The organism is Caulobacter sp. (assembly GCF_017744445.1).
Classification (GTDB): Bacteria; Pseudomonadota; Alphaproteobacteria; order Caulobacterales; family Caulobacteraceae; genus Caulobacter.
Genome location: NZ_JAGIBH010000017.1, coordinates 1 through 91,489 on the forward strand (window position 1 = coordinate 1; position 91,489 = coordinate 91,489).

The 91,489-nt window shown below is 67.1% G+C and carries 86 protein-coding genes, 4 tRNA genes and 2 pseudogenes; 43 read left to right on the forward strand and 49 right to left on the reverse strand.

The window, feature by feature from the left end:
• The 10 genes and pseudogenes from J7528_RS20660 to J7528_RS20705 form a co-directional block, all read right to left on the reverse strand.
• Nucleotides 1-530: pseudogene (locus J7528_RS20660) on the reverse strand (NADH-quinone oxidoreductase subunit F); the annotation flags it as partial.
• Between the two features lie 3 nt (nt 531-533).
• Nucleotides 534-800: a hypothetical protein gene (locus tag J7528_RS20665; RefSeq protein WP_291878393.1), complete on the reverse strand. Its 267-nt coding sequence runs from the start codon at nt 798-800 to the stop codon at nt 534-536.
• Nucleotides 797-1,021: a hypothetical protein gene (locus J7528_RS20670; protein WP_291878394.1), complete on the reverse strand. Its 225-nt coding sequence runs from the start codon at nt 1,019-1,021 to the stop codon at nt 797-799. Before J7528_RS20670 ends, J7528_RS20665 begins: the two co-directional genes overlap by 4 nt.
• Before the next feature lies 1 nt (nt 1,022).
• Nucleotides 1,023-1,712 carry an NADH-quinone oxidoreductase subunit NuoE gene (gene nuoE / locus J7528_RS20675; RefSeq protein WP_291878396.1) on the reverse strand — a complete coding sequence of 230 codons (690 nt, stop codon included), beginning with the start codon at nt 1,710-1,712 and terminating at the stop codon, nt 1,023-1,025.
• Complete coding sequence (locus tag J7528_RS20680; protein ID WP_291878398.1) at nt 1,709-2,041, reverse strand: nuclear transport factor 2 family protein; 333 nt, start codon at nt 2,039-2,041, stop codon at nt 1,709-1,711. The genes nuoE and J7528_RS20680 overlap by 4 nt, the downstream gene beginning before the upstream one ends.
• Nucleotides 2,038-3,288, reverse strand: coding sequence for an NADH-quinone oxidoreductase subunit D (locus J7528_RS20685; protein ID WP_291878400.1), 1,251 nt, complete (start codon nt 3,286-3,288; stop codon nt 2,038-2,040). Before J7528_RS20685 ends, J7528_RS20680 begins: the two co-directional genes overlap by 4 nt.
• Entirely contained in the window at nt 3,288-3,686 is a 399-nt protein-coding gene (locus J7528_RS20690) for a hypothetical protein (RefSeq protein WP_291878402.1), read from the reverse strand. Before J7528_RS20690 ends, J7528_RS20685 begins: the two co-directional genes overlap by 1 nt.
• Nucleotides 3,687-3,706: 20 nt before the next feature.
• Nucleotides 3,707-4,300 carry an NADH-quinone oxidoreductase subunit C gene (locus tag J7528_RS20695; RefSeq protein ID WP_291878404.1) on the reverse strand — a complete coding sequence of 198 codons (594 nt, stop codon included), beginning with the start codon at nt 4,298-4,300 and terminating at the stop codon, nt 3,707-3,709.
• On the reverse strand, nt 4,297-4,893 hold the full coding sequence (locus tag J7528_RS20700) for an NADH-quinone oxidoreductase subunit B (RefSeq protein ID WP_291878406.1): 597 nt from the start codon (nt 4,891-4,893) through the stop codon (nt 4,297-4,299). The genes J7528_RS20695 and J7528_RS20700 overlap by 4 nt, the downstream gene beginning before the upstream one ends.
• Complete coding sequence (locus J7528_RS20705) at nt 4,863-5,240, reverse strand: NADH-quinone oxidoreductase subunit A (protein WP_125158569.1); 378 nt, start codon at nt 5,238-5,240, stop codon at nt 4,863-4,865. Before J7528_RS20705 ends, J7528_RS20700 begins: the two co-directional genes overlap by 31 nt.
• 301 nt (nt 5,241-5,541) lie before the next feature.
• Between J7528_RS20705 and J7528_RS20710 the strand changes: the two genes are divergently transcribed.
• From J7528_RS20710 to J7528_RS20720, 3 genes are all read left to right on the forward strand, one after another.
• Nucleotides 5,542-5,618 (forward strand) — tRNA-Asp (locus tag J7528_RS20710).
• 71 nt (nt 5,619-5,689) lie between these two features.
• A tRNA-Asp gene (locus J7528_RS20715) sits at nt 5,690-5,766 on the forward strand.
• 29 nt (nt 5,767-5,795) lie between these two features.
• Nucleotides 5,796-6,842, forward strand: a complete 1,047-nt coding sequence (locus J7528_RS20720) for an LLM class flavin-dependent oxidoreductase (protein WP_291878410.1) — start codon at nt 5,796-5,798, stop codon at nt 6,840-6,842.
• Here the strand turns inward: J7528_RS20720 and J7528_RS20725 are convergent.
• From J7528_RS20725 to clpX, 7 genes are all read right to left on the reverse strand, one after another.
• Nucleotides 6,839-8,035, reverse strand: coding sequence for a glycosyltransferase (locus J7528_RS20725; protein WP_291878574.1), 1,197 nt, complete (start codon nt 8,033-8,035; stop codon nt 6,839-6,841). The genes J7528_RS20720 and J7528_RS20725 overlap by 4 nt on opposite strands.
• A gap of 80 nt (nt 8,036-8,115) precedes the next feature.
• Complete coding sequence (locus tag J7528_RS20730; RefSeq protein ID WP_291878412.1) at nt 8,116-8,319, reverse strand: hypothetical protein; 204 nt, start codon at nt 8,317-8,319, stop codon at nt 8,116-8,118.
• A gap of 1 nt (nt 8,320) precedes the next feature.
• Nucleotides 8,321-9,193, reverse strand: coding sequence for an SPFH domain-containing protein (locus J7528_RS20735; RefSeq protein ID WP_291878413.1), 873 nt, complete (start codon nt 9,191-9,193; stop codon nt 8,321-8,323).
• A gap of 129 nt (nt 9,194-9,322) precedes the next feature.
• Nucleotides 9,323-9,397: transfer RNA gene (locus J7528_RS20740), tRNA-Val, on the reverse strand.
• A gap of 111 nt (nt 9,398-9,508) precedes the next feature.
• Nucleotides 9,509-9,787, reverse strand: coding sequence for an HU family DNA-binding protein (locus J7528_RS20745; protein ID WP_013079364.1), 279 nt, complete (start codon nt 9,785-9,787; stop codon nt 9,509-9,511).
• A gap of 143 nt (nt 9,788-9,930) precedes the next feature.
• Nucleotides 9,931-12,330, reverse strand: coding sequence for an endopeptidase La (gene lon, locus J7528_RS20750; RefSeq protein WP_291878414.1), 2,400 nt, complete (start codon nt 12,328-12,330; stop codon nt 9,931-9,933).
• A 400-nt stretch (nt 12,331-12,730) separates the two neighbouring features.
• The gene (gene clpX, locus J7528_RS20755) at nt 12,731-13,993 is read right to left on the reverse strand and encodes an ATP-dependent protease ATP-binding subunit ClpX (RefSeq protein WP_291878415.1); all 1,263 of its coding nucleotides are present in this window, start codon (nt 13,991-13,993) and stop codon (nt 12,731-12,733) included.
• A 337-nt stretch (nt 13,994-14,330) separates the two neighbouring features.
• Here clpX and J7528_RS20760 point away from each other — a divergent pair, with 337 nt between their 5' ends.
• On the forward strand, nt 14,331-15,002 hold the full coding sequence (locus J7528_RS20760) for an HAD-IB family hydrolase (RefSeq protein WP_291878417.1): 672 nt from the start codon (nt 14,331-14,333) through the stop codon (nt 15,000-15,002).
• A gap of 98 nt (nt 15,003-15,100) precedes the next feature.
• Here the strand turns inward: J7528_RS20760 and J7528_RS20765 are convergent, their stop codons facing one another.
• The 6 genes from J7528_RS20765 to J7528_RS20790 form a co-directional block, all read right to left on the reverse strand.
• Nucleotides 15,101-15,742, reverse strand: a complete 642-nt coding sequence (locus J7528_RS20765; protein ID WP_291878418.1) for an ATP-dependent Clp protease proteolytic subunit — start codon at nt 15,740-15,742, stop codon at nt 15,101-15,103.
• A 173-nt stretch (nt 15,743-15,915) separates the two neighbouring features.
• Nucleotides 15,916-17,274 carry a trigger factor gene (gene tig, locus J7528_RS20770; protein ID WP_291878577.1) on the reverse strand — a complete coding sequence of 453 codons (1,359 nt, stop codon included), beginning with the start codon at nt 17,272-17,274 and terminating at the stop codon, nt 15,916-15,918.
• Nucleotides 17,275-17,458: 184 nt separating this feature from the next.
• Nucleotides 17,459-17,543, reverse strand: a tRNA-Leu gene (locus J7528_RS20775).
• Nucleotides 17,544-17,587: 44 nt separating this feature from the next.
• The gene (locus tag J7528_RS20780) at nt 17,588-19,039 is read right to left on the reverse strand and encodes an NAD(P)H-hydrate dehydratase (RefSeq protein WP_291878421.1); all 1,452 of its coding nucleotides are present in this window, start codon (nt 19,037-19,039) and stop codon (nt 17,588-17,590) included.
• Between the two features lie 10 nt (nt 19,040-19,049).
• On the reverse strand, nt 19,050-19,619 hold the full coding sequence (locus tag J7528_RS20785) for a histidine phosphatase family protein (RefSeq protein WP_291878423.1): 570 nt from the start codon (nt 19,617-19,619) through the stop codon (nt 19,050-19,052).
• A 5-nt stretch (nt 19,620-19,624) separates the two neighbouring features.
• Nucleotides 19,625-21,163 (reverse strand): acetyl-CoA acetyltransferase, encoded by a 1,539-nt coding sequence (locus tag J7528_RS20790; RefSeq protein WP_291878424.1) that lies wholly within the window; start codon nt 21,161-21,163, stop codon nt 19,625-19,627.
• 247 nt (nt 21,164-21,410) lie between these two features.
• Between J7528_RS20790 and J7528_RS20795 the strand changes: the two genes are divergently transcribed.
• The 3 genes from J7528_RS20795 (at nt 21,411) to J7528_RS20805 (ending at nt 25,674) form a co-directional block, all read left to right on the forward strand.
• Complete coding sequence (locus J7528_RS20795; RefSeq protein WP_010919834.1) at nt 21,411-21,749, forward strand: P-II family nitrogen regulator; 339 nt, start codon at nt 21,411-21,413, stop codon at nt 21,747-21,749.
• Nucleotides 21,750-21,793: 44 nt separating this feature from the next.
• Nucleotides 21,794-23,203 (forward strand): type I glutamate--ammonia ligase, encoded by a 1,410-nt coding sequence (gene glnA / locus J7528_RS20800; RefSeq protein WP_291878434.1) that lies wholly within the window; start codon nt 21,794-21,796, stop codon nt 23,201-23,203.
• Between the two features lie 293 nt (nt 23,204-23,496).
• Nucleotides 23,497-25,674, forward strand: a complete 2,178-nt coding sequence (locus tag J7528_RS20805; protein ID WP_291878437.1) for a TonB-dependent receptor — start codon at nt 23,497-23,499, stop codon at nt 25,672-25,674.
• Between the two features lie 77 nt (nt 25,675-25,751).
• On the opposite strand, the gene J7528_RS20810 is transcribed toward J7528_RS20805, so the two are convergent.
• The 3 genes from J7528_RS20810 to J7528_RS20820 form a co-directional block, all read right to left on the reverse strand.
• Entirely contained in the window at nt 25,752-26,123 is a 372-nt protein-coding gene (locus J7528_RS20810) for a putative quinol monooxygenase (RefSeq protein ID WP_291878438.1), read from the reverse strand.
• A complete protein-coding gene (locus tag J7528_RS20815) occupies nt 26,120-27,001 on the reverse strand; it encodes a LysR family transcriptional regulator (protein WP_291878441.1) in 882 nt (293 codons plus the stop codon). The genes J7528_RS20810 and J7528_RS20815 overlap by 4 nt, the downstream gene beginning before the upstream one ends.
• Nucleotides 27,002-27,261: 260 nt before the next feature.
• The gene (locus tag J7528_RS20820; protein WP_291878444.1) at nt 27,262-27,609 is read right to left on the reverse strand and encodes a Kazal-type serine protease inhibitor family protein; all 348 of its coding nucleotides are present in this window, start codon (nt 27,607-27,609) and stop codon (nt 27,262-27,264) included.
• Between the two features lie 140 nt (nt 27,610-27,749).
• On the opposite strand from J7528_RS20820, the gene J7528_RS20825 reads away from it, so the two are divergent.
• From J7528_RS20825 to parE, 3 genes are all read left to right on the forward strand, one after another.
• Nucleotides 27,750-29,213 (forward strand): amidohydrolase, encoded by a 1,464-nt coding sequence (locus J7528_RS20825; protein WP_291878446.1) that lies wholly within the window; start codon nt 27,750-27,752, stop codon nt 29,211-29,213.
• On the forward strand, nt 29,213-30,565 hold the full coding sequence (locus J7528_RS20830) for an amidohydrolase family protein (RefSeq protein ID WP_291878449.1): 1,353 nt from the start codon (nt 29,213-29,215) through the stop codon (nt 30,563-30,565). Before J7528_RS20825 ends, J7528_RS20830 begins: the two co-directional genes overlap by 1 nt.
• A gap of 105 nt (nt 30,566-30,670) precedes the next feature.
• Nucleotides 30,671-32,779, forward strand: a complete 2,109-nt coding sequence (gene parE / locus J7528_RS20835) for a DNA topoisomerase IV subunit B (protein WP_291878452.1) — start codon at nt 30,671-30,673, stop codon at nt 32,777-32,779.
• A gap of 708 nt (nt 32,780-33,487) precedes the next feature.
• Here parE and J7528_RS20840 read toward each other — a convergent pair.
• Nucleotides 33,488-34,246: an EcsC family protein gene (locus J7528_RS20840; RefSeq protein WP_291878454.1), complete on the reverse strand. Its 759-nt coding sequence runs from the start codon at nt 34,244-34,246 to the stop codon at nt 33,488-33,490.
• 319 nt (nt 34,247-34,565) lie between these two features.
• Here J7528_RS20840 and J7528_RS25610 point away from each other — a divergent pair, with 319 nt between their 5' ends.
• From J7528_RS25610 to J7528_RS20860, 5 genes are all read left to right on the forward strand, one after another.
• Entirely contained in the window at nt 34,566-34,835 is a 270-nt protein-coding gene (locus J7528_RS25610) for a PadR family transcriptional regulator (protein ID WP_363270321.1), read from the forward strand.
• Nucleotides 34,826-35,392 (forward strand): hypothetical protein, encoded by a 567-nt coding sequence (locus J7528_RS20845; protein WP_291878456.1) that lies wholly within the window; start codon nt 34,826-34,828, stop codon nt 35,390-35,392. Before J7528_RS25610 ends, J7528_RS20845 begins: the two co-directional genes overlap by 10 nt.
• Nucleotides 35,393-35,508: 116 nt before the next feature.
• Nucleotides 35,509-36,204 carry a chromosomal replication initiator DnaA gene (locus J7528_RS20850; protein WP_291878579.1) on the forward strand — a complete coding sequence of 232 codons (696 nt, stop codon included), beginning with the start codon at nt 35,509-35,511 and terminating at the stop codon, nt 36,202-36,204.
• A 215-nt stretch (nt 36,205-36,419) separates the two neighbouring features.
• On the forward strand, nt 36,420-38,645 hold the full coding sequence (locus J7528_RS20855) for an RNA degradosome polyphosphate kinase (RefSeq protein ID WP_291878458.1): 2,226 nt from the start codon (nt 36,420-36,422) through the stop codon (nt 38,643-38,645).
• Nucleotides 38,642-39,028 carry a hypothetical protein gene (locus J7528_RS20860; RefSeq protein ID WP_291878461.1) on the forward strand — a complete coding sequence of 129 codons (387 nt, stop codon included), beginning with the start codon at nt 38,642-38,644 and terminating at the stop codon, nt 39,026-39,028. Before J7528_RS20855 ends, J7528_RS20860 begins: the two co-directional genes overlap by 4 nt.
• Here the strand turns inward: J7528_RS20860 and J7528_RS20865 are convergent.
• Nucleotides 39,025-39,981, reverse strand: coding sequence for a phosphotransferase (locus tag J7528_RS20865; protein ID WP_291878463.1), 957 nt, complete (start codon nt 39,979-39,981; stop codon nt 39,025-39,027). The two genes, J7528_RS20860 and J7528_RS20865, sit on opposite strands and share 4 nt — an antisense overlap.
• Nucleotides 39,982-40,151: 170 nt before the next feature.
• On the opposite strand from J7528_RS20865, the gene J7528_RS20870 reads away from it, so the two are divergent.
• Both J7528_RS20870 and J7528_RS20875 read left to right on the forward strand, forming a co-directional pair.
• Nucleotides 40,152-41,639, forward strand: coding sequence for a Ppx/GppA phosphatase family protein (locus J7528_RS20870; RefSeq protein ID WP_291878465.1), 1,488 nt, complete (start codon nt 40,152-40,154; stop codon nt 41,637-41,639).
• A 154-nt stretch (nt 41,640-41,793) separates the two neighbouring features.
• Nucleotides 41,794-42,078: a hypothetical protein gene (locus J7528_RS20875; protein ID WP_291878466.1), complete on the forward strand. Its 285-nt coding sequence runs from the start codon at nt 41,794-41,796 to the stop codon at nt 42,076-42,078.
• Nucleotides 42,079-42,085: 7 nt separating this feature from the next.
• Here the strand turns inward: J7528_RS20875 and J7528_RS20880 are convergent, their stop codons facing one another.
• The 4 genes from J7528_RS20880 to rnd form a co-directional block, all read right to left on the reverse strand.
• A complete protein-coding gene (locus J7528_RS20880) occupies nt 42,086-43,624 on the reverse strand; it encodes an MFS transporter (RefSeq protein WP_291878469.1) in 1,539 nt (512 codons plus the stop codon).
• A gap of 88 nt (nt 43,625-43,712) precedes the next feature.
• Entirely contained in the window at nt 43,713-45,002 is a 1,290-nt protein-coding gene (locus J7528_RS20885; RefSeq protein ID WP_291878471.1) for a serine hydrolase domain-containing protein, read from the reverse strand.
• A gap of 76 nt (nt 45,003-45,078) precedes the next feature.
• The gene (locus tag J7528_RS20890) at nt 45,079-46,743 is read right to left on the reverse strand and encodes an ATP-binding protein (RefSeq protein WP_291878474.1); all 1,665 of its coding nucleotides are present in this window, start codon (nt 46,741-46,743) and stop codon (nt 45,079-45,081) included.
• Nucleotides 46,744-46,898: 155 nt separating this feature from the next.
• Nucleotides 46,899-48,068 (reverse strand): ribonuclease D, encoded by a 1,170-nt coding sequence (gene rnd / locus J7528_RS20895; protein ID WP_291878476.1) that lies wholly within the window; start codon nt 48,066-48,068, stop codon nt 46,899-46,901.
• Between the two features lie 136 nt (nt 48,069-48,204).
• On the opposite strand from rnd, the gene purM reads away from it, so the two are divergent.
• The 3 genes from purM (at nt 48,205) to J7528_RS20910 (ending at nt 50,529) form a co-directional block, all read left to right on the forward strand.
• Entirely contained in the window at nt 48,205-49,230 is a 1,026-nt protein-coding gene (purM, locus tag J7528_RS20900) for a phosphoribosylformylglycinamidine cyclo-ligase (protein WP_291878479.1), read from the forward strand.
• Complete coding sequence (gene purN, locus J7528_RS20905) at nt 49,230-49,814, forward strand: phosphoribosylglycinamide formyltransferase (protein WP_291878484.1); 585 nt, start codon at nt 49,230-49,232, stop codon at nt 49,812-49,814. Before purM ends, purN begins: the two co-directional genes overlap by 1 nt.
• Nucleotides 49,815-49,908: 94 nt before the next feature.
• Nucleotides 49,909-50,529, forward strand: a complete 621-nt coding sequence (locus tag J7528_RS20910; RefSeq protein ID WP_291878490.1) for a DedA family protein — start codon at nt 49,909-49,911, stop codon at nt 50,527-50,529.
• A 123-nt stretch (nt 50,530-50,652) separates the two neighbouring features.
• Here J7528_RS20910 and J7528_RS20915 read toward each other — a convergent pair whose 3' ends face one another.
• Nucleotides 50,653-52,221, reverse strand: a complete 1,569-nt coding sequence (locus J7528_RS20915) for a hypothetical protein (RefSeq protein ID WP_291878492.1) — start codon at nt 52,219-52,221, stop codon at nt 50,653-50,655.
• Nucleotides 52,222-52,347: 126 nt separating this feature from the next.
• Nucleotides 52,348-52,767, reverse strand: a complete 420-nt coding sequence (gene ndk / locus J7528_RS20920) for a nucleoside-diphosphate kinase (RefSeq protein WP_291878494.1) — start codon at nt 52,765-52,767, stop codon at nt 52,348-52,350.
• A gap of 96 nt (nt 52,768-52,863) precedes the next feature.
• Between ndk and J7528_RS20925 the strand changes: the two genes are divergently transcribed.
• Together J7528_RS20925 and J7528_RS20930 are read left to right on the forward strand one after the other, a co-directional pair.
• A complete protein-coding gene (locus J7528_RS20925) occupies nt 52,864-54,729 on the forward strand; it encodes an ABC-F family ATP-binding cassette domain-containing protein (RefSeq protein WP_291878496.1) in 1,866 nt (621 codons plus the stop codon).
• 78 nt (nt 54,730-54,807) lie between these two features.
• Nucleotides 54,808-55,209, forward strand: a complete 402-nt coding sequence (locus J7528_RS20930) for a hypothetical protein (RefSeq protein WP_291878498.1) — start codon at nt 54,808-54,810, stop codon at nt 55,207-55,209.
• Between the two features lies 1 nt (nt 55,210).
• On the opposite strand, the gene J7528_RS20935 is transcribed toward J7528_RS20930, so the two are convergent.
• Complete coding sequence (locus J7528_RS20935) at nt 55,211-56,116, reverse strand: LysR family transcriptional regulator (RefSeq protein ID WP_291878500.1); 906 nt, start codon at nt 56,114-56,116, stop codon at nt 55,211-55,213.
• 135 nt (nt 56,117-56,251) lie between these two features.
• Here J7528_RS20935 and J7528_RS20940 point away from each other — a divergent pair, with 135 nt between their 5' ends.
• Nucleotides 56,252-57,001, forward strand: a complete 750-nt coding sequence (locus J7528_RS20940) for an SDR family oxidoreductase (protein ID WP_291878502.1) — start codon at nt 56,252-56,254, stop codon at nt 56,999-57,001.
• A gap of 108 nt (nt 57,002-57,109) precedes the next feature.
• On the opposite strand, the gene J7528_RS20945 is transcribed toward J7528_RS20940, so the two are convergent.
• The 5 genes from J7528_RS20945 to J7528_RS20965 form a co-directional block, all read right to left on the reverse strand.
• Complete coding sequence (locus J7528_RS20945; RefSeq protein WP_291878504.1) at nt 57,110-58,801, reverse strand: cellulase family glycosylhydrolase; 1,692 nt, start codon at nt 58,799-58,801, stop codon at nt 57,110-57,112.
• Between the two features lie 82 nt (nt 58,802-58,883).
• Complete coding sequence (locus J7528_RS20950) at nt 58,884-61,310, reverse strand: MASE1 domain-containing protein (protein ID WP_291878507.1); 2,427 nt, start codon at nt 61,308-61,310, stop codon at nt 58,884-58,886.
• 149 nt (nt 61,311-61,459) lie between these two features.
• Complete coding sequence (locus tag J7528_RS20955) at nt 61,460-61,804, reverse strand: peptidase inhibitor I78 (RefSeq protein WP_291878509.1); 345 nt, start codon at nt 61,802-61,804, stop codon at nt 61,460-61,462.
• The gene (locus J7528_RS20960; RefSeq protein ID WP_291878511.1) at nt 61,801-62,262 is read right to left on the reverse strand and encodes a DNA polymerase III subunit chi; all 462 of its coding nucleotides are present in this window, start codon (nt 62,260-62,262) and stop codon (nt 61,801-61,803) included. The genes J7528_RS20955 and J7528_RS20960 overlap by 4 nt, the downstream gene beginning before the upstream one ends.
• A 121-nt stretch (nt 62,263-62,383) precedes the next feature.
• Nucleotides 62,384-63,865: a leucyl aminopeptidase gene (locus tag J7528_RS20965; RefSeq protein WP_291878513.1), complete on the reverse strand. Its 1,482-nt coding sequence runs from the start codon at nt 63,863-63,865 to the stop codon at nt 62,384-62,386.
• Nucleotides 63,866-64,079: 214 nt separating this feature from the next.
• Here J7528_RS20965 and lptF point away from each other — a divergent pair, with 214 nt between their 5' ends.
• The 8 genes from lptF (at nt 64,080) to J7528_RS21005 (ending at nt 73,529) form a co-directional block, all read left to right on the forward strand.
• Nucleotides 64,080-65,219, forward strand: coding sequence for an LPS export ABC transporter permease LptF (gene lptF / locus J7528_RS20970; protein WP_291878516.1), 1,140 nt, complete (start codon nt 64,080-64,082; stop codon nt 65,217-65,219).
• Entirely contained in the window at nt 65,216-66,322 is a 1,107-nt protein-coding gene (gene lptG, locus J7528_RS20975) for an LPS export ABC transporter permease LptG (protein WP_291878582.1), read from the forward strand. Before lptF ends, lptG begins: the two co-directional genes overlap by 4 nt.
• Nucleotides 66,315-68,729, forward strand: coding sequence for an LPS-assembly protein LptD (locus J7528_RS20980; RefSeq protein WP_291878518.1), 2,415 nt, complete (start codon nt 66,315-66,317; stop codon nt 68,727-68,729). Before lptG ends, J7528_RS20980 begins: the two co-directional genes overlap by 8 nt.
• 169 nt (nt 68,730-68,898) lie before the next feature.
• Nucleotides 68,899-70,263, forward strand: coding sequence for a peptidylprolyl isomerase (locus J7528_RS20985; RefSeq protein ID WP_291878520.1), 1,365 nt, complete (start codon nt 68,899-68,901; stop codon nt 70,261-70,263).
• 9 nt (nt 70,264-70,272) lie between these two features.
• Nucleotides 70,273-71,271 (forward strand): 4-hydroxythreonine-4-phosphate dehydrogenase PdxA, encoded by a 999-nt coding sequence (gene pdxA / locus J7528_RS20990; protein WP_291878523.1) that lies wholly within the window; start codon nt 70,273-70,275, stop codon nt 71,269-71,271.
• Between the two features lie 12 nt (nt 71,272-71,283).
• Nucleotides 71,284-72,105: a 16S rRNA (adenine(1518)-N(6)/adenine(1519)-N(6))-dimethyltransferase RsmA gene (gene rsmA / locus J7528_RS20995; protein WP_291878525.1), complete on the forward strand. Its 822-nt coding sequence runs from the start codon at nt 71,284-71,286 to the stop codon at nt 72,103-72,105.
• Entirely contained in the window at nt 72,105-72,554 is a 450-nt protein-coding gene (locus J7528_RS21000) for a GNAT family N-acetyltransferase (RefSeq protein WP_291878529.1), read from the forward strand. Before rsmA ends, J7528_RS21000 begins: the two co-directional genes overlap by 1 nt.
• Before the next feature lie 84 nt (nt 72,555-72,638).
• Nucleotides 72,639-73,529, forward strand: coding sequence for a retropepsin-like aspartic protease (locus J7528_RS21005; RefSeq protein WP_291878532.1), 891 nt, complete (start codon nt 72,639-72,641; stop codon nt 73,527-73,529).
• On the opposite strand, the gene J7528_RS21010 is transcribed toward J7528_RS21005, so the two are convergent.
• On the reverse strand, nt 73,504-73,926 hold the full coding sequence (locus tag J7528_RS21010; protein WP_291878534.1) for a MerR family DNA-binding protein: 423 nt from the start codon (nt 73,924-73,926) through the stop codon (nt 73,504-73,506). The two genes, J7528_RS21005 and J7528_RS21010, sit on opposite strands and share 26 nt — an antisense overlap.
• 66 nt (nt 73,927-73,992) lie before the next feature.
• Here J7528_RS21010 and J7528_RS21015 point away from each other — a divergent pair.
• The 4 genes and pseudogenes from J7528_RS21015 to J7528_RS21025 all read left to right on the forward strand — a co-directional run.
• Nucleotides 73,993-74,172, forward strand: a pseudogene (locus J7528_RS21015) (glutaredoxin domain-containing protein); the annotation flags it as partial.
• 69 nt (nt 74,173-74,241) lie between these two features.
• Nucleotides 74,242-74,724 (forward strand): MauE/DoxX family redox-associated membrane protein, encoded by a 483-nt coding sequence (locus J7528_RS25615; RefSeq protein WP_363270323.1) that lies wholly within the window; start codon nt 74,242-74,244, stop codon nt 74,722-74,724.
• Between the two features lie 71 nt (nt 74,725-74,795).
• Nucleotides 74,796-76,448 carry an HWE histidine kinase domain-containing protein gene (locus J7528_RS21020; RefSeq protein ID WP_291878536.1) on the forward strand — a complete coding sequence of 551 codons (1,653 nt, stop codon included), beginning with the start codon at nt 74,796-74,798 and terminating at the stop codon, nt 76,446-76,448.
• A 301-nt stretch (nt 76,449-76,749) separates the two neighbouring features.
• Nucleotides 76,750-77,007, forward strand: a complete 258-nt coding sequence (locus J7528_RS21025) for a GlsB/YeaQ/YmgE family stress response membrane protein (RefSeq protein WP_291878538.1) — start codon at nt 76,750-76,752, stop codon at nt 77,005-77,007.
• 146 nt (nt 77,008-77,153) lie between these two features.
• On the opposite strand, the gene gmk is transcribed toward J7528_RS21025, so the two are convergent.
• The 7 genes from gmk to fabD all read right to left on the reverse strand — a co-directional run bounded on the left by gmk (nt 77,154) and on the right by fabD (nt 83,297).
• A complete protein-coding gene (gene gmk / locus J7528_RS21030) occupies nt 77,154-77,795 on the reverse strand; it encodes a guanylate kinase (protein ID WP_291878539.1) in 642 nt (213 codons plus the stop codon).
• A complete protein-coding gene (locus J7528_RS21035) occupies nt 77,788-78,669 on the reverse strand; it encodes a YicC/YloC family endoribonuclease (RefSeq protein WP_291878540.1) in 882 nt (293 codons plus the stop codon). Before J7528_RS21035 ends, gmk begins: the two co-directional genes overlap by 8 nt.
• 4 nt (nt 78,670-78,673) lie before the next feature.
• Nucleotides 78,674-79,774 carry an endolytic transglycosylase MltG gene (gene mltG / locus J7528_RS21040; protein WP_291878542.1) on the reverse strand — a complete coding sequence of 367 codons (1,101 nt, stop codon included), beginning with the start codon at nt 79,772-79,774 and terminating at the stop codon, nt 78,674-78,676.
• Nucleotides 79,771-81,051: a beta-ketoacyl-ACP synthase II gene (gene fabF, locus J7528_RS21045; protein ID WP_291878544.1), complete on the reverse strand. Its 1,281-nt coding sequence runs from the start codon at nt 81,049-81,051 to the stop codon at nt 79,771-79,773. The genes mltG and fabF overlap by 4 nt, the downstream gene beginning before the upstream one ends.
• A 167-nt stretch (nt 81,052-81,218) precedes the next feature.
• Nucleotides 81,219-81,455 carry an acyl carrier protein gene (locus J7528_RS21050; protein ID WP_004615098.1) on the reverse strand — a complete coding sequence of 79 codons (237 nt, stop codon included), beginning with the start codon at nt 81,453-81,455 and terminating at the stop codon, nt 81,219-81,221.
• Between the two features lie 136 nt (nt 81,456-81,591).
• Entirely contained in the window at nt 81,592-82,332 is a 741-nt protein-coding gene (gene fabG / locus J7528_RS21055; RefSeq protein ID WP_291878546.1) for a 3-oxoacyl-[acyl-carrier-protein] reductase, read from the reverse strand.
• Between the two features lie 20 nt (nt 82,333-82,352).
• Nucleotides 82,353-83,297, reverse strand: a complete 945-nt coding sequence (gene fabD, locus J7528_RS21060) for an ACP S-malonyltransferase (protein WP_291878548.1) — start codon at nt 83,295-83,297, stop codon at nt 82,353-82,355.
• A gap of 180 nt (nt 83,298-83,477) precedes the next feature.
• Here fabD and J7528_RS21065 point away from each other — a divergent pair, with 180 nt between their 5' ends.
• From J7528_RS21065 to J7528_RS21075, 3 genes are all read left to right on the forward strand, one after another.
• On the forward strand, nt 83,478-84,008 hold the full coding sequence (locus J7528_RS21065; protein WP_291878551.1) for a peroxiredoxin: 531 nt from the start codon (nt 83,478-83,480) through the stop codon (nt 84,006-84,008).
• Between the two features lie 68 nt (nt 84,009-84,076).
• Nucleotides 84,077-85,189 carry an AraC family transcriptional regulator gene (locus J7528_RS21070; RefSeq protein ID WP_291878553.1) on the forward strand — a complete coding sequence of 371 codons (1,113 nt, stop codon included), beginning with the start codon at nt 84,077-84,079 and terminating at the stop codon, nt 85,187-85,189.
• A 72-nt stretch (nt 85,190-85,261) separates the two neighbouring features.
• On the forward strand, nt 85,262-86,071 hold the full coding sequence (locus J7528_RS21075; protein ID WP_291878557.1) for a sterol desaturase family protein: 810 nt from the start codon (nt 85,262-85,264) through the stop codon (nt 86,069-86,071).
• Here the strand turns inward: J7528_RS21075 and J7528_RS21080 are convergent.
• The gene (locus tag J7528_RS21080; RefSeq protein ID WP_291878559.1) at nt 86,046-86,672 is read right to left on the reverse strand and encodes a hypothetical protein; all 627 of its coding nucleotides are present in this window, start codon (nt 86,670-86,672) and stop codon (nt 86,046-86,048) included. The genes J7528_RS21075 and J7528_RS21080 overlap by 26 nt on opposite strands.
• Before the next feature lie 303 nt (nt 86,673-86,975).
• Here J7528_RS21080 and rpsF point away from each other — a divergent pair, with 303 nt between their 5' ends.
• The 5 genes from rpsF to J7528_RS21105 all read left to right on the forward strand — a co-directional run.
• Nucleotides 86,976-87,356 (forward strand): 30S ribosomal protein S6, encoded by a 381-nt coding sequence (gene rpsF / locus J7528_RS21085; protein ID WP_291878562.1) that lies wholly within the window; start codon nt 86,976-86,978, stop codon nt 87,354-87,356.
• A 14-nt stretch (nt 87,357-87,370) separates the two neighbouring features.
• Nucleotides 87,371-87,652 (forward strand): 30S ribosomal protein S18, encoded by a 282-nt coding sequence (gene rpsR, locus J7528_RS21090; RefSeq protein ID WP_291878564.1) that lies wholly within the window; start codon nt 87,371-87,373, stop codon nt 87,650-87,652.
• Between the two features lie 13 nt (nt 87,653-87,665).
• Complete coding sequence (rplI, locus tag J7528_RS21095; RefSeq protein ID WP_291878566.1) at nt 87,666-88,250, forward strand: 50S ribosomal protein L9; 585 nt, start codon at nt 87,666-87,668, stop codon at nt 88,248-88,250.
• A 197-nt stretch (nt 88,251-88,447) separates the two neighbouring features.
• Nucleotides 88,448-90,889: a TonB-dependent receptor gene (locus tag J7528_RS21100; protein ID WP_291878569.1), complete on the forward strand. Its 2,442-nt coding sequence runs from the start codon at nt 88,448-88,450 to the stop codon at nt 90,887-90,889.
• 210 nt (nt 90,890-91,099) lie between these two features.
• Nucleotides 91,100-91,489: DnaB-like helicase N-terminal domain-containing protein (locus tag J7528_RS21105; RefSeq protein ID WP_291878572.1), on the forward strand; the 390-nt coding region annotated here is incomplete at its 3' end.

Sequence of the window (91,489 nt, forward strand, 5' to 3'; positions counted from 1 at the left end):
CCGCAGATATAGGCGCCGGCGCCGTGGTGGACGTAGAGGTCGAAGTCCCAGCCGTGGACGTTGTTCTTGCCCACGAGGTTGGCTTCGTACGCCTGCTTGATCGCCGCTTCCAGGCGCTCGCGCTCGAAGACGTATTCGCCGCGGATGTAGATGTAGCAGGCGTGGGCCAGCATGGCGCGCGAGGCGATCAGACAGCCCTCGATCAGGAGATGCGGGTCATGCCGCATGATCTCCCGGTCCTTGCAGGTGCCCGGTTCAGATTCGTCGGCGTTGACGACCAGGTAGTGAGGACGACCTTCCTTCACTTCCTTGGGCATGAACGACCACTTGAGGCCGGTCGAGAAACCGGCGCCGCCCCGGCCGCGCAGGCCGGAGTTCTTCATGTTGTCGATGATCCAGTCGCGCCCGGCGTCCAGGATGTCCTTGGTGCCATTCCAGCAGCCGCGCTTCTTCGCGCCCTCGAGGCCCCAATCCTGGAGACCGTAGAGGTTCGTGAAGATGCGGTCCTTGTCTTCTAGGATACCGACCATGACTCAGCTTTGCGGATCGAATGGATGGGCGCGCACATAGCGCGTCCGACGAATGATGACATAGGCGAAAAGCAGCCAGCCCGCGCCAATCGTGACGAGACCGGCGACAACCGCCCAGAACGGCGCGCCTTGAACGGTGCGGCCCCAGATCAGGAGCAGCGCGCCGACGAGGCAGGCCACGAAGCCCACGCCGCGTTCACGGCGATGCAGGCCCCGGATGGTGTCGACATAGGCCGCCCGGCGGGTGTTCAGGGCGCTGTCGTCGATCATGACGAAGCCCCTTCCCTCTTGGTCGCGCGCATCCAGCCCAGGATGAACCAGATTTGCGAACCAAGACCCCCGACCAGCGCCAGGAAGAAGACCGGCAGCAGCCAGTCGATCTTCAACGACACCGCGCCAAAGATCGCGACGCCGGCCAGCACGAAGCAGACCGCGGTGATGACGATCATCACGGTCAGGCGCTTCTTCTGGATGACGGCGTCGGCGGTCATGTTAGGCGGTCGGCTCCGGCTTTGCCTTCGTCGCCTTGGGCTTCTCGGGCAGGTTCGGAATCTTGATCTTCTTGGCGTACGAGCCGTCGTACAGCTTCGGATCCGTCAGGGTGTGGATCGCGCCTTTCGGCTCCGACGACACGCGGCCTTCGTAGCTGCCCGGCTTCGGGTCCTTGCCGGCCGCGAAGTCGTCCAGGATCTGGGCCAGGCTCTCCGGCGTCAGATCCTCGTAGTAGTAGTCGTTGATCGCGGCCATCGGGGCGTTGCAGCACGCGCCCAGGCACTCGACCTCTTCCCAGCTGAACTTGCCGTCGGCCGAGACGTGGTTGGCGTCACCGATCTTGTCCTTCAGCACCTGCTTCAGGTCCAGCGCGCCGCGCAGCTGGCACGGCGTGGTGCCGCACAGCTGCACGAAGGCGACCCTGCCGACCGGCTGCAGCTGGAACATCACGTAGAAGGTGGCCACTTCCAGCACGCGGATGACCGGCATCTCGAGCTGCTTGGCGATCTCCTGGATCGCCGGCTCGGAAATCCAGCCTTCCTGCTTCTGGGCCAGCCACAGCATCGGGATCACCGCCGACTGCTTGCGGGCGGCGGGATACTTGGCTTTCCACCAATCGGCCTTGGCCTGGCTGTCCTTCGAGAAGGCGAAGCTGGCGGGCTGTTCCTTGGCGAGACGACGTACGCTCATCGGGCGAAATCCACGCGGACGATCTTGTCGCCCTTGAAGGTGTAGATGGCGGCGACCTGGAACGGCGCATCGCCGTTGCCGCGGTCGACATGCTCGTGGTCGATCACGTTGGACCCGACCACGATGCGGTTCAGCAGCTTCGCGTGGTTCTTGGGGAACTCGGCGAAGGTCTTGGCATAGAAGGCGCGATAGGCGTCGAGGCCCGTGCGCGCCACGTCGCCGTTCAGGCCCGCCACGACGACGTCGTCGGCGAAGTGGGCGCAGTGGGCGTCCAGGTCCTGGGCGTTGTAGGCGTCGAGTTGCGCCTGGGCGATCGCTTCAAGGCTCACCGGTCGACCTCGCCGAACACGATGTCGAGCGAGCCCAGGATGGCCGACACGTCAGCCAGCTGGTGGCCGCGGTTCATCCAGTCCATCGCCGCCAGGTGGGAGAAGCCCGGAGCCTTGATCTTGCAGCGGTACGGCTTGTTGGTGCCGTTGCTGACGACGTAGACGCCGAACTCGCCCTTCGGGGCTTCGACAGCCGCGTAGACCTCGCCTTCCGGCGTCTTGAAGCCCTCGGTATAGAGCTTGAAGTGGTGGATCAGGGCTTCCATCGAGCGCTTCATCTCGGCGCGACGCGGCGGGCTGACCTTGTTGTCCTCGGTCAGCACCGGGCCCTGCACACCACGCAGCATTTCAACCGCTTGCAGGATGATCTTGGTGCTCTCACGCATTTCCTGCATGCGGCACAGATAGCGGTCGTAGCAGTCGCCGTTCTTGCCCAGCGGGATGTCGAACTCGAACTCGTTGTAGTTCTCGTACGGCTGGTTGCGGCGCAGGTCCCAGGCGATGCCCGAACCGCGCACCATCACGCCCGAGAAACCCCAGGCCCAGGCGTCCTCCTTGCTCACCACGCCGATGTCGACGTTGCGCTGCTTGAAGATGCGGTTGTCGGTGATCAGGCCTTCGATGTCGTCGCAGATCTTGGGGAAAGCCTTCGCCCAGGTCTCGATGTCGTCGATCAGTTCGGGGGTCAGATCCTGGTGGACGCCGCCCGGACGGAAATAGTTGGCGTGCAGACGAGCGCCGCAAGCGCGCTCGTAGAAGATCATCAGCTTCTCGCGTTCCTCGAAGCCCCAGAGCGGCGGCGTCAAGGCGCCGACGTCCATGGCCTGGGTCGTCACGTTCAGCAGGTGGTTAAGGATGCGGCCGATCTCGCAGAACAGCACGCGCACGATCTGGCCGCGCTTGGGCACTTCGACGCCCAGCAGCTTCTCGATGGCCAGGCAGAACGCATGCTCCTGGTTCATCGGCGCCACGTAGTCGAGGCGGTCGAAGTACGGGATGTTCTGCAGATAGGTGCGCGCTTCCATCAGCTTCTCGGTGCCGCGATGCAGCAGGCCGATGTGCGGATCGACGCGTTCGACGATTTCGCCGTCCAGCTCCAGCACCAGGCGCAGCACGCCGTGCGCGGCCGGGTGCTGCGGGCCGAAGTTGATGTTGAACTTGCGGACGGGCGTTTCCGGGATCGCCGGAACCGTGGCCTCGTCACGGAAGAAGTCGGTCGCCGCGGCGGGCGAGTTCGTGCCGGTCATCAGTTCTGACCTTCGTTACGCTGCTCGATGCTGAGCGACACAAGCAGTCCTGCGATCAGCAGAACCACGCCCAGCAAGGTGATGATGGTGGTCGCGACGTCCCAGCTCTGGGAAATCGCGGCCTGTGAGAGCGGCAGAGCCAGCAGGACGGAAGCCGCTCCGAGCAGCGCGCTGCGCAGCTCGGCCACTTCCATCCTCCGGATGCTGGCGCCGACGGCCAGCATGATCACCGAAACCATGATCGCGACGCCCAGCGACTTGTTCTGCTCCGGGCTGATCACCGGCGCCTTCGTGAACCACCCCGTCAGCCGCATTCCGATGGTCATCAGGAACGCGGTCGAAAAGGCGACCAGAAAGAACGAGGTGGCGGAACGAAACGTCGGCCGTCGCAAACCCATGAGTGATCATCCCTGGCTCGCTATTGAGCTTTCTCGTCGCCGGGCAGCGCGTACTTGGCGCCTTCCCAGGGCGAGAGGAAATCGAACGCACGGAACTCGGTAATCTTGACGGGTTCGTACACGACGCGCTTGAGCTCGTCGTCATAGCGAACTTCCACATAACCCGTCATGGGGAAGTCCTTCCGCAGCGGATGGCCGTGGAAGCCGTAGTCGGTCAGGATCCGGCGCAGGTCCGGGTGGCCCGAGAAGAAGACGCCGTACATGTCGAACGCCTCGCGCTCGAACCAGTCGGCGACCGGGAACACCGGCGTGGCGCTGGGCACCGGGGTGTCCTCGTCCGTCATCACCTTCAGGCGGATGCGGGTGTTCTTCACCATCGACAGCAGGTGGTAGACCACGTCGAAGCGCGCGGCGCGCTCGGGGTAGTCGACCGCCGTCAGGTCCACCAGCTGGTGGAAACGGGTCGCGGCGTCGTCACGCAGGAAGGTCAGGGTGTCGACGACGCCCTCGGCCTTGGCCACGATCGTCAGTTCGCCGAACGCCACCGAATGGCCCAGCACGCCGGGCGCGCGGGCGACGATGTCCTGGCCCAGGGTTTCGAGATCTTGGCTCATCGCTCGATCGTACCCATGCGACGGATCTTCTTCTGGAGCTGCAGCACGCCGTAGACCAGGGCTTCGGCCGTGGGCGGGCAGCCCGGCACGTAGATGTCGATCGGCACGACGCGGTCGCAACCGCGCACGACGCTGTAGCTGTAATAGTAGTAGCCGCCGCCATTGGCGCAGCTGCCCATCGAGATGACGTAGCGGGGCTCCGGCATCTGGTCGTAGACCTTGCGCAGGGCCGGAGCCATCTTGTTGGTCAGCGTGCCGGCGACGATCATCACGTCCGACTGACGCGGGCTGGCGCGCGGCGCGAAGCCGTAGCGCTCCAGGTCGTAGCGCGGCATGGCCGAGTGCATCATCTCGACGGCGCAGCACGCCAGGCCGAACGTCATCCACATCAGCGAGCCCGTGCGGGCCCAGGTGATCAGGTCGTCGGCGGCGGCCGTAATGAAGCCCTTGTCGGCCAGCTGCTGCGAGACCCCGTCGAAGAACGGGTCGTGCAGCTTGGGGTCATAGCCCTCGACCGTCGAACGGCCGCCCGAAAACGCCGGAACGGTGGTGGCGGGAACGATCACTCCCATTCGAGGGCGCCCTTCTTCCATTCATAGATAAAGCCGACGGTCAGAACGCCGAGGAAGGTCATCATCGACCAGAAGGCGAACTGGGCCACGTCGTGCGGCAGCTTCATCAGCGTGACCGCCCAGGGGAACAGGAACGCCACTTCCAGGTCGAAGATGATGAAGAGGATCGACACCAGATAGAACCGGACGTCGAACTTCATGCGCGCGTCGTCGAAGGCGTTGAAGCCGCATTCGTACGCGGACAGCTTTTCCGGGTCCGGCGCCTTCGGCGCGAGCACGGCGGCCGCGAGGATGAAGACGATGCCGATGGCCGCCGCGATCCCTAGGAAGATCACGATCGGCAGGTACTGGAGAAGGAAGGCGGTCATGACAGCCCTTGGCTTGAATCGAGCGGGTTGTAGCCCACTGTCGCCAACGCTTCAAACACCCGAAGCACATTGAGAAACGATCGCAACTGGACCTGCTTTCCCTAACGCCGGTCTGGGAAAAACAAGGGTCGCGATGATCAGGCCCCACAGCTGTTCCTGGCGACTATCCACACGAATTCGAGGATCGGACAGCAGCCAATTGTCGCTTCTTCGATATGGCCGTTGACACGAGTCTTCGCCCGACATATCAGACGCCCCTCGCCGATCGGCGGGTCGCACTTTCGCCTCGGCGAAGGGATATGCGGATGTAGCTCAGTTGGTTAGAGCGCCGGCCTGTCACGCCGGAGGTCGCGGGTTCGAGCCCCGTCATTCGCGCCACCCTTTCTTGAAGGAGTGGAAAAGCACCCTCCCCTCGGTCTACGGACGACCGTCGCGCCCTGGCGCACGACGCGGATGTAGCTCAGTTGGTTAGAGCGCCGGCCTGTCACGCCGGAGGTCGCGGGTTCGAGCCCCGTCATTCGCGCCACCGTCCAGTGGTTTCTCCTAAAATCGAGAATGGTTTCGGCAACGACTTGTGTTGCTGAGCGTGCACGCCATGTAGCGGACATGACCCGTTCCGCTTACCCGCAGTTCTCCGTCCTGGATCTGGCGCCCGTTCCGCAAGGCACGCCCGTCGGCCAGGCGCTCAACAACAGCCTCGACCTGGCGCGCCACGCCGAATCTCTCGGCTTCCACCGCTACTGGCTGGCCGAGCATCACAACATGCCGGGAATCGCGTCAGCCGCGACCGCCGTCGTGATCGGCCACGTCGCTGGCGGAACGAAGACGATTCGGGTCGGCTCGGGCGGCGTCATGCTGCCTAACCACGCCCCGCTGATGGTCGCCGAGCAGTTCGGCACCCTGGCCGCGCTCTATCCGGGCCGCATCGACCTGGGCCTGGGCCGCGCGCCGGGCACCGACCAGGCCACCATGCGGGCGCTGCGCCGCTATGCCGGGGCCGTTGATTCGTTCGCCCAGGACGTCGTCGAGCTGCAACACTGGTTCAAACCGGCCGAGTTCGACCAGAGCGTCCGCGCCGTACCGGGCGAAGGCCAGGACGTGCCGATCTGGCTGCTGGGCTCTTCGACCTGGGGCGCGCAGCTGGCCGCGGCCCTGGGCCTGCCATTCGCCTTCGCGGCGCACTTCGCGCCCGACTCGCTGCTGGACGCCCTCCTCCTCTATCGCCGGCACTTCAAGCCGTCGGAGGTCTTGGACAAGCCCTACGCCATGGTCTGTATCGGGGTCTGCGCCGCGGACACGGACGCCGAAGCGACGCGCCTGGCGACCTCGACCCAGCAGCAGTTCCTGGCCCTGCGCCGCGGCCGCCCTGGCCTGCTGCCGCCGCCCGTCGACGATATCCGCGAGCACGCCTCGCCAGCCGAGCTGGCGGGCCTGGACCACACCTTCCAGTACTCGGCGATCGGTTCGCCCGAGACCGTGAAGCGCAAGATCGACCAGGTGTTGAAGCTGACCGAGGCCGACGAGCTGATGTTCGCCTCTCAGATCTACGATCACGCCGCGCGCAAGCGCAGCTACGAGATCCTGGCCTCGCTCAAGGCCTAGTGATCGCGCAACGGGACCCGGCCGCCAAACGCTTGGCGGCCGGTCAGCTCACCGTAAATGCCGCATAGCTGGCGGAACACCGCGTCCCAGCCATGCCGCTCGACCGCACGACGACGAGCGGCCGCGCCGATGGCGGCGATATCGCGGGCGAACAGCGTCTCGATCGCCTCGGCGAACGCGGCCGGCTCGGAGGCGACGGCCAGTTGCCCTACCTCTTCATCCACAGATTCGGCTACGCCGCCGGCGGCGACGCCGACCACGGGCAGGCCACAGGCCATGGCCTCCAGCACGATCAGGCCGAACGGCTCATTGTCATTGGCGTGGACGAAGGCGTCACAGCTGGCCAGCACGCCAGCCAGAGCAGCGGGATCGCGGACATAGTCCAGGCACAGGGCGCGATCGCTGACCGGCGCGCCGCCGCCGGCCCCAACGAACAGCAGCTTGTACGGCGCGCCTAGGCGCTCGACCGCGCTGACCAGCACATCCAGCTTCTTCTCGCGCGCCGGACGGCCGGCGAAGACCAGCAAGCGCTCGTCAGGCGCGACGCCCAAGCGGCGGCGTAGAGCGTCACGATCGGCGCGGGCGGGATGGAAGAGTTCCGTGTCGACGCCCAGCGGCAGGCCGATGGCATTGTGAACGCCCGCCTCGATCAGACGACCGGCGATGAAGCGGCTGGGCGCCACGGCCTGGTCGAACTGGCGATAGATCGCCGCCCAGCGCTTCTGGACGGGCTTCTCGGCCCACTCGCCGATATGCAGCGCCGCCAGCTTGCCCAGATCGGTGTGGCAGAAGCCAACGACGGGAATGCCCAGGGCGTCCCCTGCCCTCAGCGCCGCCAGGCCGGGGGTATAGGGATCGCCGGCTTCGATGATGTCGGGGCGCTGGCGGATCAGGCGGTCCATCCAGGCGGCCTTGACCATCGGCCAGCGATAGCCCGCGCCGAATGGCAGCGGCGCGGCATAGATCGAGACGCGCCCCTGGCCGTCATAGGAATCGCGCGCGCCCGGCACGACCAGCGTATGGCGGACATCTTGACGATTGGCCGCCAGCCAAGCGCGCTTGGACGCCAGGTACCGACGCACCCCGCCGCTGCGTGGGGCATAGAGCATCGTCGTATCGACGAGACGAACCGGGCCGTCAGTCGGCGGAGCGATTTGGGGCTGAGAACCACGCAGGCCGGCGGGCCGAGTCAGGGTCGTGTCCGTCACGCCGATTCCTCATCGCTACTCCAGGCCCCCCATTCGGCCCTGGAACGATAAAGCTTTTGCGACACTCACAGTTCCTCGCCGTTCCCGGACGATTTCAGAGTGACGCCGCGACGCTTCAGGGCCTCGCGCAGCAATACCTCTACCTGAGCATTCACGCTGCGCAACTCCGCGTCGGCCAGTCGTTCGACAGCGGCCAGCACCTCGGGGCGGACGCGCATCAAGAACGCGCGCCGCCCGCCCTTGGCTCCCTTTTCAGAATCCTCGGCCACGTCAGCCGTACAGCGTGCCGGTGTTGACCACGGGCTGGGCTTCGCGGTCGGCGCACAGCACCACCAGGAGGTTCGAGACCATCGAGGCGCGACGTTCGTCGTCCAGGGTGACGACACCGCGCTCGCTAAGCTGGCTGAGCGCGCTCTCGACCATGTCCACAGCGCCGGCCACGATCGTGCGGCGCGCGGCCAGCACGGCCTCGGCCTGCTGACGCTTGAGCATCGAACCGGCGATCTCGGGAGCGTAGGCCAGGTGCATCAGGTGCGCTTCGTCGATGGCCACGCCGGCGACGTTGCAGCGCTGCTGCAAGTCCTTCTGCAGGCGATCGCCCACCTCCTCGGCGTGGGCGCGCAGCGTCGGCTCGCCCTCCTCCGCGTGGTCATAGGCATAGTGCGAGGCGACCTCGCGCAGGCCCGTCTCGATCTGGATGTTCACGAAGGCGGCGTAGTCGTCGACGTCGAACAGGGCCTGGGCTGAGTCCTGGACCCGCCAGACGATGTTGGCGGCGATCTCGATCGGGTTGCCGCGCTTGTCGTTGACCTTCAGCGTCTCGCTGGTGACGTTGCGCACTCGAAGGCTGATCTTCTTGCGGCCATACCAGAACAGGATCCAGCGCAGGCCCGTCTTGCGGTCGGTGCCGACATACGAGCCGAACAGGTTGATGGCGTAGGCCTCGTTCGGCTGCAGCGAATAGAAGCCGGCCGACACCAGCAGGAACAGCAGGACCAGGCCGACGCCGATCGCCGGCAGCTCCTGCGTAAAGGCAAAGATCCCTCCGCCCAGCAGGAAGGGCAGCGCCAGCAGCGGCAGGCCGCCACCCATGCCCCCATGCGGGCGCTCGGTCGTGCGATTGATGGTGCGGGTCTCGGACATGACGCTCCTCCAGCGGTGCGATCAAAGTGATATCACTTTGATCAACGTTACGCAGATTAAAACGGCGTCATGCGACCGCCTCCCCGCGCTAGACAGCGCGAGGTTGGAAATGGATTGATGCTGGAAGGATGGTGGGCAGTGAGGGGATCGAACCCCCGACCCTCTCGGTGTAAACGAGACGCTCTACCGCTGAGCTAACTGCCCTCTTGGGAGCGCGCTTCTAGCCGCACCCGCGCGCCGCGCAAAGCGCAAAACGAAAAGGCGGAACGTCAGCCCCCCAGGATGACGCTCCGCCTCTTGTAAGCGGAAACTGGTTTAGCCGTTCAGCGAGGACTTCAAGCCTTCGCCGACCTGGAAGCGCGCGGTCTTGGATGCGGGACGGTTGACCGTCTCGCCGGTGCGCGGGTTGCGGGCGGTGCCTGCGGCGCGGGTCACGGCCTTGAAGGTGCCGAAACCGACCAGGCGAACGTCCTGACCCGATTTCAACGAGTCGGTGACGGCGTCGATGAAGGCTTCCAGCGCGTCCTTGGCCTGGTTCTTGTTGATGCCCGCCTTCTCGGCGATCGCCGTAACGAGTTCGGCTTTTGTGGTCATGTTTTTCTCCCAGCCTGAGCAGCGCCGCTTATTCCTTACGGCGCTTGGCTCAGAGGGGGATTATGGCGGTAGAAAATGCCCCGTCAAACGCGAGCGGCGCGGGAAACTCCCGCGCCGCCTAAGTTATCAACGATTAGTTGCGTTTAGTGGGTCAGAACGGCGTCCCCGTCGGGGTCGTCCTTCTTCGCACCCGCAGCAATCGGCTCGTCAGCCTCGTTCCATTCGACCGGGGTCAAGGGGCCGGTGAGGCCGTGCTTGAGCACCTCGTCCATGGTCGAGACCGGGATGATTTCCAGCCCGTCCTTGACGCTCTGGGGCACATCCGCGAGGTCCTTCTCGTTCTCCTGCGGGATCAGCACGGTCTTCACGCCAGAGCGCAGAGCCGCCAGCAGCTTTTCCTTCAGGCCGCCGATGGCGGTGACCCGGCCGCGCAGGGTGATCTCGCCGGTCATCGCGATATCCTTGCGGATCGGGATGCCGGTCAGGACCGAGACGATGGCCAGGCCCATGGCCGCGCCGGCGGACGGACCGTCCTTGGGCGTGGCGCCGTCCGGCACGTGGATGTGGACGTCGGTCTTTTCGAAGATCGGCGGCTTGATGCCGAACTGCACCGAGCGCGAGCGGACGTAGCTGTTGGCCGCCGCGATCGACTCCTTCATCACGTCCTTGAGGTTGCCGGTGATCTGCATGCGACCCTTGCCCGGCATCTTCACGGCTTCGATGGTCAGGATGTCGCCGCCGAACTCCGTCCAGGCCAGACCGGTGACGATGCCGACCTGGTCGACTTCGTCGGTCTCGCCGTAGCGATACTTCTTCACACCGGCGTACTTGGCCAGGCGCTCGTCGTCGATGGTGATCGTGGCCAGCTTTTCGCGAGCCAGATCACGCACCGTCTTGCGCGCCAGGGCGCCCAGTTCCCGCTCCAGCGACCGCACGCCGGCTTCCCGGGTGTAGTAGCGGATCAGGTCGCGGATCGCCTTGTCCGGAACAACGAACTCGGCCGCCTTCAGGCCGTGATCCTTGGCCAGCTTGGGCAGGATGTGCCGCTTGGCGATCTCCAGCTTCTCATCCTCGGTATAGCCGGGGATGCGAATGATCTCCATGCGGTCCAGCAGCGGCTGGGGCATGTTCAGGCTGTTGGCCGTCGTGACGAACATCACCTGCGACAGGTCGTAGTCGACCTCCAGATAGTGGTCGCCGAAGGTCGAGTTCTGCGACGGATCAAGCACTTCCAGCAGCGCCGAGGCTGGATCGCCGCGGTAGTCGCTGCCCATCTTGTCGATCTCGTCCAGCAGGACGAAGGCGTTCGTCGTCTTGGCCTTTTTCATCGACTGGATGACCTTGCCGGGCATCGAGCCGATGTAGGTGCGGCGGTGACCGCGGATCTCGGCCTCGTCACGCACGCCGCCGAGGCTCATGCGCACGAATTCGCGACCGGTGGCCTTGGCCAGCGACTTGCCCAGCGAGGTCTTGCCGACGCCGGGAGGACCGACCAGGCACAGGATCGGGCCCTTCAGCGAGTTGGTCCGGGCCTGGACGGCCAGGTACTCGAGGATCCGCTCCTTGACCTTTTCCAGGCCGTAGTGATCGGCGTCGAGGATTTCCTCGGCTTCCGGCAGGTCGATCTTCTTGGTCTTGGCCTTGCCCCACGGGATCGACAGCAGCCAGTCCAGATAGTTCCGGACGACGGTGCTCTCGGCCGACATCGGGCTCATGTTGCGCAGCTTCTTCAGCTCGCTCTCGGCCTTGGTGCGGGCTTCCTTGGAAAGCTTGGTCTTCTTGATGCGCTTTTCGAGATCGATCAGCTCGTCGCGCGAGTCATCCGGGTCGCCCAGCTCGCGCTGGATCGCCTTCATCTGTTCGTTCAGATAGTACTCGCGCTGGGTCTTCTCCATCTGGCGCTTCACGCGCGAGCGGATCTTCTTCTCGACCTGCAGCACCGAGATCTCACCCTCCATCAGGGCGAAGACCTTCTCCAGGCGCTTCACGACGTCGAAGATTTCCAGCAGGTGCTGCTTGTCGCCGATCTTCACCGACAGGTGGGCGGCGATGCTGTCGGCCAGCTTACCCGGCTCGGCGATCTGCGGGATCGACGCCAGGGCCTCCGGCGGCACCTTCTTGTTCAGCTTCACATAGTTTTCGAATTGCTCGACGACCGCGCGCGACAGGGCTTCGGCCTCAGGGCCGGCGCCTTCGTCTTCGCTGACTTCGCCGATCTGGGCCTCGTAGAAGGATTCCTGATCGGTGAACTTCACGACCGCGGCGCGGCCCTTGCCCTCGACCAGCACCTTCACGGTGCCGTCGGGCAGCTTCAGCAGTTGCAGGACGGTGGCCAGAACGCCGACATCGAAGATGTCACCCGGCGCCGGATCATCATCCGCCGAGTTCTTCTGGGTGACGAGCAGGATCTGCTTGTCGCCGCGCATCACTTCCTCAAGGGCGCGCACGGATTTGTCGCGGCCCACGAAGAGCGGCACCACCATGTGCGGGAACACAACGATATCCCGCAGCGGCAAGACAGGAAGCGTACGTAGTTCGGACATGTGCTCAATACTCCCGGCCTTCAGCGCCCCTAGACGCCTTGGCCCTGCGGGCCGCCGTAACATCAGACGATGCGCCTGAGTCGAACGACCCGTCCGCCCGTGACTGGGCGAATGGTCGTTATTTATGTGGACGTTTTACAACAGGGTTCAAGCTCACTCGCCTCACAGCGGCGACAGGTCGCGCGTGACCGGCGAAGCTGAAGTGAATATGCCCCGCAAAGCCGCATAGCGGGCAAGTTCGCCTAAACACTGTCAGGAAAACGACTTTCGCTCGCCCAAGCTTTTCGTGGCGCGAATGCCTCACCGGTCGTCCAACAGATTTACGACACCGGTTTATCCACGAAAAAGGCGCGCCTTCCTGTGGAAGACGCGCCCTGATTTTCGCGGCGAAGCTTGGCGATTAGGCCGAAGCCGCCCCGCCCTTCTTCTCGGCGTAGATCAGCAGCGGCTGAGCCCGGCCTTCGACGACCTCGGCATTGACCACCACTTCCTCGACGCCCTCGTAGTTGGGCAGCTCGAACATGGTCTCCAGCAGGATGCCTTCCATGATCGACCGCAGGCCGCGCGCGCCGGTCTTGCGGGCGATGGCCTTCTTGGCGACCTGGTGCAAGGCGTCGTCGGTGAAGGTCAGGCCGATGTTCTCCATCTCGAACAGGCGCTGGTACTGCTTGACGAAGGCGTTCTTCGGCTCGGTCAGGATCTTGACCAGGGCGGTCTCGTCGAGATCCTCCAGGGTCGCGACCACCGGCAGACGGCCGATGAATTCCGGGATCAGGCCGAAGCGCTGCAGGTCGTCAGGCTCGACGTTCCGCAGGATCTCGCCCGTGCGGCGCTCTTCCGGATCGGTCACTTTCGCGCCGAAGCCGATCGACTTGGCCGCGCCGCGCGCCGAGATGATCTTCTCGAGGCCGGCGAACGCGCCGCCGCAAATGAACAGGATGTTCGTCGTGTCGACCTGCAGGAACTCCTGCTGCGGATGCTTGCGCCCGCCCTGCGGCGGCACGGAGGCGACAGTGCCTTCCATGATCTTCAGCAGGGCCTGCTGCACGCCTTCACCCGACACGTCGCGGGTGATCGACGGGTTGTCCGACTTGCGGCTGATCTTGTCGATTTCGTCGATGTACACGATGCCGCGTTGAGCGCGCTCGACATTGTAGTCGGCGGCCTGCAGCAGCTTCAGCACAATGTTTTCGACGTCTTCACCGACGTAACCGGCTTCGGTCAGCGTCGTGGCGTCGGCCATCGTGAACGGCACGTCGATGATTCGGGCCAGCGTCTGGGCCAGCAGCGTCTTACCCGTACCGGTCGGACCGACCAGCAAGATGTTCGACTTGGCCAGTTCGACGTCGTTGTTCTTCGAAGCGTGGTTCAGGCGCTTGTAGTGGTTGTGCACCGCCACAGCGAGGACCTTCTTGGCGTGACCTTGACCGATCACGTAATCGTCCAGGACCTCGCAAATCTCGCGCGGCGTCGGGACGCCGTCCTTGGACTTCACGAAGGCGATCTTGTGCTCTTCGCGGATGATATCCATGCACAGTTCGACGCATTCATCACAAATGAACACCGTCGGCCCGGCGATGAGCTTGCGCACCTCGTGCTGGCTCTTTCCGCAGAAAGAACAATACAGAGTGCTCTTGGTGTCGCCGCTCGCGGCTTTCGTCATGATCGCTTCTCACACTATGGCGACTTACGGCTTTACGCCGCGACGCCCCTCCGAGCGCACACACCGCCACCGAAGCAGACAGGATATACGCCGGGAGTTGTCTAATCCTTGACATTCCCCGATCCGGGCTCGGTTCACAAGCCTTGCCGGCGCCTTTCCTCGCCTCAAACGCTCAGTGGGCCGGATCGTGTCATGACCTCGTCATCTAATTTGGGCGATTGGCGCGCCGACGCAAGCGCCGAGCGACTAAGCCCTTACCGCCGTCCCAGGAACCCCTTATTACGAGAACCGGAATCGTAGAGGTCGAGCGCGGGAAACGCGCTCCTTGGGAAGGTCGATGGCGAAGCGTTCGTTGATGTCGAAGGGTTTGAGCGCGTCGCGTCCGATGACCGGCGATCTGGGCGATGAGCCCGCGCTCGTCGCTTTCGACTTCGACGGCACCCTGACCGTCAAGGACAGCTTCAACGCCTTCCTGAAGTGGCGCGCCGGCCGCAAATGGACGCGCGGCGTCATCCGCCTGACCCCGTCGCTGATCGGCTACGTGTTCGACCGGAACCGCGCGAAACTCAAGGCCGCCGCGGTTCGCGAGTTCATGAAGGGCGCCACGGTCGAGCAGATCGAGAACGACGCCCGGGCCTTCGCCCAGGCCTTTGCGCCGTCCCTGCTGCGCCCCGACGCCCTGGCCGTCTGGCGCTCGTGGCGGGCCAAGGGGGCCAAGCTGGTGATCGTCACCGCCTCCCCCGAAATCACCGTCGCCCCCTTCGCCCGGGGCCTGGGCGCCGACATGCTGATCGGCACGCGCCTGATGACCAATGACGACGGCCGCATCCTGGGCGGCCTCGATGGGAACAACTGCCGGGCCAAGGAAAAGGTCATCCGGCTGCGCGAGGTCTTTGGCCCCGACGTGCACCTGACAGCGGCCTATGGCGACACCTCGGGCGACACCGAGATGCTCGCGATCGCAGACGAGAAGGGCTACCGCGTGTTCCGGGGCAAGCCCGCAACCTGAGCGGATTTGCCGCAGGTTTCCGAGCATAGAAAAAGCCGCCGATCGCGAAGATCGGCGGCTTTCTCGTTTCAGTGAAGCTTACTGGGAAGCTTCGCGCCTTATTCGGCGCCGGCCTCGGCCGCTTCACGCGAGTCGTACACGTGGTCGACCAGGCCCCAGGCCTTGGCTTCTTCCGAGCTCATGAAGTGGTCGCGGTCCAGGGTGCGCTCGACCTCTTCATAGGTGCGGCCGCAATGCTTGACGTAGATTTCGTTCAGGCGGCGCTTGGTCTTGATGATGTCCTCGGCGTGACGCTCGATGTCCGAGGCCTGGCCGCGGAAGCCGCCCGACGGCTGGTGCACCATGATGCGGGCGTTCGGCAGCGCGATGCGCTGGCCGGCGGCGCCGGCGGCGAGCAGCAGGCTGCCCATCGAGGCGGCCATGCCCATGCACACCGTCGAGACCGGGCTCTTGATGTATTGCATGGTGTCGTAGATCGCGAGACCGGCCGTCACCACGCCACCCGGCGAGTTGATGTACATGGCGATCTCTTTCTTGGGGTTCTCCGACTCCAGGAACAGCAGCTGGGCGCAGATCAGACTGGCCATGCCGTCCTCGACCGGACCGGTCAGGAAGATGATCCGTTCCTTCAGCAGGCGCGAGAAGATGTCGAAGGCGCGTTCGCCGCGGCTGGTCTGCTCGACCACCATCGGAACCAGGTTCATGGCCGTCGCCATCGGATCGTACATCATCGGGATCACCCTTCGTCGTGTGTGCTGGGCAAGCGCGGAAAACGAATCAGCCCCCGCGCGCCGTCGCTACCGCATATCGCGTGGCGCTTAACAGGTTGCAAGGAGCCGGCGCTTTCGTGGCGGCATGAAAAAAGGCGCGGACCTTGCGGACCGCGCCTCGTTTCTCTTGCCTTCGGCTGGCCTTAGCCGCCGTAGCCTTCCGGCAGGTCGTCTTCTTCCAGGAGCTCGTCCTTGGAGACTTCCTTTTCTTCGATCTTGGCCTTGCCGAAGATCAGGTCGACGACCTTGTCTTCGTAGATCGGGGCGCGCAGGGCGGCCTGCAGGTCGGCGCGCTGGCGGTACATGTCGAACACTTGCTGGGCCTGAGCGCCGTACTGGCGGGCTTCGCGCATGATCGCGTCGGTCAGTTCCTGGTCGGTGACGACGACGTCGTTCTTGCGGCCGATTTCGGCGAGCACCAGACCCAGGCGCACGCGGCGCTCGGCGATCTTCTTGTACTCGTCCTTCAGCTGGTCTTCCGACTTCTCGGCGTCTTCCGGCGGCAGGCCGCCACGGGCCTTGTCGGCCTCGACCTGTTGCCAGATGCCGGCGAACTCGGCGTCGACCATGCGCGGCGGCAGGGCGAAGTCGTGCTTGGTGTCCAGGACGTCCAGCAGAGCGCGCTTCAGCTTGAAGCGCGAGCTGTTTTCGTAGCGGCTGCCCAGGTTCGACTTCAGCAACTCGGTCAGGGCGGCCAGGTCCGACAGGCCCAGGCGCTTGGCCAGCTCGTCGTCGGCCTTGCCGTCGACCGGGGCGCGGACTTCGGTCACCTTGGTGGCGAACTCGGCGTCCTTACCGGCCAGTTCCTTGGCTTGGTATTCTTCCGGGAATTTCACCTTCACGACGATTTCGTCGCCCGGCTTGGCGCCGACCAGTTGGTCTTCGAAGCCCGGGATGAATTGGCCCGAACCCAGGACCAGCTCAGCGCCTTCGGCCTTGCCGCCGGCGAATTCAACGCCGTCGATCGTGCCGACGAAGTCGATCAGCAGTTGGTCGCCGTCCTTGGCCTTCACGGTCTTGCCCGTGCGCGGCTCATAGGTGCGGGCTTGCTTGGCCAGTTCGTCGAGGGCCTCTTGGACTTCCTCGTCGCCGACCTTGTAGACCGGCTTGACCAGCTCGATCGACGCCGGGTCGATCGGTTCGAATTCCGGCATCACTTCGACGGCCAGGTCGAAGACCAGGTCTTCGCCGCCGTTGATGACCTTGTCCATGTCCGACGTCGGGTTCAGCTCGGGCTGACCGGCCGGACGCAGCTTGTTGTCTTCCAGGACCTTCGAGGTCGTCTCGTTCAGGGCCTGCTCGATGACTTCGCCCATCAGGCCCTTGCCGTACAGGCGACGAACGTGGGCCGTCGGCACCTTGCCGGGACGGAAACCCTTCACGTTCATCTGCGGCGCGACTTCGGCGATGCGCGCTTCCAGGCGCGTGGCCAGTTCACTTGCGGGCACCGTGACGCCAAAAACGCGGCTGAGGCCTTCGCCCGACTTTTCAACGATCTGCATCGACATTCTTATTTCTCGGGCCCGAGACGCCGCGCGCTCGAACTCCGCCCTGGGGGTCCAAAAGATCGACGCCGCCCGCGAGGCCGGGGCGGCGAAAGAGCGCCCTTATGTCACGACGTGCGCGAGCATCCAAGAGCGCGATAAGTAAAACTCGTGACAGCGTTTGAAGCCGTCACGAGCGATCTGGTGCGGATGAGAGGACTCGAACCTCCACGCCTCTCGGCGCTAGAACCTAAATCTAGTGCGTCTACCAGTTTCGCCACATCCGCGTGCGAGGGGGATTACGGACTTAAACCTTGCCGCGCAAGTCCGGTCAGCGTCGAGCGTACAGGTCGGCCAGCACGGCGGGCGCCAAGCCCGGCAGGTCTTCGGCGGTCAGGCCCGGTCCATGACGGGCGCCGCATTCGGCGTGGATCCAGGCCCCGGCGCAGGCGGCCTCGAAGCTTTCCATGCCCTGCGCGATAAGGCCGCCAATGAAGCCGGCCAGCACGTCGCCCGAGCCGGCAGTGGCCAACCAAGGCGTTCCGTTCAACGACACAGCGGCCCGGCCGTCCGGCGCTGCGACCACGGTGTCGGGGCCCTTCAGCAGCACCACGGCCCCTGCCCGCTTCGCCGCCTCGCGCGTCGCCGCGATCCGCTCGGGCGTCCTGGCCAGCAGGCCTGGGAAGATTCGCTCGAACTCGCCGGGATGCGGGGTCAGGACGTCGTCGCGGTCCAGACAGGCGAACAGGCTTTCGACGTCGTGCCGGAAGCTGGTCAGCGCGTCGGCGTCGACGACCAAGGCCGCGCCGGTCTGGGCCAGGGCCTGCAGGTTCAGCGCGGTCGCCTCGCCCACTCCGGCTGCTGGACCGATGATCACCGCGTCGGCCTCCTCGGCGGCGACGGCCAGGTCGGCTTCGGCCCCGAACGGGGCCAGCATGATCGCTTCCAGGTGGGCGGCGTTGACCGCCAGGGCCCCCGGCGGCGACAGCACGGTCACCGCGCCAGCGCCGATCCGCAGCGCCCCGCGCGCTGCCAACCTAGCCGCACCGGTGTTCCACATCTCGCCGCTGACCACCTTCAGCCGGCCGCGCGTGTGCTTGTGAGCGTCCAGCGCCGGCCAGGGAAAGCGCTTGCCCCACAGGTCGGGGTCGTTCTCGAACAGGTCCGCGCCTTCGGCGGCCCACAGGCCGATGTCGGCGACGACGATCTCGCCACAGGCCTTGCGCCCCTCGACCAGCACGTGGGCGCGCTTGCGGCGGTGGAAGGTGACGGTCAGGTCGGCGCGGAAGGCGACATCGCCCAGCGGCCGGCCGGTGTCGCCATGCAGGCCCGACGGCGTGTCGACCGCGACAAGGCTCAGCGGCTGCTCGGCGGCAAGACGCGCCAACCTGGCGACGTCGCCCTCCAGCGGCCGCGACAGGCCCGCTCCGAACAGTGCGTCTATATAGAGCGTGCCGGCCGACAGCTCCGTCGACAGCGGCCGGACCTCGCCCTTCCAGCGCGACGCGGCCCAACGGCAGGCGTCGGTGGACGGCGGATAGGCGGCCTCGACCACGACCTGCCAGCCACGTCGGCGCAGGTGACGGGCGGCGACATAGCCGTCACCGCCATTGTCGCCCGGCCCGCACCAGATCACCACCGGACGATGGGCGTAGCGCTCCCGGATGGCCTGGGCCACGGCCTCGCCGGCCCGCTCCATCAGGACCGGCGTCGGCGTGCCGCGCTCGACGGCGGCGCGATCGGCCGCGGCCATCTGGGCGACCGTCAGAATCTCTCGCGCCACGCCTACTCCTTCACAAGACTTGGCTCTGAGCTTCGCGCCCTTTCTCGGCCAGGATCAAGCGGTCGCCGTCGATCTTGAACACCGTGCGCGAGCAATGGTCGGGCCGGAAGGCCATGACCTCGCCCAGCCCCATCGCTACGCCGACGGCCGCGTTGAGGGCGACGAAGTGGCTGAACACCGCCGCGCCAGTATGTTCGCGCAGAGCGCCGGCCACGCTTTGCGTCCAGCCGACATAGTCCAGATCGCCCTCGATCTGGTCCCAGCGCCCGCCAAACGCCTGACGCAGCCAGGCCGGCCGCTCCTCATGGCTCAGCGCCGCCGGGGTCGGGATCTCGCCGACCCGCGGGTCGATGACGATCTCCACGCCCAGGGCGTCGGCCAGCGGTTCGGCCGTCTCGCGACAACGGCGCAGCGGCGAGGACACCACCCGTGTCGGTCGCTGATCCTTCGGCAGGGCCAGGATCTCCTTGGCGACGGCCAGGGCCTGCAGCAGGCCCGTGCCGTCCAGGCCCGGATCTTGGTCGTCTCCGCCCCAAGTCGACGCTGGTTTTCCGTGGCGGATGACGTGCACTTTATTCATGGCGCTCAGTCCGGGACGAAGAGGTTGCGCACGCCGTCCGGATGCGGACCGACCACGCCGGTGCGGCCGACGCCTTCACGGCCCTCCAGGTCACGTAGCACCTCCGGGTCGTCCGGCGTCTGGGCGACGAAGCGGCGGCCTTGGGCGTCTCGACCGATGACGATGCCCATCCGCAGGCCTTCGCGACCATGGACGACGGTGTAGGTCTCGATCGTCGCAGCCCCCTCCGGCTTCTCGACGATCTCGGGATGCGGCAGGGCGTCGATGCGGGCTTGCAGCACCGAAGGCGCCTCCCGCTCCCATTTCCCCTCGAAGGGCCGGGTCGAATAGATGCCGACCGACTGCTTGGTCAGGAACCAGCCGTTGGCGGTCGACAGGCCCCAGGCGCCGGGCCGCTCGCGCAGCTTGGCCACCATCTCGGCGATGGCGTGCAGGGCGTAGTTGTTCCCGGGCCCGCCGAAGTAAGGCAGGCCGCCGGTGATGGTCAGGCCGCGCGGATCGTCCAGGGCCAGGCCGATCTCCTCGGCCCCGATCCGCACCGCCGAGGGAAAGCAGGAATAGAGGTCGATGATGTCCAGGTCCTCGACGCTGATCCCCGCCATCTCCAGCGCCCGCTCGCCGGTCAGGCGCATGGCGGGACTGGAGTGATAGTCCTGCCGTTCCAGCGGATACCAGAGGTCCGAGGCGTCGGCGCAGCCGTGCAGGAAGACCCACTTGTCCTCCGGCACGCCCAGCTCCCGCGCCTTGCCGACGCTGGCGATCAGGACCGCAGCGGACTGGTCCACCTCCATGATGGCGTTCAGGTACTTCGGGTACGGATAGCCGACCATCCGATTGCGTTCGGTCACGGTCACGAGTTCCTCCGCCGAACGCTCGACCGGGAACCAGGCATACGGATTGGCGGCGGCGACCTTGGTTAAGGGCGCGAAGAATTCGCCCAGCTGCTTCTGGTGGTCCGCCAGCGACCGCCCGTCCCGCGCCCGCAGCGCGTTCTCGAACAAGGGATAGGTATTCACCGGATAGCCCAGGCCGTGCGCCCCCTCCTGCTTGGTGACACCCGGACGCGGGTCGCCGATCCGCTGCGGCGTGCTGGTGATGTCGTCGCCCCAGCCGTCGAAGCCCAGGCCGCCCTTCATCCGCTTCATCAGCGAACCCAGGAACTCGGCGCCCGTCACCAGGGCCAGCTGCGACTCGCCCCTGGCGATCCGTTCGCAGACGACATTGACCGCCTGCTGGGGACTGTTGCCGCCGGTCTCGGTGTAGACGCTCCACGCCGGCGAGGCCGACAGCGCCCTGGCCAGCGAGGCCGGCGGATCCGCCAGGCGCGGCAAAGGCAGCTTCGACAACCCTCCTGGCGCGTCGATACTGAATGCAACGACCGCCAAAGCGTCCAGATCGGCAAGAACCGACCCCGTCAGGCCAGCGCCGAGCGAGGCTCTTTCCGCCGCAGTTTTCAGCAATTCCAGCGGAGATGGTGAATTTCCAGCCTCGCCGCGATACGTGAATTGGCCCGCCCCGATCAAAACCGGCGTGTCGTCGCGCATTTCCACCCCCGTTCAAACGGTCGTTTGCCGCGATCGTATGTGTCAAACGGCGCATCGCAAGCCCATTTGGCCGCGAATTCGAAAATGCGCATTTCGGCGGCGCCAGGCGCCCAAAAATGCGTCACATGCCTATGAGACAACCGAACGGTCATAAATGTCGGCGGCGCTCGCTTGCGACGCTTCGGTCGGCGTGATGGTTGCGCGCTCAGTGAAGGCGGCCAGCCGCCGACGGGACCGAGTGGAACCGATGAAGAAGATCGAAGCCGTCATCAAGCCGTTCAAGCTGGATGAGGTGAAGGAGGCCCTGCAGGACATGGGCGTCCAGGGCATGACCGTGCTCGAAGCCAAGGGCTATGGCCGTCAGAAGGGCCACACTGAACTCTATCGCGGCGCCGAGTACGTCGTGGACTTCCTCCCCAAGATCAAGGTGGAGGTTGTTGTCGAGGACAGCCAGCTGGAACCCGCGCTGGAAGCCATCACCCGCGCCGCCCGCACGGGCCGCATCGGCGACGGCAAGATTTTCGTCTCGGAGATCGCGGAGGTCATCCGCATCCGAACCGGAGAAAACGGCCCGGCCGCCGTTTAGGCCGGTTCGTCAAACACTTAGAGACTCTACAAAGGGGATACGGAATGAGCACCGCCAAGGATATCCTGAACCTGATCAAGGAAAAGGACGTCAAGTACGTCGACGTCCGCTTCACCGACGTGCGCGGCAAGCTGCAGCACGTGACGTTCGACATCGACCTGGTCGACGATGACTTCCTGAACGACGGCACAATGTTCGACGGCTCGTCGATCGCCGGCTGGAAGGCCATCAACGAGTCGGACATGAAGCTGCGTCCCGACCTGTCGAGCGCCATCATCGACCCGTTCTACCAGCAGACCACGCTGGCCCTGTTCTGCGACGTCGTGAACCCCGACGACGGCACCCCCTACAACCGCGACCCGCGCTCGATCGCCAAGGCCGCGCTGAACTATGTCAAGTCGGCGGGCGTGGGCGACACCGTCTACTTCGGCCCGGAAGCCGAGTTCTTCATCTTCGACGACGTGCGCTGGTCGACCTCGCCGAACAACACCGGCTACTCGTATGACTCGAGCGAACTGCCGGTGAACTCGGCCAAGGAATATCCGGAAGGCAACATGGGCCATCGCCCGGGCCCGAAGGGCGGCTACTTCCCGGTGAACCCGGTCGACAGCTGCCAGGACCTGCGCGGCGAAATGCTGGCCGTCATGGGCGAGCTGGGCATGAAGCCGGAAAAGCACCACCACGAGGTGGCCCCGGCCCAGCACGAACTCGGCCTGAAGTTCGACACCATGGTCGTCATGGCCGACCGGATGCAGCTGTACAAGTACGTCATCCACAACGTCGCCGCCGCCTACGGCAAGACGGCCACCTTCATGGCCAAGCCGATGTTCGCCGACAACGGCTCGGGCATGCACGTGCACCAGTCGATCTGGCAGGACGGCAAGCCGCTGTTCGCTGGTGACAAGTACGCCGGCCTGTCGCAGGACTGCCTGTACTACATCGGTGGCATCATCAAGCACGCCAAGGCCATCAACGCGTTCTCGAACTCGACGACGAACTCGTACAAGCGCCTGGTGCCCGGCTACGAAGCCCCGGTGAAGCTGGCCTACAGCTCGCGCAACCGCTCGGCCTCGATCCGCATCCCGCACGTCGACTCGCCGAAGGCCAAGCGCATCGAAGCCCGCTTCCCGGACCCGATGGGCAACCCGTACCTCACGTTCGTTGCTCTGCTGATGGCCGGCCTGGACGGCATCATCAACAAGATCGACCCGGGCGCGGCCGCCGACAAGAACCTGTACGACCTGCCGCCCCGCGAGCAGAAGAAGATCCCGGAAGTCTGCGGCTCGCTGCGCGAAGCCCTGGAAAGCCTGGACAAGGACCGCGCCTTCCTGAAGGCCGGCGGCGTCATGGATGACGACTTCATCGACAGCTACATCGAGCTGAAGATGGAAGAAGTGATGCGTCTGCAACTACACCCGCACCCGGTCGAATTCGACATGTACTACAAGTGCTAATCGCGTAAGCGCTTAGACAGACGCGGGGCCGGAGAGCGATCTCCGGCCCTTTTTCGTTGCGCCGCAAGGTGAGCGACGCGCCATAAGTAGAATAGATTATTACTTACTAGGCAGCGCCTGAACAAAAATGTCGCAAGTTCGCAACAGAACCGACGTAATCGGCCAAACTGAGCCGTTTTCGCGCGTTCTGAGATATCCCAACAGCCTCCGATGAGCCTATCGCAGCGCAATAGAAGCGCCGCTAACGCCCCGGTCAGAGTCGGCGGACGGCGTGCTCATCACAGGATGTCTCCATGCACCCCACCCGCTCCTTCCGCCGCGCCCTCGTGGTGTCCTGCGGCCTGACCGCTCTCGTGGCCTCTCTGGCCGCCGCTCCGGCCGCTTTCGCCCAAGACACCAAGGTCGGCGAAATCATCATCACCGCCCAGAAGCGCAGCGAAAACCTGCAGGACGTGCCGGTTTCGGTCGCCGCCATCGGCGGTGAGCGCCTGCAGTCGGCCTTCGCCGCCGGCGACGACATCCTGACCCTGTCGGGCAAGGCCCCGGGCCTGTACGCCGAGTCCTCGAACGGCCGCGTCGCCCCGCGCTTCTACATCCGCGGCCTGGGCAACGCCGACTTCGATCTGGCTGCCTCGCAGCCGGTGTCGATCATCCAGGACGACGTCGTCCTCGAGAACGTCGTGTTGAAGAGCTCGCCGCTCTACGACCTGGACCACGTCGAAGTCCTGCGCGGCCCGCAAGGCACGCTGTTTGGCCGCAACACCACGGCCGGCATCGTCAAGTTCGACACCATCAAGCCGTCGGACGAGACCAAGGGTCGCGCCACCGCCTCGTACGGCAGCTACAACACCTTCACCTTCGATGGCGGCCTGGGCTGGGCCGTGGTCCCGGGCAAGGTCGCGGCCCGCGCCTCGGTGCTGTTCCAGCGCCGCGACGACTGGATCGACAACACCTTCACCAAGAAGCCGAACACCCTGGGCGGCTTCAACGAGAAGGCGGCGCGCCTGCAGCTGCTGTTCACGCCGACCGACAAGCTGTCGGCCCTGTTCAACGTCCACATGCGCGACCTGGACGGCACCGCCGCCGTGTTCCGCGCCAACGTGCTGACCAAGGGCTCGAACAAGCTCAACGCCAACTACGACCGCGACGAAGTCGCCTACAACAACCCCGCCAATAACCCGCAGAAGTACAAGGGCGCCGGCGCTTCGGCCAAGATCGAGTACGACTTCGACGGCGCCAAGCTGACCTCGATCACCGCCTATGAGAACACCCACGGCTACAGCCTGGGCGACATCGACGGCGGCAATCCGGGCGGCCCGGGCTTCATTCCGTTCCAGTCGGACACCCAGGACGGCATCAAGAACCTGTTCCAGTGGACCCAGGAAGTCCGCCTGGCCAGCGACACCGACGGCCCGCTGAGCTGGCAGGTCGGCGGCTTCTACTTCGACACCAAGTACGACATCCAGACCAACCCCTTCTTCATGCCGGCCACCACGCTGCGCCAGAAGAACAAGGCCTGGGCCGCGTTCGGTCAGGCCTCGTACAAGGTCAACGAGCAGCTGACCCTGACGGGCGGCCTGCGCTACACCGACGACGACAAGGACATGAACGTCGTCTCGGGCCCGAACCCGGCGCCGTCGGTCGCCGTGTCGGACTCGAAGGTGACCTGGGACCTGTCGGCCTTCTACAAGATCGACGAGGACGTCAGCGTCTACGCCAAGGTCGCCTCGGGCTTCCGCGGTCCGTCGATCCAGGGTCGTGACATCGCCTTCGGCTCGCCGGCCTCGGCCGCCAAATCGGAAACGATCATGTCCTACGAGCTGGGCCTGAAGAGCGAGCTGTTCGACCGTCGCGTCCGCCTGAACGGCGCGGTGTTCACCTACAGCATCGACGATCCGCAGTTCAGCGCCGTCGGCGGCGGCAGCAACTCCAACCGCCTGATCAACGCCAAGAAGGGCGACGCCTACGGCTTCGAACTGGACAGCGAGTTCGTGATCACCCCGAACTTCGTCGTCACGGCCGGCTACAGCTACGCCCACACCAAGATCAAGGACAGCACGCTGGCCGTCGCGCCCTGCGCTGCCTGCACCGTCACCGACAAGCTGACGGCCGCCGGCCTGGCCCTGGTGGACGGCAACCCGTTCCCGAACGCTCCGAAGTACACCTTCGACTTCACGGCCCGCTACTCGGTGCCGGTGGCCACGGGCGAGCTGTTCGCCTTCACCGACTGGAAGCGCCAGGGCTACACGAACCTGTTCCTGTACCAGTCGAAGGAGTTCTACACGAAGGGCGACTTCGAAGGCGGCCTGAAGCTGGGCTATGCCAACAAGGAAGGCGGCTGGGAAGTGGCGGGCTTCGCGCGCAACATCACCAACGAGAGCAATATCAAGGGCGCGATCGACTTCAACAACCTGACCGCGTTCGTCAACGAACCCCGCGTGATCGGCGTCTCGATCGACGCACGCTTCTAAGACCTTCGGGTTCTGAAACTGGAAAGGCCGCGGAGCGATCCGCGGCCTTTTCTTTTGCGCCTAGAGCTTCACCGGCCCTAGAGTTTCACTGGAATGGTCTCGAAGTGCTGCGGGAAGCCGGCGATAATCGGCCGGGCCTTGGCGATGGCGGCCTGCACGGCCGGCAGCTTCAGCGACGCGCCGTGGGCGTCCTTGTCGGTCCAGACCTCGGTGATCCAGATCGCGTCGGCGTTGGTCGGGTCCTTGGCGATCACGTAGCTGAGGCAGCCGGGCATGTCCCCGACGCTCTCGCCCAGGATGGCCAGCAGGTCGTCACGCTTGCCAGGCGCAGCCAGCATCTGGCCGATCAATCCGTACATGGGCGTCTTCTCCTGGGCCTTCGTGGTGGTCGATAGCGCGGCGACGGCGAGGCCGCCCGCCAGCACGTCGCGTCGGATGATCTGGGTCATGGGCCGTCTCCTACCGCCAGGGCGGACCGGATCGTGGCAGCATCCGCCGAAGCCAGGGCCGCGCCCAGACCCAGAAGATGCAGGGTGTTGACGCAGATGGGCAAGCCGGCCGGTCGCACGACCCGCACGCGCTGCCGCCAGGCCGGAGCCTCGACCAGGTCCAGCGGCGCGATGATCGTCCCGCGTCCAGCGGCGCAGCTCTCCATCGCCTCCTCGATCTCGCCGGTGTGGTCCAGGCGGCGCAAGGCATCGGGCTGGTGGCCGAACACCGTCTCGAACCAGTGACCGAAGACGAACTCGTACTCGTCATAGGTGGCGAAGGTCGTGGTCGCCATGGCCTCCAGATTCGCCGGGGCGTTCGCATCGCGGGCCACGGCCAGGACGATCTCCTCCTGCGCCAGTGGCTTGGACTGCACCGGCGCGGCGGTCACCGGGCGATAGGTGACGGCCAGGTCGGCCGCGCCGCTGGACACCGCCGCCAGCACCGTCTCATGCGCGCCGAAGGTCAGTTCCAGCGGGCGATCGGCCGGCAGGCTGGCCATCAGGCGCGGAGCCAGGCGATAGCGGCCGAACGCCGAGACCGTGGCGATCCGCAGCGGCTTGAGCGCCGGATCCTCCTGGGCCAGCCGCATGCGCGTGCGCTCGACCTCGTCCAGAGCCCGGCCGACGCTCTCGAACAACGCCTGCCCCGCCGCCGTCAGCCGCAGCGCCCTGCCCGCCCGCTCGAAAAGCGGCCGGCCGATCTCGGCCTCGAAACGCTTGAGGTCGTGGTGGATGGCTGGCGGCGACTTGCCCAGGCGCGGGCTGGCCGCGGCGATGCCGCCCGCCGCTGCCACCGCGTGGAACACCGCCGCCCGGCGCAGGTCCGCGTGCCGCATGATTTCAGGGTCCGAAAGAATGGCGCTCTTTGTTCGAAATATCGCCGACTAGCGTTCGCCGCCAGGTCTGACCCATGACCCCTTTGCTCCTGATCGCCCAAGCCGCCTTTCTGTTCGCCTACGACGTCGATCGCGGGAAGGAGGACGCCTTACCTGGGCCGACCTGGCCGGCCGCTCCAACCCGCTGGGCAAGGCCGCCGCGCTGGCTGAAGCCGTCGAAGTCGAGAGCTGGTCCTATCGGCCCGAGCTCAGCCGCATCCCTAGGCCTTGCACTCGCCTTCGGACGCGACGCTGACGCCGGCCACGGCGGCCTGACAGGCATTGCCGTAGGTCTTGCCGTCGCAGCCGCAGACCGGCTTGTAGATCATCGGGCAGACCTGCGGCTTCTTGCGGCACGTCCCCGCCGCATCGGCGATGGTCTTGCAGGCATTGACCTCCATCTGGCAGGTCAGGCCCGCCTGGCACTGGAAGCCGGCGAAGCCGCCGCACATGCCGCCCTCGGCGACCGGCGTACGCGGCGACTGCGCCGGCGGCGTGCCGCCGCCCGAGGCCGGCGCGGTGCAGGCAGTCAGCACAATCATGGCGAGACAGGCGAGCAGACGGCGCATGGACGACCTCCGATAGGCGCGCCGCTTAAAGCGTGCCGCGCAACAAATTTGCCGTAAATGCGTCCGTCGGACGCTGTTCGACTTGATAGCGCGGTTCTTTTCGTCTGTCCTTCCCGCCTCTTCGAGAGTCGGGGTTTTTCATGATCAGATGGCGTAGCGTGGCGATGGCCACGAGCCTCTTGGCGCTTGGCCTCTCGGCCTGCGCGACGACCGGGACGACAGCGCCCGCCAAGCCCGCCGCCAAGGCGCCTGAAAAGGCCGAGGCCAAACCGCTGCCCAAGGGCCTGGACGGCCAGGCCTCGACGGGCTTCCCGTCGACCTACGCCCCGCTGCCCTCGCGCGCCACGGCCTTTGTCGGCGCGACGATCCTGACCGCGACCGGCCAGCAGATCGAGAACGGCGTCGTCTTCGTCTCGGGCGGCAAGATCTCGTCCGTCGGCGGTCCCGAGACCCCGATCCCGGCCGACATCGCCGTGGTCGACGCCAAGGGCAAGTGGATCACCCCCGGCATCATCGACGCCCACAGCCACCTGGGCGTCTATCCCTCGCCCGGCGTTCAGGCCCGCTCGGACGGCAACGAGGCTACCGATCCCAACACCGCCCAGGTCTGGGCCGAACACTCGGTCTGGCCGCAGGACCCCGGCTTCAACCGGGCCCGCGCCGGCGGGATCACCACGCTGCAGATCCTCCCTGGCTCGGCCAACCTGTTCGGCGGCCGCTCCGTGACGCTGAAGAACGTCCCGGCCCTGACCATGCAGGGCATGAAGTTCCCCGACGCACCGTACGGCCTGAAGATGGCCTGCGGCGAGAACCCCAAGCGCGTCTATGGCGGCAAGGGTCGTTCACCCTCGACCGCGATGGGCAACGTCTTCGGCTATCGCAAGGCCTGGATCGACGCCGCCGACTATGCCCGCAAGTGGGATGACTTCCGCGCCAAGCAGCAGAAGGGCGAGAAGGCCGACGCGCCCAAGCGCGATCTGCAGATGGAGACCCTGGCCGGCGTCCTGAAGGGCGAGATCCTGGTCCAGAACCATTGCTACCGCGCCGACGAGGAAGCGGTGATGATCGATATCGCCAAGGAGTTCGGCTACAAGATCACGATGTTCCACCACGCGGTGGAGAGCTACAAGATCGCCCCCCTCCTCGCGAAGGAAGGCATCTGCTCGGCGACCTGGGCGTCGTGGACCGGCTTCAAGATGGAAAGCCTGGACGGCATCGACGCCAACGCCGCCATCCTGTGGAAGAACGGCGCCTGCGTCGTCATCCACTCCGACGACCCGATCATGACCCAGCGGCTGAACCAGGAAGCCGCCATCGCCATGACCGCCGGCAACAAGCTGGGCTATGGCATCACCCGCGCCGAGGCGATCAAGTGGATCACCGCCAACCCGGCCAAGGCCATGGGCATCGGCGACAAGACCGGCTCGATCGAACCCGGCAAGGCCGCCGACCTGGTGGTCTGGAGCCGAGACCCGTTCAGCGTCTACGCCCAGGCCGAGAAGGTCTTCATCGACGGCGCGCTGATCTATGACCGTCAGGACAAGCGCTTCCAGCCCAAGTCCGATTTCGAGCTCGGCCAGCCCGGCCAGGGAGCGTTCAACTGATGATCCGGCCCCTCCTCCTCGCCAGCGCCGCCTGCGCCCTGGCCCTCCCCGCCGCGGCCGAGACGGTCGCCATCGTCAATGCCCGCATCGAGCCGGTCTCCAGCGCCGCGATCCCGAACGGGACCCTGCTCATCCGCGACGGCAAGATCGCCGCCGTCGGCGCCAGCGTCGCCGTCCCGGCCGGCGCCAAGGTGATCGACGCCAAAGGCGGGGTCGTCACCCCCGGCCTGGTCGCGCCGTCGTCGAACCTGGGCGCCTCCGAAGTCAGCGGCGTCCGCGAGACCCGCGACGACGGCACCGGCAGCCACCTCAGCGCCGCCTTCGACATCGCCTATGGCGTCAACCCGGTCTCGCCGATGATCGGCCTGGCCCGCGACGGCGGGATCACCAGCTCGGCCGTGGTGCCGGTGCTGTCCGGGACCGGCGGCGGCGCCCACGAGCATGCCGATGACGGCGTGGTCGAGGAGATGACCGCCGGGGCCAGCGGCGACGGCGATCCCCCGCTGTTCGGCGGCCAGGCGGCGTTCATCCGCCTCAAGGCCGGCGCTTCAGACATCGTCGAGGCCTCCAAGCTGGCCGTCACCGTCTCGCTGGGCGAGAGCGGCGCTCGGGCCGCCGGCGGCTCGCGCGGCGCGGACCTCGTCCTGATCCGCTCGGCCCTGGAGGACGCCCGCGCCTTCGCCAGCCGTCGCGCGGCCTTCGAGCAAGGCGCCACCCGCGACTTCGGCCTCTCGCGCCTGGATCTGCAAGCCTTGATCCCGGTCGTGCAGGGCAAGACCCCGCTGCTGATCCGCGTCTCCCGCGCCGCCGACATCCGCCAGGCCCTGAAGCTGGCGGCCGAGGAGAAGATCCGCATCGTCCTCGAAGGCGTCGAGGAAGGCTGGATGGTCGCCCCCGAGATCGCCAAGGCCGGCGTGCCAGTCATCGTCGATCCGCAGGCCGACCTGCCCGACAGCTTCGAGGCCCTGGGCTCGCGCCTGGACAACGCCGCCCGCCTGAACGCGGCGGGTGTCACGGTCGCCATCAACGGCGCTCGCGACTTCAACAACCTGCGCCAGGAGCGCCTGAACGCCGGCCTCGCGGTCGCCAACGGCCTGCCCTACGCGGCCGGCCTGGCCGCCGTGACCCTGACCCCGGCCAGGATCTGGGGCCAGGACGGCAAGATCGGTTCGCTGGACGTGGGCAAGGTCGCCGACGTCGTGGTCTGGAACGGCGACCCGCTGGAGACGACCAGCTGGCCGCTGAACGTCTTCGTCGGCGGCGTCGAGCAGCCACAGGACAGCCGCCAGACCCAGCTGCGGGATCGTTACGCGGCGACCGACCAGAGCGGTTACCCGCCGGCCTACCGCTAAGACCCGATCCGCCCCCGGCAAAGGCTGGGGGCGGATTTCTCTTTTCAGGGGAAGCGCGCGAGCCCATACGAGGCCCCCGCGTTCGAATCGCTTAAGACTCCCCCGATGTCCTCCGACAAGACCCCTTCCCTGTTTGGTGACGACGACGCCCTGGCGCCCGTCCCCGCCGCGCCGTTCCAGGCCAGCGTCGAGCCTCACGTCGAGGCCCCGCCGCGCCCGATCCCGCCGCCGCCGCCATCCAAGGCCGCCCCGCCCCCGCCGCCCTCGAAGACGAGCGCGCCCGGCGAGTATTCGGCCGCCGACATCGAGGTGCTGGAAGGCCTCGAGCCCGTCCGCAAGCGCCCCGGCATGTACATCGGCGGCACCGACGAGCGGGCCCTGCACCACCTGTTCGCCGAAGTGCTCGACAACTCGATGGACGAAGCCGTGGCCGGCTTCGCCAAGACCATCGAGGTCAAGCTCGACGCCGACGGCTTCCTGTCGGTCAAGGACGACGGCCGCGGCATGCCCGTGGACCCGCACCCGAAGTACCCCGGCAAGTCGGCGCTGGAGGTCATCATGACCGTCCTGCACGCCGGCGGTAAGTTCACGGGCAAGGCCTACGAGACCTCCGGCGGCCTGCACGGCGTCGGCGCCAGCGTCGTAAACGCCCTGTCCGAGCGCGTCGAGGTCACCGTCTGGCGCGACGGCTTCGAGCACCTGCAGGTCTTCTCGCGCGGCAAGCCGCTGGGCCCCATCGAGAAGGTCCAGCCGTCGAAGAAGAAGGGCACCATGGTGCGCTTCAAGCCCGACGACGAGATCTTCGGCGAAGGCACGAACTTCAAGCCCGCCCGCCTGTACCGGATGGCCCGCTCCAAGGCCTATCTGTTCCGCGGCGTGCAGATCAAATGGTCTTGCGATCCCTCCCGTATCCATGACCAGACCCCGCCCGAGGCCGTCTTCCACTTCCCCAACGGCCTGGCCGACTTCCTGGCCGAGCGGACCAAGGGCCTGACCACGATCACGCCCGAAAGCTTCTCGGGCCGCATCGAGCGCCAGGGCGAGGCCGGCGCCGTCGAGTGGGCCGTCAGCTGGACGCCCCAGGGCTTTGGCGAGCACGACGGCTTCATGCAGTCGTACTGCAACACCGTGCCCACCCCCGAAGGCGGCACCCATGAGAGCGGCTTCCGCGCCGCCCTGACCCGGGGCCTGAAGGCGTATGCCGACCTCAAGGGCGAGAAGCGCGGGACAATCATCACCGCCGACGACGTCGTCGCCCAGGCCGGTGCCCTGATCTCGGTGTTCATCAAGAACCCCGAGTTCCAGGGCCAGACCAAGGAAAAGCTGTCCACGACCGAGGCCCAGCGCTTCGTCGAGGCGGCGCTGCGCGACCCGTTCGACCTGTGGCTGACCTCCAGCCCGAAGAACGCCCAGGCGCTCTTGGAGTTCGTCATCGAGCGGGCCGAGGAGCGCCTCAAGCGCCGCAAGGACAAGGAAGTCACCCGCGCCAGCGCCACCCGGAAGCTCCGTCTCCCGGGCAAGCTGGCCGACTGCGCCGGCGGCGCGGTGGACGGCGCCGAACTCTTCATCGTCGAAGGCGACTCGGCCGGCGGCTCGGCCAAGCAGGCGCGGGACCGCAAGTACCAGGCCATCCTGCCCCTGCGCGGCAAGATCCTGAACGTGGCCTCGGCCAGCGGCGAGAAGTTCACCGCCAACAAGGAGCTGTCGGACCTGATGCTGGCCCTGGGGGCCCAGGGCGGAAACAAGTATCGCGAGGAAGACCTCCGTTACGACCGCATCATCATCATGACCGACGCCGACGTCGACGGCGCCCACATCGCCAGCCTGCTGATCACCTTCTTCTACCGCACCATGCCGGACGTGATCCGCCAGGGGCACCTCTATCTGGCCCTGCCGCCGCTCTACCGCATCGCCCACGGCGGCAAGAGCGAATACGCCCGCGACGACGCCCACAAGGACGAGCTGCTGGCCACGGTGTTCAAGGGCAAGAAGCCCGAGATCGGCCGCTTCAAGGGCCTGGGCGAGATGATGGCCTCCCAGCTGAAGGAGACCACCATGGACCCCAAGAAACGCACCCTGGCCCGCGTGACCCTGCCGCGCTCGGAAGAAGCGGTGGAAAGCCTGGTCGAGACGCTCATGGGGCGCAAGCCCGAGCTGCGGTTCCGGTTCATCCAGGAGAACGCCGAGTTCGCGGCGGCGGATCTGGATCTGTAGTTGTCGCCACTTGCCCCCTCCGCGCTTCGCGCTCCTCCCCCGGAGGGGGAAGAAGGTTCGCGGATCACCTTCCGCCCCCTCCGGGGGCGGACGACCTGCGTGAGCAGGTCAGGTGGGGGCAAGTGAAAGCGTCCTCGCGCCGAGTAGCTGCGAGTGGATGGAAAGGGACGCGGAGCGCCGGACAGCGTCCGGAGTGTTTGAATAGAATACCGTTTCGACGAAGCCCGACGCTCCGCGCGGTCGTTATCCGATGAGCCAGCGGCGCGCGGGGTATTAACCCGCTTCCGACAGTCGGCCCCCGACGGGCGGGCCGAGGCGACGAACCCCGGTCCCGGACTACGCGGGCGATTTCAGCCCACGCCTGCCGCTCTCATCGACCCGACATCCCCCGTCGTTTCTGTGTTCCAGGGCCGACCGCCGTAGGAGGGATGCAGTTGCGGGTCTCCCCGCGCCGACGAGCGCTACCCGCTCGACCACCCCTGACAGCCGTCACGATCGCCGGCCGGACGTCCCTTCCAAGCCGTCAGGTAGGAAGAGGATACGGCAGATTTTGAGGCCGGGGACGCACAGGCGTGAACGCTCGTCAGTCACCCTTCTCCCCTTGCGGGAGAAGGTGACCGCCAAAGGCGGTCGGATGAGGGGTCGCGCCAGCCTAACCCCTTGCGCCGCAACGCTAATCCGACAGGCCTATCAACCCCTCATCCGGCGCTACGCGCCACCTTCTCCCGCAAGGGGAGAAGGTAAAACACCCGTCCCCGTCGCTGCGTTCGCCCCCTGCTCGGCCCGCATCCGGTACGCCATCACCGCCGTATGCCCCAGCCGCTCCACCAGCCGCCAGTTGACGATGGCTCCCAGCGGCGCGCCGACCACAGGGATGAACTGGGCCAGTTTCGCCAGGTCGATGTGGTCGCGGTACTGCTGCTGGAAGGCCCGCCAGTCGAAGTCGTCCAGATGCTGGGGATGCGCCCGCGCCTCCCAGTCCTCCAGCGCCGCGAACACCCCGGCCCGGTGCTGGGCGTCCGAGAACGCCAGCTCGAAGACATGCAGGATGAACAATCGCTCGGGCAGCTCCGTCCCGTCATGGCCGAAGATCGCGGCGATCTCGAACAAGAGCTTGATCTTGAAGCTCATCAGCAGCGGGAAGTCGGCCGCCGCCAGCAGGAAACCCCCGGCCCCGGTGACCCCGCCCTCGGCCGCCGCCGCCTTCTTCCACCCGTCGATCGCCTTGGCCGCCCTGGCCCGCCGCTCGTCCAGGGTCAGCCCGATCAGCGGCGACCCGGTCGTGAAGTCCGACCCGACCAGCAAGGCCCGCGTCATCCCCTCGATGCCGGCGGTGATGGCGGCGTGGACCTTCTCCGGGATCAGCCTGTTGATCCGCTGCTGCGTGGCGCGGGCGATGCCATTCAGTGGGCCGGGCGGGCGGAGGAGGTCTTCGCGCCAGGTAAGGAGGTCGGGGGAGAGGGGCATGGCTCAGAAGTAACCCTTCTACCCTTGCGGGAGAAGGCGCACCTCGCCCGCCCGGCCCAAGCCGAGTCCAGCTAACTCGTCGAGCGCCAAAGACGTAACGGGCCGCTCGTGTCCTCGCTTTCGCGGAATGAACGGCAGTCTAGAGGTTCTAAGGGCATGGAACCGCTGGGATCACCCGCTCGCCCGGCTCCCCGCTGAGGGTCTCCTTCGGTTTCGCCGCTATCAAGGACGCCACGTGCAAAGTTTAGATTGACACTCTACATAGCCCCTATGTAGAGTGTCGAGCATGATACGAGAACCACAGCTTACCCCCACCACAATGCGGGTTTTGGAGGCGCTCCTCGAAGCCCCCAATTCCGCTGGCGCGGATATTGTAAAGTCGACAGGGCTTGCCACCGGTACGGTCTATCCGATCCTGCTTCGCCTTGAAGGCGCTCGGTGGTTAAGCAGCTGCTGGGAAGAAGGAGAGCCCTCAACTTTGGGGCGTCCGCGTAGACGGTTTTACTCCGTCACCGCAGAAGGGGCTCGAGCAGCACGCCAAGCCGCACTGAAGCTGCATGAAGTGGCAGGGAGGCTGGCATGGAGCTAAAAGCCATAATAATCGCAGTCTTCGTGACAGCTATTGGTGGTGTATTCCGCTCAGAAATTGAGGCATGGCTGCCCCATTTAGCCAACCGACTTACCCGTATTGCGCTTCGCCAATATTCCGCCCCCCTCCGCGATCGCCTTTCGGAAGAATGGGAAGCCCACCTTTCCTTTGTACCCGGACCACTGTCAAAAGTGTTTGTTGCTCTAGAGTTCTGCAGAGCCGCATGCATTATGAAGTTGGAAACCTATGCTTCGCGCTGGAGAGCAAAACTCGCTGTACAATTGTTCGTCACCATATTGAAAATATCGACCACTTTTGCGAATGGTTTCGCAAACTTGATGTCGCGCGCAAACAAGAGGAAAAACAAAAGAATAAATATAGTAGGATATACGTTTATTATAATTCCCTTTATATACACCGGATTAATATCGCATCTGATTGTGGAGCAGTGTGCAAAAATTAATTTCATACCAGGAGACAGGTGGGACGAAGAAGACAGAGAAATCCTTTTGTTTCTCAAGAAACTTCAAAAGCAAGGCCTAAAAGCTTTCAGATAACCCATCCACACCTCCCCTCGCCCTATCCCCACTATCCCCAGCCCCGCCACCTCGCCCTACCCGGCGGGTCGCCCTATATGGCAACCAACACGTTCACCACGCCGGGCGCCCGAGGCTTGTCCAACCAGTTCAGACTACCGCTGGCCGCCACGCCGACCTATGCTCGGGAAGACTTCGCCGTCTCGCCCGGCAATAGCGACGCCGTGGCGCGGCTGGACGCTTGGCCGGACTGGTCCGAGGGGCGGCTGGCGCTGGTCGGGCCGGCCGGGAGCGGCAAGACGCACCTGGCGCGAGCCTGGGCCGCGCGGGCCGACGCGGTGATCATCGACGCCACCGGCCCGGCGGCGGCCGCGCCCGACCTGCCGGCGCTGCGCGGCAAGGCCATCCTGGTCGATGACGCCGACCGGCGCGGCGAAGGCCAGGCGCTGTCGGACGAGGCTTTGTTCCACATCCTCAACATGGCCGGGGTCGACGGCGGGACCGTGCTGCTGACCGGCCGCGTCGCGCCGCTGGCCTGGGAGACCTCGGTGGCGGACCTGCGCTCGCGGCTGAACGCCCTCTCCGTGGCCGCGATCGAGGAGCCCGACGACGTGGTGCTGGAGGCGGTGCTGCGGCGGGCCTTCGCGCAGCGGCTCTTGAAGCCCGATCCGGACCTCTATCCCTACCTGGTTTCGCGCCTGCCCCGCTCGGCGGCCGAGGCGATCGCGGCGGCGGACCTGCTGGACGAAGAGGCGGCCGAGCGGCGGCGGGAGTTGAACAAGGCGCTGGCGCGGGACGTGCTGGGGGATTTCGAGGGGGAGGAGGAGCTTTAGGGCTCACCCCTACTCCGTTTCCCCGGCGAAAGCCGGGGCCCAGATTCACCCCGATCGGTTTGAGTGTTCGCGCTCAACCGCTTTGACCAAATTCCAATCTCCCTGGGTTCGATCTGGACCCCGGCCTTCGCCGGGGAGACGGTATTGGGGGTTGTCTTCGTCCCGTCACTTGTCTCGTTCACCATGGCGGAACACACTCCGCCTATAGTGATCCCATGACTGACGCCGTGACCATGCCGCTAGCCGCAAATGTTCCGCAGACGGAAAGCCAGACGAGCCTCGTCCTCGACGGCGAGCTGATGGCCTCGCCCGAGCGGTTCTTCAATCGCGAGCTGTCGTGGCTGGCCTTCAACCAGCGGGTCCTGGAAGAGAGCGCCAATCCGCGCCACCCGCTGCTGGAACGCCTGCGGTTCCTGTCGATCAGCGCCAACAACCTCGACGAATTCTACATGGTCCGCGTGGCCGGCCTGAAGGGCCAGGTGCGCGAGGGCGTGCGGGTGGTCAGCCAGGACGGCCTGACGCCGGGCGAGCAGCTGACCCACATCAACGCCTCGGCCTTCGAGCTGATGACCGAGCAGCAGAAGATCTGGCGCCAGGTCCGCACCCAGCTGTGGGACGAGGGCCTGAAGCTGCTGGACGCCAAGGACATCGAGGGCGAGGACCGCAAGCTGGCCGAGGACATCTTCCTCAACCAGATCTTCCCGGTGATGACGCCGCTGGCCATCGACCCGGCCCACCCGTTCCCGTTCATCCCGAACCTGGGCTTCTGCCTCGCTTTGAAGCTGCGCCGGATCTCGGACGACAAGCATCTGTACGCCCTGGCCCCGATCCCCTCGCAGGTGCGGCGGTTCTGGGAGCTGAGCTCGGTCGTCACGCGCGGCAAGAAGCGCCAGCGCAAGATCGTGGCGCTGGAAAGCTTCATCATCCTGTTCCTGGACCACCTGTTCCCCGGCTACGAGGTCGAGGGCCGGGGCCTGTTCCGCCTGATCCGCGACAGCGACCTGGAGATCGAGGAAGAGGCCGAAGACCTGGTGCGCGAGTTCGAGGCGCGGCTGAAGAAGCGCCGCCTGGGCCGCGTGGTGCGGGTCAAGATCCAGACCACCATGCCGCCGGACCTGCGCGAGTTCATCATCGAGGGCCTGCGCGCCGAGCCGGAAGACGTCGTTTTGGTCGACGGCAAGCTGGGCCTGGCCCAGATGTCGGAGCTGATCCCGCCGGACCGTCCGGACCTGAAGTTCCCGCCCTTCAACGCCCGCTTCCCCGAGCGCATCCGCGACCATGGCGGCGACTGCTTCGCGGCGATCCGCGAGAAGGACATCCTGGTCCACCACCCGTTCGAGAGTTTCGACGTGGTGGTGCAGTTCGTGCGCCAGGCGGCGCGCGACCCGAACGTGCTGGCGATCAAGCAGACCCTCTACCGCACCTCCAAGGACAGCCCGATCGTGGCGGCCCTGATCGAGGCGGCCGACAACGGCAAGAACGTCACCGCCCTGGTCGAGATCAAAGCCCGCTTCGACGAGGAGAATAACCTCAAATGGGCGCGCGACCTGGAGCGGGCCGGCGTGCACGTGGTGTTCGGCTTCGTCGACTGGAAGACCCACGCCAAGCTGTCGGTGGTGGTGCGCCGCGAGGCCGACCAGACCCTGCGCACCTACTGCCACTTCGGCACCGGCAACTATCACCCGCAGACGGCGCGGGTTTATACCGACCTCTCCCTCTTCACCTGCGACCCCGCCCTGGGGCGCGACGGCGGCAAGCTGTTCAACTTCATCACCGGCTACGCCCAGCCCGGACGGCTGGAGAAGCTGTCGTTCTCGCCGCATACGCTGAAGCCCGACCTGCTGCGGATGATCGAGAGCGAGGCCGACGCGGCGCGTGCCGGCAAACCGGCCGCCATCTGGGCCAAGATGAACGCCGTCGTGGACCCGCAGATCATCGACGCCCTGTACGCGGCCAGCCAGGCCGGCGTGCAGATCGACCTGGTGGTGCGCGGCATCTGCTGCCTGCGTCCGGGCATCGCGGGCCTGTCGGAGAACATCCGGGTCAAGTCGATCGTCGGCCGCTTCCTGGAGCACGCTCGCGTCGTGGCCTTCGCCAATGGCGGGCCGATGCCCAGCGCCCAGACGCGCCTCTTCATCAGCTCGGCCGACTGGATGCCGCGCAACCTGGACCGCCGCGTCGAGAGCCTGGTGCCGATCGAGAATCCGACCGTGCACCAGCAGGTGCTGGACCAGATCATGGTCGCCAACCTCAATGACGAGGCCCAGAGCTGGAAGCTGGACAGCGAGGGCGACTACGCCCGCGACCCGGCCTGGAACAGCAAGGGCGCGTTCTCGGCCCACGACTACTTCATGACCAATCCCAGCCTGTCGGGTCGCGGACACAAGACCACCGACATGCCGCGGGCCTTCGACCACGTGGGCCCCAAGCGGAAACGGTGAGGCGACTAGGCCTGCTCCTGCCGCTGGCGCTGCTGACGGCCTGCGGGCCGACGGGCCAGCGGCGGGCGGACCTCTGCGCCATCCAGGCCCTGCCCTCGCGCCCCGGCGTCGACCGCTTCGGCGTCCCGCCGGGCGTGGAGCGCAAGGCCCAGGCCGAAGGCGCGGTCTACGGGCCAGGGATCGCCGGCGGCTACCGGATCCGCTGGTGGGGCCTGTGCGGCAAGAAGGCCGACACCACGGACATGATCCTGATCGGCCCCACGCCCTGGGCCCTGACCAAGGGCGGCGAGCGCGCCCACGGCCGCCAGGTCAGCTACGGCACCTGCTATCACCGAAACGATGGCGACGGCTGGCGCACGGTGGCCTGTCGGATCAATCCCTAGACCGCGACGGCTACGGCCGCCTCGAACGCCGGTGAGCCGATATTGGCCCGCGCTGTGCGCAGCCGCGCCAGGCCGTAGGCTTGCCGGCCCTCGGGCGTGTCCAGCAACGGCTCCCCCAGCGCCAGGCCCTGGTGGAGAACGTCCAGCTCCGGCCCGTCCAGCCTCTCCGCCCTCGCCTGCCCGGCCAGGAAGATCGCCGCGTGGAAGATGTGGCTGACCTGCCGGAACAGCCACAGCCTCGCCCGCTCGACGTCGGTGGCCTCGCGGTTGAAATAGGTGCGCAGCAGCAAGGCCTCGGCGTCCGGATCGGCGGCGTAGATATTGGCGATAGCCGCCAGGTCCACGTAACGATCCGCCCGGAACGCCGCCTCCCAGTCGATCAGCCACACCCGACGGCCGTCATGGATCAGGTTGCGCGGGTTGAGGTCGTTGTGGCTGGACACCGGCTGCGGCCTCAGCGCCTTGCAGGCCGCGTAGAGCCGCCGCCAGGGCGCGAAGGCTCCGTTCGGGACCGAGCTCTCCGCCTGCCCGACCAGCGCGTCGAGCCCGTCCAGATAGTCGACCAGCGGCGGAAAGCCTTCGATGCCGTGCAACACCCGCACCGCCTGGGCCAGCTCGACCACGAGGTCAGCCCGCACGCCCAGGTGCTCCCGCGCCTCGATGTGATCCAGAATCGCCACCCCGTCGTCCGGATCGGCATACCGCACGCGCGGCGCCAGGCACGCCTCGGCGGCCAGCTTCATGCAGGCATACGACCGATGCGGATCGCGCAGTTCGTCGCGCTCAGGCGCCTCGACCTTGAGCAGATAGCCGATGCCGCCCACGCGGACGCGCCACACGCCCGCGCCCGACAGTCCGCCGGACAAAGGCGTCCAACCGTCGAGAGCGTCGGTCCCGAACGCGACGCGCAGGGCCTTGGCGACGGCAGGAAACTCAGCGGGCGAAGGCGACATCGGCGGAACCTCTCGAAAGCGGCTGCCTTATTCACCCGGATGAAATTAGAGTCAATATAACCCGGATAATATTTTGAAGCGTTTTCCGACAAGCCTTTCGGCGCGTTCTTCCCCATGCAATTTCGAACGGACCGGCTTCCCCTGATCCGCGAATAGGCTAAACCGGACCCATGCCATTCCAGGCGCCGCGCGACGCGGCCGTGATCGATATCGGCTCCAACTCGGTCCGCCTGGTGGTGTACCGGCTGGAAGGCCGCGCCATCTGGACCGTCTTCAACGAGAAGGTCCTGGCGGGCCTGGGCCGCGACCTGGCCAAGACCGGCCGCCTGGCGCCCGACGGCGTCATCCAGACCCTGCAGGCGCTCAAGCGCTTCCGCGCCGTGCTGGAGGCGGTCAATCCGGCCGAGACCTTCGCCGTCGCCACGGCCGCCGCGCGCGAGGCCGAAGACGGCCCCGACTTCATCGCCCGCGTGAAGGCCGAGACCGGCTTTTCCGTCCGTGTGCTGAGCGGCGAGGAAGAGGCCCACTACGCCGCCGTTGGCGTGCTGGCCGGCGCGCCCGACGCCACCGGCGTGGTCGGCGATCTGGGCGGCGCCAGCCTGGAGCTGATCCGCCTGAACGCCACCGGCGCCGGCCAGGGGGTGACCCTGCCGCTAGGTCCGTTCAGCCTCAGTTCCCCCACCGGTTTCGACGGCGAGCGCGTCCGCCGCCTGGCCCGCGAGCGCATCGCCGCCGTCGCCGACGACTTCAAGACCGACACCTTCCACGCCGTGGGCGGCGCCTGGCGCAACCTGGCTTTGCTGCACATGCGACTGTCGGGCTATCCGCTGCACGTCGTGCACCAGTACGAGATCCCGGCCAACGAGGCCCTGGAGGCCGCGCGCCTGGTCGCCCACCAGTCCAAGAGCTCGCTCGAGCGCATCGAGGGCATGAGCAAGAAGCGCTCGGAGACCCTGCCCTACGCCGCCGTGGTGCTGGAGACCCTGATCGAGCAGCTGCAGCTCAAGCGCATCGAGATATCGGCCTTCGGCGTGCGCGAGGGCCTGCTGTTCGAGGCCATGCCGCCGCGCGTGCGCGGCCTGGATCCGCTGATCGAGGGCTGCACGGCCCTGGGCGCCCGCCAGGGCGTGGCCGACGACCTGGGCGTGGCGCTGGACGCCTGGATCACCCCGGCCTTCCGCACCCTGCCCCCGCTGTTTGGCGAGCGTGACGGAATCCTGGTCTCGGCCGCCTGCCGCCTGTCGGATGTCGGCGCCCGCCTGCACCCCGACCATCGCGCCGACCTCGTGTTCGAGCAGGTGCTGCGCGCGCCCATCGCCGGCCAGACCCACGCCGAGCGCTGCTTCCTGGCCGTGGCCGCCCACGCCCGCCACGCGACCAACTTCCATCCACCGGAGCTGCAGACCCTGGAGCGCCTACTGGATCCCGCCCAGCTGAAACGCGCCCGCGCCCTAGGCGCCGCCATGCGCCTGGCCTGCGACCTCTCGGGCCGCAGCCCCAGCCTCCTGGTCCACTCGCGCCTGACCCTGGACAAGAACCACCTGACCCTAGCCGCCGAGCCCGGCTTTGCCGATCTGCTCCTGGGCGAACAGACCAGCAAGCGCGCCAATACTGCCGCGCAACACCTTAACCTGAAATCCAAGATTATTACCGGATAGTTTCAGGTATAGACGGCGTCAAAATCATGCTTAACCGAGCCTGAACTTCCCCAATACGGGGAAAATGACAAGTTGTCGCAGGCAAACGCGGTTCTTCGAGCATGGTTTGTTAGCTTTACCTCGCGCATCGTGACCTCAACAACAAAGGAGGTCAGTGATGTTGCAGCGTAAGTTCGACTATCTGGACGCTATCGCCCCCTTGGCCGACAAGACTCCCGAAGCCGCCAAGCGCCCCGACCTGCGGATCGCCAACGATCACGACGCGGCCGTCGCCAGCGGCGCCCGCACCCTGCAATCGGAACTGGGCCGCGTCTTCGCCCAGGAAAACACCTGGTCGGTTCGCCGCACCGTCGCCATCGGCGTGGTCTTCCACCTGGGCGTCTTCTGCGCCCTGGGCCTGGCGGCCGGCGGCGCGCTGAGCCAGTTCGCACACCACTAGCCAGCCGCTATTCCAGCGCCCGCAGGTCCCGCCCGCGTGTTTCGCGCCCCAGGGTGACGACCAGCGCGAGCGACAGCACCGTCAGGCCTCCCACGATCGCCGCCGCGACACCCAGCGGCGGCGCCAAGGCCGCGACGCTGAGCCCCTGAGCCAGCAACCCGCCCAGCTTGCTGCAGCCGGCGATCCAGCCTGAAGCGCGTCCTCGGATGCGCAGCGGGAAGTTCTCGGCCGTATAGGGCAGGATGATCGAGATGACGCCGCTTGAGCCCACGATCAGCAGGGCCAACGGCGCGATCGGATTGGCCAGGGCGGCCACGCCCAGGCTGCGCAGGAGCAGGCCGAACAGGCCCAAAGCCGTCAGGCCCAGCATCAGGGCCAACGCTCCGCGCGTGCTCCAGGCGCTGTAGAGCCAAACCGACACCGCCACGGTCGGAGCGGCGATCAGGGTCGATTTGGCGATCAGGCTCGAGGCGGCTTCGACGCTGACGCCCTCAGCCACCAGGGCGCTGGGCAACCACAGCAGAATCCCGAAATTTACGAGGCCCCAGGCCAAGGCGGCCAGGGTCAGGGCGGCCGTGACGCCGCGATAGCGGTGATCGATCGGCGGCAGGTGCGAGTGATCGGGCTCGGCCGCCGACGCGCCCGTGCGGATGGCCGCGCCGAAGCGGCTGAGCATGGCCAGGGCCTCGGCCTTGCGGCCGGTGTGCAGCAGGAACCGCGCGGACTCGGGCAAGAGCGGGCTCAGAGCGATCAGGATCAAGCCGGTGGGCAGGTTCAGGAACCACATGACCCGCCAGCTCCAGACCGGCTGCAGCCAGGCCGACAGGGCGCTGGCGGCAAAGTATCCGCCGACCGCGCCGATGCCGCCGACCAGAACCAGGCTCCAACCTCGGTGCTTGGTCGGCATGATCTCGGCCAGCAGAGCATAGGCGACGGGCAGCATGCCGCCGGCGGCCGCGCCCATCAGGAAACACATGCCGACGTTCCACCAGAAGTCCGGCATGGCCCCGCAGATCGAGGTGCCGACGAACATCACCGACGACAGCAGGATCGAGGCGCGCCGCCCATAGATGTCGGCCAGCCAGCCCCACAGGAACGAGCCGACGACCGTGCCCGACAGCGCCGCGAACGGCAGGGCCGAGGCGATGGCGCCGGTCACCCCGTACTCGACCTTCATTCCCGGCACGACGAAGCCCAGGCTGGCCGGCTTCATGATGTCGATGATCAGGGCCAGGGCCAGCAGCGCGCACATCAACCAGTGCGACCGGGTCAGGGGCGCGTCCTCCGGCGGAGCGATCTCGCCATCGATGCTGGTGTCGTCGTCGACGCGCGGCAGCAGGCCGAAGGCGGCCAGGCCGATGCCGACCAGGATCACCGCCATGCCCCACAGCATCTCGGCGTCCATGGGCATGCCGACCAGGCGGAAGCCCATGTTCCGGCCCATCCAGTACATGGGCAGATGCAGGACGACGCCGGCGGTGACCAGCAGGCACCCCAGCCAGAAGGCCCAGCCGTGACGGCGATCCCCGAAGAGCTGTGTCAGCATCGATGTCCCCCTGGCCGGGCGCGCTCATGACTCGGCGCGCCGCGATCGGCAGCCAAGGTGGCTCAGGTTCGGTCGGGGGTGAAGCCCCCTACCCCGACACCTCGGCCGCGCTGGTCACCGCCGGCGCGCCGCTGTCCAGGTCCAGATAGTCGGTGAACGGCAGCTGGAAGGCGCGGTCGAAGAATTCGGCCTGGAAGCGGAAAGGCAGGTTGGCGTCGCTGTTCCACAGCATGACGATGCCGGTCTTGGTCGCCGGGTCGAACATCATGGTCGAGCGATAGCCCGATACCCCGCCGCTATGGCCGATCAGGTGGTGGCCCTTGTAGTCGAAGCTGCGCATGCCCAGGCCGTAGCCGGGCGACTTCAGTTCGCGCGCGATGTTCAGGCGGCCATAGGGCCTGCCCGTAGCGACGCGGGCGCGCTGCACCTCGTCCAGCACGGCGGGCGGCAGGACGTCGGGGCGCAGGCCCATCTGGGCCTGCATCCAGGCGGCCAGGTCGACGATGGTTGAGTTGACCCCGGCGGCGGCGGGCACGCGGTAATAGGCCTCCGACAGCTTCAGCTCATTGCCGTGGCGATGCGGCCGGGCCCAGTGGGCGGCCGAGGTCAGGCCCGCCATGCCGATGGTCGCCCCGCTCATGCCCAAAGGCTGGAAGATCCGGCGGCGCACCGTGTCGGCATAGGGCGCGCCGGTGCGCTCGCGGATGACCTCGCTGATCGTGTCGTAGGCGATGTTCTGGTAGCTGTGGCAAGTGCCCGGCGGGCAGACCGGCTTCAGCGCCCCGAAGCTGCCGCGGATCTTGGCCGGGTCCTGACCGTCCTCCAGCTGACCGTCATAGGCGTTCTTGCCCAGGCCGGTGCGCTGAGACAGCAGCTGCTCGATCGTCAGGCTGGTCTGGGCCTCGCCGGGCAGGCGCAGGCTGGTGTCGAAGATGCCCAGGGGGTCATGCAGCGAGAAGGTCCCGTCCGCCGCCAGCCGCGCCGACAGCGTGCCGGCGATGGTCTTGGACAGCGACGCCCAGCGGAACACCGTCTGGGGCGTGACCGGCTCGCCGTGCTGGCTGGCGGTGACGCCATATCCCTTCACGAACGACAGCCGCCCCTGCTCGACCACGGCGACGCCCAGGCCCTCCATCGAGGGGTCGCTCATCATGGAATTGATGCGGGCGTCGAAGGCCTTGTAGTCGATGGTCCCGTGCCAGTCGGCCGGCGCCACGGGAAGCGGAGCGGCCAGTTGCGCGGTCGCTTCGGGGCCCGTCTTGGCGGCGTGGTCGCGGGCGCGCGGCAGCAGCACCGCCCCGACGATGACCAGCAGCACGCCCCCGGCGATCAGCCACTGAACATGCCGCTTCTTGCTGAGGACCCCGACGTCAGACACTACCGATAGAACCTTGAATCACCTGGGAGACTTCTACGCAGGATCGCCCGCCATGTGGGGCGAAAATAGGTAGAGGTCAGCCGAAAAGCGCCGTGTAGAGGTCCTTGGCGTTCACCGGCTTCTCGACCCAGCCGGTCATGCCCGCCTCGCGGCAGGCGGCGACCTCTTCTGGCGAGACCGCGCCGGTGACGGCGATGACCGGAGTGGCGCGATTGGCGCGGCTGGCGCGCAGGCGGCGCGTGGCCTCCAGGCCGTCGACGCCGGGCATGCGCACGTCCATCAGGATGGCGTCGAACACCTGCCGCTCGGCCATGGCCAGGGCGGTCAGGGCGTCCTCGGCGGTCTCGACGCGCGCGCCGAAGGCTTCCAGCATCTGGCGCAAGGCGCGACGGTTGATGTCGTGATCGTCGACCACCAGGATCAGCGGCGCCTCGCCGCGGGTCTCCAGGGCCTCATCCGGCGTCGGCGCGGGCGGCTCGGCGCCGTGGGGCGCGGGCAAGCGCAGGGTGAAGCGGGCGCCGCCGTCCTCGGCATTGGCGGCCGACAGCTCGCCGCCCATCAGCCGAGCCAGGTCGCGGCTGATCGACAGGCCCAGTCCCGTGCCGCCGAACGATCGCGCGGTGTCGGCCCCCGCTTGCTCATAGGGGCTGAACAGGCGCTCGATCTGGTCCTCGCCCAGGCCCGGCCCGGTGTCGCGCACCTCGATCGAAACCATGCGCGGCGGTTGGTTGTCGACGCGGACGCCGACCGTGACCGCGCCCTCGGCGGTGAACTTGATGGCGTTGCTGAGCAGGTTGTTGAGCACCTGGCGCACGCGCATGGGATCGCCCCGCACCCACTGCGGCAAGTCTTCGACGCCATTCAGGACCAGACAGACGCGCTTGGCCTCAGCGGCGGTGCGCCAGAAGCCGACCGTGTCGCCGACCAAGGCCCGCAGGTCATGGTCGACGATCTCGACCCCCATGCGCCCGGCCTCGATCTTCGAGAGGTCCAAGAGGTCGTTCAGCAAGGTGCGCATCATGGCGCCGGCGTCGGCGATCAGCGAGGCGCCGGATTGGTCGCGCTCCAGGGCTTCGGCGCCGTTCAGGATGGCGTTGATGGGCGTGCGCAGCTCGTGGCTGACCATGGCGATGAAGGCCGACTTGGCGGCGGTCTGGGCCTCGGCGGCGCGGCGGGCGGCGCGCTCGGCGGCCAGGGTGCGCTGCGACCACAGGAAGACCATCGACAGCGTCAGGCAGAAGAGCCCGACGCCGGCCAGGAAGAATGGCCAGATCGGATCGTGCACGGCGCCGGCGACCAGCGGCGTGACGACCAGGTAGCTGACATGCGGCGTGACGGCCGCGACGAAGGCCGCCACGCAGCCCTGCGCCCCCATCAGGGCGGTGATGATCGAGCCGGACAGCAGCAGGATGGCCCCGGCCGCGCCGACGGGCGTGCCCGTGGCCCAGACCGGAATGGCCAGCCAGCCGAACACCAGGGCCAACGCGATGTCGGCGGCGAGGTTCAGCGCCACGATCCGACGCGGGTCGACGCTTTTCAGAAAATGGTTGAGCGCCGCCACTTCGGCGACCTGGGCCAGGACGTACAGGGTCGACCAGGGCAGGACGAACTCGAGGCCCGGCTTGGCGATCGCCAGAGCGGCCAGCACCAGGACGACGAAGAGGCGGAGGGGAACCTGCTTGCGGCGCGAAATCGCCGCGGGGCGGTAGGCGACCGCCAGATTCTCCCAGAAAGCACTCAACGCTAATCCCCTACTCGGCGCGTCCGGTCTCCGTGGGGCCCCGGGCGCGACGCCTTGTACGCCAGCAATCCTTTGCGTGGCCTTGTACAGGACCCGATACGGGTAGGAAAAGCCCTACTTCCCTTAAGGTCATAGGGCTTTCGAGCGCGGCGTATTTAGTCAGCCTTGGGCGCGCGACGCACTTCGACGACGCGGACCTTGGCGCCGTCCAACACCAGGGCCAGCTCGCCGCGCTTGATCTTCAGGGCGTCGGCCCCGAAGGCGTCGCGGCGCCAGCCGGCCAGGGCCGGCGTGGTGGCGTTGTCGTCGGCGGCGATCTTTTCCAGGTCCGAGACCGTGGCGATCAGCTTGGACGCGACGCCTGCCTCTTCGGCGCGGGCCTTCAGCAGCACCTTCAGCAGCTCGACGACGGCGCCGGCGTTCTGGGGCGGCGGCGGGCCGGGCTTGTCGACGACCGGGGCGTAGCCTTCCGGATCGGCCAGGGCGGCCTTGATCGCCGCCAGCAGGTCGGGACCGAACTTGCTGCCGCCGAAGCCCTTGGGCACCCCGCGAAGGTTGTTGAGGGCGTCCAGGCTGGTCGGCGCCTGGGTGGCCAGCTCGTCGATGGCCTCGTCCTTCAGGATGCGGCCGCGCGGCTGGTCGCGGTTCTGGGCGGTGCGCTCGCGCCAGGCGGCGACGGCCTTGAACACGGCCAGATACTTCGGTGCGGTCTTGCGCGGACGCAGGCGGCGCCAGGCCTTTTCCGGATCCACGTCATAGGCGGCCGGATCCGAGATCGCGGTCATCTCCTCCTCGACCCAGGCCAGGCGACCCGAGGTCTCGAGACGCTCGCGCAGGATCGGGAAAAGTTTCGCCAGGTGCGTGACGTCGGCCAGGGCGTAGCTCAGCTGGGCGTCGGTCAGCGGCCGGCGGGCCCAGTCGGTGAAGCGGCTGGACTTGTCCAGCTCGATGCGCAGCATCTGGCGAACCAGGGCGTCATAGGCGATCTGCTCGCCGAAGCCCGCCGCCATGCCGGCGACCTGGGTATCGAACAGCGGACGCGGCATGGCCTTGAGATTGTTGAAGATCTCGACGTCCTGACGCGCGGCGTGGAACACCTTGAGGATGCTGGTGTCACGCATGACGGCCAGCAGCGGCTCAAGGTCGATGCCATCGGCCAGAGGGTCGATGACGGCTTCGTGCGTCGGCGACGCGACCTGGATCAGGCACAACTTGGGCCAGTAGGTCGTCTCGCGCATGAACTCGGTGTCGACGGCGACGAAAGGCTCGCCCGCGAGCGCATTACAGAACGCCGCCAGCTCGGCGGTGGTGGTGATCGGCTTCATCGGCTGCTAATAGCCTCGCGCACCCCCGAGTCTGCAAGCGTCAAGACGCGCTCAGCCTACCGGGAAAGCAAATTTTCCGCGTGTTCGGAGGATCTTACCGTCCTCCGATAGATCCAGAGCGAGCGCCAGAGCGACCATGAGCGATCAGCCGAACGGCCTTACCTACGCCCAGGCGGGTGTCGATATCGACGCGGGCAACGCCCTGGTGGACGCCATCAAGCCCCTGGCCAAGGCCACCCGCCGCCCCGGCGCGGAAGCCAGCCTGGGCGGTTTCGGCGCCCTGTTCGACCTGAAGGCGGCTGGTTACGAAGACCCCCTGCTGGTCACCACCACCGATGGCGTCGGCACCAAGCTGCGCATCGCCATCGATGCGGGCATGCACGCCACGGTCGGCATCGACCTGGTGGCGATGTGCGTCAACGACCTGCTGGCGCAGGGCGCCGAGCCGCTGATGTTCCTGGACTACTTCGCCACCGGCAAGCTGGATATCGAGACCGCCAAGAGCGTGGTCGCCGGCATCGCCGAGGGCTGCAAGCTGGCCGGCGCGGCCCTGGTGGGCGGCGAAACCGCCGAAATGCCGGGCATGTACAGCGACGGCGAATACGACCTGGCCGGCTTCTCGGTCGGCGCCGTGGACCGCGACGACGTCCTGCCCAAGCTGGACAAGCAGCGCGCCGGCGACATCATCATCGGCCTGGGCTCGTCGGGCCCGCACTCGAACGGCTATTCGCTGGTGCGCCGCGTGGTCGAGCGCTCGGGCCTGGCCTGGGACGCCCCCTGCCCATTTGAAGACGGCAAGACCTTGGCCGAGGCCCTGATGGCCCCGACCCGCATCTATGTGAAGTCGCTGCTGCCCCTGCTGCAGTCGGGTCGCATCAAGGGCGGCGCGCACATCACCGGCGGCGGCCTGATCGAGAACCCGCCCCGCGCCATCGCCGAAGGCCTGGCCGCCGAGTTCGACTGGAACGCCTGGGCCCAACCGCCCGTGTTCGACTGGCTGGCCCAGGTCGGCGGCGTCTCGGAACATGAGATGCGCCGCACGTTCAACTGCGGCGTGGGCTTCATCGTCATCGTGGCGCAAGCCGACGCCGAACCAGTCCTGGCCGCCCTGCTGAACGCTGGCGAGGACGCCTTCATCTGCGGCCAGCTGGTCAAGGCTTGATGAGCGCAAAGACAAAGGTCGCCGTCCTGATCTCGGGCCGGGGCTCCAACATGGAGGCCCTGGTTCGCGCGGCGAAGGCGGCCGACTGCCCGTTCGAGATCGCCCTGGTCCTGGCCAACAAGCCCGACGCCGGCGGCCTGGCCACGGCGGCTGCCGAAGGCATCGAGGCCCTGTGCGTCGACCAGAAGCCCTTCGGCAAGGATCGCGAGGCCCACGAGCGGGCTATCGACGCGGCCCTGCGCGAGCGCGGCATCCAGGTCATCGCCCTGGCCGGCTACATGCGCATCCTGACCCCGTTCCTGGTCGACGCCTGGGAAGGCCGGATGCTGAACATCCACCCATCCCTGCTGCCCGCCTATCCGGGCCTGGACACCCACGCCCGCGCCATCGCGGCCGGTGACGCCGAGGCCGGCTGCACGGTCCACCTGGTCACGGCCGGCGTCGACGAGGGCCCGATCCTGGGCCAGGCCCGCGTGCCGATCCTGCCGGGCGACGACGACCACAGCCTGGCCGCCCGCGTGCTGGAGCAGGAGCACAAGCTCTATGCCGCCACGCTCTCCGCCTTCGTGACCGAACGCCTCTGACCAAGGCGACTGGGACGGCGTGTCGCAGGCCCTAACGGCGCATAAAGCCTAACGGGTCAGAACTTCGTCACTATGTGTCGCCATGATGCCCTTCATGGACGCCTGGATCGCCGATCTCTTTCGAGTCGCCGCCGACAACGCCGGTTTCGCCGGCGTGGCGCTGTTCGTCTTCACGCTGCTGGAGGCGCTGCTGGTCGTCGGCCTGCTGATCCCGATCCTGGGCGTGATGCTGGCCGCCGGCGCGCTGATCGCCCAGGGCGTGCTGCATCCCGTCGAAGCCATCCTGTGGTGCAGCGCCGGCGCGGCCGCCGGTGACGCCGTCTCCTATCTGATGGGCCGAGGCCTGGGCGGCCGTCGCGCCACCCGCTTTCTGTTCGCCGGCAAGCGCCGCCTGGCCGCCCGCGCCAAGCTGCTGACCCGCCGTCACGGCGTGCTGGCCATCGCCGCCGCCCGTTATCTGGGCCCCGCGCGTCCGTTCATCCCGATCCTGGCCGGCGTGTCCCGTTCGGGCGGCTGGAGCTTCCAGGTCGCCAATATCCTGTCCGCCCCGCTTTGGGTGGTCTCGCTGCTGGCCCCCGGCTATCTGGCCGCCCGGAACTTGCAGATGTTCGGCAGCAACCCGGCCCTGGCCAGCGGCATCGTGCTGGCCGTGATCCTGGCCGTCGGCCTCGTGGCCATGGGCTTCAAGCGCACCCAGCGCCTGCGGGCTATTTAAAACCGGCTATCCCCGCGAAGGCGGGGACCCAAGCTGAGCCTGACGGTCGAGCTAGACCACGCCGCATCCTGAAAATCGGCTTGGATCCCCGCTTTCGCGGGGAAGATCGGGCCGTGGGTATATCTATTTAGGGTCAGTCTGCGCCGCCACACTGGCCATCGCGTCCAGCACCCGCTTGGCCTGACTGGCCGCCAGCCCGCCATTCGGATCCGCGGAGATCGGCTTCAGCAGCTGATAGGCGGTTGCCGCATCGTCGGCGTAGAGGAAGGCCATCGCCGCCACCAGGCGGATCTTCGTCACCTCCGGCGCCAGGGTCACGGCCCGACGCAGCAGCGCGAGCCGCTCTGGCGACGGAGTGTCGCCCTCGGTCATGGTCTGGGCCAGCAGGAACAGGGTCTGGTAGTCGTTCGGTTCGGCCGCGTCGGCCTTGCGCAGATAGGCCTCGGACTGGGCCAGCAGCGCCGTGCGGTTCGCCTTGTCGGCCGCCGCCCGATACAGCTTGCTGGTTCCCATCAGCCGCAGAGCTTGCAGGTTGTCGCCATCCTCGGCCAGCAGCTGCGTCAGCAGCTTCTCGCCCTTGTCGCGGTCGCCCAGGGTGATCTCGGCCCGCGCCAAGGCCTGGCGACTGTAGCGCTCGTCCGGCCGGCGCGCGGCGGCCTTGCGGATCTTGCTCAGCAGGTCGGCGCGATCGGGCGCGGCCCCGGTCTTCATCTGCTGCAGCTCGAGGATCAGGTCGTCGGCTCCCGCCGGCATCCTTCGGATCTTGATTGGCGCTGCCGGGCCGCCGACTCGCGTCAGCGTCGTAACCACCGGCTCCTTGCGCACGAATGCCCGCAAGGCATCGGGCAAAGCCTCTAGCGGCTGACCGAACACCTCCGCCCAGATCGCCTTGGGATCCCCCTCAGCGCCCGCGACACGGTCCAGATAGGTCGCCAGCCGCGCCTTGCGGTCGGGGTCGGCCCACAGGTAGCGAACCAGCAGGGCCGACTGGGCGTCGAAGCGCTGGCGCTCGGGCAGGCTCCAGGCATCGCCGGTCTCGGCGATGATGTCGGGGATCCGCTCCAGGCCGCGCATGGCCAGGGCGTCGTCGAACAGGGCCGGCGTGCGGCCGATGGCCAGGGTCTTGGGCTGGATGTCGACGCTGCTGTAATAGATGGCCGCGCCCTTCGTCAGCCAGCGCGGCTGGCGGAACGGGAAGTTCTCGCTGAAGAAGTGGAAGGCGTAGGCGCCCAGCACCACGTCATCGCCGGCCGTCCAGTCGACCACGCCGAAGAAGGCGAAGTCATCGCGCACCACCACGGCGAAGATGTCTTCGACCTCGGCCACGTCCAGCGACAGCGCGGTGACCGCCGCGCTGGGCATGAAGCGGCGATACTGGGTGTTCATGTTCGCCCCGACCTCGGCCGCGCGAACCAGATAGATCGGAAACTTGCGCGGCGGCGGCCCGTCCTGGCGGCCGTACAGCCCCCGCAGCAGCTGATCCAGCGCCTCCAGGTCGGCAACCGTCTTGCGCAGGATCTCTGGGTTCTCGTCGGAATAGACGACGACATGCTGGCTCTCGGCCCGCAGCCACCGGCCACTGGCCTGGGGCGAGACGACGACGTCGTCGACGGACTGGGCGTGGGCCGGCGCGGCGCCGGCCAGCGCGACCGCCAAGCCACACGCGATCGCGATGTCTCGAACAGCCGCCAAACCTGGTCCCCCACAGACTCCCTGCGGAAGAGATAGGCCAAGGCCGCACAAAACGGATGTCATACGCGCAAAGAAAAAGGCCGGAGCTTTCGCTCCAGCCTCTTCCTGTCGATAAGGCGGAAAGCCTTAGCCGACGATTTCTTCTTCGGTGAAGAACTGGGCGATTTCGATGCCCGCGTTCTCCAGGCTGTCCGAGCCGTGGACCGAGTTTTCGCCGATCGACAGGGCGAATTGCTTGCGGATGGTGCCTTCGTCGGCGTTGGCCGGGTTGGTGGCGCCCATGACTTCGCGGTACTTGGCCACGGCGTTGTCGCCCTGCAGCACTTGGACGACGACCGGCTCGGCGGTCATCTGCGCGACGAGTTCGCCGTAGAACGGACGCTCGGCGTGCACTTCGTAGAACTTCTTGGCTTGGGCTTCGGTCAGCTTCACGCGACGCTGAGCGACGATGCGCAGGCCGGCGGCCTCGATCACGGCGTTGACGGCGCCGGTCAGGTTGCGGCGGGTGGCGTCCGGCTTGATGATCGAGAAGGTGCGTTCGGTCACGGTAGTGATCTCACAGAAAAGTTGTGAATTGGGAGGTTGCGGGCTTATAGCCGTGCGCCTCCTCCCCGCCAACCCCGCCGCGTAACCTTCACGAAAATGCTTCAGATCAACGACCTGACGTTCAGCGCCTGGGGACGGAAGTTCTTCGACCATGCCAGCGTAAGCCTGCCGCCCGGCTCCAAGGTCGGCCTGATCGGGCGCAACGGCGTGGGCAAGTCCACCCTGTTCAAGCTGATCCTGGGTCACCTGGCCGTCAGCGACGATGAAATCAGCCTGCCCAAGACCGCCAAGATCGGTTCGGTGGACCAGGAACACCCGGCCACGCCCTTTACCCTCTTGGAGACGGTGCTGGAGGCCGACGAGGAGCGTCACAGCCTGCTGACGCGGCTGGAGACCGCCGATCCCGAGGAGATGGGCGAGATCTGGGCCCGGTTGATCGAAATCGATTCCGACGCCGCCCCGTCCAAGGCCTCGGAAATCCTGGTGGGTCTGGGCTTCACCCAGGACGATCTGGCGCGGCCGATGAGCGAGTTCTCGGGCGGCTGGCGCATGCGCGTGGCCCTGGCCGCGGCGCTGTTCGCCGAGCCGGACATGTTGCTGCTGGACGAACCGACCAACTATCTCGACCTGGAAGGCGCGCTGTGGCTGGAGGCCCGCCTTCAGAAGTATCCGCACACCGCCCTGATCGTCAGCCACGACCGCGAGCTGCTCAACAACAGCTGCACGCACATGCTGCACCTGGCGAACGGCAAGCTGGAACTCTACACCGGCGGCTACGACGACTTCGAGAAGCGCCGCGCCGAGAAGGCCCGCCTGCAGCTGTCGGCCAAGGCCAAGCAGGACGCCGAGCGCGCCCACCTGCAGGCCTTCGTCGACCGCTTCAAGGCCAAAGCCTCGAAAGCCGCCCAGGCCCAGTCGCGCATGAAGCGCCTGGCCAAGATGGAGCCGGTGGCCACCACCATCGAGGAGCGCGTCGCGCCCTTCACCCTGCCCTCGCCGCCCAAGCCCTTGCCGCCGCCGCTGATCCGGCTGGAGAAGGCGTTCGTCGGCTATGAGGCCGACCGCGCGATCCTCAAGAACCTCAACCTGCGCATGGACCTGGACGACCGCATCGGTCTCTTGGGCGTCAACGGCGCGGGCAAGTCGACCTTCGCCAAGATGATCGCCGGCGCCCTGGGCGTGCAGAAGGGCGAGTTCCACCGCGACAAGAAGATGAAGGTCGGCTGGTTCCACCAGCACCAGATCGAGGCGATGGATCCCAACGACACCCCGCTGGAGATCATCCGCCGGGCGATGCCGGAAGCGTCGGAAAGCTCGCGCCGCTCGAAGCTGGCGCAGTTCGGCCTGGGTTTCGAGAAGCAGGAGACCAAGGTCGACGCGCTGTCGGGCGGCGAACGGGCCCGCCTGCTGCTGAACCTGGTGGCGATGGACGCGCCACACATGCTCATCCTCGACGAGCCGACCAACCACTTGGATATCGACAGCCGCCGGGCCCTGCTGGACGCGCTGAACGACTATATGGGCGCGGTGATCCTGATCACCCACGACCGCTCGCTGATGGAGCTGGTCGCCGACCGCCTGTGGCTGGCCGCCGACGGCACGGTGAAGCCCTTCGACGGCGACATGGACGACTACGCCAAGTTCGTGCTGGACCGCGCCAAGCTGGCGGTGAAGCCAACCCAAGTGGCGCGCGAGCCGGTGGCCGCCGCCGCTCCGGCGCCGAAGAAGGTCGCTGTCGAGCCTCTGCGTCGCAAGGTCGAGGCGGCCGAGCAGGTCATGAACCGCGCCACCCGTAACCTGGCCGAACTGGACGCCCAGCTCGAGGATCCCGACCTCTACGTCAAGAACCCGGCCAAGGTCGCCGAGCTGACCAAGCGGCGCGAAAATGCCAAGTCCAAGCTGGACGAGGCCGAGGAAGCGTGGATGACCCTGGCCGAAGAGCTAGCCGACGCCGAAGCGTGACCGTACAGGTTTAGGGTAAACGGCTGTGAACCAAGAAGTTTAGCGCTTCCGCGACACCTGCGGGCGCATGGTGCGCTCATGAGTAGCGCCCATCCCCGCAACCACGTCGTGGCCAATCCGGAAGGATTGTCCTCGTCGGTCGTCCTCGAGGCGTTCGCCGAATGGGTGAACGACCGGATCGGCGAAGCCATGCGGATCGAGATGGACCTGGCCTTCCGCGACCGCCCGTTCGACATCGAAATCGGCCGCGTCCCGGCCCTGGTTGGCTGGGAGCACAAGTTCATCCAGCCCGGCGCGCCCGCGCCCAAGGGCAAGATGTGGACGGTCTATCGCCTGCACGCCCAGGACGGCCGCCCCGCGCACCTGCCGCAATCGGGCGACCTGGTCGAAGACCTGACGCCGCTGCTGGGCGAGCTGGGCTATCTGGGCGTGTTCGAGGACGGCGTGGCGATGTTCCCGGGCGTCGGGAAGCGAAAATAAGTCAGCGATCCCAAGGCGGCGTTCCCTTGAACGCCTCGGCCAGGAAATCCACCATCAGGCGCACCTTGGCCGACAGGTGCCTGCGGCTGGGATAGACCGCCAGCACGTCGATGTCGGGCAGGCTCCAGTCCGGCAGCAGGCGCACCAGCTTTCCGCTGCGCAGATCGTCTCCGATGATGAAGGTCGGCTGCCAGATCACGCCTTGGCCGGCCAGCGCCGCCGCACGGGTCGTGTCGCCATTGTTAGAGTACATGACCGGCTGCATCCGTACGACCGCTTGGCGGCCATCCGTGTGGGTCAGTCCCCAATCCTGCGCCATGGCCGTGTAGCTGTAGGCCAGGCAGCGGTGCGCCCCGAGTTTGTCGGGCGTCGTCGGCGTGCCGTGCGCTTTCAGATACTCCGGCGAAGCGCAGACGATGTTGCGCGAGGTCGCCAGCTTGCGGGCCACGTGGGTCTGCGAGCCGCCACGCGAGATGCGGATGGCCAGGTCGTAGCCCTCCTCCACCAGGTCGACGACGCGGTCGGACAGGCTGATCTCCAGCTCGACCTTCGGGTGGCGGGCCATGAACTGCGGCCACAGGCCCGCCAGGTGTCGGACGCCGAAGCTGAGCGGCGCGTTGATCCGCAAACGGCCGCGCGGCTCGGCGACATTGGCCGAGGCGGCGGCTTCGGCTTCGGCGATCTCGTCCAGGATGGCGCGGGCGCGTTCGTAGAGCGCCTCGCCGGCTTCGGTCAGCGACAGCCGCCGCGAGGTGCGGTTCAGCAGGCGCGCGCCCAGATGCGCCTCCAGCTCGTTGACGTAGCGGGTGACATTGGCCGGCGAGGTGTCCAGCGCTTCGGCCGCCTTGGCGAAGCCGCCGCGGCCGACCACGGTCGTGAAGACCTCGAACGCACGCAGCCGATCCATGCTCGCCCCATCATTCCGAAAAGCTGAATGATAAGTACTGTTTCATCCTATCGTTCAAGGGGCGTGCGGAGCCTAAATCACCGTCACTGACCGACGCGCGGTGCGACGGCCCGTCAAACGGAAAGGTTCACTGACATGTCCCGCCTCGCCAACAAGACCATCCTGATCACCGGCGGCACCACCGGCATCGGCTTCGCCGCCGCCCAGCGCGCGATCGAAGAAGGCGCCAAGGTCGCCATCACCGGCGCCAACGCCCAGCGCCTGGAAGAAGCCAAGGCCGCGCTCGGTGGTGACGTCGTCGCCATCCTGGCCGATGCCGGCGACGTGGCGGCTCAAGCCGACATCGCCAAGCAGGTCGAAGCCGCCTTCGGCAAGCTGGACGCCGTCTTCGTCAATGCCGGCATCGCCCCGTTCGGCCCGCTGGAAAGCTGGACCGAGGAGACCTTCGACCGCGCCATCGGCGTCAATCTGAAGGGCCCGCTGTTCCTGGTCCAGGCCCTGGCCCCGATCCTGAGCAACCCGGCCTCGATCGTCTTCAACGGCTCGATCAACGCCCATATCGGCATGCCCAATTCCAGCGTCTACGCCGCCAGCAAGGCCGGCCTGATCTCGCTGGCCCGCACCCTATCGGGCGAGCTGATCGGCCGCGGGATCCGGGTCAATGTCATCAGCCCCGGGCCGGTGAGCACGCCGCTCTACGGTAAGCTCGGCCTCGATAGCGCCCAACTGGACGCCATGTCGGCCGGCATCCTGGCCAACCTGCCCGCCGGCCGCTTCGGCGAGCCCAAGGAGATCGCCGACGCGGTGGTGTTCCTGGCCTCGGACGAGAGCCGCTTCACGGTGGGCAGCGAGCTGATCATCGATGGCGGGATGAGCACCCTCTGAAAACTGTCATCCCGGCCAAGCGCGCAGCGCGCCGAGCCGGGACCGCCGGAAGCTCCGAGCTTGTTGCGGTCCCGGCTCTTCGCTTCGCTGCGGCCGGGATGACAGGTTCTATTTGGCCGGCGTGAGCTTGATCGCCGACACCGTCGCCGCTCCCGTCGACTCCACCACCAGCGTATTGGTCCCTGCCATCAGGCTGACGATCGCGCCGCTCTTGACCGCCGCGCCGCCGTTGACCGCGACCTCCATCGGCCCCTCGCCCACCAGGCTAACCGCGTAGCGCCCCGCCGTCGCCGAGACCGTGTAGCGCAGCCATTCGCCGGCCGTGAAGTCGGTGACCTTCAGCGCCCCGTCCGCCGACCGCTCCAGATCCACCCCGTCGTTGCGTCCCGCCCGCCCCTTGTTCCAGGGCGTGCGCTGGCCGCCGGTCGAGACGTGGTAGTTGGCCGCGTCCGCGTCGGCATAGGCCGCGCCGATGACGCCCAGATCGTACTGCCAGGCCGGGATGGTCGCGCCCTTGGCCCCGACCACGTGCTTTCTGAAAGGGCGCGTCGTCGCATCGTGCGGCTGGCGGAACATGGCGTCGATGACGTCCGGATGGGCCTCGTTGTTCTCGAAGCGAACGTCGTGCGAAGCCACCTTCATCAGCACCGAATAGGCCTTGTCCGCGCTCACGGGCGTCTTGGCCTCGCCCGTCAAGGTCGCGACCACATCGTCATAGGCCGGGTCGACCTTGATCTCGAGCGGCTGGTTGAAGCCGATCTTCTTCAGCGGCCAGAACGCCCAGCCGATCTCGTGCTTTTCGACCAGACGGATGGCGTCGGCGAACCAGACGTTGGAGTTCTCGCCGCTCTCGCCCAGCCACAGCGGCAGGCCCGTCTGCTCGCGCAGCTTCAGGTGCTGCTCGATCGAGGCGTCGTCGTTGACGTTCCAGTACTTGTGGAAGCTGAGCGCCATGTTGGCGTCCCAGGGCTTTGGCATGCCCTTGTAATTGTTGCCCCAGCAATTGCCCTCGATGATGATCATGTGGCGCGGGTCGATCGCGCGGATCGCGGCCGTGGCTTCCTGGTAGAAACTCCACAGCTTGTCCTGCTTCTCGTCCTTGCAGCCGTTCTTGTTGCCGGAGCCATCGAAGTCCCAGTTGGGCTCATTCAGCAGGTCGTAGGCCCCGATCATCGGCTCGTCCTTGTAGCGGGCGGCCAGTTTCTTCCAGAGTTCGATGGTCTTGCGCCGCGCCTCGGGGCTGTCCCACAGCGAGGGCTTGGCCGGATCGCGGTCGGCGATCGGCAGGTCGTTGCCCTGGCCGCTGGGCGCGGCGTGCAGGTCGAGGATCAGGTAGATGCCGTTGGCCTTGCTCCAGGCCAGCAGGTCGTCGATCCGCTTGAAGCCGTCCTCATGCCAGGTGTCGACGCCCGCCTTGGGCTCCTGGTCGACCGGCAGGGTCAAGAGGTCGTAGTGCATCGGCAGGCGCACGGAGTTGAAACCCCAGGCCGCCATCGCGTCGATGTCAGCCTTGGTGGTGTGGTTGTCGAGCCAGGCCTTATGGATCGCCTGCTGGCGCGCGGGGCCGACCAAGTCGGCGATCTTGCCCTGGATGACGTGCTGCTGGCCCAGCTTGGACAGGCGCAGCATGTAGCCCTCCTGCAGCATCCAGCCGCCCAGGCCCATGCCGCGCAGGATCACCTGTTGGCCGGTCTCGTCGACAATGCGGGCGTCTTTTGCCTTCAGCCAACCTTCGGCCGATGCGGTGGTGGTGGCGAGGAGTGCGAGCGCGGCAGCGCCCATCGCGAGCCAGGACTTCATGAGACGGCCTCCCTAGAGGTCGCCTCTCAACGGGCGACGCTTACTGGTATGACCAATTCCTGGCGCAGAATGACAACGTTGTCTAGACCGTCTCCTTGGGCGGTCCAGTCAAGGCGTCCGAAAGGGTCGACAGCAGCGAGGCCACCGTCAGCGGCTTGGGCGTGGCGCCGTCGAACACCGGATCCAGCGGCCCCGAGCGCACGTCGGCCGAGAAGGCGATGATCGGCGAGCCGGCGCTGGGCCCCGCCTCGGCCCGGATCCGCTGGGCGGCCGAAACGCCGTCGAGGCGCGGCATGCGCAGGTCCATCAGGATGGCGTCGAAAGCGTCAGCGGCGGCAGCGGCGACGCCCTCCTCGCCATCGACGGCCTCGGCGACATGCACGCCAACCGCCTCGAGCACCGAACGGACCAGCTCACGATTGCCGGCGTTGTCGTCTACCACCAGCACCCGCACGCCCGGCGGCGGCAGAGGCAGCTCGGTCTCCTCGACCTCATCCTCGATCTCGTTGTGCGAAGGCCCGGTCTGGGCGGGGATCTCGAACCAGAAGCGCGCGCCCTGCCCCAGCGTGCTCTCGACGCCGATGTCGCCGCCCATCAGTTCGACCAGGCCGCGCGAGATGGCCAGGCCCAGGCCCGTGCCGCCGTGCTCGCGGTTCAGCGCCTCGTCGATCTGCGAGAAGCGGGCGAAAATCAGGGCCTGATCGGCCTCGGCCACGCCCGGGCCGGTGTCGGTGACGCTCATGCGCAGCCGACCGGTCTGGATGTCGTAGTCGGTCTCCAGCCGCACCTCGCCGACCTCGGTGAACTTCACGGCGTTGCCGATCAGGTTCAGCAGCACCTGGCGCACGCGCTCGGGATCGATGAACAGCTCGGGCGGCGCGGTGTCGTCGCCGACGGAGCGCAGCACCAGGTTCTTGGCCGCCGCATCGGGGGCCAGCATCTCCAGCACTTCGGACACCACGCCGGTGATCGCCACGGTGCGGGGCTCCAGGGTGATACGGCCCTGCTCCAGGCGCGAGAAGTCGAGGATGTCGTTGATCGTCGCCAACAGAGTCCGGCCGCCGGTGGTGATCCGGTCGACATAACGCTTGCCGCGCTGGCTCAGGGCCGGTTCGTCGGCCAGCAGGTTGGCGAAGCCGATCACAGCGGTCAGGGGCGTGCGCAGCTCGTGGCTCATATTGGCCAGGAACTCGCCCTTCACGGCGGCGGCGGTCTCGGCCTCGGCGCGGGCCGCGCGCAGGTCCAGCTCCAGCGTCTTGCGGGCGGTGACGTCACGGATGATGTCGGTGATGCCGGTCGGCGCGCCGGTGACCGGGTCACAGGCCAGGGTCGGACGCGATTCCAGCCAGATCATCCGGCCATCCTGGCGGAAGGCGCGGTACTCGACCGTTTCGGCCGGCGGCGCGGTCACGCCTTCGGGACAGTTGCGCTGCAGCTCGACCACGCGGCGGATCGCGGCGCGGTCGTCCTCGTGCAGGGTCTTGAGATAGGCCGTGCCCAAGAGCTCTTCGGGCTCGTAGCCCAGGATCGTGCGGGCGGCCGGCGAGATGTAGGTCATCTGACCGTGCAGGTCGCTGTGGGCGATGATGTCGAGAGCGCTCTCGGCCAACAGGCGATAGCGGGCCTCGCTGCGTTCGGCCTGGGCCAGGATGGCGCGGCGCTGGCGCTGGAAGGCCGCGACCGGCAGGCTGACGAAGATCGAGACGGCCAGGAACAGCTGCAGCACCGTCGACTGCGTGCCCGTGCCGGCCAGGATCAGGTGGATGGGTCCGCGTCCCGAGATGGTCAGGACCAGGGCGATGGCGGCCACCAGCACCGCGCTCAGCGCAGCGCCCAGCACCTCCTGGCGCCAGGCGACGAACAGCATGACCGGCGGCACCAGGAACAGCAGCGGGTACTTAGCCTGGGCGAAGACCACGGTGGTCATCAGGCAGCAGATGACGATCGACAGCACGCCATCGCGCGTCAGCGGCCGTTCGCGCAGGTAAAGCCCGGCCTTGAAGAACACCAGCAGGCACGGCCCGATGGTCAGCATGCCCAGCATGTCGTTCAGCACCCAGCCGATGACGTTCTGGACCAGGTCGCCGCCGCGCAGCAGCGTGTGGATCGACGAGGCCGCCGTCCCGGCGATCGCCGGGGCCATGAAGCCGCCCAGCAGCACGAAAGCCAGCATGTCGCGCGGCCGGCCCAGGTCGATCGAGTCGCCGGTGACCCGCCGCACGGCATAGGCCGCCAGGGTCGCCTCGGTGATGTTCAGGGTGACCAGGATGACATTGACCAGCGGACTATCGCCGGCATGAGCCCCGGCCGTCAGGGCGCCCAGCACGGCGCCAGCGATCAGGGCCGGCCAGCGCCGCGACGGCGACGACAGCAGGCACGCGGCCAGGAAGCCGTTCGACAGCCAGATCGGGGTGACGTGATTATAGGCGCGCGGGATCTCGACACAGACATAGGCGAGAAACGCAAAGCCGAACGCGACGCCCAACGCCGCCAGGAGCGTGGCCGCCAAGTCCTCTCGGGTTCTGGGTCCGATCGTCGGTTGGTCGACCATGCTCTGAACCAGCCGGCGTCAAGAATCTCCGGCGTTCGAGTTATTTCATCTCAATCGCACGGAAGCCAGAAGAGCTTGGGCCAGAAGAATTGGGAAAAGCGCGGTCCTTAGCCGCATTTGACTTCCTGGACGACGCCGGTATCGGCGTTGAACAGGATGTTCAGTCGATCCGCGCGGTAATCCATGGTCACCGGGCATGTCGTGCAGGCCACCCGCCAGCGCGAAGGATCGACCGGGGCCGGCAGGCTGGTGCGCGGCTTGCCGACAAAGGCTTGCGCGTCCTTCAGGCCGCACTGGTCCTTCTCGGCCTGGGCGACCGGAGGCTTGGCCGGCAGGGCGATGGCCGGCGGCGCGGTGGGGGTCGTGGGCGGCGGAGGCGGCGCCGGCTCTGGCGCGCTGGAGCACGAGGCCAGAACCAGACCCAGGATCGCTGCCGACAGGACGCGCTTCATGCCTGCTTCTCCCAACCGCGTTCGGCGCCCTGGCGCCAGTAGGACACCGGATGCCCGGCCTTCTTGAACACGGACCAGCGTCCGCGCGCCTGCGACAGAGCCTGCTCATCCCTGCCATCGAACAGCAGGATGCAGCGCGAAACCCCTGAAAGATCTCCAGGTTCTGCCCCATCGATCAGGAACAAAGCGTCGCCGGCATTGGGGTTCCCGTCCTCGCCGGTCAGCAGGACGGGCTGCCGCTCGGCCATCGGTTCGGAGGCCATGCCATGCGGCAGGAAGCTGTCCTCACGGAAGGTCCACAGGTGCTGGTCCAGCGCCTCCAGCCGGCCAGGATCGCCCCCGCGAACCAGGGCCTTCCAGCCCCGGCCCAGGGTCTTTTCCAGCAGCTCGGGCAGCACCGCCTCGAGCGGCGAGCGCTCCAGGTGGTAGAACCAGACCTCGCAGGGTTCAGCGGTCATCAAAATTCCCTGTCATCCCGGGCGAAGCGTAGCGAAGACCCGGGACCGCGGAAAGCGCGGCGCTTGGGGCGGTCCCGGCTCGGCGCGCTGCGCGCTGGGCCGGGATGACAGCTCTTGCGGATCAGCCTTCGTAGGCGTCGGCGACGAGGCGGTTGAGCAGACGCACGCCGTAGCCGGCCGCGCCGTCCGGCGCGGTCGGGTCGGCCGAGGGCTTCTTCCAGGCCACCGAAGCGATGTCGAGGTGCGCCCACGGCACGCCGTTGACGAACTTCTGCAGGAACAGGCCGGCGGTGATCGAACCGGCCGGCCGACCGCCGATGTTCTTCATGTCGGCGATCGGGCTTTCGATCTGCTTCTCGTAGGCGGCCGGCAGCGGCAGGCGCCACAGCGGCTCGCGCTCGGCCTTGCCGGCGCTGAGAATTTTCTCCGACAAGCCATCGTTATTGCTGAACAAACCGGCGTAGTCATGACCCAGCGAGATGATAATCGCGCCGGTCAGGGTGGCCAGGTTGATCATGAACTGCGGCTTGAAGCGGTCCTGGCAGTACCAGAGGGCGTCAGCCAGCACGAGGCGGCCTTCGGCGTCGGTGTTGATGACCTCGATGGTCTGGCCCGACATCGAGGTGACCACGTCGCCCGGACGCTGGGCGTTGCCGTCGGGCATGTTCTCCACCAGGCCCAGAATGCCGATGGCGTTGACCTTGGCCTTGCGGCCAGCCAGGGCGTGCATGACGCCGGTCACGGCGGCCGCGCCGCCCATGTCCCACTTCATGTCTTCCATGCCGTCGGCCGGCTTGAGGCTGATGCCGCCGGTGTCGAAGGTCACGCCCTTGCCGACGAAGGCGATCGGCTGGGCCGACTTATCGGCGCCGCCCAGCCACTTCATGATCACCAGCTGGCTCTCGCGGCGGCTGCCCTGCCCCACGCCCAGCAGGCTGCCCATGCCCAGCTCCGCCATCTGGGCCTCGCCCAGGATCTCGACTTCCAGGCCCAGGCTTTCCAGGCTCTTGGCGCGGGCGGCGAACTCTTCCGGATGCAGAATGTTGGCCGGCTCGGAGACCAGGTCGCGACTGAAAATGATGGCGTCGGCCAGGGCCGAGAGCGGCTCATAGGCCTTCTGGGCCTTGACCGGATCGGCGGCGGCGACCTTGACCACCTGGATCGAGGGCTTCTTCTCGGCCTTCTCGGTGGTGCGGTACTTGTCGAAGCGATAGGCGGCCAGGCGCGCGCCAAAGGCGGCGCGGGCGGCGCTCTCGGCGTCGGCGCCCAGCTTCAAAACCAGCTCGGTGACGCCCGTGGTCTTCACGGCCTGATAGGCCGAGGCGGCGGCGGTCTCGACCGCTTCCGGCTCGACCGCGCCCGAGCCATCGACGCCGACCAGCACCAGGCGAGCGGCTTCCAGGCCGTGCGGGGCGACAACGTCCAGGGTCTGGCCCTTGGCGCCGGTGAAGCGGCCGCCGGCGATGGCGCGCGCCAGGGCGCCGCCGGTGGCCTCGTTGGCCGCCTTGGCTTCCGGCGAAAGGGCCGCGCCTTCATGGGCCAGGACCGCGAGGGCGGCCGTGGCGCCGGCCTGGGTGTCGACGGGGACGAACTCGATACGCATGCCGCGCTCCTGCATCTGGGCGACTTATAAACGGCTCTGCCGCTTGGTCTGAACTAGGCGGCATAGTCCAATGCCGCGCCTTAGAAAAGGCTCCGTTCACCCCCACTCGACAAGGTCAAGTTAGGTCCCTGGTTGTGCCGACGCGAAGCCCCCGTGTAGAACGACCCATCTTCGGGGTTCGTCCCACGAATCCATCCGCCCCGAACGTCTCTTCATGCGCCTCATAGAACGGTATCTTTTCCGCCAGTTGCTGGGTCCGACGCTGCTGGCGACGGCGGCCCTGGTGGCGCTTGCCCTGCTGGCGCGCAGCCTGTCGGAGTTCGACGTGCTGGTGGAGCAGCGCCAGAGCGCGCTGGTGTTCTTCAAGATCATCGTGCTGGCCCTGCCCCAGCTGTTCAGCATCATGATGCCGCTGGCCCTGTTCGTGGCCGCGCTGGTGGCGCTGAATCGTCTGCACACCGAGCAGGAGATCGTCGTCTGCTTCGCCGGCGGCATGAGTCGCTGGAGCGTCATCTCGCCGGCCATGCGCCTGGCGGTGTTCGCGGCGCTGATCTCGCTGATCTCGGGCCTGTGGCTGCAGCCGTGGAGCGCCCGCCAGATCCGCGAGACGGCCTTCGAGATCAAGACCGACGTCGCCTCGACCCTGGTCCAGCCGGGCCAGTTCACCGAACCGGGTCCGGGCCTGACGGTCTATGCCCAGTCGATCGACCGCGACAACAAGATCCAGAACCTGTTCATTCACCAGGAACTGCCCAACGGCGCGGCCTCGACCTATTCGTCGCGCGAGGCCGAGATCGCCACGCGCAAGGGCCAGCCGGTGCTGATCATGCGCCATGGCAGCAACCAACAATTCTCGCGCCAGGGCGTGCTGCAGTACACCTCGTTCGACGAGTACACCTTCGACCTGTCCAGCCTGTTCAAGACCGATGAGCTGCTGCACTACAAGATCGCCGACCGCTATCCGCACGAGCTGTTCTTCCCGGACATGACCCAGGAGTGGGAGCAGCGGAACAAGGGCAAGATGCTGGCCGAGGGCCACTCGCGCTTCGCCGGCCCGCTCTACAACATCGCCCTGATGACCATGGCCCTGGCGGCCGTGCTGGGCGGCTCGTTCAGCCGCATGGGTTATGGCAAGCGCATCGCCGCCGTCGGCGCCGCGGCCGGCATCGTGCGCATCGTCGGCTTCGGCGTGCAGGCAGCCTGCGAGGACAGCGCCTGGCTGAACGTCCTGCAGTACATGGTGCCCCTGGCGGCCATGTGGTGGGGCATGGCGCAGATCTTCCGCCAGAAGGTCACCAGCCGCCGCAAGGCCAAGCGGGCCCAGACGCGCCCGGCGCTCTCGGGAGCCGCCTGATGCTGACCATGGGCATGCTGGAACGCTACGTCCTCAAGCGCACCATGAGCGCGCTGATCGGCGCCCTGGCGGTGCTGGGCGCGATGGTGATGCTGATCGCCTTCGTCGACATCGCCCGTAATGTGGGGACGCGGGCGGACGCGACCTTCTTCCAGCTGCTGTACCTGACCGTGCTGCAGGCCCCGGCGACGATCCTGATCCTGGCCCCGTTCGTGTTCCTGTTCGGCACGATGTGGGCGTTCGTCGAGCTGAACCGGCGCAGCGAGCTGATCGCCATGCGCGCGGCGGGCGTCTCGGCCTGGCGGTTCATCATGCCCGCGGCCTCCTCGTCGTTCGTGATCGGCCTCTTGACCATCACCCTGCTGAACCCGCTGACGACCGCCATGACGGCCAAGTACGAGAGCGAGCGCGACGCCGTGATGAACGGCTACCTCAAGGAAGCGCCCAAGGGCACCTGGCTGCGCCAGGGCGACGACAAGACCCAGATCGTCATCCGCGCCCGAGCCCGCGAAACGGTCGACGGCTCGGTGCGCCTGAAGGGCGTGTCGCTGTTCGTCTACGCCCTGAACAACAAGGGCGTCATGGACTTCACCCGCCGGATCGAGGCCAACGAGGCGCGGCTGGAGCCGGGCTTCTGGCGCCTGACCGGCGTGCGCGAGGCCACGCCCGGCGCCGGGGCCATCCGCTCGGACAGCCTGTCGATCCCGTCGAACCTCGACGACCGCACGGCCTCGGAGCGCTTCAACACCCCGTCGGCGGTGGCGCTGTGGCGCCTGCCGGCCACCATCCAGCGCACCGAGGACGCCGGCTTCTCGGCCGCGCCGTTCAAGCTGCGCCTGCAGCAGGACCTGGCCACGCCGCTGCTGTTCGCCGCCATGTCGGTGCTGGCCGCGGCCTTCTCGCTGCGCCTGATGCGACTGGGCGGCCTGGCCGCTCTGGCCGGCTCGGGCGTGGCCCTGGGCTTCGGGTTCTTTTTCTTCAACGAGCTGTGCAGCACATTGGGCAAGGCCGACGTTCTGGCCCCGTTCATGGCCGCATGGACGCCGCCGACCGTCGCGCTTTTGGCGGGCTTCACTTTGCTTTGCTATACGGAAGATGGGTGAGTCATTGTTTGCAGGGATGACCATGACTGAAACGCGCGTCAGCGCCGCGTCCGTCTGCCGGAAGCTGCTCCTCAGCGGCGCGGCGTGGATGGCGTTCGCCTGCGCGGCCCACGCCCAGCAGAGCTTCGTCGCCATTCCCCCGACCCCGGTGGTCCCGGCCGCGCCGTCCGACGGCCTGGGCGACGAGGGCTACTACCTGGAGTCGGACCTGCTGATCCGGGACGACAAGAACCAGATCATGACGGCCCAAGGGGCGGTGCAGGCGCGCTACCAGGGCCGCACCCTGCGCGCCGACCAGGTGATCTATGACGCCAAGACCGGCTCGGTCACCGCCGACGGCCACGTGCAGCTGCTCAATCCCGATGGCACGGCCGAGTTCGCCGACCACATGGAAGTCGACAAGGACTTCAAGGCCGGCTTCGCCCAGAACTTCGCCGCGCGCCTGGACCAGAACATCAAGGTGGCCTCGGTCACGGCCGTGCGCCGCAACCAGAACATCCAGGAACTGAACAAGGCGATCTACACGCCCTGCGAGGTCTGCGCCGAGAAGCCCCGCCCGACCTGGTCGGTCTCGGCCGACAAGATCGTGCAGGATAAGCAAAAGCAGCTGATCTACTACAAGAACGCCGTCATCCACCTGTGGGGCGCGCCGATCCTGTACATGCCGCTGTTCTGGCACCCCGATCCGTCGGCCAAGCGCAGCTCGGGCTTCCTGGCGCCCAAGATCGACTTCTCCAAGGGCCGGGGCATCTCGTACAACCAGCCCTACCTGTACGTGATCTCGCCCTCGTCGGACATCATCCTGTCCCCGCAGATCAACACGGACGTCAATCCGTTCCTGAACGTGAACTACCGCAAGCGCTTCTATTCGGGCGTGCTCGAGGCGCGCGGCGGCTTCACCTACGACAAGGATTTCGACATCCGGGGCGATCGCTTCGGCAAGGCGACCTTCCGCAGCTACATCCTGGCGAACGGCAAGTTCGACATCGACAGCAAGTGGAAGTGGGGCTTCTCGGCCGAACGCGTCTCGGACGCCCTGCTGTTCGACAAGTACAAGGTCAACGACGTCTACCAGCAGCGTGGCCTGTTCACGAGCGACGACCATCGCCTGGTCTCGCAGCTGTACGCCACGCGCCAGGACACCCGCTCGTGGTTCTCGGTCTCGGCCGTCTCGGTCCAGGGCCTGCGCGTCGTCGGCACCACGACGGCCGGCACGGCCAACGCCTTCGAGAACAGCGGCGCCTTCCCGCTGATCGGCCCGCTGGTCGAGGCCCGCTGGGAGCCCGACAGCCCCGTGCTGGGCGGCCGCCTGCGCCTGCAGGGCACCGGCGTCATGCTGAACCGGTCGGAGTCGCAGTACGGGGAAGCCCCCTACTACCTGCCCACCTACAAGGGCCAGAACGGCGTCGACTCCAGCCGCGCCAGCTTCAAGGCCGACTGGCGCACCAGCACGATCGTCGGCAACGGCCTGAAGATCTCGCCGTTCGCCCAGGCCCGCGGCGACGCCTATTCGATCAAGACCTATGTCTCGCCGGCCGCGGCCGCGCTGGGCGACGAGGACAAGGACACCTACACCCGCGCCCTGGGCGTGGGCGGCGTCGACTTCAGCCTGCCCTTCTTCAAGCCGCTGAAGAACGGCGGCAACATCGTGCTGGAGCCCCTGGCCCAGGTGGCCGCCGGCTCGGACAGCTCGCGCGTGCCGACCGTCGTCGCCCGCAACGGGACGACGACCTACCTCTACAACGAAGACAGCGCGACGCTGGAGTTCGACGAGACCAACCTGTTCCAGGCCAACAAGTCTCCCGGCTTCGACCTCTATGAGGGCGGCCAGCGCCTGAACGTCGGCGGCCGCGCCACCTACAGCCTGCCCAACGGCACGGGCGGCAGCGTGCTGGTCGGTCGCAGCTTCCGCTCGGAATTCGATCCGCTGCTGCCGGCGCGCACGGGCCTGCAAAGCAAATCGTCGGACTGGATCGTGGCCGCCACGGTCACGCCGGTGCGCGGCATCACCGGCTTCGTCCGCACGCGACTCGACGCCCAGACGCAAGAGATCCACCGGATCGAAACGGGCGTGGACGCCTACACCAAGCGCGGCTGGGGCTCGATCCGCTACCTGAAGGACGAGATCGACTCGAACGGCGCGCGCCAGGAAAGCTTCGAAGCCCGCGGCGAAGTCAAGCTGACCAAGAAATTCTCGCTGACCACCTTCGGCCAGCGCGACATGGTGCAGGACGTGTGGCGTCGTCGCGACGTCGGCGTGGCCTATCAGGACGACTGCATTCGCATCGACGTGATCTACCAACAGGAAGATCGCTACGCTTCGACGGCGACCGGTCTGCGGCTGCAGCCTGACCGTACGATCGTGTTCCGCCTAACGCTCGCCACATTAGGTGATACAGGGTACTGAGTGACCGCGCCTGGGGGGCGTGCGGGGCGAACCCGCATGTCAGGCAGGCGTGTCTTGGGGGCGACGGCCGAAAGGAAATCGCCAACCGGCGATCGCCGCCCCTGAAAACATGATAATCGACCGCGCTTCCGCAAGGGGGCGGACCCGGTCTAGAGGAACGACACTATCCATGCGGTCTGCGCGTAGCGTGACGACTTTCGCGGCCGGCGCCGCGTCCATTCTCGCCCTGACCGTGGCGAGCCTTGGCCTGCCCGCCTTCGCTCGGATCCAGGAGGCCGCGCCGCCTCAGGTCGACGCCCCGCCGGCCGCCGCCGCGCAGGCCCCGGCCGCGCCCCAGCCGCTGCAGGAAAGCGTCGCCGCCGTCATCAATGACGAAATCGTCTCCAGCTACGACCTGATGCAGCGCATGCGCCTGCTGATGGCGACGTCGGGCATGCAGCCGACCCAGGAGAACCTGCCGCAGATCGAGCAGGAAGCCCTGCGCTCGCTGGTCGACGAGCACCTGCAGATGCAGGAGCTGCGCCGCGTCGAGAAGCAGCAGAAGATCACGATCATCTCGACCGACAAGGAAGTCGACGAGCAGATCGCCGACATCGCCCAGTCCAACAAGATGAGCGCCGAGCAGCTGCAGCAATCGCTGGTGCAGCAGGGCATCGGCCTGGACACCTGGCGCGCCCAGCTGCGCGCTGATTCGAGCTGGCAGTCGTGGATCCAAGGCCGCTACGGCTCGCGCCTGCGCATCGGCGAAGACCAGATCAAGGCCTATCAGCGCCGCCTGGCCGAGTCGGCCGCCAAGCCGCAGTACCAGATCAGCGAAGTCTTCCTGGACGCCAGCCGCGTCGGCGGCATGGAAGTCGCCATGAACGGCGCCGGCCAGCTGATTGGCCAGATGCAGCAGGGCGCGCCGTTCGCGGCCGTCGCCCGCCAGTTCTCCGGCTCGGCCACCGCGGCCAACGGCGGCGACGTGGGTTGGGTCAGCCAGGGCGAGATGCCGACCGAGGTCGACGCCGCGCTGGAACAGCTGCGCCCCGGCCAGCTGTCCAAGCCCATCCAGGTCAAGGACGGCGTCTACATCATCTATCTGCGTGACAAGCGCGCCGGCTCCAAGACCGCGATCGTCGACCTCAAGCAGGTCGCCGCCCCGCTGGCCGCCGACGCCAACCAGGCCCAGATCGACGCGGCCACCAAGCTGCTGATCGACCTGAAGCCCAAGATCACCAGCTGCGAGACGCTGGAAAGCGCCGCTGGCAAGGTTGACGGCTTGGTCGCCGGCGACCTGGGCGAAGCCGAGATCACCGACCTGGCGCCCGCCTTCCAGGACGCGGCCAACAAGCTGGACGTCGGCCAGGTCTCGGATCCGATCCGCACCGACGCCGGCATGCACCTGATCGCCGTCTGCGGTAAGCGCCAGGGCGGCGCCAATGCGCCGAACCACGACCAGATCGAGAACCGCCTGCGCGGTCAGCAACTGGCCCTGATCGCCAAGCGCTACCTGCGCGACCTGCGCAACCAGGCCACCATCGAGACCCGATAGGCCAATCCGGTGGTGAAGCCTCTCGCCCTCAGCGCCGGTGATCCCGCCGGCGTCGGCGCGGAGATCATCGCCAAGGCTTGGGCTACGCTGCGCCACGAGGGCCCGTCCTTCGTGGTGGTCGGCGACGCCCAGCTGCTGGCCTCGGCCGGCGGCGGGGTGAAGGTCCGGGTCGTGACCCGACCGCAGGACGTGGCGGCGGTCTTTCCCGACGCCCTGCCGGTCATCGACATCCCCCTGCTCTCCCCGGTCGTCGCGGGCCAGCCGTCGCCGGCCTATGCGCCGCAGGTGATCCGCTGGATCGAGACGGGCGTGGGCCTCGCCCTGTCGGGCGCTGTCTCAGGCCTGGTCACCGCCCCAATCGCCAAGGCCCCGCTGTACGAGGCCGGTTTCAAGTTCCCCGGCCACACCGAGTTCCTGGCCGAACTGACCGCCGCCGAGCGTTTCGAAGGCGCGCGCGGGCCGGTGATGATGCTGGCCGCCGCCGACCTGCGCGCCACGCTCGTCACCATCCACACGTCGATCGCCAAGGTTCCTGCCGCCCTGGACGTCGAGAGCATCGTCAACAGCGGCCTCGTCACCGCCCAGGCGTTGCGCCGCGACTTCGGCATTGCTCAGCCACGCCTGGCCATCGCCGCCCTCAATCCGCACGCCGGCGAAGGCGGGGCGCTGGGTCGCGAAGAGATCGAGATCATTGCCCCAGCCGTCCGCGCCTTGCAGGACCTGGGGGTCGACTGCTTCGGCCCCGCGCCGGCCGACACCCTGTTCCATCCCGAAGCCCGCGTCCGCTACGACGGGGTGCTGTGCATGTACCACGACCAGGCCCTGATCCCGGTCAAGATGCTGGACTTCTGGGGTGGGGTGAACATCACCCTGGGCCTGCCGATCGTGCGCACCTCGCCCGACCACGGTACCGGCTTCGACATCGCTGGACGCGGCATCGCTCGTCCCGATAGCCTGATCGCCGCCATCAAGCTGGCGGCCGACATCGCCGCCCGTCGCGGCGCCTGAGAAAGACCTGAGATGAGCCTGGCCGACCTGCCGCCCCTGCGCGAGGCCCTGGAGCGCCACGACCTGATGGCGCGCAAGAGCTTTGGCCAGCACTTCCTGCTGGACCTGAACATCACGCGCAAGATCGCCCGCCTGGCCGAGGTCCATGAGGGCGACACGGTGGTCGAGGTCGGTCCCGGCCCTGGCGGCCTGACCCGCGCCCTGCTCGAGACCGGCGCCCGCGTCGTGGCCATCGAGAAGGACAGCCGCTTCCTGCCGCTGCTGGCCGAGCTGTCGGAAGCCGCCGACGGCCGCCTGGAACTGGTCGAGGGCGACGCCCTGAAGGTCGACGGCGCCAAGGCCGCCGGCGACGTCCCGGCGCACGTGGTCTCCAACCTCCCTTACAACGTCGGCACCCAGCTGCTGATCAATTGGCTGACCGGCCCCTTCAAGCCGCTGTCGATGACCCTGATGTTCCAGAAGGAAGTCGCCGACCGCATCGTCGCCACGACCGACGACGACGCCTACGGGCGCCTGGCCGTGATCTCGCAGGTGCTATGCGACGCCAAGACGGTCATGGACCTGCCGGCCAAGGCCTTCACCCCGCCGCCCAAGGTCGCCTCGGCCGTGGTGCGCCTGGTCCCCAAGGCCGATCCGCCGCCCGCCGACATCATCGCCGCCCTGGAACGCGTCACCGCCGCCGCCTTCGGCCAGCGCCGCAAGATGCTGCGCTCGAGCCTCAAGGCCCTGGGCGGCGGCGAGCTATGCGAAAAGGCCGGCATCAGCCCCGACGCCCGGGCCGAGGTCATCGACCTGGCGGGCTTCCTGGCGCTGGCGCGAGCGACGCTCGGCTGATGTCGAACCGCTACGGCCTGTCCGTCAGAGGCGCCCAGCTCGGCGACGCGGACGGCTTGGCGGAGCTGCTGTCGAAGGCCGGCGTGATCGTGGCCAAGGATCGGCTGGCGCAGCGCCTGACCGTCATGCTGGACCAGCCCGGCGCCCTGCTCATCGCCGATGAATGGGGGCCGCCCTCGGGCGTCATCGCGGTGCATTGGCATGCCGTGCTGACGGCCGATCCGAAGGTGGGCGCGATCTCCACCCTGCTGGTCGATCCGGAGCGGCGGCGGAACGGCATCGCCCGCCTGTTGCTGAAGTCCGCCGCCCAGGCCGCGCGATCGGCGGGATGCGGCGAACTGCTCGTGGAGGCCCCCGGGGCGGCGGATGATCTACGCGCCTTCTGCCTGGCCACAGGCTTCGAGCAGAGCGGCGAGACCTTCGCCCGCGCGCTGCGCAAGCGCGCCTAAGGCGTGCGAGCCAAGCTTCAGCTTAGGTTCATCTAGGTCCAGCCTACCCTCCGGTTGAGCTTGTCGCTCGACGGGGAGAAAGCCATGGCCGTTCGCCTGATTCTGGGCTGCGTGATGCTGTTCTTGGCCGCTTTCGCGGTGATGGCGGGCGAGCGCGGCGTCGTCCCGTCGGCCTTCGCCACGGACGGCTCGCACCACGTCTACGTCCGGGTGTCGATCAATGACGCCAAGCCGGTCTGGATGCTGCTCGACACCGGCACCTCGCCCTCGACCATCGATCGCGACTATGCCCGTTCGATCGGGCTGACGCCGGCGCGCGAGCGGAACATCGGCAAGGGCGTCGGTGGGGGCGCCATCCCCATCGCCAAGGTCCCAGCCGTCCAACTGAGGATCGGCGCGACCCGACGCGACAAGGTCGCCTTCGAGGCCATGCAGTTCAGGTTCACGGCGCCGGACGGCGAGACCGCCGTCGGGGTGATCGGTCGCAGCGCCCTCACCGGCCGCACCCTGGTCCTGGACTATCCGGCCCGCGAGGTGCGGCTGACCGAGGACAGCGGCCTGGCCGCCTGCCGCTGCGGCGCGCCGATCAAACTGCCCTACGGCATACCGTCCGTGCAGGCGACGCTGGGTGGCCGCGCGGTCGACACGATCATCGACAGCGGCGGATCCTACGACGTGCTGGTCACGCCGCCGGGGGCGCGCCGCCTGGGTCTGGTCGAGGCGATGAACGCGGGACAGGCCTCGACCGGCCACGGCTATGGCGGCGGCGCCCCGATCCGTTCGGGTCCGGGCCCCGCCTTGAAGGTCGGCGGCCAGGAAAAGCCCGCCACCGCGATCACCTATCTCGCCCTGCCCATCAAGATCGATGCCGCGCTGGGGACCTGGTTCCTCAAGGATTACCGAACCACGATCGACTACCGCGCCCGCCGGGTGCTGTTCGAGCCCGCGCCTAGCCCGCCTCGAACGCCTCGATGATGGGGCACGGCCCGGTGTCGGACGCCGCGCAGGCATGCGCCAGCTTCGCCAGCGAGGCCCGCGCGGCCTGAAGCTCGGCGATCTTCTCGTCCAGGGCCGTGATGCGCTCGGCCGCCAGCGCCCGGGCCCGCGTACGGTCCTGGCCAGCGTCGAGTTCCAATAGCTCGCCGATCTGCTCGAGGGTGAAGCCGGCCGCCTGCGCCTGGCGGATGAACTTCAGCCGTCGCACATCCTCGTCGCCGTAGCGCCGGATCCCGCCCGAGATCGCCGAACCACCGGACTTGTCGGGCGTTCGAAGCAGTCCGCGACGCTGGTAGTAGCGCACCGTCTCCACGCCGACGCCGCCCTCGCGGGCCAGGGTTGCGATCGTGCCGGCCATCTCTTGACTCCGTACCATGGTACGGAACCTACATGGGACGGGTCCGATCGCACGCCAAGGAGAAATGCGATGAGCCCGAAGAAGACCGCCACGCTCTACCGCATGGTCATGCCCGAGCACGTCTGCCCCTATGGCCTCAAGGCGCTGCACCTGCTGAAGTCCAAGGGCTATGTGGTCGAGGACCATTGGCTAAGGACGCGCGCCGAGACCGACGCCTTCAAGGCCGAGCATGGGGTCAAGACGACGCCCCAGGCCTTCATCGATGGCCAGCGGATCGGCGGCTACGACGACCTGCGCAAGCATTTCGGCGACAAGGTTCGCGATCCCAAGACCCTGACCTATACACCGGTGCTGGCCGTCTTCGCCGTGGCCGCCCTGATGGCCCTGGCGGCCTCGCAGGCGGCCTTCCACGCGCCCCTGACGGTCCAGACCGCCGAGTGGTTCGTGGCCTTCTCCATGAGCCTCTTGGCCATGCTGAAGCTGCGCGACGTCGAGACCTTCTCGACCATGTTCCTGAACTACGACCTGCTGGCCCGCCGCTGGGTCCCGTACGGCTACATCTATCCGTTCGCCGAACTGGCCGCCGGCGTGCTGATGGCGGCCGGCGTCCTGACCTGGTTCGCCGCGCCCCTGGGCCTCTTCATCGGCGGCATCGGCGCGGTGTCGGTGTTCAAGGCGGTCTATGTCGACAAGCGCGACCTCAAATGCGCCTGCGTGGGCGGCGACAGCAACGTGCCGCTGGGTTTCGTGTCTTTGACCGAGAACCTTTTCATGGTCGCCATGGGCCTGTGGATGTTGGCCCGCCCACACGCGTAACCCCTTGCGTGAAAGGCTATTGACGCTAAGCCTGCCCCCCTCCAGCCTACCGTGGGCTGAGCGGGGCGAACGTGACCACCACTAGTGCGGCGAAGGCGCCCTCGACGGTCGCCCGACGCCTTCTTTTCATGGCCTTAACCCTGGCCGCCCCGGCGATCCTGCTGATGGGCGCGCTGGTGGCCATGCAATACAACGAAGGCCAGCGGCGGTTTTCGACGCAGCTGGTCGCCATGACGCGCGCCCTGTCCCTGGCCACCGACCGGCAGATCGGCCAGGGCCAGAGCGTGCTGCAAGGCCTGGCCGTTTCTCCCGCCCTGGCCGAAGGCGACCTGGCGACCTTCGAGAAACAGGCGCGCGAAGCCGTGAAGGGTCGCGAAGGCTGGATCGTGCTGATGACCATGGATCGTCAGCTGATCAACACCCGCATCCCGCCGGGCGCGCCGACTCCGATCGCGCCCGTCACGCCCCAGTCCTGGGCCGAGATGACCACGGGCAAGTCGAACGTCAGCAACCTGATTCCGCGCCACGGGCTGCCCCCGCTGATCGGCACCAACGTGCCGGTGCTGGTCAAAGGCAAGCTGCTCGTCTTGGCCTACATGCAGAATCCGGCCGCCTTCCACGCCCTGATGACCGGCCAGGCCTTCCCCGACACCTGGACCGCCAGCATCGTCGACCGCAACGCCGCCCTGGTGGCCCGCTCGCGCGACCAGGACAAGATGCTGGGCAAGCACGCCAGCACCGATATGCAGAAGGCCATGGCCCGCGCCAATGACGGCGTCGTGCGCACCCACACCCTGGACGGCGTCCAGACCCTGTCGGCGTTCAGCCGCTCACCCACCTATGGCTGGACGTTCATCGTTGGCGTGCCACGCGAGGAGCTGAACCGCGCCGTCATGACCTCGCTGGGCCCCGCCGTCGCCGGCGCCGCGCTGCTGATCGCCCTGGGGGTCACCGCCGCCCTGGCCTTCGCCCGCCCCATCTCGCGCGACGTGCGTGGCCTGGTCGCCGAGGCCGAGGCCCTGGCCGCCGGCTGGCCGCTGGACCCCGCCCCCTCGCACCTGCAGGAGATCGCCGAGGTGCGCGGCTCGCTGCAGGCCGCCGCCGACATCCTGCGCGCCCGCGAGGAAGAGGCCCAGGAAGCGGCCGACCGCCAGCAGCTGATGATCAACGAGCTGAACCATCGGGTGAAGAACACCCTGGTGGTCGTCCAGTCCCTGGCCCGCCACAGCCTGCGGGAAGGCGGCCCCCAGGGCCTGGCCCAGTTCAACGATCGCATCTACGCCCTGGCGCAGGCCCACGACCTCTTGACCCGCCGCAGCTGGGAAGGCGCGGACCTCGGCGAGCTGCTGGCCGAGGCGTTGCAGCCCTACTCCACCCAGGTGCGCCTGGACGGTCCGCCCGTGCCCCTGGCCCCCAACGCCGCCGTGGCCCTGGCGATGATCTTCCACGAGCTGGCGACCAACGCCTCCAAGTACGGGGCCCTGTCCCAGGAGACCGGACGCGTCACCGTCGACTGGCGCCTGGACGGCCGCACCAAGCTGATCGTCGAGTGGAAGGAGCGCGGCGGTCCGGCCGTGGCGCCGCCCACCCGCACGGGCTTTGGCTCGCGCCTGATCGCCTCCAGCCTGAAGGGCGACCTGGCCGGCGCGGCCGACTTCGACTACGCGCCCGAGGGCCTGACCTGCACCCTGGCGCTGCTGGCCCCGTCGCGCGGCGCCGCCTAACCGGGCGAAGGCAAGACCGATCGTCGCAGCGCCCCCTTGTCGCCTTGGCTGCGCCACGAAGCATCTGCAATAGCTTCCCCACGTCGTAGGGGATTTGCGTGATGGATCTGACTTTCCTGATCGGAGCCGTTCTGGGCTCGGGCCTGTTCATCGCGTTCGGCCGTCCGCCGGCCGAGAAGCTGATCGCCTATGTCCAGGAGCGCATGCGCGGCGAATAGTCGGCGCGGGAACTAACTGGACCATCCAAGACTTGATTGGGCAAGGCCGCGCAGGGCGGCCCATCGCTCATGGAGTCCCTACGATGTCCATTCTCGCCTGGCTTCTTCTGGGCCTGATCGCCGGCTTCATCGCCAGCAAGCTCGTCAACCGCTCTGGCAGCGGCGTGCTGCTGGATATCGTGCTCGGCATCGTCGGCGCGTTCGTCGGCGGCTGGCTGTTCAACCAGTTCGGCAACAGCGGCGTGTCGGGTTTCAACCTCTACAGCCTGCTGGTGGCCACCATCGGCGCCGTCGTCATCCTGGCGCTGTACCACCTGATCTTCGGCCGTCGCGCGCTCTAAGCGCCGCGGATGGTGGGGCTGCTTACACCGAGCACCCCACTCACCGATCATCCCCGCGAAAGCGGGGATCCAAGCCGAGTTGGACCTTGCGAGTTCTGACGGTCAGCTTGGGTCCCCGCTTTCGCGGGGATAATCGGATTGGGGTACTAGATCTCTTCCTTCAGAAGATCGCCCACCAGGTTGCCGATCCACGGGTTACGCGCCCGCTTCAGGCGTTCGGCATGGTAGATGTGGGCCAGATCCGCATAGGCGCGGTCGAAATCATCATTGAGAATGACGTAGTCGAACTGCTCCCACGCGGCGACCTCGTCCTTGGCGCGCGACAGACGGCGGTGGATCACCTCTTCGCTGTCCTGGCTGCGCGCGTGCAGGCGGCGGCTCATCTCGGCCAGGGACGGCGGCAGGATGTAGACCAGCACGCTGTCCTGCTGAGCCTGAGCGTGCACCTTCATGGCCCCCTGGAAGTCGATGTCGAACAGCGCGCTCTCGCCCCGTTCCAGCGCCGCCATGATCGGCGGCTTGGGGCTGCCGTAGAAGTTTCCGTAGACCTCGGCCCACTCGAGGAAGGCGTTCTGGTCGATCATCGACTGGAACTCGTCGCGGGTCGTGAAGTGGTAGTCGCGGCCGTGATGCTCGCCCGGACGCGGCTCACGCGTCGTGTAGCTGATCGACAGGTGCAGGTCGTTGTGGTCGGCCACCAGGCGGCGGGTCAGCGAGGTCTTGCCGACGCCCGAGGGGGCGACGACCATCAGCAGAAGACCGCGATGGGGATGATGGGGCTTATTCAACGTTCTGGACCTGCTCGCGGAACTGCTCGATCACGGCCTTCAGTTCCAGACCGATCGCGGTCAGGGCGGTCAGGGCCGATTTCGAGCAGAGGGTATTGGATTCTCGCATGAATTCCTGGGAGAGGAAGTCGAGCCGGCGGCCCGACGCGCCCTCGCCCGACAGCAGACCGCGCGCGGCCACCACGTGGCTGGCCAGGCGGTCCAGCTCTTCGCGGACGTCGGCCTTCACGGCCTGGGCGGCGGCTTCCTGGACGATGCGTTCTTCGCTGGCGGCCTCGCCGACCAGTTCAGCCATGCGGCGGGCGAAGCGCTCCTTCAGCACGGCCGGCTGGCCAGAGGCCTCGCGTTCGGCGTCGGCGGTCAGCGCCTCGATGCGGTCGACCAGGCCGTTCAGGACGGGGTCGAGCGCCGCGCCCTCCTCCAGCCTGGCGGTCTTCAGGCCATCCAGCGCCTGGGCGATCGACGCGGCCATGGCGGCCTCGACGGCGGCGCGGGTCTCGGCGTCGTCCTCGTCCTCGCGCGCCTCGATGACGCCCTTCAAGGCCAGCAGGCCGTCCAGGGTGGGCTTGGCGACCATGCCGGTGGCGACATAGGGGTCGCCGGCCCGCAGATAGCGCTCCAGGGTCGCGACATTGACCTGGGTCTCACCCGAGGTCTCCGCGCGCTTGGCCTGGACGTTGACGGTCAGCTGGCCACGCTGGAAGCGGCCCTGCGAGCCCTCGCGGGCAGCGCGTTCCAAGCTCTCGAAGCCTGGCGGGCCACGGAAGCGGGTCTCGAGGTTGCGGCCGTTGACGCTGCGCGCCTCGACCGCCCAGGTCCAGGCCCCGTGAGCGCCCTCGACCCGGGCGAAGCCCGTCATCCCCGAGATCGGCATGGCCCTAGTTCCCCGCCGCCGGCTTGGCCGGCACGACGGGAACGCTGTCGTCACCGGCGCGGCTGCGCTCGATCTGGCGCCACTTGGCGACATTGGCGTTGTGCTGCTCCAGGGTCGAGGCGAACACGTGGCCGCCCGTGCCGTCGGCGACGAAATAGAGGTCGTTGGTCTTGGCCGGGTTCAGGGCCGCCGACAGGGCCGCGCGGCCCGGATTGGCGATCGGCGTCGGCGGCAGGCCGGTGATCTTGTAAGTGTTGTACGGCGTGAACGCGTCCAGCTCCGACCGGCGCAGGCCACGGCCCAGCGGACGACCGCGGGTAATGCCGTAGATCACGGTCGGATCGGTATCCAGGCGCATGCCGGTGCGCAGGCGGTTGACGAACACGGCCGCCACCTGCGGACGCTCGCCCTTCACGCCCGTCTCCTTCTCGACGATCGAGGCCATGATCACGGCCTCTTCCTTCGACTGGTACGGCAGGCCTTCCTGGCGGTTGGCCCACAGCTTGTTCAGCAGGTCGTCGCGGTCATCCATCATGCGCTTGAGCACGGCGGCGCGGTCTTCGCCGCGCTGGACCTCGTAGGTCTCGGGCAGGATGGCGCCCTCCGGCGGGGTCGCGGCGCTGCCGACCAGCACGTCCGAGGCGTTGAGGATGTCCATGACCATCTCCGAGGTGCGGCCCTCGGGAATGGTGATCCAATGGCGCACGATGCGGCCGTGGCGGATGGCGTCCAGCACCTGGGCCATCGAGGCGCGGTCGGCGAACTCGTACTCGCCGGCCTTCAGGGTGCGCGCCGCGCCCGTCAGCTTGGCGGCGGTCATGAAGATCGACTCCGACCGGATCACCCCGCCCTGCTCCAGGCTGGAGGCGATCTCGGGCAGGCTGGCGCCCTTGCGAAGGATGACGGTCGTCTTGTCGCCGGCCTTCGCGGCGGGACCTGGACCGTTATAGACGAAGGCCGCGCCCAGGATGGCGACCATCCCGATGACGACCAGGGTCGTAAAGGCGCCGAACAGGGCGCGGATCAGCCGTCGCCCCACCGAGGCGGTTTCCCGGCGGCCGGAGCGCGCGGGCGCTTTGCGGGGGGGCGACGGCTTCTTGCTCACGAGACCTTCTTGAACACGACGGTGGCGTTGGTGCCGCCGAAGCCGAAGCTGTTGGACACGGCCACGTCGATCTTCATCGGCACGGCCTTGTTCGGCGCCAGGTTCATGGCGACGTTCACGTCCGGATTGTCGAGGTTGATCGTCGGCGGGGCGATCTGGTCGCGGATCGCCAAGATCGAGAAGATCCCCTCGATCGCGCCAGCGGCGCCAAGCAGGTGGCCGGTCATCGACTTGGTCGAGGACATGACGACGTTCTTGGCGTGATCGCCCAGGAAGCGCTCGACGGCGCCGGCTTCCAGGCCATCGGCCATGGTCGAGGTGCCGTGGGCGTTGACGTAGTCGATGTCCGAGGGCTTCAGGCCCGCGTCCTTCATCGCCGCCGCCAGGGCGCGGCCGCCGCCTTCGCCGTCTTCCGACGGGGCGGTGATGTGGTGGGCGTCGCCCGACAGGCCGTAACCCACCACTTCGGCGTAGATCTTGGCGCCGCGCGCCTTGGCGTGCTCGTACTCTTCCAGGACCAGGGCGCCGGCGCCCTCGCCCATCACGAAGCCGTCGCGGTCCTTGTCATACGGACGCGAGGCCTTTTCCGGGGTGTCGTTCCAGTCGGTCGAGACAGCGCGGCAGGCGATGAAGCCGGCGATGCCGACCTTGCAGACGGCCGCTTCGGCGCCGCCGGCCACCATCACGTCGGCGTCGCCGTACTTGATCAGGCGCATGGCGTCGCCGATGGCGTGGGCGCCGGTGGCGCAGGCCGTGACGACCGCGTGGTTCGGGCCCTTGAAGCCGTACTTGATCGAGACCTGACCCGAGATCAGGTTGATCAGGGCCGAAGAGATGAAGAACGGGCTGACGCGGCGCGGGCCCTTCTCTTCCAGCTCGATGGCGGTGTCGGCGATCGTCGACAGGCCGCCGATGCCCGAGCCAAGGATGACGCCCGTGCGCCACTTGTCCTCGTCGGTCTCCGGAACCCAACCCGAATCCTTGATGGCTTCGTCCGCGGCGGCGATGCCGTACAGAATGAAGTCGTCCACGCGCTTCTGGTCGCGCGGGCTCATGGTCTGGTCGGGGTCGAAGCTGCCTTCAACGTCCGGGCCGCCGCCGCCGCGTCCATCGACGCGCGGAACCTCGCAGGCGACCTTGCAGGCATAGTCGGTCGGATCGAAGGCCGTGATGCGGTTGGCGCCGGACTTGCCGGCCAGAATGTTCTTCCAGGTGACGTCAACGCCGTGGCCCAGAGGGGTCAGCAGGCCGATACCCGTGACAACGACTCTACGCATGGATCACTCCCAAACCTTCGATGCGGGACGCGGGATGTGGGGAGGACCCCGGCTCCACGCCACTCGCGAATCTTGGCCTCAAACGAAAACCGCCGCGCGCACGATGGCAAGAGCCCGTGCGACGCGGCGGAAATGGTCAGGTTCGACTAGCGAACTCGACGCCTAACTTAGGCGGTCTTTTCCGTGATGAACTTCACGGCGTCGCCAACCGTCTGGATGTGCTCGGCGGCGTCGTCCGGGATTTCGATGTCGAACTCTTCTTCGAACGCCATCACCAGCTCGACGTTGTCGAGGCTGTCGGCGCCCAGGTCGTCGATGAAGGAAGCCTTCTCGGTGACCTTCTCGGGATCGGCATCCAGGTGTTCGATGACGATCTTACGCACGCGCTCGAGAATGTCGGACATTCTGTTTAGTCCCTCGTTTGAAATTTCGGCCCATGAACAGCGAAGCCAAACCACGCTATTCGCAGGAATTGTCGGGCACCGCCTATCACGTTCCTTTTCGGCTTGCTAGCGGCAGACCGAGTAAGGAACAGCGGTTTTAGATCATGGCCATGCCGCCGTTGACGTGCAAGGTCTGGCCGGTGACGTAGCCTGCCTGATCGCTAGCCAGGAAAACGCACGCCGCGGCGATATCGCTCCCCTCGCCTAGCTTGCCGGCGGGAATCGTCGACAGGATGCCGGCCTTCTGGGTGTCGTTCAGGGCGTCGGTCATCGGGCTGGCGATGAAGCCGGGCGCCACGCAGTTGACCGTCACGCCACGGCTGGCCAGTTCCTGGGCCAGGGCCTTGGAAAAACCAATCATGCCGGCCTTGGAGGCCGCATAGTTGGTCTGGCCGGGGTTGCCGGTCACGCCCACCACCGAGGTGATGCCGATGATGCGGCCGGCGCGGCGCTTCATCATGCCCTTGGCGGCCGCGCGGGCCAGGCGGAAATAGCCTTCCAGGTTCACCTTGATGACGGTGTCCCAGTCCTCGTCCTTCATGCGGACGATCAGGCCGTCGCGGGTGACGCCGGCATTGGCGATGACGATGTCCAGCGGCGCGCCGGCGGCTTCCTCGGCCTTGGCGACCAGGCCGTCGACGGCTTCGCTGTCCGAGAGATTCGCGGCCACGAACGAGACGCGCTCGCCGAACTGGGCGGCCAGCTCCTGGAGAGCCGATTCGCGGGTGCCCGAGAGGACGACATGGGCGCCTTGCGCATGCAGGGCCTTGGCGATGGCGCCGCCGATGCCGCCCGTGGCGCCGGTGACGAGAGCGGTCTTGCCGGTCAGATCGAACATGTGATCGGTCTTCCTTCGAGTTAGAGCGAGGCCGCGAAGGCTTCGAGATCAGCAGGCGTGTTCAGCGGGGTCGCCTCGGCGTCCGGGGCGATGCGCTTGGCCATGCCCGACAGCACCTTGCCGGCGCCGGCTTCGGCGAAACGCGTGACGCCGCCGTCCGTGGCCAGCCAGGTCATGCTCTCGCGCCAGCGGACGCGGCCGGTGACCTGCTCGACCAGCAGCTTACGGATGACGTCCGGGTCGTGGACCGGCGCGGCGGTGATGTTGGCAACCAGCGGCGTGCGCGGGGCGATGATGGTCGTGCGGCCCAGGGCCTCGGCCATCTCGTCGGCGGCAGGCTGCATCAGCGGGCAGTGGAACGGGGCCGAGACGTTCAGCGGAATGGCCCGCGCGCCCAGCTCCTTGGCCTTCTCGATGGCCTTGTCGACCGCGGCCTTGGCGCCCGAGATCACGACATTGCCGTTGTTGTTGTCGTTGGCCACCACGCAGACACCGACTTCCGAGCCCGCCAGGGCGGCGGCTTCGGCCAGGGCCAGATCGGTCTTGGGGCCGATCAGCGAGGCCATGGCGCCCTCGCCCACCGGCACGGCGCGCTGCATGGCCTGGCCGCGCAGCTTCAGGAGGCGCGCGGTGTCGGCCAGGCTGATGGCGCCGGCGGCGGCCAGGGCCGAATATTCACCCAGGCTGTGACCGGCGACGAAGGCGGCCTTGTCGATCCCGACGCCGAATTCCTTCTCCAGCGTATGGGTCACGGCCAGCGAGACGGCCATCAGGGCCGGCTGGGCGTTCTCGGTCAGGGTCAGGTCGCCTTCGGGACCTTCCTTCATCAAGGCGAAGAGCTTCTGGCCCAGGGCGTCGTCGACTTCCTGGAAGACCTCGCGAGCGCTAGCGAAGGCCTCGGCCAGGTCGACGCCCATGCCGGCCGACTGACTGCCTTGTCCCGGGAAAATGAAGGCGATGCTCATGATGGCCCGCTCCGTCTTTTGTAGATTCAAGGCCGGGAGGGTTAGGGGAAAGCCCCCTCCCCGGCAAGTGCGACGGCGTTGGAGCCCCTAGACCTCAAGCTGTCTTGCAATCCGCACCGTGAAGTTCAAATTGCCACCGCCCCGGCTGCGGAGCCGCCGCCGGACGTTTGGAGCCTCCCCATGAAACGCCTGATCGCCGGCCTCGGCGCCGTCGCCCTGCTGACCGCTTCCCCCGCCCTGGCCGCCCTAAAGGTCGGCGACAAGGCGCCCGACTTCGACGCCAAGGCCGCCCTGGCCGGCAAGGACTTCGACTTCAAGCTGTCCAAGGCCCTGAAGAAGGGCCCGGTGGTGCTGTACTTCTTCCCCGCCGCCTACACCGCCGGCTGCACCGCCGAGGCCCACGAGTTCGCCGAGGCCACGCCCGAGTTCGAGAAGCTGGGCGCCACGGTGATCGGCGTCACGGCCGGCAATGTCGACCGCATCAAGGACTTCTCCAAGGAGCACTGCCGCGACAAGTTCGCGGTCGCCGCCGCTGATGGCGCCCTGGTCAAGAAGTACGACGTGGTGCTGTCGCAGAAGCCAGAGTGGTCGAACCGCACCTCGTACGTGATCGCCCCGAACGGCAAGATCCTGATGAGCTACACCGACGGCAACTTCGCTGGCCACGTCACCCAGACGATGGACGCGGTGAAGGCCTACAAGAAGAAGTAAGCGAGCCTTTTGCGGTTCCGGCCAGTCGCGCGAGTTGAGGCTCGCGCGCGCTGGCGCAGGATGGGCGCATGACTGACCCCGCCCAACTCGAACTCGCCCTCCGGGCCGTCGCCATCGGCGCCTTCGCCGCCACCGGCGTGTCTCTGGCCGCCAGCCGAGCGATGACGGCGGCGCGCTGGATCGGCGTGCTGGTCATGGCCTGCGCGATCTCGCACGCGATCGAGACCCAGCTCTACTATTCCGAACATCGCCACTTCAGCGTCGCGACCTGGATGCTGAGCGCGATGGCGGCGGCCGTCTTCTGGCTGTTCTGCGCCGTGCTGTTCGAGGACGAGGCGAAGATCCCGCCCTGGCGCTTCGCCATCCCCGCCGGCGTGTTCGTCCAATGGCTAGGCGGGGCCTTCCTGCCCGACATCCCTCCTCGCGCGGCCATCTGGTGGCTGTTCGCCGCCACCTCCATCGTGATCCATGTCCATATTCTGGTCATGGCCTGGCGCGGCTGGCGCAGCGATCTGGTCGAGCGCCGCCGGCGCCTGCGCGCGCCCATGGCCGTGGCCGCCGCGGGCTACATGTTCATCCAGACCCTCTGCGACTTCGGCTTCCGGCACGGCCCCGTCCTGCCCAGCCTGATCCAGGCCCTGGCCCTGGCGGCCCTCGGCGTCGGCTCGGCCCTGGCCCTTCTGCGCGCCGAGCCGGTGCTGGTTCAAGCCGCGCCCGTCGCCGGCGAAGCCCCGACGCCCAAGCCCGTCGAGAGCCTGGACCTGACCCCCGCCGACCGCCTGGTCCTCGCCCGTCTGGACAAGGCCATGAACGAGAACGAGGTGTGGCGTGGCGAGGACCTGTCGATCGGAACCCTGGCCGCCCTGGTCGGCGCGCCCGAGCACCGCCTGCGCAAGCTGATCAACGGCACGCTGGGTCATCGCAACTTCGCCGACTACGTCAACGGCCGGCGGATCGAGGCGGCCAGGGTCGCGCTCTCCGATCCCGAACAGGCGCTGAAGTCGGTCTCGACCATCGCCTACGAACTGGGCTTCGCCTCACTGGGGCCGTTCAACCGCGCCTTCCGCGCCGCCACCGGCGTCACCCCGACCGCCTGGCGCCAGGACGCCACGCCCTCACACCCGCATCTGCGGCTGGTCGAAACCCGCGAAGGCGCGCCGAAAGGCGACAAGCGGGCCTGATTTCGCGATCGGCGAGACGCCTTCAAGGCCGATCGCTTCCCTGGCGGCGTCTCTCAACGCCAGGAGCTTCCAATGCTCGACGCCCTCCTCCCCTTCGCCCGCAACTGGCTGGCCTCCATGCAGGTCGACGTTACCCGCTATGTGGTCTTTTCAGTCAGCGTCTGGCTGGCGTTGTGGGTCGTGCTGGCGCTCCCCCTCGCCGGCCGCAAGATCCGCGACAGCCGCCCGGCCGCGCGCCAGTTGCTGATCGAGTTCGCGACCTCGATCCGCTCGATCATGATCTTCTCGACCCTGGGTCTGCTGACCTTTGGCCTGTTCCGCGCCGGCTGGCTGCAAGGGCCTTACATCGCCAAGAGCTGGGGTCCGGTGTGGTTCTGGACCAGCTTGATCCTGATGGTTCTGGCTCACGACGCCTGGTTCTACTGGACCCATCGCCTGATCCACGACCGGCGGCTGTTCCGGCGCTTCCACCGGCGGCATCATCGGTCGAACAATCCTTCGCCGTTCACGGCCTACAGCTTCGACCTGGGCGAGGCCTTCATCAACGGCGTGTTCGTGCCACTGTGGATGATCCTGGTCCCGACCCAATGGCCGGTGGTGGGCCTGTTCATGCTGCACCAGATCGTTCGCAACACCATCGGCCACTCGGGCTACGAGCTGTTTCCCGCCCGGAAGGACGGCCGGCCGCTGATCCCGTTCCTGACGACAGTGACCCATCACGACCTGCACCACGCGCAGGCCGGCTGGAACTACGGGCTCTATTTCACCTGGTGGGACAAGCTGATGGGCACCGAGCACCCGGAGTATCTGAAACGCTTCGCGGCCGTGACGGCCAAGAAGAGCCGCCAGATGGAGGCTACCAGCCGATCTTCACCAGCTTGACCATGGCGCGGGCGTCCTGCAGCCGCCAGGCCTCGCGCTGGTTGTTGACGCCCCGCACGCTGATGGTCAGCTCGGCGGGGATTTCGAACGGGCGCATGACGCTGAGGTCGACGCCCTCTTCGCCCTGCGAACCGCCGCCGAAGGCGATCGAGCCGACCGGACGGCCGTCCAGGGTCAGGGACGAGCGGATATTGGCGCGGGCCACCGGGATCTTCCCCGGCACGGCGATGGCCTGGCTGGCGTCCATGTCCATCGACACGCGCACATAGTTGGCGCGCGGCAACAGGCCAAAGCCGAACATCCTCGACATCGACGAGCGCAGGCGGGCCTCGTTCTGGTTCCACGACGCGCCCAGGGCCATCGAGCGCTCGTCGACGCGGTCGGCGTCGGGCTTCTTCGACAGGTTCAGGTCGAAGTCGTAGGTCGGGTTGTCCAGCATGCCTGACGACTTGACCGTCAGGGCGACCTTCTCGGTGTCCGTCGACAGGTCCAGCGGCAGGGCCGCCGAATAGCCGGTGAAGCGGCCGTCATAGGCCGAGACCGAGGTGATGGGTTTCTGGACGAGCTCGGCATGCGCCGTCCCGGCGGTGAAAACCGCCACAAACGCGACTGAGAGACGAGCACCGAACCCCATGGTCGCGTGCTAGCATAACTCGGCGTCGGGATGAAACCCGCCCAATGTCATTTAGCAGACAGTTTGCCGCGACGCCTGATTGGGCGGCAAACCCCGATGCGGCTTGCCTTTCAAGCGCATCTTCTGTAATAGCGCGCGTTCTCACGGAAGAGCGGTCTTGCACGCACCCATCCGGGACCGGGGTTTACCCCGCTCGGCGTGCCGGATCCATCGTGGTCGACGGACTTCCGTCGTCGACCGCGCCGCCTTCCACAACGGAAGAAGGAAAACATGGCGTTCTACGAACACGTGGTCATCGCGCGGCAGGACATCTCGCCGCAACAGGCCGAAGCTCTGAACGAGCAACTGAAGACCCTCATCGAAGAGAATGGCGGCCACATCGCCAAGATCGAGTACTGGGGCCTTCGCAACCTCACCTACCGCATCAAGAAGAACCGCAAGGGCCACTATTCCCTGCTCGCGATCGACGCCCCGGCGCCGGCCGTGAAGGAAATGGAGCGCCAGCTGCTGATCAATGAAGACGTCCTGCGCTTCATGACGATCCGCGTCGAAGAGCTGGACCTGGAACTGTCGCCGGTTCTGGCCCGTCGCGACCGTCCGGACCGCGCCGAGCGCCCGCGCGAAGATTTCGCGCCCCAGGCTCAAGCGTAAGGGAGAGATAGATCATGACCGATACGACTGCTCCCGAAGCCGCGGCTCCGGCCGCTGGCGCCGCTGGCGGCGCCCGCCGTCCGTTCTTCCGTCGCCGCAAGGTTTGCCCGTTCTCGGGCGCCAACGCGCCGAAGATCGACTACAAGGACGTGAAGCTGCTGCAGCGTTACGTCTCGGAGCGCGGCAAGATCGTTCCGTCGCGCATCACCGCGGTGTCGGCCAAGAAGCAACGCGAACTGGCCAAGGCCATCAAGCGCGCCCGCTTCCTGGCTCTGCTCCCCTACGTCGTGAAGTAAGGGAGACGCCACGATGAAAGTCATTCTGCTCGAACGCGTTGAAGGCACCGGCGTCCTGGGTGACGAAGTCACCGTGAAGGACGGCTTCGCCCGCAACTACCTGCTGCCCCGCGGCAAGGCCCTGCGCGCCACCAAGGCGAACCTGGCCACCTTCGAAACTCAGCGCGCTGAGATCGAAGCCCGCAACGTCAAGAACCGCGAAACGGCCGCCAAGTCGGGCGAGTCGCTGGACGGCTCGCAATACGTCCTGATCCGTCAGGCCGGCGAGAGCGGCCAGCTGTACGGTTCGGTCGCCGGTCGCGACGTGGCTGACGCCATCCGCGCCGAAGGCGGCAAGGTCGACCGCTCGATGGTCGTGCTGGACAAGCCGATCAAGACGCTGGGCGTCCACGAAGTGAAGGTGAAGCTGCACGCTGAAGTGACCGTCACGGTCACCCTCAACATCGCGCGCAGCGCCGACGAAGCCGAGCGTCAAGCGCGCGGCGAAAACGTCATCGCCTCGCAATTCGAAGAAGATCGCGCTGCTGAAGCCGAAGCCGCCCAAGACATGGCCGAAGGCGGCGCCGGTTCGTTCGAAGGCGACCACTACGAAGCCTAATCCCTTCCGGGGAACTGGTTTTATCGAGAAACGGCGCGGAGCAATCCGCGCCGTTTTTTTCTGCACTTTGCTCCAGAAATGCTTAGCTTGTTCGCAGAAGTGTCAAATCCCATGTTCGCGGTAGGGGTTGAAACCCCTTCGGGGGCGTAAGGCCGAATGGCCGGCATCCCCGACAGAAAATGAGAGGGGATATCTCAATGCGTTACAGAAGCTTCCTGCTGGCGGCCGCCTCGCTGACGGCCTTCGCCGCTACGGCCCACGCCCAAACCGTCGCGCCTGCCGACGACAATACCAATGTCGAAGAGATCGTCGTCACCGGCACCCGCACCGCCGGCCGCTCGCGCCTGGACACCCTGGCCCCGGTCGACGTCGTCACCGCCAAGACGCTGCAGCAGCGCGGCAGCACCGAACTGGCCACCGCCCTGGCCGCTACGGTTCCGTCGATCAACTTCCCCCGTCCGTCCAACACCGACGGCACCGACTCGGTCCGCCCGGCCGTGCTGCGCGGCCAGGGCCCCGACCAGACCCTGGTGCTGGTCAACGGCACGCGCCGCCACGCCACGGCGCTGGTCAACCTGAACGGCTCGGTGGGCCGCGGCTCGGCCGCCGTCGACCTGAACGCCATCCCGTCCGTCGCCCTGGATCGCATCGAAGTGCTGCGTGACGGCGCCGCGGCCCAGTACGGCTCGGACGCCATTGCCGGCGTCGTCAACCTGCGCCTGCGCGAAGCCGACCACGGCGGCGGCGTCACGGTCACGACCGGCAAGTACATCACCAGCTTCGACGGCCTGCAGACCGGCCAGAAGCAGAAGCGCCGCGACGGCCTGACCAAGACGGTCTCGGGCTGGCAAGGCTTGAAGCTGGGTTCGGACGGCTTCCTGACGCTGTCGGCCGAGTATGTCGACCGCAACTTCACTAACCGCAGCGACACCGACACCCGCGTCACGCCGCAGCGCGTCACCTCGCGCTTCGGCGATCCCGCCGTCGAACAGGTCAGCTTCTACGCCAACGCCGGCAAGCCTATCGGCGAGACCTGGGAGGCCTATGGCTGGTATGGCTATCAGCAGCGCGACGCCGAGGCCTCGGCCACCTACCGCCTGCCCACCGACGCCGCCCAGAACATCCCCAGCGTCTATCCCAACGGCTACCTGCCGCTGATCACGACCAACACCGAGGACGTCACCGCCGCCGTCGGCCTGCGCGGCGAGTTGGCCGGCTGGAAGCTGGACACCAACCTGGTCTACGGCAAGAACGACCTCGACTTCGGGGTCAAGAACACCATCAACCCGTCGTATGGCGCGGGTTCCCCGACCAGCTTCAAGGCCGGCGGCCTGACCTATGATCAGGTGGTGTTCGGCCTGGACGCCAGCCAGGAGTTCGAGGTCGGCCTGGCCGGTCCGCTGAACGTCGCCTTCGGCATCGAAGCCCGCCGCGAGACCTACAAGATCAACGCCGGCGAAGTGGCTTCGTACGCGCGGGGCACGGTCTCCCCCACCCTGAACTTCGGCTCGCGCGGCTTCACCGGCTTTACGCCCAGCAACGCGGTCGATGTCGATCGTGACGCCGTCGGTGTCTATCTCGACCTGGAAGGCAAGCTGACCGAGAAGCTGACCGGCTCGGCGGCCGTGCGCTACGAGGACTATTCGGACTTCGGGACCAATACGAGCTGGAAGCTGTCAGGTCGCTACGACTTCACCGACGCCTTCGCCATCCGTGGCGCGGCCTCGACCGGTTTCCGGGCCCCCAGCCTGCAGCAGCAGTACTTCACCTCGACCTCGATCCTGTACCTCAACCAGACGGTCGGCGGCGTGACGACGGCGGTGCCGTTCGAGACCGGCACCTATCCCTCGCTGAGCCCGGTCGGCACGGCCCTGGGCGGCAAGCCGCTGGAGCCGGAAAAGTCGAAGAACTTCTCGATCGGCGCGGTCTATCACAAGGGCGCCTTCGAGCTGACCGTCGACGCTTACCAGATCGATGTCGACAACCGCATCGTCCTGACCGAGACCCTGACGGGCACGGCCACGGCGGCGGCGGGCACCAACGCCCGGGTGATCTTCGACCTGCTGGCGCCCTACGGCGCCTCTGCGGCCCGCTACTTCACCAACGGCGTCGACACCAAGACCAAGGGCGTGGACGTGGTGGCCCGCTATCGGATCGTCGATGAACAGGCCGGCACGTTCGACCTGACGGCCGCGGCCAACGTCAACGACTTCAACGTCCTGCGCACCCCGACCACCACGGTCCTGCCCACGCCGGTCACCCTGTTCGCCCGCCAGGCCACTCTGCGCTTCGAAAAGGGCACGCCGCGCAGCAAGGTCTCATTGCAAGGCGACTGGAGCAAGGACCAGTGGGGAGCCACCCTGCGCACCACCTTCTATGGCAACGTCCTGTCGCCCGGCACCGCCGCCGACGGCAGCGGCGACTGGTACACGGGCAACCAGGGCATCGTGGACCTGGAAGGCCGCTACCGCTTCGGCGAGCACGCCACCGTCTCGGTCGGCGCGGACAACCTGTTCGACCAGTACCCCGCCCAGGTTCCCCCGAACCTGAACACCAGCGGCGGCAACCCTTGGTCCAGCTTCTCGCCGTTCGGCTTCAACGGCCGCTACCTGTACGCTCGCCTGGCGATCAGCTGGTAGTTATCCACAGGGCTTGAGCCCGCAAACGTTTGGGCGCGGAGAGCGATCTCCGCGCCCTTTCGCGATTAAAAGTGCAAACGCACGCGCCCCGGGTAAGCGTCCGCTTCTGACGTGGCGCCGTTAAAAACATACACAGAACATCCCCGTTCATCTGGGTCGCCGAACCAAGTCGTCCGCGCGCCCGGATCGCCGCCGCGTTAATTTCCTCCGATGTCCCTCGTACCAGCGCTCGACCTGCTTCCCTCGGTCCTTCCCGAGCCCGTGATCAATGTGGCTCCGCACAACATGGAAGCCGAGCAGGCGCTGCTCGGGATCCTGCTGTACGACAACGCCGCCTACGAGCGCCTGACCGACAGCCTGCAAGCCCGCTGCTTCTACGAGCCTTTCCACCAGCGCCTGTTCCAGTCGATCGACAAGGCGCTGGAGCGGATCGCCGGCAAGCCCGAGAGCGAGCCCCGCCCCGCCCTCGATCCGGAAGCCCAGGCGGGGCTTGAACGACTGTCCTGGCGCCAGCGCCAGGTGCTTGCCGGTATCATGTGCGGCCATCCGAACAAGATCATCGCCTATGAGCTCGGCCTCAGCATCCGCACGGTCGAGGCC

Bases quoted from the DNA above. Each gene is read 5' to 3' on its own strand.
- J7528_RS20735 (WP_291878413.1), bottom strand. From the start codon at position 9,193: ATGTCCGAGACCCGCACCATCAATCGCACGACCGAGCGCCCGCATGGG.
- J7528_RS20965 (WP_291878513.1), bottom strand. From the start codon at position 63,865: ATGCGTATCGAGTTCGTCCCCGTCGACACCCAGGCCGGCGCCACGGCC.
- nuoE (WP_291878396.1), bottom strand. From the start codon at position 1,712: ATGAGCGTACGTCGTCTCGCCAAGGAACAGCCCGCCAGCTTCGCCTTC.
- J7528_RS20935 (WP_291878500.1), bottom strand. From the start codon at position 56,116: ATGGATCGGCTGCGTGCGTTCGAGGTCTTCACGACCGTGGTCGGCCGC.
- fabG (WP_291878546.1), bottom strand. From the start codon at position 82,332: ATGTTCGATCTGACCGGCAAGACCGCTCTCGTCACCGGCGCCACGGGC.
- J7528_RS21010 (WP_291878534.1), bottom strand. From the start codon at position 73,926: ATGGTACGGAGTCAAGAGATGGCCGGCACGATCGCAACCCTGGCCCGC.
- J7528_RS20925 (WP_291878496.1), top strand. From the start codon at position 52,864: ATGCTTCAGATCAACGACCTGACGTTCAGCGCCTGGGGACGGAAGTTC.
- rpsR (WP_291878564.1), top strand. From the start codon at position 87,371: ATGACCGATACGACTGCTCCCGAAGCCGCGGCTCCGGCCGCTGGCGCC.
- tig (WP_291878577.1), bottom strand. From the start codon at position 17,274: ATGCAGATCGTTGAAAAGTCGGGCGAAGGCCTCAGCCGCGTTTTTGGC.
- fabF (WP_291878544.1), bottom strand. From the start codon at position 81,051: ATGCGTAGAGTCGTTGTCACGGGTATCGGCCTGCTGACCCCTCTGGGC.
- rplI (WP_291878566.1), top strand. From the start codon at position 87,666: ATGAAAGTCATTCTGCTCGAACGCGTTGAAGGCACCGGCGTCCTGGGT.
- clpX (WP_291878415.1), bottom strand. From the start codon at position 13,993: ATGACGAAAGCCGCGAGCGGCGACACCAAGAGCACTCTGTATTGTTCT.
- J7528_RS20810 (WP_291878438.1), bottom strand. From the start codon at position 26,123: ATGACCCAGATCATCCGACGCGACGTGCTGGCGGGCGGCCTCGCCGTC.
- J7528_RS20665 (WP_291878393.1), bottom strand. From the start codon at position 800: ATGATCGACGACAGCGCCCTGAACACCCGCCGGGCGGCCTATGTCGAC.
- J7528_RS20815 (WP_291878441.1), bottom strand. From the start codon at position 27,001: ATGCGGCACGCGGACCTGCGCCGGGCGGCGGTGTTCCACGCGGTGGCA.
- J7528_RS20705 (WP_125158569.1), bottom strand. From the start codon at position 5,240: ATGACCGCCTTCCTTCTCCAGTACCTGCCGATCGTGATCTTCCTAGGG.
- J7528_RS20825 (WP_291878446.1), top strand. From the start codon at position 27,750: ATGATCAGATGGCGTAGCGTGGCGATGGCCACGAGCCTCTTGGCGCTT.
- J7528_RS20940 (WP_291878502.1), top strand. From the start codon at position 56,252: ATGTCCCGCCTCGCCAACAAGACCATCCTGATCACCGGCGGCACCACC.
- J7528_RS20685 (WP_291878400.1), bottom strand. From the start codon at position 3,288: ATGACCGGCACGAACTCGCCCGCCGCGGCGACCGACTTCTTCCGTGAC.
- J7528_RS20790 (WP_291878424.1), bottom strand. From the start codon at position 21,163: ATGCGCGACGACACGCCGGTTTTGATCGGGGCGGGCCAATTCACGTAT.
- J7528_RS20785 (WP_291878423.1), bottom strand. From the start codon at position 19,619: ATGAATAAAGTGCACGTCATCCGCCACGGAAAACCAGCGTCGACTTGG.
- purM (WP_291878479.1), top strand. From the start codon at position 48,205: ATGAGCGATCAGCCGAACGGCCTTACCTACGCCCAGGCGGGTGTCGAT.
- rpsF (WP_291878562.1), top strand. From the start codon at position 86,976: ATGGCGTTCTACGAACACGTGGTCATCGCGCGGCAGGACATCTCGCCG.
- J7528_RS20880 (WP_291878469.1), bottom strand. From the start codon at position 43,624: ATGCTGACACAGCTCTTCGGGGATCGCCGTCACGGCTGGGCCTTCTGG.
- J7528_RS21035 (WP_291878540.1), bottom strand. From the start codon at position 78,669: ATGCCGATCTCGGGGATGACGGGCTTCGCCCGGGTCGAGGGCGCTCAC.
- J7528_RS20745 (WP_013079364.1), bottom strand. From the start codon at position 9,787: ATGACCACAAAAGCCGAACTCGTTACGGCGATCGCCGAGAAGGCGGGC.
- J7528_RS21000 (WP_291878529.1), top strand. From the start codon at position 72,105: ATGTCGAACCGCTACGGCCTGTCCGTCAGAGGCGCCCAGCTCGGCGAC.
- J7528_RS20805 (WP_291878437.1), top strand. From the start codon at position 23,497: ATGCACCCCACCCGCTCCTTCCGCCGCGCCCTCGTGGTGTCCTGCGGC.
- J7528_RS20760 (WP_291878417.1), top strand. From the start codon at position 14,331: ATGGCGAAGCGTTCGTTGATGTCGAAGGGTTTGAGCGCGTCGCGTCCG.
- J7528_RS20700 (WP_291878406.1), bottom strand. From the start codon at position 4,893: ATGGAAGAAGGGCGCCCTCGAATGGGAGTGATCGTTCCCGCCACCACC.
- parE (WP_291878452.1), top strand. From the start codon at position 30,671: ATGTCCTCCGACAAGACCCCTTCCCTGTTTGGTGACGACGACGCCCTG.
- J7528_RS20980 (WP_291878518.1), top strand. From the start codon at position 66,315: ATGGGTGAGTCATTGTTTGCAGGGATGACCATGACTGAAACGCGCGTC.
- rsmA (WP_291878525.1), top strand. From the start codon at position 71,284: ATGAGCCTGGCCGACCTGCCGCCCCTGCGCGAGGCCCTGGAGCGCCAC.
- J7528_RS20985 (WP_291878520.1), top strand. From the start codon at position 68,899: ATGCGGTCTGCGCGTAGCGTGACGACTTTCGCGGCCGGCGCCGCGTCC.
- J7528_RS20845 (WP_291878456.1), top strand. From the start codon at position 34,826: ATGGAGCTAAAAGCCATAATAATCGCAGTCTTCGTGACAGCTATTGGT.
- J7528_RS20830 (WP_291878449.1), top strand. From the start codon at position 29,213: ATGATCCGGCCCCTCCTCCTCGCCAGCGCCGCCTGCGCCCTGGCCCTC.
- J7528_RS20865 (WP_291878463.1), bottom strand. From the start codon at position 39,981: ATGTCGCCTTCGCCCGCTGAGTTTCCTGCCGTCGCCAAGGCCCTGCGC.
- glnA (WP_291878434.1), top strand. From the start codon at position 21,794: ATGAGCACCGCCAAGGATATCCTGAACCTGATCAAGGAAAAGGACGTC.
- lon (WP_291878414.1), bottom strand. From the start codon at position 12,330: ATGTCCGAACTACGTACGCTTCCTGTCTTGCCGCTGCGGGATATCGTT.
- J7528_RS21070 (WP_291878553.1), top strand. From the start codon at position 84,077: ATGACTGACCCCGCCCAACTCGAACTCGCCCTCCGGGCCGTCGCCATC.
- J7528_RS21065 (WP_291878551.1), top strand. From the start codon at position 83,478: ATGAAACGCCTGATCGCCGGCCTCGGCGCCGTCGCCCTGCTGACCGCT.
- J7528_RS20840 (WP_291878454.1), bottom strand. From the start codon at position 34,246: ATGCCCCTCTCCCCCGACCTCCTTACCTGGCGCGAAGACCTCCTCCGC.
- J7528_RS20960 (WP_291878511.1), bottom strand. From the start codon at position 62,262: ATGACCGCTGAACCCTGCGAGGTCTGGTTCTACCACCTGGAGCGCTCG.
- J7528_RS20955 (WP_291878509.1), bottom strand. From the start codon at position 61,804: ATGAAGCGCGTCCTGTCGGCAGCGATCCTGGGTCTGGTTCTGGCCTCG.
- rnd (WP_291878476.1), bottom strand. From the start codon at position 48,068: ATGAAGCCGATCACCACCACCGCCGAGCTGGCGGCGTTCTGTAATGCG.
- J7528_RS20690 (WP_291878402.1), bottom strand. From the start codon at position 3,686: ATGGGTTTGCGACGGCCGACGTTTCGTTCCGCCACCTCGTTCTTTCTG.
- J7528_RS20910 (WP_291878490.1), top strand. From the start codon at position 49,909: ATGGACGCCTGGATCGCCGATCTCTTTCGAGTCGCCGCCGACAACGCC.
- J7528_RS20870 (WP_291878465.1), top strand. From the start codon at position 40,152: ATGCCATTCCAGGCGCCGCGCGACGCGGCCGTGATCGATATCGGCTCC.
- J7528_RS21050 (WP_004615098.1), bottom strand. From the start codon at position 81,455: ATGTCCGACATTCTCGAGCGCGTGCGTAAGATCGTCATCGAACACCTG.
- J7528_RS20945 (WP_291878504.1), bottom strand. From the start codon at position 58,801: ATGAAGTCCTGGCTCGCGATGGGCGCTGCCGCGCTCGCACTCCTCGCC.
- J7528_RS21025 (WP_291878538.1), top strand. From the start codon at position 76,750: ATGTCCATTCTCGCCTGGCTTCTTCTGGGCCTGATCGCCGGCTTCATC.
- J7528_RS20930 (WP_291878498.1), top strand. From the start codon at position 54,808: ATGAGTAGCGCCCATCCCCGCAACCACGTCGTGGCCAATCCGGAAGGA.
- J7528_RS20855 (WP_291878458.1), top strand. From the start codon at position 36,420: ATGACTGACGCCGTGACCATGCCGCTAGCCGCAAATGTTCCGCAGACG.
- J7528_RS21100 (WP_291878569.1), top strand. From the start codon at position 88,448: ATGCGTTACAGAAGCTTCCTGCTGGCGGCCGCCTCGCTGACGGCCTTC.
- J7528_RS20820 (WP_291878444.1), bottom strand. From the start codon at position 27,609: ATGCGCCGTCTGCTCGCCTGTCTCGCCATGATTGTGCTGACTGCCTGC.
- lptF (WP_291878516.1), top strand. From the start codon at position 64,080: ATGCGCCTCATAGAACGGTATCTTTTCCGCCAGTTGCTGGGTCCGACG.
- J7528_RS20720 (WP_291878410.1), top strand. From the start codon at position 5,796: ATGGTTTCGGCAACGACTTGTGTTGCTGAGCGTGCACGCCATGTAGCG.
- J7528_RS21075 (WP_291878557.1), top strand. From the start codon at position 85,262: ATGCTCGACGCCCTCCTCCCCTTCGCCCGCAACTGGCTGGCCTCCATG.
- J7528_RS20670 (WP_291878394.1), bottom strand. From the start codon at position 1,021: ATGACCGCCGACGCCGTCATCCAGAAGAAGCGCCTGACCGTGATGATC.
- J7528_RS20695 (WP_291878404.1), bottom strand. From the start codon at position 4,300: ATGAGCCAAGATCTCGAAACCCTGGGCCAGGACATCGTCGCCCGCGCG.
- J7528_RS20795 (WP_010919834.1), top strand. From the start codon at position 21,411: ATGAAGAAGATCGAAGCCGTCATCAAGCCGTTCAAGCTGGATGAGGTG.
- purN (WP_291878484.1), top strand. From the start codon at position 49,230: ATGAGCGCAAAGACAAAGGTCGCCGTCCTGATCTCGGGCCGGGGCTCC.
- fabD (WP_291878548.1), bottom strand. From the start codon at position 83,297: ATGAGCATCGCCTTCATTTTCCCGGGACAAGGCAGTCAGTCGGCCGGC.
- J7528_RS21005 (WP_291878532.1), top strand. From the start codon at position 72,639: ATGGCCGTTCGCCTGATTCTGGGCTGCGTGATGCTGTTCTTGGCCGCT.
- J7528_RS25610 (WP_363270321.1), top strand. From the start codon at position 34,566: ATGCGGGTTTTGGAGGCGCTCCTCGAAGCCCCCAATTCCGCTGGCGCG.